The following is a 112358-nucleotide window of genomic DNA, read 5'->3' as shown; positions in this document are numbered from 1 at the left end:
CCAGGAGGCCAGCCCATCGGCAACACCCAGGGCCACATCGCGCCGCTGCCGCTGAATGACGGCCAAATCTTGGGGATTGCTCAGGTAACCCACCTCCATTAGCAGCGAAGGGCAGCCCAAGTTGCGACAAAAGGGCAACAGACCCGTCGGCGATTCGGTGTCGGGCTTAACGCCTCGGCTAGGCACCTGGGGTATGCGGCGCAGCAGAGCCAGCAGCACAATCTCAGCATGGGTGCGGCGCGTGTCGTTTTTAGCAATATAAAACACTGCCGAACCCCTCACCGCTGGGTCACTGTAGACCCCGGCATGGATTTCGATGGCCACATCCTCAGGGCGACAGCGGGCGTTGATCCAGGCTAGGGTTGCGGCGGCGCTGAGGTCATCGGGCACAGACAGCACGGCTAGCTGGCGCGACCTGAGCTCAGCCACCACCAAATCGCGAATCTGAATCATCTCCGCCGCTTCGGTGGTGTTGGGCAGCACGGCACCGGGGTCTACCACCCCATTCTCAAAGCCGCCGTGGCCCGCCGAGATAAAAATCTGTGCCATATAGAACCGAATTCTGAGACTCTCTGGCCAGAATCATACCTGGGAAATGGGGAAGTGGAGGGGTAGGCGGGTAGGCGAGTGGGAAGGTAGGCAGGTAGATGGGTAGGCGGAAGGGGGGGGTGGAAAAGGTTTGAGTTTAAAGCGCTGGTTCAATATTTGCTGTCCTTTACAGTGCTCTGCATTGGAATGCTCGTCGGAGGTTTTGCGGGCGGCGGAGCCGCGAAACCAAGGTGCTTAGGCAGAAGAGCTAGGGCAGCAGAATGGGGGCTGTCATCTAGATACTTTACCGGTGCTCTAGAAATATCAATATTCAAAGTTTCAGCCTGAATCTGCATGGTCTTCTGCCCCTCCCTTCCCACTCGTTTCCTGCTCATCCACCCATCCACCCTCCCACTCGCCTACCCTCCCACTCGCCCACTCTCTACATCCCCCCAAACCTCTCCAACGCCGTCCCCGCCACCCGGCAGGTCTGCCACTCGGGCTTAATCTCAGCGCCCATGCTTTGGTAAAACTCGATCGCGGGGGTGTTCCAGTCGAGCACGCTCCACTCAAAGCGACCGCAGCCGCGCTCAAGGGCCAGCTTGCCCAAATGCACTAGCAACGCTTTGCCAATACCCTGGCGGCGGTAGTCGGGGTAGACAAAGAGATCTTCCAGATAAATGCCGGGCTTCATTAAAAAGGTCGAAAAGTTGTGGAAGAACAGGGCCATGCCCGCTGGCTGGTCGTCAACCCAGGCCAGCAGGGCTTCGGCGTAGGGGCGATCGCCAAACAGAGCAGCGGCCAAATCGTCGGGGCTGCCGGTCACCTCGTGGGCCAGCTTTTCGTAATCGGCTAGGGCTTTGATCAAGTCCACTAGGGCTGGCACATCGGCAGGAGTGGCGGGGCGAATCTCAAGCGGGCGATCGGCGGTGGAGGTCATATGCTCTAATTCAGGCTGGATGAAAACATGGGTTCGGGCGCGATCGCAGTATGAACTGGCTTACCGGTAAACCGCTAGGCCTGCCAACGATGGCTGGTAACGATTTGATCAATACATTCCTTTAGGGAAGCTGCTCAGAGCCATGGCAGAACGAGATATCCCGCGAAGCGGTAAAGCCTCCAGGCTGCGTGTAGCATACGCTTACCCCGGCGGTCTGGGGGTCGAGATGAGTAGGGCGGGGCTTAGCCCAGGAGAACTGAGATGCCAGCGGCGATCAGCATAATTTTAGGCCTGGTACTGAGCTTAGAACTCACCGCATTTTTGTCGCACCCACCTCATCCATCGCGGAGCCAAGGCCTACTGGGATCAGTTTGAGAATTTTCCCGAGTTTGCGGTTTGGTTAAAGCCTTTAACCAGACGACGGGCTGTGTGGAGAACCGGGTGCTAGTGACAACGCGTAAGTTCAAAGAATTGAGAGCAGCGATTGAGACGCTGGAGGGGTGCGATCGCGTTCCCCGCTGCCTTGAAAATGACCGGCTGAAACTGACGCTCGCTAAGTTCTATTCATTCACAAAAAAGAATGCGTCTACGTATCAGGTAATGCGTGTGAAGATGCCTTATTTAATGATGTCTAGAAACTAAATAAAGCAGCACGCCCTTCCTACCCAAAAGCGCAACAGTAAACAGCTAAGCAGAAATTAGAACCTTTGGCAATACTCCAATAGGCAGACTGGAAAACCAAAAACATCTGCCATAATCGCGGAGCTAACATTTCTTATTATTTAACGGAGCCCACGGGTTATGTCTGAGCCGAATGGCGTGATGATGCAGTATTTCCATTGGTACATTGAGCCCGATGGTAACCTTTGGAACGAGCTGGCCAACAACGCTAAGGACTTGGCAGAAGCAGGCATCACCTCACTTTGGTTACCTCCGGCCTACAAAGGTAGCGCCGGTGGTTATGACGTAGGTTATAGCGTCTACGATCTATACGATCTCGGCGAATTTGACCAAAAAGGCAGCGTTCGCACTAAATACGGCACCAAAGACGAATATATCCAAGCCATCAAAACTGCCAAAGAGGCTGGCATTCGCGTCTACGCCGACGTGGTATTTAACCATATGATGGGCGGCGATGAAGCCGAAGAAGTCGAAGCTACTCCCATGAGCCACGACAATCGTCATGAGCAAATTGACGAAAATCGCATGGTCAAAGTGTGGACACACTTCAAATTCCCCGGTCGCCAGGGCAAGTATTCTGACATGGAGTGGCATTGGTGGCATTTTGATGCCGTTGACCACGACGAAAACGATCCCAATTACGACGCGGTTTATCTCTTCAAAGGCAAATCTTTTGACGAAAATGTGGACCTTGAAAAAGGTGCCTTTGACTACCTAATGGGCTGCGACCTCGACATGGAATCGGATGAGGTGCGCAACGCCCTCAAGGAGTGGGGAACTTGGTACACCGACACCACCCAGGTCGATGGCTTTCGCTTTGATGCGGTCAAGCACGTGCGAGCCGGTTTTTTCCCCCACTGGCTGCAGCACTGCCGATACCAGGCGGGCCGCAGGCTGTTCGCGGTGGGCGAATATTGGTCCTACGAAATTGAGGCGCTGCACCACTTTATTGAAGTAACCGAAGGCGATGTGCATCTATTTGATGCACCCTTGCACTACAACTTCAGCGAGGCCAGCAAAGCCGGTGGCGACTACGACCTCACCACCATTTTTGACAACACCCTGGTCAAAGAGCAGCCCGCTCTCGCCGTTACCCTAGTCGACAACCACGACTCGCAACCCTTGCAATCGCTCGAATCGGTAGTGGAGCCCTGGTTTAAGCCCCTGGCCTACGCGCTGATTTTGCTGCGCCAGGATGGCTACCCCTGCATTTTCTACGCCGACTACTACGGGGCCCACTACAAAGACACTGGCAACGACGGCGGCGAATATGAGATCTGGCTCGATAGCCACAAGTGGCTGATCGATAAGTTCTTGTATGCCCGCAGCACCTACGCCTTTGGCGACCAGTACGACTACTTCGACCACCCCAGCACCATTGGCTGGACCAGGCTTGGCACCGAGGCCAACCCCGGCGGTATGGCCGTGGTGCTAACCAACGGCGGCGACGGCCACAAATGGATGGAGGTGGGCCGAGCCAACTGCGTCTACTACGATATTACTGAACACATTCAGGAGCCGGTCACCACCAACGACGAGGGCTGGGCTGAGTTTAGCTGTCAGGCGGGTTCAGTTTCGGTGTGGGTGCCGAAGGAGTAGATGGGTAGCGGGTGGATGGGTAGGGGCGAATGCCATTCGCCCAGGGCAGCTATAGCGTCCGGTTAGAAGATGATTCCAACGGAGATATAGCAAGCACTCTACCTGTCCCTAGAGCACCATTTTGGCTTTGAGAATCGGCCCTTCTTCCCGCTCTTCGAGCTGGGCGATGCCTAGAAAGGTGCCGTCTGGCTCGTTGAGGACTCGGTAGGGAGTGTTGGGTGGTATCACCATGGTGGGTGGAAACTTTTGCCCCTGCTGCCAGCGCAGGGCAAGCTCGGCGGGGAGGGCGATCGCCGGCAAATGCTCCAGGGCGATCGCTGGGTCCACTAGCTCAAGCGTCTGCTTCTCCAGCAAATTCGTCACATCGTTTAGCGTGAGACTGTGCGACGAGTCAAAGCCGCCGCTGCGAGTGCGGATTAAGTGGGCCAAGGTGGCTCCGGTGCCGAGGCGATCGCCCAAATCCCGTGCGATCGAGCGAATGTAGGTGCCAGGTCCGCAGTCTACATCCAGCGTTAGCTCCGGCTGCTCACCCGGCTGCCAGTGCTGTACCGTTAGTTGGTGGATTGTCACCACGCGCGAAGGTGGCGTTACAACCCGACCCTTGCGCGCCAGATCGTAGAGCCGCTGCCCCTGCACCTGAATGGCGCTAAAGGCCGGGGGCACTTGATCGATTGTTCCTTCAAACTCGGGTAGGCAGGCTGCAATCTCCTCTACCGTCAGGCGATCGGCGGCTTGCTGGGTCAGCATTTCCCCTTCTAGATCGTCGGTGGTGGTGGTGAGGCCAAAGCGAATGATTGCACGATAGGCTTTGCCCTCGGGCAGGTAGGGCAGCAGGCGCGTGGCCCGGCCCACAGCTATGGGCAAAACGCCCTCGGCCAAAGGGTCTAACGTACCTCCGTGGCCTACTTTTCTAATGCCCGTCAGCCGCCGCACCGCCCCCACACAATCGTGGGAACTCATGCCCTGGGGTTTATAGAAATTCAAAAATCCCTGCACAACGTTGTATCCTGCTCATCCACCCGCCTACCCATTCACCTATCTACTCCCCGTCAGCGCCCCAAACTTCAGCCAACCGCTGGTCGCGCCCGCATGCCGTGCGGTAATACTTGTAGCGCAGCGGGTGCTTGAGGTAATAGTCCTGGTGGTAGTCTTCAGCGGGGTAAAAGGTCTGGGCGGGCTCAATGGCCGTCACGATGGGAGTTTTCCGAAACTTCGGCCCGGCGCTGAGCACCTGTTTAGACTGTTCTGCCAACGCCTGCTGATCGTCGTCGTGGACAAAGATTTTGGCCCGATACTGGCTGCCCTTGTCGCAGAACTGGCCTCGATTATCTACTGGGTCTACATTCTGCCAAAACACCTGAAGCAGCTTGTCGTAGCTGACTTTTGCAGGGTCGTAGACCACTTGCACCGCTTCCACGTGGCCAGTGCTCCCAGCGGAGACTTCGGAGTAGGTGGGGTTAACCTTGGTACCGCCGGTATAGCCAGAGGTGGTTGAAATTACGCCGTCTAGCTTGTCAAAGGGGCCTTCCATGCACCAAAAACAGCCCCCGGCAAAAGTGGCGGTGGCTAAGCTGGGGTCAGAGACTGTAGCGGACTCGGGCATCGAGTCGGCATTGGCGTAGAAGGGTAGGGCATCCCATATCAGCCCTAGGGTGGCTAGCAGCAGTAGGCCCAACAGCAGCCTGCGCACAATTTGCATAGTTACGTTCGTTACGGTTGATCTCATTATCAGCTTACGGCAACGAGCTGAGATTCTCCTGAGGCCTTGGCTGGCCGGCGCTGAGGCTAGCGATAGGATACTGGGTCGGGAAAAGACTGGGGCAATGACAGCTAGGCTCTGATGGCGTTGTTGCCGCTTTAGGACAGCGTTTCTGCACCTTGAGAACTTTTTAAGCCCTCATTACGGGTCAACTTTGTATGATTAGGAAGTATTGCCGTCGTAGCTGCACCCCGCGTCACGGCAGTTCGTTGGGCCAGTATTCGCCCTGCTCCAGAGGTTAAGCCCCCAGTGATTTTATCGTCTCCCCCTACTATCAACCGCGGCAAGTCTCTGTATGAGCAGGTTTACCATGCGCTGCGATCGGCCATTTTGACCGGGGCGCTTTCGCCGGGCGATCGCCTAGTAGAAACCCAGCTAGCCGAGTGGCTCCAGGTTAGCCGCACCCCCTTGCGTGAGGCCCTACGCCAGCTTCAACAAGACGGTTTAGTGACCGCTGATGTTAGCGGCGGCCTGCGGGTGACCACCATTACCGCCGCCGATGCCGAAGATCTCTACGACTGTCGCCTGGCCCTAGAGGCGCTGGCGGTGGCTGGGGCCTGCACCCACGCCACTGAAGAGCAGCTCGAAGCGATTGCAGCCTGCGTGGCCAAGGCTGAAGGGGCCATCGCCAACAGCCACGGTAGCCTCTCGGCCGAGAGCCTGCTCGATGTTGACTACCAGTTTCACCATCTCATTGCCGAGGGGTCGGGCAATCGGCGGCTGGTGTCGCTGTTAGATAGCTTGTTTGACGCCATGGCGCTGCTGCGCATTCAGACCCTGCAGCAAAACCCCAACGTGCTCGACATTCGCCTAGAGCATCGCCAAATCTACGAGGCCATTCTCAGCCGCGATCCCGATGTGGCGGTGGCGGCTGTTAGCCAACACCTGCGCGCTAGTAAGACCCGCGTGGTCAAAGAAATCGAGGGCCACCAGCCGGTGGCGACAAAGTTATAACCGCTGACTCTGCCCCAGGCAACGCGGGGATCGCGGTCTGGTAGGATTTTGGGACTACTCACGTTAGCAGGACTAGCCACCATGTCTCAAACGCCAACCACCGGGGCTGATGCCGTCGATGCCGCGATCGCCGAGGGCATTGACCTCGATGGCACCCCCATTCCCGCCGCCAAGCTCGAGCTCTACCACACCGTGATGGCAAAGGAAGCCGGGCGGCAGCGCAGTGGGGTGTCAAACTCGATGCGATCGCGCATTGTGCGCATTGGGGCCAAGCACTTCGCCGTCGATGACCTCAACGCCATGCTGCAAGCGGCCGACTTTGCGCCCCTCAAAGACAAAGAGATCGCCTACTTCTACGGCGGCAAGTAGCCTGGGTTTAGCTATTTAATTGCGAAACCCCTGCATTCAATCTGGGATGCAGGGGTTTTTTTGCCAAATTTGAGGCGGTTTGAGCGATCGCTGAATCAACACAACTAGATGGCTACTCAAAGCAACAGAGCTAAGCCCCCAGGGAACACTGAAATAGCTTTTGCGCTGATCGAGAAACGACGGTTATGGTGGCTCGTACATTTGGTTGTTTGGGTTCTGCCCTGGTTACGGTGGCGGGGCTAGCCGGGGTAACGTGGGTACTCAACCTACCCTATCCCATGATTCGCTGGCCCGTAGCCAAGACGGTCCCCCTAATTCTGCTGCCCAGCTACATCAAAATGGATCACGACTACCGGCAAGCGGTGTCGCTGGTAGAGCAGGCCGACCAATTGGTGAATCAGGCCACCTCAGCCCAAGATATTGAACTAGGCGAAGAAAAAGTCACCCAGGCCCAGACACATTTAGACGGGCTGCCAGTGTGGTTTTTGGGCTACTATCCCCAGGGCTACTGCGGCTTCGTGGGCTGTAGCTGGCGGTTTACCCTAGATGAGTTTGAGACCGCTCGCGCCGAAATTGGCCGCATGGAGGCCGTCGTGTTTCAAGAGCGCAACGCCCAAATCCTACTGACAGCAGGGACAACAGCCGTTGATGGGGCACAGCAGGCATTTCAAACGGCGGCATCTAGCTCCGACCGAGCCACAGCTCTCATCACCTGGCAGCAGGGGATGGATCGACTGAGCGAAATTCCGCCCGAGACATTGGCGGGGAGGCAGTCGGCTACCAAGCTAGACGCCTACCAGCGCGACTATCAGCAGGTGGCGGGCAACGTCGCCGGAGGCAACCGCTCTGGCACATTGGTCGATGCGGCTAAAGCCTTTGGGTATGAAGCTGCTGTCGCTGGCCAAAACCCGCCCCACAGTGCCGCTCGTTGGGAAACCGTTGCGGGGCTTTGGGAAACGGCGATCGCCCGCCTAGACGACATCCCCATCGAAGACCCTGGCTACAGCGAAGCCCAGACCCTGCTCGCCCAATACCAAACCAATCTCGGCATCGTTCAAGAAAACATTGCCAAAGAAGAGTCCTCAGTCGCGGCCTTTGATCGCGCCACCGCAAAAAGCACCGCCATGCTGGCCCAAAACCTGGAGGGTATGGAGCGCAACCAGATTGCTAGCCTGCTCCAAGACATCATCAGTGACCTAGAAAAAGTTCAGCCCAACACCACCAGCCACGCTCGGGCCAGCGAAATGCTCAGATCTGCTAACCAAAAGCTAGCCCAACTCAAGTAGGGGCCTAGTTTGTACCGAGCAGTGAATGATAAGGGCAGTGCGCCACAGCCACCCATCCCCTGACCCGCCTCAGGTGAGGAACTGTTACCAATTGCCATAGGTGTAGCAGACTTCACCTTACAATCAGCAGCATCTGTTCCAAAGACCACGGTGGGCAGAGTAGAGTATTGCTCTTCTTTGCGAAACCTCTGGCATCTCCGGAAGCAAGCTGGGTGCAAGTGTATCTGATGACGAAACCCACCCCGTCACTGCGCCATGTCGAAAATGTCAAAACTTGCCAACCTGCAACTGGGCCAAAAATTTACGCTGCTGCTGGTGCTCGTCTTTTTGGGCGGCATTATTGTCAGCAGTGTCGCTCTGTCTTCGGTATTAAACCGCAACGCCCAGGCTCAGCTCACCACCAACGCACTGATGTTGATGGAGACCATGAACTCAGTGCGTGACTACACCACCAACCAGGTCAACCCCGAACTGGCCGATCGCCTGGCGGTAGAATTTTTGCCCGAAACGATACCTGCCTACTCGGCGCGGGAGGTGTTTGAAACTTTTCGCGGCAACCCCATCTATGCTGACTTTTTCTACAAAGAGGCCACCCTCAATCCCACCAATTTAAGAGACAAGGCCGATAGCTTTGAGGCCCAATTAGTCGAGCAGTTTAAGCAGCAGGGCAATGCTCATGAAACCAGCGGCTTTCGCAGTACTCCAGCAGGCGATATTTACTACATTGCCCGACCAATCAAAATTACTAAGCCAAGCTGCCTAGAATGCCACAGCACCCCAGCTGCTGCCCCGGCCAGCATGATCGGGCGCTACGGTGCCAACAATGGGTTTGGCTGGCATCTAGATGAAATTATTGGTGCCCAGATGATCTCCGTGCCGGCTGAAAAGGTGCTGAAGAGTGCCCGTCAGTCTCTGGTGCTGATCCTCGGCATTTTTGTGATTGCGTTTTCGCTGGCGATCGTGCTGGTCAACCTCTGGCTCAAGCGCTACGTGGTGCGCCCCCTCAACCGCATGGCGTTGGCGGCGGAAGCGGCCAGCATGGGCGACCCGGTGGCGGAGTTTAGCCAAGACTCTAACGATGAAGTCGGCAAGTTAGCAGTGGCCTTCAACCGCATGCAAATGAGTCTACAGATGGCCATGCAGCGTCTAGAGCGCTACCGGGAAGGGCGACGCAGCTCAGGGGATTTTTCGGGTAAACAATAGATATCGATGACGTCAGCCCAAATTAAACATCAAGTACTTTTATCGGGGCTCAGCCTACTGGGTTCTACTGCATTTGTCGGCAAAATTCCTCTGCCTTTTTGGAGTCAGGAATTTCAGCGGCGAGGCGGTTAATCAGCTCTTGAGGCGAAAGCTGAGGAAAGTCGGCCAGGGTGTCCTCGATTAGGTAGTTGGCCATGGGGCCAATGCAGCGGGTCAGGGTTTGCCGACAGCGGTTCAAAAATTCTGGGCTGGGGCGCTCTGCGGCTGGGGTGACGATATCCAATATTGACTCTGGATCGGCCGCCGTAAGCTCCTGGGAATGATCGATTAGGCTGGCGGCATTGTCGTCTACAGCGACCTGAATGCGGCTGACAAAATCTGTGGCCTGACGTCCGTTGGATAGCTGACTGGCCAAAATTTCAACAAATTCCTCCGGTGTAGCCTGGGGGTGTTGCTCGATCATGTCTTCGACAATCACGCTGGCCATGGGGCCAATGCAGCGGGCGAGTTCCTGACGGCAGGCCTCCATAAATGAAGGATTGCGCTGCTGGGGAAGGGCGGTCTTTGGTGTGGCCCCTGGGGCATTGAGCCGATTGACAGTTGGAGTCCAAGCCGGTTCAATAGTGAGGGGAGAGATGGGAGCTTTAATCGTCTTGGCCAGGGGCGCTAAGCGCTGCATTATATCGCGGGCCGTTTGAAACCGGGCTTTTGGTTTCTGCTGCACCAACTGGGTGAGAATGGTGGCCAAACTTGGGCTCACGCTGGTGTAGGTCTGCCAGTGCCACTCCAGCGACTCTCGATCGATCAGGTCGCGGGGGTAGCGGCCGGTCAGCAGGACGATCGCCGTCACCCCCAACGCATAGAGGTCACTGGAGGGAAAACTCTGGCCCAAATGAATTTGCTCCGGTGGTGAATAGCCAAATTTGCCCACCATGGTGGCGGGTTGGGCATCGTCGGCTGCGGTCACCTCGTCAGAAAGCAGGGTGCTAATGGCGTCGCTGACTAGGCCGAAATCGATCAGCACCGGCAGGCTGCGATCGCGACAGTACATAATGTTGTCCGGCGAAATATCGCGGTGCACAATATTCAGACCGTGGAGGTAATCCAGCACCTGCAGCATCTGCATTAGCCACTGGACGACCTCAGCCTCAGAAAACTGGCTGTTTTGCTGGCGGCGCTGCTTAATCAGCTGAGAATAGGGGACGCCATCGATATATTCCTGCACAATAAACAGGCGCTCTTTCTGGGTAAAGCAGGCCAGAAACTTGGGCACCTGGGGATGGTCGAGCTGGTATAGGGTTTTGGCCTCGCGCTTGAATAAATCCAGAGCCTTTTGCAGGTTGCTCCCAGACTTTTTGGTGGGGAAAAACTCCTTCAGCACGCAGGCCTCACCAAAGCGCTGAGAGTCTTCTACTAAATAGGACCGGCCAAAGCCGCCCTGCCCTAGCACTCGCTGAACGATGTAACGACCGCCCACCTTAGTGCCGGGAGCTAGGAGCTTGCGGTCTATAGATGCTTCACGAGTTAGCTCAAGCCCTTCTTCGGTGGTGATTGCCGAGGGGCTGGCCTCATTTGCCTCCCGCGGCAAGGCATGGACGTGGTAGGCCGGCACTAGCTCTTGAATGTTTTTAAGCTGGAGCGGCCCGGCGTAGGTGGTGTCTAAATCTAGGCGTGACTTGACCACGTCATAGACAATTTTAGAAATGCAAATTCCGCTGGGGCGCGCTTCGGTCTGGAGGCGGGCGGCAATGTTGACCCCGTTGCCCATCACGTCAGACTGACTAAAAAACACATCCCCTAAATGGATACCGATGCGGTGCAGCAGGGCTGGCTCATCCCCAGCAGTGGCATTGATGCGGTGCAGTTCTTTTTGAATTTCGAGCCCGCAGGTAACGGCTTGTACTGCACTGGCAAAATACATCAGCAGGCCATCGCCAGTCGATTTCAGCACTTTGCCCTCAAACTGATCGCAGAGCGCTTCCATCAGCGCCTGGTCACGCTGGAGCTGGGAGAGGGTTAATTCTTCCTGTACTGACATGCGGGCGCTAAAGCCGACCGCATCGGTCAGCATAATAGCGGCTAGGGTGCGATGTCCGTGGCTCACACGAGTCAGCTCCGAGGGTTGCTAGAGACGTCTAATAGCTAACGGACCGATGCGGTTGACTACGGTGAACCTCACCCAATGCGCCGCAATTTTCTAAAGGCATCCAAGACGGTAATGATGGTATGGCCCGCACCCCTACAGCCTGAGATTCATTGTTTTAAAAGCTGTTTTAACAGCAAAACACCGGCAAACAATGCGGTGAACAATGACCCTCAGAAAATGGCTTTGGCCCTAATTCTAGCCTACCAACAGGTCCCTCGCCGTCTCACAACTCACGATCTAGGCATCTCAGCAAAGGCGATATGCAAGAAATTTAGGGCGCGTTTTCTATGCCTTATGACCCTAGGGTGAGCACCGCAGGCTGCTCTTTGACACGAGACTCTAACGGCCGCACTTTGTTGACTAAGGCAATCAGCTGGCTTAAGTCGGGTGGAGGCGCGTTCGGAACATAGCCCGCATCAGCGGTGAGGTTGGATGGGGCATTCTGCATGGCCCGCTCAAGGTACTGCTGCTGGTTGCGATCGACGTTGGGGCTAATCAAGACCGCCCCAGGAGGAATGGCGCGACTGGCGTGCAGAATGCGAAAGGTATTGCCCTCAAACGCGCTGCGATACTGCTGGAAAGCATCTTCTGACATGGCCCCTGCGGCCACTCGGCCGTTGGCAATCCACTCCAACGCTGTAGCGGGGGTAGAGGCAAACTCAATGGCCTTAAGGGTGAGGCCGTAGAGGTCGTAGAGGGGCAGATAGTAGCCCGTAGCGGAGCCCGCTTCTCCGAGGGCAAGGGTTTGGTTGGCGAGGTCGCCCAGCGTCTGAAACGAGCTATCGTTGCGCACCACCAGCACCGACTTTTGGTTGGGGGCACCCAGCATGGGGAAAATGGGTAGATAGTTGGCTTCGGCCATGGCGATCGCCGCTAACCCTGAGGGCGCAAACACCAGTGACCAGTTGGCCTCACGAATTTGCTCAACGGCGCGAATTTCGTTAAACACTGGCTCTAGCTCAACGATCGCCTTAAGCTGCTCGGCCAGGTAGGTTTGGAATCGCTGATACTTTTCTAACGAGCTAGCGCCGTCGTCGTAGCTCACCAACCCTATGGTGAGTCGCAGTGGCTGGTCGGATACTTTGGCTGGGCCACAGCCGATCGCCTGGAGCAGCACCACCGCCATTAGACCCACCAGGCATGATTTAAAGAAACGACGCAGACGACTCATAAAGATCCACAAACAGGTTGAGCGAGATTTCTACCCGAAACTCTGCACCAGTGTTTGCAGCTTAGATCGATGGCTTTAACAATCCAGATCTTCTTTGTATTCTGTGACGTTTGGGCTGCTGCAGGGCTATTGGGGGCGATCGCGCTACCCAAAGTAGTCTGGCTCATTTCCCGGTGTCCACTTGATGTTGCAGCCAATGCTAGGTTTTTGGTGGCCAGGCATGGCTTCAGCCGCTAGCACTGCATCTAGCGCCGCCCGCAGATCTGCGCCCGTAACCGGTAAGTTGTTGCCCGGGCGGCTATCGTCGAGCTGACCTCGGTAGGCCAAGGTTTTAGCCTCGTCAAACACAAAGAAATCGGGGGTACAGGCGGCGGTGTAGGCCTTGGCAACCTCCTGGGTTTCGTCGAAGCAGTAGGGAAAGGTGAAACCTACATCTTGGGCCTGGGCCTTAAGGTGTTCTGAACCATCTTGAGGGTGGGTTTGTAGGCTGTTGGCGCTGATGGCAACGATGCCCACGCCTCTAGGACTGTAGTCTCGCCCGAGGCGGGCCAGCTCTTGCTCCACATGCTTAACGAAAGGGCAGTGGCGACAGATAAACATCACCAGCAGGGCTGGAGCATCAGCAAACGTGCCGAGGTTAATGGTTTGGCCGCTGACGACGTCTCTCAGCTCAAAGTGGGGGGCAGCGGTGCCCAGGGGCAGCATGGTAGATTCCACCATAGCCATGGGATGAAGTCTCCAGGGTGAGTTTTCTTTATCGTACCGAGGGATCTGGCTATGACCGCTGATTCTTTGCAGGCTATCCGTAACTACCTGGCCCTTTCGCCCACCCTGGGCACCGCCGGGCAGCCTACCGCCGAGCAGTTTAAGGCGGTAGCCGAGGCCGGTTATACAGTCGTGGTTAATCTGGCGTTATCCACCTCCGACAACGCCATTGCCAACGAAGCAGAAGTGGTGAAAAGCCTGGGTATGACCTACTTTCACATTCCGGTGGTGTGGGAAGCGCCAACCTCAGCCGATCTGGCCATCTTCTTTAAAGTGATGGATCGCAACCGCGACGTCAAAGTCCTGGTTCACTGCGCTCTTAATATGCGCGTCTCTGCCTTTGTCTATCTTTACCGCGTGCTCCGCCTGGAGGTTGATCCCGCCCTTGCCTTGGCCGACCTACACCGCATCTGGCACCCCAACCCCACCTGGCAAACCTTCATTGACCAGTCCCTAGCCTAACCCCATCACCCCCCCACCCCATCACTCCCTACCCATCCACCCCCTACCCCTTACCCCCCACCCCCTCCCTCCCCTAAAATGTCTCTATGGCAAACGAGACCCACTACCAAACCCTCGAGGTTCAAGAGTCAGCGACCCAGGCGGAGATTAAGCGCGCCTATCGTCGTCTGGCTAAGGAGTATCATCCTGACAGCAAGAGCGATCGCGCGTCCCACGATCGCATTGCTCGCATCAACATTGCCTACGAAGTCATTGGCGACCCGTCGCGGCGCACGGTTTATGACCAGCAGCGCCAGGGGTTTGTAGCCGCTGATCCAATAGAGAGTGCCGCTAATCGGACGAAGCGCACGGCGGATATGCAGGCGGTGTATCGCTACGCTCGCGAGGCAACGCAGTCGTCTGAGGCGCGGGAAGATGCCTGGCTAAAGCTGGTTTACGGCCCGGTAGACAGGCTAGTAGGGAAAATCATGTCGCCCTTAAAAACGGAGATTCGCAAGCTGTCGGCTGACCCCTTCGACGATGAGCTGATGGAAGGGTTTATGACGTATTTGGAGCAGGGCCGCACCTGGTTGGAGCAGGCCCAGAGCAAGTTTAACTCGATGGCGAATCCGGCGAGTATGGCGGGGGTGGCGGCGGATATTTACCACTGTCTGGGGCTGCTGGAGGATGGGCTAGATGAACTCGATCGCTTCACGATGAGCTATGAGGAGAGCTACATTCACACCGGAACGGAGCTGTTTCGGCGGGTGAAGCAGCTCCGGGCTGATGCAAAGGAGCGGTTGAAGCGGTTGGTGTAAGGTGTCTCGTAGGGTGCATCCGCGCAGCGATGCATCGTCTAAGGGATTCGTAGCAACGGAACTGGTATGAATCAAGGATGGGTTTACACCGATCGCATCACCCCCACCGAAGCCGGACTCTCCGTCCTCGACTTCTATAGCAATCGCTACAGGTACTTTAGCCGGGCGATATGGCGCGATCGCATCACAGCTGGCCAAATTCGCCAAGACGGGATTGCTCTAGCCTCCGACGATCGCCTCAGTGCGGGGGACAAGCTGAACTACCATCGGCCTCCGTGGGAGGAGCCGGAGGCACCGCTGGAGTTTAAGGTGCTGTATGAGGATGAGGATTTGATGGCGATCGCTAAGCCATCGGGTCTGCCGGTGCTGCCTGGCGGTGGGTTTCTCACCCATACGCTGCTGCACCAGCTCAGGCTGCGCTATCCCGACAACCCGCCTATTCCGGTACATCGGCTGGGGCGGGGAACGTCGGGGGTAATGCTGCTGGGGCGATCGCCCCTGGCCCGTGCTGTGCTCAGTCGCCAGCTGCGCGACTCGACCGCAACGGCCCACGATCCCCAGGCCCCACACCCTATTCGTAAGACCTATCGAGCCCTAATTGGGGTCAGCGACTTGCCCGACAAGTTCGCCCTCACAACCCCCATTGGCAAAGTCGATCACCCAGCGTTGGGGTATGTGTACGCGGCTTCACCCACTGGTCTACCCTCCTACAGCGAGGGTCTGGTTATCCAGCGCAATGTAAATTCCACCCTGGTAGAAGTCACCATTCGCACCGGGCGGCCCCACCAGATTCGCATTCACCTAGCGGCGGCAGGGTTTCCGCTCATCGGGGATCCCCTCTATGGGGTCGGCGGCCTACCGCTGCCGATTAAACCGTCTGAAACTGGCAGAGTTCCCGTCCCCGGCGACATTGGCTACCATCTGCACGCCTACCATCTAACTCTTCCCCATCCCCGCACCCAAGAGCCTTTAGAAATTCTCTGCCCTGCCCCTACCATCTTGCAGAGTTCCAGCCGCTAAGCTCATTCGCGTCGGCGAACTCCAACGCCTCCCACTCCCTGCTCCTTACTTCACCCACAAGGCCGCACCATCAACAGCTGCTCCGCCTGACCAAAGCCATATTTCTCGTAAAAGGGCTGCATTTCGGGGGTGCAAAACAGTTGAATGCACTCCACCTGGGCGAGCTGGGGGTGGGTGGTGACATGCTCGATTAGCTCTGCCCCCAAGCCCTGCCCTCGATAGTCTGCCGCTACGATTACATCGAATACGATCGCCCGATACACCCAGTCCGTCAGGACTCGACAAAAGCCTGCCAGCCGCTGCGCCTCCTCGTCCCACAGACCAAAGAGTAGGTCGCTGTTGGCCAGCAGGGGCGACACATCGGCCAAGGCTCGTTTGTTGCTCCACCACTCCTGCAAATACATCTGGTGAAGCTGCTCAACCTGGGCGGAGGTGAGCTGGTGAATGACGGTAAACATGGGTAAATTACGATCTTTACAATACGGATATCCTGCCCCAGCAGCTTAGAGAAAGGGCTACGATCGAGGGGTAGCACAGGCGCAAGACCTATCTTACTGCCGATGGCAAGGGCTAAGGCCACCGATACAGTTTGGGTATAGCTGCAACACAATTCCCCTCCCTGCTTAAAACAGACTGCACGCGAGATTTGAGGGGTAATAGCAAGCTACTCCCATCAGCTAGGGCCAACAATGTAGCGCTGGCACTGACCACCATATATCGGAGGATGCCTCCATGAAATTTACTCTACTCGCTGGGACCGCAGTCGCTATTTCGTTAGCAATGGGTCTACCCGCTCAGGCCGAAAACCCAGCCCACGTACAGCAGCTACTTGAAACCAACCTCTGTCAGAGCTGCGATCTGTCGGGGGCCAATCTAACCCAGGCTCACCTAATTGGCGCTGACCTGCGCGATGCTAATTTAGAAGGCGCAACTCTCTTAGAATCCAACCTAGAAGGGGCTGACTTAAGCGGTGCCGACTTGACTGGTGCTAACCTCACCCGAGCTTTTTTGACCAACGCCCTGCTCGAAAATACTACTTTTGACCAGGCTAATCTAACCGAGGCATCCCTTTACTTTGCTGAGGTGACTGGAGCATCATTCCTCAATGCCAATTTGACCGGAGCCGACATTGTAGGCACCCCAATTAGCGTTGGCGGCGACTAGCATCCTATCAATAAGTCCGGGTGGTAGATGCAGTCGGATAGCAATTTTGGCTAGCAGAAATCTCTGCTGGCCAAAATACTTTAAAGCAACTCTCTTCTCCATAGGATTAAGAGTTTAGGTTGCTGTTTGAGGCCACACAATATGCCTCATACGATGCACCAACGTAGTGGAAGCTGAGAATAGCGAAAATCCAATCAAGGGATGCAAAACAGCGAGGGGAATTGGCGCTGAAAACGGCATTTGAAAATGAATGGTTAGAAATTGCAGTCCTAGAAGAACGGGCAAACCTGTGGCAAGAGCCTTAATGCGCTGCGGTAGAGGTAGGTACCAAGCTCCGACTAGCAAGAACAAAGACAGCCCACCATAGCCTCGCACTAGCCAAACATGGAGATTCCACCAGGTGGGGTTATAAAAGTAAGCCAGTCCTACCGTTAAAACTTGAGCGGTCAAACAGAGATTAAAGAAGACTGCAGCCGCGTAATAGATCAGCATTACGGGTTGAGAAGGCTGATTTTCAGTAATTTGATCTGATAGCTCAGCGGAAAGTTTCATCGTTGACGGTTCCATGCTTAATCAATTGGTTGGTTGAGCTTACGGTTGGTGCTAGCCTTCCTGTAACGCGATCGCGGGCGCCTTGAGAAGAAACACAGGGCAACTACCGCATCGAGCATGGCGGACTCACAACTTTGCTCGATGACGTCAATGGCAATTTAGCCTTTGCCCTCATTCAGGCATAGACCTCGAACGGGTACACTTTGCCCTCACGGTAGGAGGTATTGCGAATGAGTAGAGCTGTGGAGGTCTCGCTACAGTCGCTTTTTGGTGCGATCGCTCAAACTCGACAAGTACGACCTTAAGCAGTCACTTATGGCTAACCCCAGGCGAGTACTTCGCTGCCTGCCGGTAGATGCTGAGCCTTTCAGACAAGCTGCCTGATCAAAACACTTCCACACTCTGGCCGCCAGGGCCATTGTGTTTGCACCTATCGTCTAAGCCGGTGGCGCTGCGAGCTAATCCTGAAATAGTGAGGTTTGCACGCAGCGGTATAACCTCTTGCGAAGCAGAAAGTATTGACCTCGTCGTCCAAGGGCTCACTAATAAAGAGATTGGAGCTAACCCTCCAAATTACCGAAAACTCTGTGAAGAGGCGCTAAAGCTCATCTTCTGTAAGCTCGATGGATCGTCGCCAGCCAAAATAGAGGCAAAACTGTCTGCCCAATAGTTTGAGAACCTAAACTGGTTTTGTCTTTGCAAAAGCGAAGTTAGTCTGCAAATACAGCCCATTTGGCTCTCGTTTTACCGTTAAGGCGACACCCGGATTCGAACCGGGGGTGGAGGTTTTGCAGACCTCAGTATAAAGCCGCCAAACCATTGAAGAGTAAGGGGTTTATGGGTGAAAGCATAATACTTGCCTAATTTTAGGTCTATTTTTGCTTGGTTGTACCGAATGGTTTAGGGCAAGATTGAGGTGAAATCTCACCCCCAATCTGGCAGGTTTTTTGATGACTGATTTTAATCGCGAAACGGATCTCCCCGCAGCTATTGACACAGTTGAAAAACTGAAAGTTTGGGTAGACTCTCTGCTTCAGCGCCTTTATGGCTCTAAAGAGTATGAAGAGACTGAAGGGGCTTATCTTCAGCCAGTAGTTGACTATTCAATCGTTCGAACATCCGATAAAAAGGTTCGGCAAATTACCCGTAGCAGCATTCCAATTAACCAGGATTATCTAACGGCCACGACTCAAAAGTTTTGGACGTTTGCCGACTCTTTAGGTGATGTCGAAATTCCTGCTGCTTTTAAGGTTGACTAGATATGACTATCACCCCACCGCCACCGCCCAGGCCGCCTAATGAATGGGGCACCTTTACGCCCCGCCACTTTGCCGCCGAGGCAGCTCGCCGTAACATCGGCCCTTTTACCTATAGCAATTTCCAGACTGAGGGGCTTAACGCTAGCCTGCGAGCTAGAGCTGCTGAAATAGAGGCACAGAAGAGGTTAGGGCTAACCCCCAGCCAAGAGGCGATCGCAGGCAAAGGAGGAACCGCTGCTCGGGCCGCTGGTGCTGGCGTTGGTGGTGCCCCGGTTCCTCCTAGCGCTCAAGCCGCAGCCGGTAAAGGGGGTGTTGGGCCACGGACGTGGAACCAGAACCTATTGCAGCCCACCACGGCCCCCAGGCCGACTGCAAACATCCCCGGCACCCGGCCAGGCCTTGGCCCAATTGGGGGCGGAGCAGCCGGGTTAGTGGGAGCGTATGTTCTGGGTCAAGTTCTCTCTCCAGTAGAGCGTATTGGGGGCGGAGCTGCCCAAGCTGTTGGCCGTGGTCTGGGAACCGTCACCGGGATCAAAGACTCGCCTGAAGAATTTGCCGCAAAGCCTGGCTGGTATAAGCGCTGGGCATGCTTTAACGCATGGTCGGCCGGAGTGAATGACCCCCGATGCCAAGAAGTTCCGCCGCCTCAGTCCAATAGTGAAGTCACTGGAGAGGCACAAACTTCTTATGGAGATCCTGCGTTTACCGGAGGTCAAAGCGCTGGCGTTTGCTATTTAGTAAGTTTTACAAACGGTGAAGGGAGTAACGAGTCAATTAGAGCCCGCGGGCCTATAGGTGGAATTAGAACTATCACGATTCCAGGGGGAGGAAGAGCTGAGATTTTCGCCACTTCAGTTCCTGAGCCTGGGCCTGGGTCAACCTGCTCGACCCAGGCCGGGGCTGAATGGTATTTCACTGGCGTTGGTGGCACCGTCTGGAATGCAGACAGAACAGCGTCCATAACCTCTGTCACTCGTGTGGATGGAGCCCCAGACACCGGTGGCAATGTCCAGGGGCCACCGGTATCTACCCCCGCCGAACGACCGCAGCGCAGTGCACCACCGCCGCCAAGTGGCGAATTTAATCCTTCTCCCTTGCCACCCACGGCTCCAGCCGCCCCAGCTGCCCCAGCTGCCCCGCCAGCTCCTACCCCAGAGCTTGAACCCAACAACCCGGCGCCTAATCGCCCGCCCGATCGCAGGGTAGCCCCGGCGCCTATACCCACTCCCGAAAGGGCGATCGCCCCTGATGGCAGCCCCACCGGTAACCCTGCTCCCGACGCGACCCCCGACAACGTGCCTGTAGGTGGCACCGCCACCCTTCCCAGCGGCACCACCGTCACCAAAACTGCCACCGGCTACGAAGTTTCAGTTCCTATGGGTGACCCCAGGCCGCTGGTTAGCCCGCGCCCAGTCAAAACGCCCGATGGCGAAACTATCAACCCAGGCGAGACGGTCACCGAAGAGAAAAAGGCAGGCGGTCTGCCCTGGTGGCTCACGGCCCCGCCATTGGTAGCTAAAGTTCCGCAGGGCACTAAGGTCAATGCCACCGACCCCAGTAGCTTTGTTAACCCAGAGCCACCCAAGACGCCGCCGCCATCGCAGCCACCGACTGATAACCCCTGCCGGTGCAACGCCCCTATCAATAACCGCTTAGACAAGCTGGACGAAAAGCTGACGAAGGCCCTGGGTGGTGTCAGTGCAGCTGGTGATGCGGGCGTTTTGACATACCTAAGAACCATGCAAAACTACGCTGAAAAAGCGTGGAAATCCACACAGCTTCAGAAAGCAATTAATGCCTTAACTCTGGTCACTACCCTCCACAACGCCTACTACCTGTCCCGCGATGTAGGCGCCACCCTAGGCGAAATGATCAGCCTGCTGCTCGATACCGTGGGCATCGACGACGAAGCGGGTAATCCCCTCGATATCAACGCCATGGTGGGCAAAAAAGTTAAAGCCGCCATCAACGCGGCTTTAGGCGAGAAACTGGCCACCAATATCGGCAACTCTTTAACCAAGGCCAGCCGCATCTACCAGAGCGCCAGCAACGTCATCTGGTCGATTCGCAATATTACCGACTCCACTACCGATCTACTCGAACTCACCGCCAACAACACGGGCAAAATCGGCAATTCTTTGCGGGAAAGCAAGGTAGTCGATGCTCTGACCATGCCCCGCTTCAGCGAGAATCACCGTGCTGGTGATGCCACCCGACGCAAAACCCAGCGCATTCTAGACGGGATAGAGCAGGTAGACGACACCGTAGGCACCCTTTACGCAGCGGTGGCGACTGTTCGAGATGTGCAGGAAGAGGTTCAAGCAGCTGGGCAAGCTAAGGCCAAGCTGATCGAAGAACTCGGCACCCTGCCCCCCCGAACAGATGTACCCGAAAACCAACCCGTCGCAACGGCCAGTAGTGCCGCTGCCGAAGCATCCCAGGCCCCCAATGCTCAACCCGTAGACCTCGAACCTGCCAATGCCACTCCCTGATAATTTCAGCCCGACTGAGCACCTGCAAGACACCGTGAAGCGCTGGTACAACCGTGAAGTGTTGGAGCACTTCGCCGACTTAGGCCCAGGGGATGATTTGACCATCCCTCGTAACTCGCTGCGGGTGGCATGCCGTCACGAAGAGAGGGATAGTCTACCCATGACGCTGCTTAGGGTGATGCTGTTCGAGATAACAGCGCGCCATTCATCCTCGCTGCACCCGGCGATGTTTGGCATCCCCATCGACAGTTTTGAATCTGAGATTGTTTATAAACCTCAAGTAAAACTGGTTTTCTCAGAGTCATCAGCCGATGTTATTGATGGATTTCAGCCGGTTGCAGGCGAAGTTACTTTCAGGATTTTTAACGAAACAACAAACACTATGACGATGGCCAGGGCTCAACAATTAGCCCAAAGAATTCGCTCCGTTTTTGCCACCCCTCCCTATGTTTGGAAAAAAGGGACAGACAAAGTTGTTTATCAAGACAAAGAGAAAGGTTACGACCTTAGAATTTTGTGCAGAACAGAAACAGACGGCAGAGCCTTAATTGAAAATATTTTAGACATCCAAAACGACACCCCCGACTGGAGCAATCTAAACATCGTTGAGCCAGTTAACGCAACAGAGCGATTTCCCTACAACCCTGGAACCAAAGTCATTATGGGCCGCACGGTGCGGAAGCGTCGCCAGCGCCCTCGTGTCGATGTGAAATTTCGCTATGCAACCCTTTCTGTACACGGCTTAGTTCACCCAATCAACCTAGTAGATTTAACAGGTGTGAGACGCGATCCACTCGTATAAACTAAGTAAAATTGCGGAGAAAATGAGCTGGAAAAGTATACTTGTCCAGGGCTAAAAACGGCTTAAAACAAGGCTAGAACTGTGGAGCAAATCACTTCACAGTTCAGAGGCAAACACTTATGGCCCGTCGCGTTCCTAGTTATATTTTGGCCGATCGCGCTGCAAAAGCTAAGAAGCGAGAGGACTATTACGCTAACCGTGGTTTAGACCCAAACACCCAAAACACCACTGTTGTAGACCTCCCCCGCATCAACGTAGGTTATCGCTCACTGATGATTCAAACTGGGGCTACACCTGCCCCCGCTCAGATGCAGCTCTCAGCGTCTCAAACCGCCGTGAACTTCTTCGAGGGTCTGTCTGAGAATGCCGTGCCTGGTGCTGGTGCAGTTCGGCTGGGGCTGGAGTACGTCGATCTTGACGAATTTCTGCCGGTGACCAATTTCCAGGCCACCAAAATTAAGGCAGTGCTGGGCGGCACCAAAAACGCGACCTATACCCCTTGGGGGACCCGAGTCATTAAGTACACCAAGACTGCCACCGGCGCTGCTCGCAACAGCTACACAGCCCCCCTGAGTGAGAAAACCGGGGCGATCACCCTGGAAGACCTCCGCACATCGGCCCAGCTCATCAAGACTGCTGTAGCGACAGCACTAGGGGCTAACGGGCGGCTGTGGATCGAGCCCGAGCGTGAGAACTACAGCATCTAGTTAGCACTCGCAGCATCACCACCGGGGGGCTAGCAGCAGCCCTGGCCCCCTGGGCACCCTCTCACCCTCCTACTGTCATGCCTGAAATTCTCATTCCCCGGCACAACATCAGCGACATGCTGGCCACGCCATACGTTCACGATCCCCGCCTTCCCGAGCACGTTCAGAGCGTGCTGATGGATGGCATGTGCCTGCGGGCGGTGGCGCTTGCTGAGTACCTGAAGGGCAACATCACCTATGACGACTATCTAACGGCCCTAGACCAAACCGGCGTGGATGCGATCGACTTCCACGAGGGGCTGGAGAACCACCAATGCTGCCTCTAGGCAAAAGCCTTGATATTGGCATCGCCGGGAACTGGCAGTTTGAATGGGCCGCCGTCCAGGTTCCTACCGAAGAGGACAAAGCTACCTATCGCCTCAACCGGCGATGGATTCAACCCTTCGACATCCCTGTACTGATTGACTCCCAGGTGATTGCTATCAAATGCAGCTTGGCCAACGCCCCGCCCACCTGGTCAAGCGCAGGCACTCTCTTACGAATAGTCGATTTTCCGAAGGATACGCTGACCATAGAAGATGACTTTCCTGGCATTCCTACGGCGACATTGGATAAAAGATATGTTCGCTTGAATGCTGATTTTGAAATCCTCATTTTTAATCAGTCGAGCGACACTTTAAAACTGTCGTTTATTCCTAAGCCATGGTTAACCAGCCTTGGCATTGTGGTCTATTCCTACTCCGGCCTAATTGGGGATGACGTGACAGACAAGATAGACGCCATCAGGGTTAAGCTCGAAGCCATCGACGCCAAAATAGGATAACTATGGCAAAAGAGGTCAGAACGGTTCAAATCATCAAGACATTCAGAACCGGAATGCCGTATTTGACTGACCTCTATCAGCCGGGTACGATTCCAACCGCTGAATTTACCGGTGGTCGCTGGGCAGGGAAAATTATTCAACTACAAATATTGACTAATTCCCTAGCTATTAATGGCCTTACGTTGTCAATCGAAGACGAAGACGGGACAGAATATGGGTTGCTAGACAATGTGAGGGTGAGAAAGCAAGAAAGCCCTGTAGATTTGATGCCGTTGCTGGGCTACGAATCGGGTTTTTATATGGGCGCTGACCATGTTCTAAAAGCTACGGTGGTTTACCCCCAAAACTTTCAGCCTGAGTATTTCATCACCATCATGGGTTTTGCGATTGAGACCAAAGATGATGAGTCCATCTCTGATTTAGTCATTGACGGGGGGCTGTATGACGGAGCGTGAAATACAACTCAGACGCACCCTGGGGAGTGGCCCACCGGATGACCTGGTCTTTGGCGAAGCGGCTTTTAGCGATGTTGACCTGGTGCTCTACGTGGGGCGGGCCAATGAAGATGACCCGCCAGCCGCTTTTCAGAGCCAACTCAACGTTGAAACCACAACCCAGCTCAATGCCCGCGATACAGCCAATCGAGCCAGGGCCAACCACACGGGCACCCAATCCGCCGCCACCATCTCCGACTTTGTCCAGGCAGTAGCATTGGTGGCCCCGGTGCAGGCGGTAGCGGGGCGAACTGGCGCTGTGGTTTTGGCCAAGGCTGACGTAGGCCTAGGCAACGTCGATAACACCCCAGACGCCGCCAAGCCTATCTCAACGGCGACTCAAGCGGCCCTAGACCTCAAGGCCCCGCTGATCGTAAGCCAGGGCAATACTACCTACGGGGCGACGGTCAATTTGAATATGGCAACGCTGGCAGGCACTCACCAAACCATCTCGCTAACCGGCAATATTGCCTTCACCTCAAGCAATCGCGGCACTGGTCGGCAGGTAGTAATTCGGTTGCTTTGTGACTCCACACAACGAACGTTGAGCTTTCCTGCTGGCTGGCGGTTTTTAGGGACAAAGCCTGCGAATATTGCGGCATCAAAGGTGGGAGTTTTGTCGCTGACATTTTTTGGGGATAACGATTCGGACGGCGTAGCGTCGTGGGGGGTTGAATCGTGAGAACTTTAACCCTATTCGATCCGGCCTTTGTTGCCCGTTCTGGCTTTGATCCCGATGCTGAGGCCTGGTTCGCGCAGGTTGAGGCGGCGGGGTCAGTGTTTGCAGATGGGGCTAAAGCGGCGTACAGCAAGTTTTTTATCCAGCTCAAAAGTGACGGGAATTTTGCCCCGTTTAGTAATGGAATGCTGCTGGCCTTTGCTGGGTTTAGCGGCCTAGGCGGTTGCTTCAGGCCGATTATCTCCCGTGGTAACGGACTGCCTACAAACGTGGGTTTTGTGGCGGGGCAGAAGGTTGCAAGCGGATTGCAGGGCAATGGCTCGGCCTATATCAATTGCGGCCTGGGGTTTCTTGCTGGGCAACAAAACAACCAGTCAGCCTTCGTTTGGCACTCAGATGTTTACGCTGCTCCAGGGGTTTATATTGGCACGGGTTTTGGTGACGCAGGCTCTACACAACTGGGCGACAATACCCTGCTCGCCAACGGGCCGTTTTTCAGGTGTAGTTCAAGCGGAGCTATATCCATCGGTGGGCCTAGGACAGAGTTTGACCTTGCACTCTGCCAGAGGACGCAAGGATCCGAATTCTTTTACATAGCAGGAAGTAGATCTGGCAATGCTGCCGTTGTTTCTCAGGTTCCGCTACTTCTAGATGTGCTTATGTTCACCCGAAATAGTAGCGGCAGCCCAACCGATATAACGAACAGACGATTATCGTTAGGCGGGTTTGGTGATGCGCTACCAAACCCCGGCGCTTTTAGAACCGCCTGCAACACCCTCATGACTGACCTGGGAGTGACACCATGACCCCCGACCAGCTCGCCTTAAAGGAACTGCTCGACTCTGCTCCTTTAGCTTGGATGCAGCTCAACCCAAGCCAGCGATCGCTGCTGCGCGACACCCTCCGCCCTGATGGCGAGTTCACCCCTGAACAGCGGGAACTCCTGCAAGATCGGTATCTCCCCGTCACCACCGAGCAGCTCGCCCTGGCCCAGAGGCTGCTACTGCCCAGACGTACCCAGGTCAATGCCCGGGCCGATGCTGACGGGGCGATGTGGCTACCGGCGGCCCTGCTGACCGACTGCATAGAGGTCAGCGATACCTACCATGCGATCGTGGGCCTCCTCGCCCAGCTGCCAATCACCCTAAAACCCGCTGCTGACTTCCCTGCCCCGCAACCCCTGGACATCTAGGCTGGCTAGCATCTACCACCCGGAGACGGGTTTCACGCTTACGGAGCACGAAGAAACATCCCTATAACTTAATGCCATGGCCGAGCCTCCGGTGCCTAAACTGACGCTGTTCTTTCCCGACGACTTTGGCGATCCCGCTTGGGCTGGGACGGTTTATGCCCTAGAGGCCCCCTCAACGGCTAGGGGAGAGTGGGTGCTGGGGCGTGCCCCAGACTGCAATCTCACCATCAGGATTAAAGAGGTGAGTTTGAAGCATGCGGTGATTGCCTATAGCTACCTCAGAGACCGATGGACCCTTGCTGATCTAGAAAGCACTAACGGCACGTTTCACAACGGGGTGAAGATGATCTCTGGCCAGGTAGTGGAGCTGAAGCTGAGGGACCGCATCGACCTGGCTGCTAAGGGCAAAATTCAGGTGGTGGAGGATGAGGACGACACGATTAGAAATGAGGATTCGGGACCGGTGACGATCTCTAGCACTACGCCTCTGGCGACGCTCCCAACAGTGCCACCGCTGCCAACGTTAGAACCAGCAACGCCCCCATCGAGCAAAACCCCTTGGGATAGTTTGTACCTGGGCACCCAATGGGTCATTTCTGGGCAGACCACTGCGGGAAAGATCTACCGGCTGATTGTGGCTGGTGCTGGGGTGGCGTTCTTCATATTGATGATGGATTGGCTAACCAAATAGTTTTGTACGGAATTAGAGCAGTCTTTTGGGAAGTTTAAATTAGCTAGCTGCTTCTATCCCAGATGACCTCTTATCCCCCTCCCACTACAGGCTATGGCGATCCAATTTATCTGGTGGCCTATGCTATTGCAGCTTTTTTGCTCTACTGGGCTTGGCATGACCAACAGCACCGTCTAGGGCTAAAAAAACACCCGTTTTTTAGCCGTGGAGGCAACCGAAAGCGGACTCGGCGATCGGCTCAGATGGTTTACGCAAACAACCAAGAAGTTGAGCACGCCGTCAAACATGCTATTAGCCAAGTAACGGCGTATACCCACAGTCATGAAGTGGCTTCGAGATTGTTGGAGGCTACTATGAAGCGCAACCTGAGCCGCCCGTTGAATTGGTGCGTTGAGAAGACGATCGAAGACATTATTCGAGACCGCCGATAGACAATAAAAAACACCCCAGCCGTAACTAGAGGTGTGGTGTGGTGAATTGATTTTAAGGCAATATTTCATTCCATCTGGCAGGTATCCTGCGGCATCCGGTGAGGCGTCCTACAGGATGGCCGGATGAGGCTCACCAGATGGCCGGATGCCCTGCCAGATATAGACCGGATGCCACCGGATGGTTTTTCTCATCCGGTGGGGGACGAGTCGGGGGGTAGGGTATAGCGGGGTGGTTCATCCTGCGTCTGGTGAATCCGGCTGAGCCTAACTAGGCCCGCCAGAACCGCTTTAAATAATCCCCCCTCTAGGTCTTTTAGCTTTTGCCGTTTTGATTTTATTTCGTGCGCTTTCAGCGGCTCAGAGGCCGCGGCTAAAACCTCAAAAATAATCCCCTCGATCGCCTCAAGATTTAGCTGCTTATCGTCGCCTGGGTTGATGACTGTAGTAGCAGGTTTGGGGCGATTAATCTCATCCTCTGTGGGGCATTTAACCAGCGGCTTTAACTCCCCTTTGAACTCGGGCAAGACATCGTGGTAGATGTCTTCATCCTCTCCCAACCACAGTTGGAGGTAGCGGTTAGGGTGGCTGAGAATGTCTTCCCGTTGCTCAGTAGTGAGCTTTAGACCGCCCATCTTTTCAATCACGGAAAGGGCCAATCGTCGCTTACTTTTCAGCGGCAGCACCATCCTGAAATTTTGCTGCAACAGGTCGAGGTCGATACCCAACGGCCCCGCGTTCTTGGTCTGGGCCAGCAGCACCCCATAGGCTGCGATCGCCGCCCCCTGGGTCGCAATTTCAACCTGTAGCCCAGCGAGGGCATCAGCCAGGCCTTTCACCTTTGAGCGCTTGGCGTAGGTCCGAATTTGAATCGCCTCATCAAAGACAAACCACTCGGGCTCAGTATCGGTGCCCTCGGCATGGGCGGCCAGCTTTGCCCCCCAGTGGGCGAGCAACCATTGCAGCTGCTTACCCTTCTCCTCCGGCTTGCCCCAGAGAACGTAGCCATCCCAGTGGGCTGGCACCTGGTCGGTGGCCTTAGTGCTGACGTAGTTGACGCGAGCGTGGCCATCGAGCAGGCAGCGCAGGGCGTTGCTTTTGCCCTCCCGGCTACCCGCCAGCAGCAGGAAGTGGGGGCAGTCTGGATCTAGTTTGATGGGGGCGAGGGGCACCGGGGCAGCATCAGCCGAGGGGCTAGGTGTTGCTGCCTCTGAGGGCTTTGGGGGCAGTTGGGGCAGTGCCTTGGGTTTGCCCAGCAGGCCCAACGACTTGGCCAGCGTTTCGGCATCGTCTGACAGGCGCAGGTCGCGGGCGATCGCCTGGGTTAGCTCGGCCTGCACCTGGTCGGCCCCGACATCGGCTTGATATTTGCGCAGCTGCTTTTTGTCGAGCAGGTGAGCGATGAGCCCATCGCTGACGGCCTCGATCTGGTCACTGTTGCGCTCGTTGGCATCCCAGGCTAGGTAGAGGCCATAGGCTAGAGCCGCGACGCCAGAGAGGGGGTTCAGCAGGCTACCGAGCACGAGACCACCGGCCAGGCCGCCCCCGATATAGAGTTTGGGGTTGTGCATGCCCTCGGCGGCATCCTCGGCGGTATCAATCCAGAGGGGGTGAGATTTGACTACTAAATTGCTCATGGTTTCACCAAAAAGTAAGGGGGCATCGTTGCCCCCGGTTGCCGTGTTGTCTAGCCGTGGGCGCGCTTCATGTAGTGCCACTGCACGCCGAGAAACAGGATGAAGCGGACCATCAGTTCAAAGCAGAACAGCATGGTAACGATCAGCCCGACACTGCCCCAGTTGATGAGGCCCCACTGGCCGGTGAAGATGACGAACACCAGCTGCCCAAACCCGCCATCGACGGGGGGGAAGACGGTTAAGCAGAGGAAGGTATCGACGATGTAGGCGCAGAGGCTGGCCCGGTTAGCAGTGCGAATGCTGAGCAGGGGGAAACGGTTGTACCACTCCTTCAGGCGCACCAGGGCGGGATCGTCGTCTTCATTCACCTGGAGTTGCTCGGCTGAGTCGGCTTCGAGGGCGATCAGGCGCATCAGCTTGCGGTCGTGCTTGAGCAGAATGGGGTAGGTCTCTGCCGACTGGATGAAGGCCCACAGCACGACCCCAACGGGGATTGAAATGAGGGCCAGGGCACGATTGCCAAAGAAGCCCACCAGGCCTTGCAGGTCAAAGATGTTAATCAGGGCTAGAGACACCGCTTTGCAGTAGGGCAGCATGTTTGCAGCTGCCACGACGCAGGCCACGCAGATGGCGAGCCAGTAGAGCAGCTGCCGGGCCGTCTTGGCTCCTGAGTTGGGGGAGCGAGTTGAGCGTTTTTTTCCGTAATAGGTAGTCATGGGTTCAAGTCTCTTCTAAAGGTTTGCTGGGACTTAGGCGGATGCGGCGGAGCCGAGCGTCAAGGTCGCTCATTCCGCGACGCTCTCGGCAGGCTCCCTCAGGCGCGGTTCAAGGTGGTCGAGGGCCTTGTTGATGGCTGCATCGATGTCGGTGGCCTTGGGGGCGTAGGCATACGCCACCGCCGACGAGCAGGTGCCGGTGTAGTGGCCTGGCGATACTTGGCGGTAGATGCGGCCCTGCACTTCGAGCAAAAAGCCACTCTTGCCAAGCTCGGTGACAATTTCTAACAGATCGCCGTGAGACAGAATCTCGCTCAGCGAATCTTGCTCTTCGTCGCTCAGGCTCAAGAGCCGCCCTAACTCTTGGTGGTCGATCTCTTCCAAGAAATCCCTCAGCGCCTCGGAAGTGCTGTCGGAGGCCATGTAGCCCAGGTGAACGATGCGCTCAACGTGGGCGCTCAGGTTAAACAAACGGTCAGCGGTTTTAGAGGTCATGAGGTTTGCTCGGCTTAGTTTGAGGGCATGTAGTAGGCGGCCCCCTGGTAGTGGCTCATCCGTGAGTCGACTAAGGATTTGTTGCCGGTAAAGGCCATCTTTTGGGTGACGCCTGGGGTGTTGGGGTCGCTGTCGTCGTCGGTAATGACGCCGGTGTTGCCGTGGGCATCGCAGACGACAGAACCCACCGGAATGGGTTGATTAGAAGCGCTGTCGATGACTGGCAGGTTGAGCACCAGCGAGACATAGCGCAGCTGGTCAACACTCACCACTGGAATGCAGCCGGTTTGATAGCGGGCGATCGCCACCTCGTTTTTTTGCGCCTGCTCCTGCTGGCTCAGCGTGAGCTCGGTCATGTCATCGCCGATACGACTGGCTTCGGCGCGGGCGGTGGTGACTTTCGAGGCGAAGTCGCCAAGGTTGCTAACGCTGGGTATTGAGGTACCAATGATGGCTAGGGCGAATGCCCCGTGAATCGGTTTCATAATGTGGGGGTGTCCTTTGTGTGATGACTTTGGGCCAGGCCCTGGGCAGAACTAGCGGCAATGCTGGCGTTTTGCAAAGCGGTGGGTGGTCTTGCCTGGGGCCTCATCTAGTTCGCAGCTAAAAATGTGCTGCACTCCCTGATTGGAGAGCGAGCGAGCTACTTTGGCGCTGCGGTCTGATGTGGTTTTGTAGTGGCCCTGGGCCTCAATTTGCTTGAGGATTTTTTGTTGAGCTTGACTTCGAGGGTTAGCCATCGGCCTTATTCCCCTTGTACGGACTGTTCAGAGATGCGATCAGTTCATCGGCCTGATCTACTGCAAGGTCAGCGACATTACCGGGATGCCTAACGGAGCCAGGCTCGCCAACCCGCTCAGACGCTAAGAGCCCCTGCATGGCCAGGGCTGCAAAGTATTCGCGTTTGGTAAGGCCGTCTGCCTCGCCATATCCAACGATCAGCTCGTTCGGGTCTGTGGTCATAAGAGGTTTGTCCTTCTTTAAACGACAAAAAGCGCCCCCCAAGGAGAATGGGGGCGCGGGCTCAGCGACGGTTATTGAACAGAGCTAATGAGGCGAATGGCCTGCATGTGGGCCGTTAGCCGCCCGGAGTCTCTGTTCTCTCGATAGATTTTCTCGCCCACCTCATCTACGGCGTGAAGGTCGCGATAGTTAGCGGTGGCATTTTCAGGAGCTGCGGAAGCGGTTGTAAAGCGGTCTCGGGTGGTCATAATGGTTATGTCCGTGCAGGGCATCCCAGGGGTCTTGTTTGACGACTGCCCCTGGGCTTAACAATTTTGAATCCCTAAAAAGGGCAGTCAGATTCGCCGATTGATTGGCGGTAGTGCTGCTGGATCGCTTCATAGAGGTCAGCAGCTGCGGCTAATATCTCTGGCGGCGTGTCGTGGGAGATGCGAACAGCAAGTAGATAGCCGCTGGCGGTTTGGGCCTCTATTCTTCCTGCCAGAACGGTTCTAGGGTCTCGCTCTTGGTAGTTGGTGGCTACGCTCACCATTTCAGAGCAGGTGTTTTCCATGTCGCGAAGGAAGGCCAGGCGGGTGGCACCGTAGAAGGTGGGCTGTTCTCCGTTGTCTGGGCATGAAAAAGTAGCCCCCGAGCCAGGGGCGATCGCATCATTCATAATTGGGTGGTTCCTGTTTTAGATGGACAGTGAACAGAGGGGGCTAGCTTTCGAGGGCGGCCCCTTTTTCATTGGCTTCTGGTGGATGGTATGCCTCAGCAAGCTGCTGCACACTCCAATTGAGCACTGTGCAGAGAGCCGCGACCTGATGGAAATTCAGTCTGGGCTCTCTCTCATAGCTGAACCAGCGATAAACCGAGCGCTCGCCAACACCTACGGCGTCAGCAACCGCTTTGTTCGTGAGACCTAACTCTCTGATTCTTTCAATCACCTTCACGGCTCTTTCTTGAGACATTTCATGACCAGGGCGGATCATGCCCGCTTGGCCATGCTACGCTAAGCATAACATGTCCAATCGGGCATGGTGAACATTCGCTCAGCGGAATTGCTTGCCGGCTTGGCCGCTGAGTGAAACCCAATTATCCCAACAGTGGACTCTTCTCCATGAAAGCCAAAGTTTCTACCTGGCCACATCCGCATAGGCACTAAAAAAACGGCGATCGCCCCCAACTAGGCGATCGCCGTTTTTGCTCAACAGATTCAATTCGACTTAATCAATATTAAACATGAAACAAGCTCTCTACCCCTCGCACCCCCACGGGGCCAAGCTCACCCAAATCTTTGGCTACGGCTGGAAGTGGCTAGAAGCCCCCCTAGAGCAGCACCACCTCAGCACCGCCTGGAAGACCAACAGCAAATATCGCATCAAGCCCCGAGTGCTCTGGTCAGCCTGGCAAGACCCCAAGCGAGTCGTCGGCGTTCGTTTCGGCAGCTCCACCGGCTACGGCCTGATCGACATCGATGCCACCAGCGCCTATTTAGAGCGCATCGACGATATTCTTGCCGCCCTTGAGACTATCGGCATCGTAAGAGTCATCATTCTCCGCAGCAGTTGGAGCGGCGGCATCCACATCTACTGCCCCCTCCCTCAGCACTACCCCACATTCTCGGTGGCCTGCGCACTTCAGCAGTGTTTAGAAGCCCAGGGACTGCAAATCGCCCCTGGCCAGCTCGAATGTTTCCCCAACGTGAAATCTTGGGGCAACTTCTGGAAAAAGCAGTTTACCGAATACAACGGCCATAGACTGCCCCTTCAACCCATGACCGGGGCCTGCGTCCTCGACGAAGACTTAAACCCCATCAGCGGGGCCTATGACCTCGCCCTCTTCCTCGCCCAGTGGGATAACGCCGTCCTGCAGAACGACGCTGAGACCATCAGCGAAGCGATCGCCGTCGCCAGGGCCAACCGCCGCCACCGCTACCGCACCAAAGCCAGCGGCCCCGTCGAAGACTGGAAGAACGACCTAGAAGCCATGATTGCCGAAGGCTGGACCGATCACGGCCAGACCAACATGCTGCTCAAAGAGATCGCCACCTACGGCAGAGTCTTTAAAGGCCTAGGCGTTACCGAACTGGTGGAATACATTGAAACCACAGCCACCAGCTGCCCCGGCTTTGAGCAATGGTGCCAACACCAACACCAAATCCACCGCAAAGCCATTTCCTGGGCCGCCAGCGCCAGCAATTATTACTGGCCCTTGGGTAGCACGCCCCTCCGAGACCGAACCCGCACAGGGGTCAACAAAGCCCGCGCAGAAGATGCCCGCGATCGCATCGCCGCCGCCGTGCGCGAGCTTGGCGAACTGGTCGGGCTTACCGTCTCGTGGCTAGTCAAACACCTCGCCAAAGCCGCCCAAACCTCTTCCCAGACCCTCTATAAGAACGCCGATCTATGGCACCCAGAGCGATCGCAGCCTGCAATGCCTGTAATAGACGCTATACCAAGCGTTTCAGCCACCCAAGAGCAGGTCAGAGCTGCGATCCTAGCAAGCCTCGAAAGCGTTGGTAATGGGCCTATTACACGCAATGGGGGGGAAAATGAAGCGTGTATTGCTGAAAACCCGCTTTCAAAATTTAAACCTCCCCAAGGGAAGGGAGGGGAGCGCGAGGGGAGGGAAGGGATATCCACAGGCTGGTTACCCTCCCTAGACTGGAAGCCCGGCGCGGTAGGTGACTGCCATGCGTGAGCGCCCCATCCTTGCCCAATATCGCGGCCCCGCAGCTGCACCTGCTGCCACCCCAGCTACCGGTGGCGACAATCTAGGCGATCTCATTGCCCAGGTCGATTCCCTCCGGCATTCACTGAGCTACACCTGGGCTGATTTAACGTCACTGTGCGGCGAAGACTCCAAAACCCTCGACCGCCGCGGCCTGGTGAAGCTAATTGGCGATCTCGGAGCCATACAGAGGGAGCAGCGCCATGGTTGCCTATAACTTCAAACCTCAATTTGCTGGCCCCGTAGAGCGGGGCGAAAAGACCCAAACCATACGCCGCACGGGGAAACGCCGCCACGCGAGGCCTGGTGACACCCTTCAGCTCTATACCGGCATGAGAACTAAATCTTGCCGTCTGCTGGCTCTGGTCAAATGTTCAAACACCTGGGCAATAGAAATCCGGCCTGATGGTCGCGTCTACCTCGACGGTGAGCTTCTGAACGACGTCGACCAGGTGCAGCAGCTGGTCCAAGACGATGGCTTTGGCGATATTCCAGAGTTCCTCTGGTTCTTTTGCCCTGCTTCAGAACACTTTAAAGGCGTGCTCATCAAGTGGGAGGCCCTTGACGATGCCTAGACCCCCAAAGTGGAACAACCCCACCGACTCCGTGCGGCTGCCCAAACACGCTATCCCCGCCTGCATGGCCCTAGCTCGCCAGCTCGACGGCTCTAAACCCGTGGAGGACGTAAAAAATAACGTACAAAACCTCCTAGGCCCTTCCATGCTCACAAGTGAGAGCCGCGACGGCACCTATCGCCTATTCCTCAAGCCGCCCCCCGAGCTGCCCCCAAATGTCGAAGCGTCGATAGAGGAATACTGCGATCGCGTTTTCGATGGCCTCACCGAAACTGATTGGGTCTACCTGCTCACCCGCTTAGTAGAAGAATGGGGGGTGAAAGTCGATGACTAAACCATCCCCATGGCTCAGCACCGCCGCCGCCTGTCAGCGCCTGGGCATCAGCCGGTGGGTGCTGGCTAATGCTCGCCAAAATGGCGATTTAAAGAAAGGCGAGCACTGGAAAGTGAAAAACCCCACCGCGCAACGGCTCACCTACCTTTGGCACGGCGATCGCCTGGAAAAGTGGCAAAGCCAGGTAGAGACTCAGACCGGCGCTTGAGGCCGGGCGCTCCGCTCCACCAGCAGCCAATGTTTCCTTTTGAGTGAGGCCATAAGCTGTGGACAAGATTTAGAATAAAATCAGGCTTAGCCCTTGTACTACAAGGGATTAAGCTGGACAAGTAGTAAGACGAGTGGTAGGACAATCATGGGAGGACAAGATGGTTATAGCTGCTACACATCCATGGATTGACTTCAAGCCAAACCTGAAAGAAGCGCCTATAAGTCTTTGGATATCACTAGGCCAAGCGTCATCTAAATGTGATTACATCTCTGGAGTTCCTCTTAAGCCGAGTGTAGCTGAAATATTGCATGAACTCTACCTTGCTAAAGGTGTTCAAGCAACTATTGCGATAGAAGGCAATAGTTTAACAGAAGAACAAGTTAAAGCCATCTTACATCATGACCTAAAACTCCCGTCCTCACAACAATATTTGGCGCAGGAAGTTGAAAATGTTCTTGATGCTTGTAACGACATTGTTTCAAGTGTAGCTCAATGCGAAGATCCTCAATTGAGCATAGGATTAATTGAATCCTTTAATTATAAAATCCTAAAAGATTTGCCTTTAGGCGAAGAAAAAATTAGTGGAAAAATTCGGTTGGGCAGTGTGGGTGTGGGTCGATATCTAGCTCCCAAAGCTGAATATTGTTATGAGCTTTTAAATAGGTTTTGTGATTGGTACAACAACTTTGAGAAAGGCTTGGATTTAGACAAGACATCAATTGCAATTTTAAAGGCAATTTTGTCTCATTTGTACTTTGTCTGGATACACCCTTTTGATGATGGAAATGGAAGGACGGCAAGGCTTATTGAGCTTAAAACCTTGCTTGAAGCCGGTTTGCCAATGCCTGTATCTCACTTGCTTAGTAATTACTATAATTTCACAAGAGAGAACTACTATCGTCAACTTGACTATGCTAGCAAGACGGGCGAATGTCTAGAATTTGTTAAGTATGCTATTCAAGGCTTTTTGGAGAAGCTTGATGAGCAAATAGATTTGATTCGGGCTCAGCAGCTTATTATTGCTTGGAGTGATTTGGTTTACGACTTGTTTGCTGACAAAGATACTCAGTCGGATATTAGAAGGAGAAATCTTGTTTTAGAAATGTCTTTTCATAGTGATAAGCCGTTGCTTAAAAATAAAATTACTCAAGCAACTCCAAAGCTGGCTGAGATGTATGCTACCAAAACCACCAAAACATTAACCAGAGATTTAAATGAGTTGATGAAGATGAACTTGGTTCGAAAGACACCAAAAGGATTCGTTGCTAACAAGGAACTTATTTTGGCTTTCTTGCCAGTAACTTGTGCTGACCAAGACTGACCCAGAAAACCTTCTTTTATCAAGCTGGTGGCTTAGGCCGCTCGGCCCGACTAACACCTGCCTGGTAGATGGCCCAATAGGTGCCCTCATCAATCCATCGCCGGTAGACCTTGCAGTGTGTCTCTGGGCTATGGCCCATCAGCTTGGCCCCAAATTCCGGTGAGTAACCAAACTCAAGACAACGGCGAGCAAAGCTGTGGCGCAGGTCATAGGCATGGCAAAAACCTAAGCGGTTAAAGGCCTTCGCCGTTTTGGTCCCCAGTTGACCGTTGCTGCATCCGGCAATATTTTCGAGCGGCGGCATGGTCACCACGTTTAGTTCCCAGTTGGTTGACCACTCTGGGTAAAGTGGCCATACAAACCGCGAGCCGGTTTTGGTGTCCTCATGCACCCTCACGGTGGGGAAGTCGGCCAGGTCGATGGAATACACCTCATGAGGCCGTAACCCATAAGCCGCCAGCATCCCAAATAGCCACCGCCACCCCGGATCAGTGATGGTGTCTCGCCAGCGGGCGATCGCCGTGTCGGTCGGCAACGATCGTGGGTCAACCGCCGCGGCGCTATAGCTGCCCTTGAGCTGGGCAAAACCATCCACCGGCAGGCCCGCGAACTCTGCCAGCTGGCGGTAAGCATTGCAGGCCCGCAGCCGCGACCGCGAATCCTCCTCCGTTCGTTTCTCGGCGGTCTGCTCCAGCAGGACGGCCGTCAACGGCGCATCCATGGGCAGTTTATTAAAGGGCTGCTGGTAATCGGTTTTCCAGGTGATAGCGGCACCCTTCCACCGACGCTTAAACCGCTCTACCCAATCTCCTACCGTCTCGGCCCGGTCGCCCCGGTAATGCTCCCAATTGAACCGGCCAGCCTCTAGGGCTACCCCTATCCCCTTCGCCTGTTCCTCGGCCAGAGCTAGGCCCCTAGGGTTTGCCGGTAGCCCCAGGGCGATCCGCTGCTGATGTGGCGAATCTTTCGTGCTGCCAGGGGCAGGGGGAAACGTGCCCCTGACATAAAGCTTCTGATTGAGCACTTGCAGCCGTACACGAATCCTAGCCGCCTTAAGGCGACCGTTCGCACGGTTCAGCCGCTCTGCAAAATCCATGCCTAGATTTTGCCTATATACAAAGGCTCAATGGACAACAACTAGCTACAACTAGCAACAATACATAAACCGTAACAGAGCTACAATGCCCTGTCTACGGTGCTTCTAGCTCAAAAATGAGCGCAGTAAACTAAGGCGACACCCGGATTCGAACCGGGGGTGGAGGTTTTGCAGACCTCTGCCTTACCACTTGGCTATGTCGCCGCCTTATCAGTTTTCGAGTATAGCAAACTCGGGACGCAATCCGGCGATCGCGCCACACAGCCTTCAGCAAATCATTTTGGCCCAGAGACCAACAGATTAAATCGGCTGAGCTTTAAGGGGCGATCGCATGGGCCTGTCTCTAGACCTCTAAAGCAAGTAGGCCGAGTCAGTGTGGGGCTGGCGAAATCGATAAATATCTTCTAGTGCGGTCGCCCAACTCGTAGCAAGAGAGGTGAGGAGCTGTTCCCCTTTTTCCCCAGTGGCTATAGTTGGGTCTCCCAAAACCCCGCTGGCGCTGAGATCGCGGGTTACCCAGGCAAAGGGCAACGCTCCCTCCATAGTGAGCCAGCTGTCTGTCGGCAAATTTTGGGGAAACTCGGCTTTGGCCTCAGCCATGCGCACTTGCTCAGGCATAATCGTCAGCATGAGGCTGGTTTCGGCATCCCCAGCGTGAATGCCCAGCTCCATCTCTTTGGGCGTCAGCAAATCGCCAGCGCAGTTGGGTACCGCCCACACAAATAAAGGAAATACCAGCAAATCATCGTGGACCTGATGCAGATCTCGCGCGGCAATTTCTAGCACCTGGGGTTGGCCGCCGTGGGCATTGAGCAGCACCAGCTTGCGAAATCCAGCTCGGTAGATACTTTCGGCGACGTCGTAGATGACCTTCAGCAGGGTTTCAGCCGAGAGGGTAATCGTGCCTGGAAAATGCCAGTGCTCGTTAGATTTGCCGTAGTACAGGGGAGGCAGGCTGTAGACCGGTACGGCGTCATCTAGCTGAGCCAGGGCGTTACCGAGCACGGTCGTGCAGATGGCGCTGTCTACGGCGAGGGGTAGGTGGGGACCATGCTGCTCGATCGCTCCCATGGGCTGCACAATCACCGCATTGGCGCGATCGGGCATTGCCTCAATGTCAGTCCAGGTAAGGTAGGCAAAGTAGCGGTGGGGAGGAATGGGGCCGTGCATAGTTTTTGGAGATTAAAGAAAGAATTTAGAGCTGCTCACATAGCTTTAGCATCCGGACTGCGGAGCACCGCTCGTGCCTTAGTTCTAACTGTGAAACCCAGAGCTGTGAGAGCAAAAAGGACTTGACATTTATAGGTAAAACGGTAACAATGAATACAGAAACAAATCGTTCATCTCTCTGTGAGAGACGGAAGTAGAGCTCCAGCTCGAAGGAACGCGCCTCTGTTTATACACCTTCATTCACTTAAGGAGAGGCGAAAGATGTCCTTGAAATATCGCGGCGTTGATTACGAACCGGCTAATGCCCAAGTTAATGTCTCTGAAGAAGTTATTGGTCGCTACCGCGGCGCTGTTGCTACCCGCCATGTAGCACCCCAGGCTCAGGCCGCTCATCCTCAGGGCCTTAAGTATCGTGGGGCCACTGTTCGATAGACCAAGTTTGCCCGGTTAGGCTAAGCGGTGGTTCTGGTTGTAAGACTAGGGCCGCCGTTGACTATTTTTAGGGCAGGAGACTACCTGAGTCGTCATTTCACTAAGGCACCTCTGTGGGGGTGCTTTTTTGTGCGATAGGCTTGGACAAGACGTGATCGCTGCGGCCAGGGAAAAGCTTGGTTATTTTTGCATATCTGCTGGGGCTAGCTACGGGAGCGCTACTGCTATTTTGGCAGCAGCGGCACCAGCGGCGCCGTGAGCGACGCTTGATCACAACTCTGCAAGCCACCGATTGGCCCACAGCTTTAGGACAAGTTGAGCAGTTGGTGAAAACCCAGCCTCAGCAGCAGCGGCAGCTGCGATCGCTAGGCACCAGCCGCGACACCCTAGAGCTCATTTTACAGACCGCTCCCATCGGCTATCTACAGGTCGATGAAGAAAACCAGCTGATCTGGTGTAACGACCAGGCCAACCGCCTGCTCAAGATGAATCAGCCCCTGACAGGGTCGGTGCAGCGCCGCCGTCTGCTGCTAGAGGTGGCCCGCTCCTACGAACTCGATGCGCTGATCGAAGAAACCCGAGAGAAGCAAGCGTGCTGTCAGCGCGAATGGATGCTCTATCAGATTTCTCCGGATCCACTCCATCCTAAAGAAGAGCCTACCTTTCCTCTGCGGGGCTATGCTATTCCCCTGGATGGAGGTGAAGTCGGCGTATTTCTGGAAAATCGCCAAGAGGCCGCCTTGTTGGTGCAGCAGCGCGATCGCTGGACCTCTGATGTAGCCCACGAGCTCAAAACTCCTCTCACGTCCATTCGCCTGGTGGCCGAAACCCTTCAGCCCCGAGTCGATGAGAGCCAACGCCGCTGGCTTGACCGTTTAGTCAACGAAACCATTCGCCTCAGCAATTTAGTTGAAGACCTGCTGAATCTCAGCCGTCTCCAAGGGGATCAGTTTCAGGGTCTGAGCCTCAAGCCTGTCGATCTGCCCCAGCTGGTTCAACGGGCCTGGGTTAGCCTGGAGCCTCTGGCGCAGGTTAAAGCGCTTAAACTAGCTTACGACGGCCCTTCCCACTGTCTAACCAATCTCGATGAGCCGCTTTTCCATCGGGTGCTGCTCAACTTGATTGACAATGCCATTAAACACAGTCCCAGTCGCGCCAACGTCTATGTTCGGTTGTTAGAACCGGGAACTGCCCCAGCGTTGGATCACGATGCCGAAAACCCAGAGCCAGATACGCTCATTCTCGACGTGATGGATATGGGTCCAGGCTTCAGCGCTAAAGATTTGCCCTATATTTTCGACCGCTTTTACCGGGCCGATCCCTCGCGCACCCGCACTGACCCGTTGGTTGACCTAGTTCCTATAAATACCGGGACCACTCCAGAAATTGGCCGCGGTACAGGGCTGGGCCTAGCCATTGTGAGCCAGATTATAGAGGCCCACAATGGCACAATTACCGCCGCTAATCATCCCGAGCTGGGCGGCGGCTGGCTGCGGCTGCGGCTGCCGGCTACCCAGCCCAATAGCTTGTTATGAGAGGCATTTTGTCGCCCCTGACCACCAGCCCACTGGCCAAGTTAAGCAGCGCTACTTAGGGATCTTAGTAAGAACTTATACTCAGATGCTCTGGATTGCTGTCATAATTGTTAAGCAGGTTGACTAAACCTTGCCGGGGTTACCCCATTTATGCGTTACCACGTCATGGCAGAACGGTTACAAAAAATCCTCTCTCAGTATGGGGTTGCCTCCCGACGGCAAGCCGAGCAGATGATTGAGGCCGGGCAGGTGCAGGTCAACGGAGCCGTGGCCTACTTGGGCCAGCGGGCTGACCTTAGCTGCGATCGCATAGAAGTCAATCAACAACCCCTCCAGGCTCATCATCGGCCTACTCAGCACTATCTGCTCCTGCACAAGCCCCTCGGCATGGTGTCTACCTGTGCCGATCCTCAGGATCGCCCTACCGTGCTCAACGCTCTACCCCCTGAGTTGCAAACCATCGGCATTCACCCCGTAGGGCGACTGGATGCTTACACGACTGGAGCTCTGTTGCTTACCAATGATGGTGACTTCACCTTTCGGCTTACACATCCCCGCCACGACGTCTCGAAAACCTATCGGGTGCGCCTCGATGGGCAGCTGTCTCCCTCAGCCCTCGATGCTTGGCGACAAGGTATCTGGCTCGATCGCCAGCTTACTCGCCCTGCCCAAGTTCGAGTGATCGCCACTAACCCCAACCATACCCAACTTGAGGTTATTCTTCAGGAAGGGCGCAACCGGCAAATCCGCCGGGTTGCCATGGCCCTAGGTCATCGGGTGATAGACTTACACCGAACCGCAGTAGGTTCAGTTGCGCTGGGTAATCTAGGTGTGGGGGCTTACAGGGCTTTATCATCTGCCGAAATTGAGGCATTATTAGCTGAGTCATCGGTTCAATCAACTCCTCAGAAAACTACCTCCGTCATTAGTTAGCGTTCGCCGTCTTGAGCTAGATTTTCCCTGTATGAAGACAAAAGAGTTGGTTGACCCTAATGCTCTCTACCGAGAACAGCTCTCGGAGCTTGGTGCGATGCTGCAATGGGCTCGTCAGCAGCAGGGGCAAAGCCTAGAGGTCATGGCTGAAAAAACCTTGATTCGTCCTAGCCTATTGACCGCCATTGAACAAGGCGATCTGGACGGGCTGCCCGAACCGGTATACATCCGTGGCCTTCTGCGCCGCTATGGTGATGCTCTCCAACTCGACGGCGAGACCCTCGCCAGTCAGTTTTTTACTCCACCCCGCATTCAGCGGACCTCTTGGAAAGAGACTCCAGCAGCGCAGCTCCGCCCTTTGCATCTCTATGGGGCATACTTCGTGCTGCTAGTGGCGGCTATTAGTGGCTTGTCCTACGTGCTGCGTCAGACGGCCCCAGAGGTCACGGTGCTGCCTCCTTTAAATCCCCTAGAAGGAGTCGAGGGGCCAGCTAATCCAGGCCCGAATAATACTCCTGCCCCCGCCGCTGCCGAGCCTGAGGATCCCAAAGCTCCGATTAAAGTCAAAATGACGCTCACTGCCCAGTCTTGGCTACGCATCACCTCCGACGGTAAAACCGAGTTCGAAGGTATTTTGCAGCCCGGCGACACTCGTCTGTGGACCGCAGATCAAGCATTAACGGTGCGAGCGGGCAATGCTGGTGCCGTGATGGTCAGCTACAACGACAAGCAGGCCCAAGCCCTAGGCCAGCCTGGAATGGTGCGAGAAATTACCTACTCCCCCATTGAAGCTATCAGCCTAGCCTGGTAGAAACTCGCTTTGATAGAGGCTGACCCTGCTTGTGCTGTTGTAATGGCACAAGCAGGGTCAAACTTTTGAGGCCTTAGGCTAGCCTGGCTGATCCGCCTCGTCCCTGGCGGCCTGCTGTAGGTCAAAGAGAAGCGGTACGTTGCTGCCCTGACCCATTACCAAGACTCGGGGGACTTGAGCGCCTCCTCCTTTCCAAGCCTCGATCGCCTCCTTTTGCAGAACGAGCTGACCACCCTTGGCCTTTAGGGTTTCAGCGATCAGACGCTGGGCCTCGGCGCGGCCTTTGGCCCGGTTGATCTCGGCTTGGGCTTCCTGTTCTGCCTCTTGGGCGATGTAGACGGCGCGGCGAGCGCGCTGCTCGGCAATTTGCTTGTCTTCGACGGCCTTAGCAAACTCGGTTGAGAATGTCAGATCGACCACGCTGGTATCCAGCACTAGAATGCCGTACTTGTCGAGGCGAAAGGTCAAGGCATCATCAAAGTCCTGCTTGAGTTCTGCCCGTTGGGTAATCGCCTCCTCGACGGTGCGGCGGGCAGCAGCGATCTTAAATGACTCCTGGGTCTGGGGTGCCACAATTTTAGACACGATGTTTTCGAGCGTGCCCTGGGTGCGACGAATATTCACCACCTCTGTAGGGTCAAGGCGAAAGTTGATGGCAAAGCGGCCGGAAAGATCCTGCAGATCTTTGGTAGAGCTTTGGGCTGGCACCTCAAACTTTTGCACTGTCACGTCGTACACATCGACTGTAGACACTAGAGGTGGCTTCAAATGAATGCCTTCTAGCAGTACCCCATCCTGAGATTTGCCGAGAATACTCAGCACCCCGGCTTGGCCTGGGTTAATAATTACAAAACTGCTGGTCACCAGGGCTAAACCCACAATCGCGAGAAAGCTCAGCACCACCGGTGGCCAGTTCAGAGTCGAAGATTTCAACGGATGTTCCTAAATATGCTGCCCCTCTACGGTATCGGCTATTGAACCAGAACGGGGTAGTTCTTCAGCAAGGCTTCGGATCAGCGCTGCGCTGGACGCCGCCGTGGTGCTCAGTCCATCCATGCTGAGGCTACTCGGGCAGGCCAGTGACTTCACCCGATCCAGCGGTCACCTCGCCCACTAAATGGGCCTCGACCTGGTGCTCGGCCAACCAAGCAAGGGCGCGATCGCTCTCCTGGGGAGGAACCACTAGAGCAAAGCCCAGGCCCATATTAAACGTGTTGTAGAGATCGGCGGCGGGTACCTGCCCTGCCTCGGCTAACCAGCTAAACACTGGGGGTACCGGCCAGCTGCCTTCTTGAATGTGAATACTCTGCTCTGGCCCCAAGCAGCGGGGCAGGTTTTCGGGCAGCCCACCACCAGTAATGTGGGCCATGCCGTGGATGGTGAGCCCTTCCCGGCGAGCCTTGAGTACAGGCTCTACGTAGATGCGCGTGGGGGTGAGAAAGACTTCCCCTAGGCTGTGATCGCCTAGAACCGGTACAGTTTCGTCCCAGCTATAGCCAGTATTAGTGGTGTCGGTTCGCTGGCCCTCGGCCACTACCTTGCGCACCAGGCTGAAGCCGTTGCTGTGCACACCGCTGCTGGCTAAGCCAATGATGCGATCGCCCACCTGTACCTGGCTGCCATCCAAAATCTGAGACTTCTCAACCACACCGACGCAGAAACCCGCTAGGTCGTATTCACCGGGGCCATAGAAGCCAGGCATCTCAGCAGTTTCGCCCCCTAACAGAGCACAGCCGGCCATCCGGCAGCCGGCCACAATGCCCTCTACTACCTCCGCCAAGGCGGCGGGCTCAAGCTTGCCCGTGGCCAAATAGTCGAGAAAAAATAGCGGTTCGGCCCCGCTGGTGAGGATATCGTTGACGCACATGGCTACCAGATCGATACCGACGGTGCTGTGGCGCTGGGTGATCTGGGCGATTTTGAGCTTGGTGCCTACTCCATCAGTGCCCGACACCAGCACGGGCTCGCGGTAGCCAGCAGGCAGTTCGCAGAGGCCACTGAAACCTCCCAAGCCCCCTAACACCTCTGGACGGCGGGTGCTGTCTACCATGGTGCGAATGCGCTGCACAAAGCTACGCCCTGCCTCTACATCTACACCAGCATCCCGATAGTCCATGGGTCAATCTCCTGTGTGGCCAGTCTCTTACCTTAGAAACGGGGGTGAGCTTCGTCAATGGGCAAGGGAGTTAGCAGCGGCGATCGCCCCAGTTAATGCCCTTATCTTTAATTTTTTGGATCCAAAAATTGCTATTTTTGAGCGGTTGTTCGAGACGTTTAAGTATTAATTCTGACCTTAATAGGTCAGCGTCATCAGAGGCATTCGGTGACCAAAAGCACGTTGAGAGTTCTAGCAACTTCACGTCTTGTTGATGGAACTCTATCAAATTGATGAATAGATTGATTAATCTTACATAACTCATTGACTCCATAGATAAATAATTTGAAAGTTGACCAAAGTGGGTTCAGACCCATCAAGCCCAGACACGATGGCGGTTTGAGCCAGTTACTGCAGGTCAACTACTTTTTCATTTTGTGACGAAGTGCTACGCCTGCCGGTAGATGCCCGGATTCGCAATGTCATCCGAACGTGCTAGGTTACATTTCGTCAAAAAAAGCCGAAGACCAATTTGCAACGAGTGTGGGATTTAAGGCAATTCCTGTGCTGCCTGTTCTGAGTCATTTTCCGTGATCAGGATCTATCCCTTGCTCTTCCTGCTGAATTCTTTTGGTGTAAATGAAACATTGCGTATTGGGCGGACTGACGGTTGCCGTCGCTGTGTCCGTCTTTGGAGCACCCTTGCCCACTCAAGCTCAGGATAGTGGCGATAACAGTCTCTCTCTGGAGCCAGAATCAAAGCATCATGCTGACGTTCTTCCTCAACCCCCTGAAGCAGGTTCGCCAGCGGACTCTGACCCTTCAACTCTTGAGCCTAGCCAACCTGAGTCAGCGTTATTACTTCAACCCTCTGATTCAACCGACGACATTCTCGAGACAGCTACTGTCTTCCCCCACGCCCTCGAGGCCCGCCCAGTCGTTTCTGCTCAACCTGACTCAGCGCTATCGCTTCAGCCCTCTGGCTCCACCAGCGATACGCTCGAGACAGTTACTGTCTTTTCCCACGCCCTAGACTCCCGTCAGGCAGCTACCGTCTACATTCGCTCGATTCCAGTTGTCACCTTAGTGGGCGGCGAGCTAGAAACTCTGAGTGCCGGCCTTGGTACCGTGGCCGTCGCCTCAGATGCTCAAGAGCCCCAGCGCCGAGCCGAGACAGTTGTGTCTCGGCTACAGGAACTGGCCGCTAACGGCAATGCCGACGCTATCGTGGCCCGTTGGGACAGCGATGATGAGTCATTTGTGGTGGCTTGGGGAGAAGAATCCCTAATCACCCTTGATGGCGAGACGATCTTGCCTGATACCACCGACAACCCTGGTGAAGACGCGCTCCAAATCGCCAATCGACTGCGGCGGCTGCTGGGCGATGCCCCTCCCCTGGCTAGCGTTGAGGGTCTACCCGAACCTTTGGCTCCCGACACCCGAGTTGGCATAGTAACCTCTACCCTCACCGGCATGGCCTCCTGGTATGGGCCTGGGTTTCACGGACGCCGCAGCGCTAGCGGCGAAGTGTTTAACCAAAACGACCTGACGGCTGCCCACCGCACTTTGCCCTTCGGCACTCGAGTGCGGGTGACCAATGTATCTACGGGGCAGTCTGTGGTGGTGCGCATCAACGATCGCGGCCCCTTCAGCCATGGTCGGGTGATTGACCTCTCAGCCGCGGCGGCTAACAATATTGGCCTGAGAGCCAGTGGAGTGGCCCGAGTACAGCTAGAGGTATTGTCGGACGAGTAGTTAATCTGACCAACTTTGCTGCTCTGGAGGTTGGTTCTCTGGGGGTTTAAGCTAGCCCTTTCCAGCTGAATTGGTGGAGAGGGCTTTTGATGGTGTGCCCTAGCCTTGGCGCTACAGAAGAGCTGAAGTAAAGTCATGGCAAGGCAGGGCACTGGCGATATGCTCATGACTTTAAATCTGGTACGGTATTACCTTTGGAGCGAGGTGGCCAGAAGTTCAGCTGTCACACACTCACGCAGTAGAAGGTAGGGGATTGTGCGAGTACTCAAGACGGTTGAAGGAGTAAAACGCTATCTGAGCCAAGCACGCCGCCAGCAGAACGCGGAGGACGGCGTGGCGGTAGGGCTGGTGCCGACTATGGGTAATCTGCACCGAGGCCATCTAAGCCTGATTGAACGGGCTCGGTTGGAGAACTCGGTGGTTGTGGTCAGCATTTTTGTGAATCCACTGCAATTTGGTCCCCAAGAAGATTTGGCTCGTTACCCCCATACCCCCGAGCAAGACCTGCGTCTGTGTGAACAGGCTGGGGTCGATGCGGTGTTTATGCCCACTGTCACTGCCTTCTACGGCGCTGCTCAGCCCCATTCCGACGCTATGACTCGGGTGATGCCTCCAAAGGCGATGGTGGCAGTGCTGTGTGGCCCCCACCGGCCCGGTCATTTTGAGGGGGTGGCGACGGTGGTAACTAAGTTGTTGAGTTTGGTGGCTCCCGATCGCGCCTACTTTGGCTATAAAGATGCTCAACAGTTGGCCATCCTCAAGCGCCTGGCCCGCGACCTTAACCTGCCTAGCCAACTGGTTGGTTGCCCTACGGTGCGCGAGACGAGCGGTTTGGCTTTGAGCTCCCGCAACAGCTACTTGAGCGAGGTCGAGCGTCAGCAGGCGGCAGTTATCTACCGAGGGCTATTGGCAGCCCAGCAGTGCTTCCAAGCTGGTGAGCGTCTGAGTTCGGCCCTAATAGCGGCTGTGAATGCTGAACTGGCCCAGGAGCCGTCCCTGCATCCCCAATATGTAGAACTGGTGCATCCCGAAACCCTGCAACCCCTGAAGCGGGTGGAGACGCTGGGGATGCTGGCGGTGGCGGTTCACCTGGGTGCTACGAGGCTAATTGATAATATTTTGCTGCGCGATCGCCAGCCGATTGTGGCTATCGATGGGCCGGCTGGGGCCGGTAAGTCAACGGTGGCTCGTCAGGTGGCCCAACGGCTAAACCTGCTTTACCTCGACAGTGGTGCGATGTACCGGGCGGTGACCTGGCTGGTCCTGGAGCGCGGCATCGACGTGCAGGACGAGGTTGCGATCGCAGAACTCGTGCAGGACTGTGAAATCCGTCTAGAGGCCTCAGGTAATGACTCTGCCTTTGCCGCCTATCCCAGCCGCATCTGGCTCAACGGTCAAGAGGTTACCCAAGCTATTCGCAGCACGGCCGTCACGGCTGCGGTCTCGGCGGTGTCAGCCCAGCCCACGGTGCGCGAAGTTCTCCTGCGCCAGCAGCAGCAGTATGGCATTACCGGCGGTGTGGTCATGGAAGGTCGAGACATTGGCACCCAAGTGTTTCCCCAGGCGGAGCTGAAAGTTTTTCTCACCGCGTCGGTGGGTGAACGGGCTCGCCGCCGCCAGCGTGACCTCGCCGCCCAGGAGCAGCCAGCAGTGTCCCTTAGCGACCTGGAGCAAGCCATCGACGATCGCGATCGCAAGGACAGCAGTCGCCGAGTGTCGCCCCTGCGTCAGGCCGATGATGCGATCGCCCTCAACACCGATGGCCTCTCCATCGAAGATGTGGTGAACAAAATAGTCCAGCTATTTGAATCGAGGGTGGAGCGATGAGTAGATGGAGAGATACGGAGATGAGGGTAAGGGAGATGAGGAAGATAGGGAAGTAAACTCAGCGTTTCTAAACAAAACCAAATTGTTCCACCTCCTCATCCCCTCACCGTCCTTATCTCCTCACTCTCATGCCCATTACTGGAACCACTCAAATCCTTGGCGTCATCGGCGATCCGGTTACCCACTCCCTGTCGCCGGTAATGCATAATGCTGCGCTGGCAGAACTCGGGGCCGACTACGTCTATGTGGCCTTTCCAGTGCTAGCAGAAGGGCTTGAAGCTGCGATCGCAGGCTTTGCCGCCACTGGGGTGCAGGGGTTCAGTATCACCATTCCTCACAAGCAGGCCATTCTGCCTCTGTTGGCAACGGTTACTGACGAAGCTCAGGCTGTAGGGGCAGTGAATACGGTGTGGCGCACCGAGCAGGGTTGGGCAGGCACTAACACTGACGTAGCCGGGTTTGTGGCCCCGCTCAAAGCATTCAGACCTTGGGCTGGATGCACGGCCTTGGTCTTGGGCAACGGTGGAGCAGCTAGGGCCGTAGTAGCGGGCTGTGCGCAGCTAGGGTTCGATGCGGTGCAAGTGGTGGGTCGCAGGGCCGAAGCTCTGGTTGCCTTTCAGCAGGGCTGGGTCAATTCGCCCCTGCAACCTCCGCTCACGGTTCATGCTTGGGAGGAGTTGCCCACCTTGCTGCCCACCGCCGATCTAATCGTCAACACCACTCCCCTCGGCATGCACACAACCGCTGGGCAAACGCCCTTGGCCGCAGAGCCTCTGGCTTTAGCTCCGTCCCATGCCGTAGTCTATGACTTGATCTATACGCCTAGGCCTACCCGCTTGCTTGCTCTGGCCAACCAGCGGGGGTTGTCCACCTTAGATGGATTAGAAATGCTGGTGCAGCAGGGGGCCGCCGCCCTGGAGATTTGGTTGAACTGCCCCGTGCCTGTAGACACGATGCGCCAAGCCTTAATTGACTGGTTGGAGCGGTAGCTAAATGTTTGAGGCAGCTTGCCTGCCGCGCAGAGCGGTTGGAGCATTTGAATTGTCTGCGTTATGTCGAGGCCAGAGGCGATCGCTCCTTTAAGGCAAAAAGGTTCTGCGATCGGTAACCATATCGTCAGCCCTGGCTAACTCATGCTCAAAGCCGTTGTGGGTGAGCAAGTGCTGAATGACCCCGGCAACAATCCTTTGCATGGCCGTGTCGTTGCCGCTGTGGTCGAGGGTAGCGGTGATGACATAGCGCTGGCCGCTCACCCTAACCGCTGTAGTGGTGCCCAGCACCTTAGAATTACGTCCAGTCTTTTCGCCCAGCCAGTCGACGGGGGAACGCACGGCCGCGTGGCCTAGATTGCGATCGCGCTGATTGGCCAAAGCTGCTTCTATCAAGTGGGCTCCCGCAAACTCCTGGTTGTAAATAGCCACCATCATGTCAGTTAGCTCGTCGGTGGTGATGACGTTGGGGGCGCTGCCGGCGTTAGCAGGGTAGGTTGTTTCCCCGACCAGCTTTTTGGTGACGCGGGTGGTTTGGTATCCCTGGCTACGCAGACTGTGATTGATGCCATGCCATCCCATGTAGTCAATCAGCTGGTTGGTGGCAATATTGCCGCTGGCGCTAATCATGTCGGCCATGACCTGCTCTAGGGGATAGGCGGTTCTAACCCAAAGGGATCCGGCATCCTCGGTCCAGTTGCTGGGACTAATCCAAATGGGCGTGCTGGGGGCAGTGCCCTCTTGGTGAAGCTTGGTCATGAGTGCGATCGCTACCGGCACTTTAATCAAGCTAGCAGAGCTAGCTGGCGGACGATGGCCCTGCCAGCGCCGGCATTCTCGCTGCAGCGAGCACACGGTCAGACGTACCCGCGATGCCAGGCCTGTCTGTTCGACTATGGGTTGTAGAGAAGTCGAGCGGGCTGTGTCGTAGTGGTAAGCGGCGATCGCCCGCTGCTGCTCGTACTGCTGTTTTTGGGCTGCTGCTTGGGCTTGACCAAGGGTGTTGGGTGCGATCTGGTTCAGCGCCGCTACGGCTTTGTCCCAGTGGCTGTAGGCGACGGCTAGTTCCTTGGCGGGCAGGGCGGCAGGATCTCCTAGAGCGATCGCGGCGGCGGCAGCCTGCTCGGCTTGCTGCTGAAGCTGCCGGGCTGTTTCTTCTTGCCGTAGACGGTAGTTGATCGCCCCCAGTTGCTCTAGAAGAGTGGCGGGCGGTGGATCAACCGCTCCCATAATTGTGGGGTAATGGCTGAGTTCAACCCCCAGGCGATCGCGCAGCCGATACAGCTCCGCTAAGGTATCAGCCTTAGGCACGGCAACCGTAGCCTGAGAGTTTTGCTCAGGTGCCGCCACCGGAAAATTGGGCAGCGCCACATTGGCCATCAAAATACCCACTACCACTGTGGGCTTTAACACCTGCAACCAGACAGAATGCATCGATCCCCGCTCCTCAGTACGGTATCGAGATTGCCTGGGGCAACCAGATATACGAAACTTAAGCCCTTTTTGAGCCAAAAAAAGCCACCTAAAGCACAAAAACTCGGTTTCTGTGCTTTAGGTGAGGGTTGGTGTCAAATTCTGTTGTAAAAGCGCCTGCCAGCTAGCGCTCAAGTCGTCCTCGCTGCGGTGGGCCTCCCATGGGCCAGCATCGAAACCGCCAATACTCCACTGCCCGGTAATGTGGTCACCGTCTTCAGACACTGTGCCTATATAGTCAATGGCCGCTTGCCCTCGGCCCAAATAGCGTTTAACAAACTGTACCCGGCGACCAACCACGGTGCCACTGAGTTGGGCTTCGCCTAGATAGCCGCTGTCGAGAATGCTGCCGCTCAGGGTGTTGCCCCCCTGCACCAGGGTGGCCTCAAAGCGGGTTGGGGTATCCCGCTGCCAGTAAGTGCCTAGCCACATGCCGCTCAAATCTGCCATTGCCCACCTTCATTCACAGCCTTACACGTACAATTTAAATAATGAGCAACCCTAGGAGTTTGTCCCATTTACACCCGTCCCCTGGCTCGACTGATCGAAGAATTCCAGCGGCTGCCGGGGGTTGGCCCCAAGTCGGCCCAGCGTCTAGCGCTACACGTTCTTAAGCGCCCCCAAACCGAAGTCCAGGCCTTGGCCCAGGCGCTCCTAGAGGCCAAAGCGCAGGTGGGACAGTGCTCGGTGTGCTTTCACCTGTCAGCTGAGCCGGTGTGCGACATCTGCCGGGCTACCAACCGCGACCTTCAGACCCTTTGCGTGGTGGCTGACTCGCGAGACGTCATCGCTATTGAGAAAACCCGCGAATATCGAGGCCGCTACCACGTGCTGGGCGGCCTAATCTCGCCAATGGATGGCATTGGCCCTGAACAGCTGAATATCGGTCCCCTGGTGCACCGGGTCAGCAAAGAGGGCACCAAGGAGGTGATTATGGCCATTAGTCCCAGCATTGAGGGCGACACCACTACTCTCTACGTGGGGCAGCTGCTAAAGCCCTTTACTCGGGTAACGCGCATTGCCTTTGGTCTACCCATGGGGGGCGATTTGGAATATGCCGACGAGGTCACCCTAGCCCGCGCCCTAGAGGGGCGCCGAGATCTGGACTAGGCCAAGATTTGGCTAGGTCTTATACAATTCTGAACCTGTTTTGGGTTGCCCGGCCCGTAGGTTAGATTAGGGGTGATGAGCCCTTTGCCATGGGTTGAGTGTTTTAGGGCTTGCTGGGCGAAGGTGGTTCCAGGGCACTACCGCGATTGTTTACCGCCAGGCACCGATGGGAGTCTTTCTCTATTTTTTACGGCACGGCCAAACGGCCTATAGCCTCACGGGGGGCTACTGCGGCACGCCCGAAAATGACCCCGGCCTAACCTCCGAGGGAATGGCTATGGCCCAGGAGTTTGCCGAAACCTACGCCCATCTGCCCTGGAGCGCCGCCTACGTCAGCCCTCTGCGACGGGCGGTAGAGACGGCTCGACCGCTGTGTGATGTGCTGAACTTAGAGATGCGGCTGCGCGACGGGCTGCGGGAGGTGATGTATGGTCGCTGGGAAGGCATGCACCCGACAGCCGTTGACCGCGATCACCACGACGAGTATGTGGCTTGGTTAACCGACCCGGCCTGGTATGCGCCGGTGGGGGGCGAACGCGCCGTAGATATCGCCCGCCGCTCGGCTCAGGTGCTCGACGAGATTGAGCGCACCCATCCCAGCGGACACATCTTGCTAGTGTCTCATAAGGCCACCATTCGCATTATGCTCTGCACTCTGCTGGGTATTGATGTGGGCCGCTACCGCGATCGCATGGATATGCCGGTTGCCGCCGTGAGCGTAGTTGAGCTGGGCTCGCGGGGGCCGCTGTTTCACACCATTGCCGATCGCTCTCACCTGAGCGACCAGCTGCGATCGCTACCCTCCACCTGAGGTCAAGTGCCCTATGCCTCTGAGGCTTTACCTACTCCGCAATGCTGAAACCGAGTACTGCCGTACGGGTCGCTACTGTAGCCAAGATGGGGTAGCGCTGACGGCCCAGGGTCAGCAAATGGCCGACTATTTTGCCAAGGCCTACCACCACCTCGACTGGAAAGCGGTTTTCTGTAGCCCGCTCAGCCATGCTGCCGCCACCGTGCAGCCCCTGTGCCAAATCACGGGGCTGACGGTACAACGTCGCGAGCATTTGCGGGAACTGTCCTTTGGGCAATGGGAAGGTATGGGCCCCGCCGAGGTCAATACTGCATTCCACGACGACTACATTCGCTGGCTCGCTGACCCTGCCTGGAATACGCCCACCGATGGCGAAAAGGCTATGCAGGTAGCCCGCCGCAGTTCCGACGTGCTGGCCGAAATTGAAGAGGCCTATCCTGACGGTAATGTGCTGATCGTGTCCCACAAGGCCACCCTGCGGATTATGTTGTGCACCTTGTTAGGGATTGATGTCGGGCGATATCGCGATCGCCTGGCCATGTCCGTCACCGCCGTATCGCTAGTGGAGCTGATGGAGTACGGCCCCTTTGTGCGCCAGCTGAACGACCGCGCCCACCTGCCTTTGCACCTGCGGCGTCCCTGGGCTGGCAATGGCTCTGACGGCTAAGGGCCGTGCCTAGATTGGTAGCTCTGTCTGTGGGTAGATGGCGTTGGCTATAGACCCTAGGGAGATTATTTATGGAGTGCGATTGCCCTGACTGCAATCGCTCCTGGTTTCAAACGCGCTGCGGTATTTATGGTATCTACTCGGTTTACTTCTATTCTTGTACCTGGCCTCATTCTGCTTGCCGTGGGCAGCTGCGCCTCAGCCCCCAGCCCTACCGTCTTGCCTGCGACTGATACCGCCCAGGTCGAATCCGCCGCTCCTGAGTCGCCGCCTGCCGATGTAGTGGTGAACAACGTCGAGCCGGTCACGGTTGTAGAGGGTCTAGAGCATCCCTGGAGCATGGTCTGGTTACCTGACGGTGACATGCTAATTACCGAGCGTCCTGGACGTCTGCGCCGGGTCAGCAACGGTGTCCTAGACCCTAACCCCATCGCTGGGGTGCCTGAGGTACTGGCCTTTCGTCAGGGAGGACTACTCGACATTGCCCTACACCCCGAGTTTGAAAACAACGGTTTTATCTACCTGGCCTACGCCGACGGCACTCAGCAGGCCAACCGCACCCAGGTGGCCCGAGCGCGGCTAGAGGGCAACACCCTCACCGACTGGACGGTAATCTTCACCAACAACCGCAATAAATCAGATGGCCAACATTTTGGCTCACGCCTGCTGTGGCTGCCCGATGGCACTCTGTTGGTAGCCCTAGGCGATGGTGGTAATCCCCCCTTACGACTTGATGGTGAGCTAATTCGTAACCAGGCTCAAAACCGCCAAACTCTACTGGGCTCAGTGGTGCGCCTTACCGACGAGGGTGAGGCTCCTACCGACAATCCCTTTGTGAATGATTCGGGTGCCAATCCGCTGATTTGGAGCTACGGTCACCGCAACATTCAGGGCCTAGCCCTTGACCCTGAAACCCGCCAGGTGTGGTCTACAGAGCATGGCTCTCGGGGTGGGGACGAACTCAACCGCCTGGAGCCTGGCAAAAATTACGGCTGGCCAGTGGTGACCTACAGCGAGGAGTATTCGGGCGGTCCGGTTTCCACCGAGCGATCGCGTCCAGATATGGTAGATCCTCTCACCTACTGGACGCCCTCGATTGCGCCCTCGGGGCTGGCGGTTTATCGGGGCGATCGCTATCCCCAGTGGCGAGGGCAGCTGTTTGCCGGTGGGCTAGTCTCCCAAGATGTGCGCCGCATCGAGGTGGACGCCAATGGTGCCGTGGTCAATCAGGTTTCAATTCCAATTGGTCAGCGGGTGCGCGATGTGCGCCAGGGTCCCGACGGCTTTCTCTACGTCCTGACCGACGACCCCAACGGTCGCTTGGTCCGTTTAGAGCCGGTTTCGTAGCTCAGTCACCCCAAGACTGTACGAAATGCGAAAGGGCGCTCCAAGAGGGGCGCCCTTTCGCAAATTTGTAGCTGCCACCCGAGCATTGTGGCAAAGAAGCGTTCGGCGATTGTGGCCACCTATCCAGGTTTGGCAGCGAATCAGTTAGCTTTGGCCTCGGCTAGCTCGCCAGGGCTACAAAGCTTGGCCTGGCGATTGATTGAGCGTGGTGCCAATTAGTACTTAAACTTTTACAACAACCAAAAATCAAGGTTTGGGCGATCGCCAGATACTAGCTATTGCAAGGCATTAACTTACAGACCCCAATTAATCCATCGTTACCTAATTGGATTCATCTGAAGGCTCAGTGTCAGAACCTTCCCACAAAATTAGGCAGCGTAGTCGAACACTGCGTCTAGGTATAGACGATTGATACGGCGATCGCTAATACCGTTCTGCATCAAAAATAGTGACAGCGCCGCGCAGAACACCCGGTGTTGGCTCCACGATGGGTGGGTCTCTACATAGTCGCGCATGGCCTCAAACAACTCCTCCGGCACTTCTACGCTGAGGCTGATTCTCGATGCCATAGTCGCCATTGATTGCTCACTCATTTCCACTTCCCCAATCTGAAACTAGACAGCAAAATACAGCCCCCACCAACTGCTTAACAGGCTGGATCCCTTGCTGGAAGGGAACTTAAAGCCCATAGACAAGCTGGAACAGAAGCGCTGTGTAAGCTGGTCGCACCATTGTCACCAGAGGGCAGGGGGATGTCAATCTTGCCAACTACACCCCGATCCGCTATCCCCCAGTTTTGGCAACGAGGTCTCAAGGGTTTCAGCGATCCCCGTCTGGGCTATTTGTAATTACCAGCACACAAGCGATCTGATGTACCTGTGGAGAATCCTGATTTTCAGTTTTGGTCTTAATGACTACTCCGCCGTTAATTTCTGTGGAAAACTCCGTTAAATCTGGGGAAAACTCTGGGGAAAACCCCATAAAAAAAAAGAAAATATAAAATCCGGCAGGGTTTCAAATTTTTAATAGTTTAGGCAAGTAAAGCGTCAGCATGTTTTGCAGGTCAGAAGACTTAGGCTCTGAGGGCTGACCATTATCTGGCGCTCTATTCATTTAACTGCAAGCGATTAATCAGCGCTAAGTGGCCAGAACCCTAACGATTGCAGCCTAGCCAGCACCGAATTCAAGCCCAGTTTGACTAGCTCAAGCCATTGTCTTCGGGCCAGTCAACGTCACTAGACTGCGGATCAAGACTATCGCCAGACCCATCTAGGTCATAGCGTAGATAGTCAAGCCTTTGTTTCTGGTGACGGCGCGATGGGCGACGATATTTTTTAGTCTGGAGCCTGGGCTCTTGGCGCTGCTGTCCCTGCTCTCCCATTCTGAGCTTGAGCGGAGCGTCAGGGTCACGCTGCTGCTGTTGGCCCTCCTGGTACTCAAGGGCTTCTTTCAGCAGGGTGAGGTAAAAGTCATAGCGAGACCAGTGGGGGTCGACAGCGCAGCCCGGCGCGTCCTGATGTAGACAATCGTTAAATTGGCAAACACCCTTGGCTAGACGTGACCGAATTTCTGGAAAACACTGACCCAGGACCAGCGGGGTCAATGCCAGATCGGGTTGGTTAAAGCCAGGGGTATCTGCTAAAAAGCCGCCCCCCGGCAGTTCGAACAGCTCTACATGGCGAGTGGTATGTCGGCCCCGCCCCAGCTTGCCAGACACCGCCCCTGTTCTCAGGCTAGCCTGGGGAATGAGCCAGTTAATCAAGCTTGATTTACCTACCCCAGAGGGCCCAGAGATGATGGTTGTGCGACCCTGTAGCTGAGGTAGCAGGGTTTGTACGGTCTCATCCTCTTGAAGACTGATCATCGTAGCTGGGTAGCCCCAGGCGTCTAGCTGCTCCTGCCAATAGCGACGGGTGGCGGTGCTAACTAGGTCCTGCTTGTTGAGACAGAGATGGACGGGCACCCCCGTCGATTCGGCTTTGACTAAAAAGCGCCCAAGCTGTTGGGGATCAAGATCAGGCTCGGCTAGGGCAAAAACTAGCAAAATTTGATCAGCATTGGCCACGGGTGGTCGATCCAACACTGATCGGCGGGGGCCGACTGCAGCGATCGCGCCTCTTCCTCCGGCCCAGTCGATCGCCTCTAGCTGCACGCGATCACCCACCATCACCTGCTGACCGGTTTTTCTCAGTCGTGCTCGGCGAGTGCACAGCAAAATTTGACCTGAGACCACATCATTAGGCAGGTCACTGTTTTTGTCTAATCTCACCCGATAGTAGTTGGCTTGTATGGCTACCACCAAGCCCCAGAGGCCTGCTCTCGGCTCAGCGAGTACTGTGTTATCAAACTCAGAAGGCGCCATCACCTAACTGGGGCGGCGCACGTAGACAACAAAGTAATCAGCGCAATCTTCTAAATGCTCTACTTTGTACCCTTCCATAGTGAGACTATCGGGTACCTGCTCAACGGGTTCCCCAGCATCGAGCCACACCTCTAGCAAAGCTCCAGGTGTCATTTTCTCCAGGCGGAGCTTAGTTCGCACAAAATTGATTGGGCAGGGGGTGCCCCGCAGATCTAAACGTTCATCGGCAGCCGTAGAGTAGCTCATCCGCGAAACAGCCCTCCTAAGAAGCCCTCAATACCGCCTCGATTGACCTTCTCACCACGAATTTCCGCCAGTTTTTCAACTAGCTCTCGCTCCTCCGGCTTCAGGCGCGTGGGAATATCAACTTGGACAGTGATCAAGTGGTCGCCGCGGCTAACGGGATTGCCCAGCTTAGGCACACCACGATTGTCGAGGGTAAGGACTGTACCGGGCTGTGTACCCGCCGGTACGTCGAGCTCTTCGGGGCCCTCAACGGTGTCAATAGTCAGCTTGCAGCCCAAGATTGCTTGAAGATAGCTAATTTTGAGATCAGAGAGAATATTGATACCATCCCGCTTGAAAGCAGCATCTTCGGCTACAAATAGGTAGACGTATAAATCTCCAGCGGGACCACCCCGCAACCCAGCGTCCCCTTCATTAGACACCCGTAGCCGAGTACCGTTGTCGACACCAGCTGGCACTGTAATTTTGAGTTTTTTAGTTTCCTGGTTCTGACCGCTACCACCGCACACGTCGCAGCGGTCTTCAATCACCTCACCTGTACCGCTACAGGTCGGACAGGCCGATACTTGGGTAAAGCTGCCAAAGGGGGTGCGAGTAGCCCGACGAACTTGGCCAGTACCACTACAGGTGCCACAGGTGGATGGGCGAGTCCCCGGCTTAGCACCGCTGCCTGTGCAGGTACCACAGGTTTCCAAGTGGCTAATCTTAATTTCTTTCTCGCCGCCAAATACCGCTTCTTTGAAGTCAAGCCTGAGGTCAAGGCGGAGATCATCGCCTCGGGTCGGCCCTCGTCGGCGAGTACTCTGGCCCCCACCTCCCGAAAAGCCGCTAAAGAAGCTCTCGAAAATGTCGGCAAAGCCACCCATGTCGCCAAAGTCTTGGTAACCGCCAACACCGGCACCAGCACCGAGCCCAGCTTCTCCAAAGCGATCGTAGCGGGCTCGAACCTCGGGCTCAGAAAGCACTTCGTAGGCTCGGTTGATCTCTTTGAAGGTGTCTTCAGCCCCAGGATCTTTGTTGACATCGGGGTGATATTTGCGGGCTAAGCGTCGGTAGGCTCGCTTAATATCGTCCTGATCGGCGTTGCGCGAAATACCGAGAATCTCATAGAAATCACGGGCCATAGGGGGCTACCTAGACAACTCCAGCAACAATCAACATTAAACCATTTTAAAAGGAGTGCCCACCTTGGCTAGGTGGGAATACCCGCCCCCCTTAGCCTTAATCTATGGCTTCGTAATCGGCGGTTACGGTAGCGTCTAACCCCATATCATCGTCGTAGTCAGGATCGTAGGTCTCGTCGTTCCCGGCTTCAACACCGGCATAGGCTGCTGCTGGAACGCCCATATCTACCTCGGCTCCGGTGTCTACGTCGCGGTAAACGTTGGTACCGACAGCAAAGATGGCCGATTGTAGGGCATCAATACATCCCTGGAAGGTAGCGACATCAATGCTGGGGTTGTGGGTGGCGACACGGAGCTGGCTGACTTTCTCATCCAAATCGGCCCGAGTTGCCTCATCTAGCAGGCTGCCATGGTCGCGCAGAGTGGCTTCGTAGCTATAGAACAGGTTGTCTGCTCGATTAGTCAGTTCTGCCAGCTGTCGTCGTCGCCCGTCCTCATCGGCATAGGTTTCGGCCTCCAGACGCATGCGATCGACTTCGCTGTCAGTTAGACCACCCGTGTTGGTGATGCAGATGCTTTGGGCGCGACCCGTACCCTTGTCGAGGGCCGCTACTTTCAAGATACCGTCGGCGTCGATTTCAAAGGACACTTCAATTTGCGGTACTCCTCGCGGAGCAGGGGGAAGACCGGTAAGCTCAAACTTGCCCAGGCTTTTGTTGTCCTTGGCCATGGCCCGCTCACCCTGAAGAACGTGAATTTCTACAGAGGTTTGGCCATCGGTGGCGGTCGAAAATACTTGGGACTTGCTAGTGGGAATAGTGGTGTTGCGCTCAATGATCTTGGTAAATACTTCTCCCAAGGTTTCGATACCTAGGGAGAGGGGGGTGATATCGAGCAGGAGTAAATCTTTGACTTCCCCCCCTAATACACCCGCTTGAATTGATGCCCCTAGGGCCACAGCTTCATCGGGGTTCACAGAGCGATCGGGAGCTTTGCCGTTGAAGTAGGCGCTAACTGCCTGCTGCACGGCCGGAATGCGGGTAGATCCGCCTACTAGTAAAATGCGATCGATCGCATCAGGGCTCAAATCTGCATCTTTAAGAGCTTGCTTAACCGGATCTAGGGTGGCCTGCACCAGTTCTGACGCGAATTGCTCGAACTGAGCACGAGTTAGCGTCATCTCTAGATGCTTTGGCCCAGACTCGTCGGCGGTAATAAAGGGGAGGTTGATAGAGGTCGAAGGCATGCTCGACAACTCAACCTTGGCTTTTTCAGCTGCTTCACGAATGCGCTGTAGCGCCATGCGATCGGCAGATAGATCAATGCCTTCTTGCTCGCGAAAAGCAGCGGTCATCCATTCGACGATGCAGTTGTCAAAGTCGTCACCGCCTAGATGGTTGTTGCCAGCGGTGGCCTTGACCTCAAAGACGCCATCGCCTAGCTGTAAAATAGACACATCAAAGGTACCGCCCCCCAGATCAAACACCAATACAATTTGGTCTTGGTCCTGCTTGTCGAGCCCGTAGGAAAGGGCTGCAGCGGTGGGCTCATTGATAATGCGTAAGACTTCTAGGCCCGCAATGGTGCCGGCGTCTTTAGTTGCCTGGCGCTGCGCGTCGGTAAAGTAAGCCGGTACGGTAATAACTGCTTGGGTTACTGCAGTTCCCAGGTAAGTCTCGGCATCCTGCTTGAGCTTTTGCAAGATCATTGCGGAAATTTCTTGGGGCGTAAACGCCTTTCCGCGGATCTGCACGTCTACGGTGTTGTCACGACCGCTAACGCAGACGTAAGGTACGCGGCTGCGCTCCGCCTCGGTATCTTCCCAGCGACGACCAATGAATCGTTTGATGCTGTAGACCGTATTCTCTGCGTTTGTAACCGCTTGGCGTTTTGCCAACTGGCCTACTAACCGCTCGCCGTTTTTGCCAAATCCAACAATGCTGGGTACCGTACGGCCCCCTTCAGTGCTGGAAATTACAGCTGGTTTGCCGCCTTCGAGGACAGCGACACAACTGTTCGTTGTTCCTAGGTCAATGCCGATTACTTTACCCATAGCCCACGGTGCTCAACTTAATCGTTCGCTTTACCTTCGAAATTAGCTCAGGCCTGTAGCGGTCTGAGCTAATTGTGATTAGGTTGCCCGCTTACACCGAAGAAGTTATCGTTCGCCACGGTAACTTTTGACTGCATTGCTCAAATGCGGGTGTTTGTAGAACCTAGAGCACAGTGATAGGGCTCTCCTACTCATCACAATTAGCAAGCACCCGGTTAGTAGATTACTCAAGGGAGCCGGAACTCTCAATGTCTGGGCTTTGAGAGCTATCCTCTGGCGGAGCAGCTACTTTTACCATAGCGTGGCGCAGCACCCGATCACCGAGCTGGTAGCCCCGCACGAACTCTTCGATTACCACCCCCTCAGCATGGTCGGCGGTTGGTTCGCGCATGACGGCCTCGTGCAGTAGTGGGTCAAACTCTTGCCCTTCGGCACGCATGGCTGAAACTCCTAAACGCTTTAGGGTTTCCACTAGCTGCTTGTAAACGCTCTGATAACTTTTATGAATAGTCATCTCGGCTTCGGTCTGGGGCTTGATCTGCGATCGCGCCCGCTCAAAATTGTCAACTACTGGCAGCAGCTCAATAACGGTGTCGCCCTTAATTTGAGTGGCTAACTCGTCTTTTTCTTTGCTGGTGCGTTTGCGGTAGTTCTCAAAGTCGGCTGCAATTCGCATTGATTGATTGGCACGATCTTCAAGCTGGGCCTTTAGCCCTGCCACTTGGCGCTCTAGATCGGTCACTAAACCCGCATCAACGCTACCTCCATTAGAAGGCGGTGCTGCTGCAGCGGCTTCAACTGTAGCTGCTGCAGCTTCGACCACGTCGTCAAAGTCAATATCCACAGCGTCTTCTTCAAGAATCTCTTCAATAGCTTCAGGGTCAGAAGCGGGATCGTGGGCCGTGTGGTGAATGTCGTCAACCATGCTGATATGTAACTCGGCGGGTGAATGCAACAACTTTGCTTAGGCCCAAGTGTATCTCAGTGACTTGCCCTTAGCACTGCTTTCAATTCTATCGCGGAATGTGGGTTTGACTGCCCTGGGTTGAAGCGCTGCCTTATTCCGAAAGATTGATGAGCCATTGCCTGCCGTGGTGCAGATAAATTAGATAAGGGTATTATCGACACTACGGGGTCAACGCGGGTAAGGCTTGCGATCGCGCTAGCTTAGGGGTATATCTCCCCGTTTAGGGAATACTGCCTGCATACAATTGGGTTTAAGCCTGTTTCACACCAGCACTTTGGCATCAGCGTATGACTAATTCCTCCTCCCGGCGAGCACTAGTACTTCAGCGGAGTTTTTCGCCCTTCGGCAACAAGCTCATTCAAGCGGGCTATGTTGACTCTGAGCAGATGCAAAAGGCCTTGGCGGAGAGCCGCAAAAGTGGGCAGTCGCTGACTGATGTGCTTGAGTCGCTCACCGGCCAACAGCTCTCCCCCGAACTGCTGCGGCAGTACAAAAAACAGCAGCTTTTTGAGCTCAAAATTCTTTACGGGGTTGAATCCCTCGATCCCGAGCTTAACGATATCTCCCCAGCCCAAATTGGGCAGCTAATCGATACCCTGGTGCCGGTCGATATCTGCCGACGTCACCGCTTGGTGCCTCTTTCCAAGGATCAAGGTGAGACCCCTTCGGTGCTCGTTGCCATGGTCGATCCAGAGAATTTGGAGGCTCAGGACGACCTCAACCGTATTCTGCGGGCTCAAAACCTCTCTCTTCGGCGCATGGTGATTACCGTTGAAGACTATCAGCGGCTGATGTCTACCTATCTGGACGATGCAGTAGCCAAGCAGAAGAAAGAAGAACTAGATGCCGCCGTTGACGTTAACACTAGCCTGGAAGAGCTCGATTTTGGCGCGGGCAGTTTAGAAGATGTTATCGACGAAGAAGCTGACCTGGGCATGGCCCTCAAGGACGCCGGTGCGGCTCCGGTCATTGCCCTAGTCAACAAAATCTTAGCCAAAGCTCTACAAGAGGGCGTCTCTGATATCCACGTTGAACCTCAAGAGGAATATCTGAGGGTACGCTTCCGTAAGGATGGGGTGCTTAAAGAAGCGCTGCCGAAGATGCCCAAAAAGATTATCCAGGCGGTCACCGCCCGCTTTAAAATCATTGCCGAGCTAGACATCGCTGAGCGCCGAGCACCTCAGGATGGTCGTATTCGGCGAGTGTTCCAGGGGCGCAAAGTTGACTTTCGAGTCAACACTCTGCCCAGTCGTTGCGGCGAGAAGGTGGTACTGCGGATTCTAGATAACTCAGCGACTCAGCTAGGTCTAGATAAGCTAATTACTGACCCCGACTCTCTTCGCATTGTGCAGGAGATGGCTTCTCGTCCCTTTGGCCTTCTATTGGTGACAGGGCCGACCGGCTCAGGCAAGACCACGACCCTTTACTCGGTGCTGTCAGAGCGGAACGACCCTGGCATTAATATCAGCACTGCCGAAGACCCGATCGAATACACGCTGCCTGGTTTAACCCAGGTGCAGGTAATTCGCGAAAAGGGCATGGATTTTGCGTCAATTCTGCGCGCTTTTTTACGTCAGGACCCAGATGTGATTCTGGTGGGTGAAACCCGCGATCGCGAAACGGCTAAGACGGCAATTGAAGCCGCCTTGACGGGGCACTTGGTGCTGACTACGTTGCACACTAATGACGCTGCTGGGGCGATCGCCCGTCTCGACGAGATGGGAGTAGAGTCATTCATGGTTTCTAGCGCTCTGATTGGGGTACTAGCCCAGCGTCTAGTACGGCGAGTGTGTACTGATTGCCGGATTTCCTACAGCCCTACTCCTGAAGAACTAGCCCACTTTGGTCTGAGCTCTGCCTCTGAATCAGATATCACCTTCTATAAGGCTAATACCCTTACCGTAGAAGAACTTGTGGCAGCTAAAGATAACAATACCCTTTGCCCCAAGTGTCAAGGTGGTGGCTACAAGGGCCGAGTCGGAGTATACGAAGTGCTTCGCGTTACCGAACGGTTGCAGAAGCTGATTTCTGAAGGAGCCCCTACTGAGATGATCAAAGAGGCAGCGGTAGAAGAAGGTATGCAAACTCTGCTTTCCTACAGCTTAGACTTGGTGCGGCAGGGGTATACCACCTTAGACGAAGTGGAACGGGTGACCTTTACTGACACAGGCTTAGAAGCAGAACTTAAGTCGAAGCGTAAAGCCTCTCTAACCTGTGCTAGCTGCGCCGCTGAGCTTCAGCAAGATTGGCTCGACTGTCCCTACTGCCTCACTCCCCGTTTTCACGATTAGCGGCTAGTTGACAGCATTTTGTCCCAAACTGGGCATCTTGTTAGCAGCAACGGACGCTACGGCACCAACTGCTTTATCAAACTAGCCTAAGCTTTTCTAACGCTAAATTCTCTCGACGTTTCTCAAACCCCATGAGGTAGCCCTATGGAATTGATGATCGAAGATTTGATGGAAGAGGTGATTGAGCGGGGTGGCTCTGACCTACACCTCTCTGCAGGTTTGCCCCCCTACATCCGCATTAGCGGCAAACTCACTCCTACCGAGCACGAGCCAATGACCGCCGAGTCTTGTCAGCGGCTAATCTTCAGCATGCTCAACAACACCCAGCGCAAACAGCTGGAGCAAACCTGGGAGCTGGATTGCTCCTATGGGGTAAAAGGGCTTGCCCGCTTTCGGGTCAATGTCTACAAAGATCGCGGTACCTATGCTGCATGTTTGCGAGCACTGAGCTCCAAAATTCCAAGCATGGATGCGCTAGGGTTGCCCAACATTGTACGGGAACTGTCAGAGAAACCCCGGGGCTTAATTCTAGTGACCGGACCCACCGGTTCTGGGAAGTCGACCACCCTGGCTTCGATGATCAACAACATCAACCTCACGCGGCCTGAGCACATTCTCACCGTCGAAGACCCGATTGAATTTGTCTATGAGCCTATCAAAAGCCTGATTCACCAGCGCCAGATTGGGGAAGATACCAAGAGTTTTGCCAATGCCCTACGTGCTGCCTTGCGGGAAGACCCCGACGTAATTCTGGTGGGTGAAATGCGGGACTTAGAAACCATTTCCCTAGCTATTTCGGCCGCAGAAACGGGGCACTTGGTCTTTGGTACTCTGCACACCAGCTCAGCAGCCCAAACCGTCGACCGGATGATCGACGTGTTTCCGCCTGAGCAGCAGCAGCAGATTCGGGTGCAGTTGTCAGGTTCGCTAGTGGCGGTGCTCAGTCAGACTCTTGTGCCTAAAGCTAATCCCAAACCCGGCGAGTTTGGCCGCATTATGGCCCAAGAGATTATGGTGATTACCCCAGCGATCGCCAACATGATTCGTGAAGGTAAAACTCCTCAAATCTACGGTGCTATCCAGACCGGGGGTAAGCTGGCGATGCAGACTCTAGAAAAGGTTCTGGCTGATCTCTATCAAGCCGGCACAATTTCCTTTGAGGCGGCCATGTCCAAGACCTCCCGCCCCGATGAACTGCAACGGCTAATTGGGGGAGCTCCAGCACCTAATGCGGCTGCTCGCCAAGGGGCAGCCGCCGGACGCCACTAAAATCTTAGGTAAAAGACCTTAGGTAACTAAATAGGGCGCTCAGGAAAAATTTAAACTGAGTGCCCTAGCCTAGAGAGAGGGAGCACAGATTATCTTTCTTGCTACTGGTTTGGGGTTAGACCTAGGGTCCACGTGATCATGCCGCGAGAGCAAGATACACCCCACGCGAGTTCAGGTAGATTTAGCGGGTTCGGCAAGCTGAACCCGTCGCTATAATTGCAGTACTTTTAAGCCGTTGAGCTAACAGAGCTATGCCTACCTACGTTGCCATTGGTCGCGATACCAGCGGAGCCCAGCGCAAAGAGCGGATCGCCGCCGAGAATCCCAATGAGGCCCGCAATCGTTTAAAGGATCAGGGCCTCTATGTGATGGATATAAAGGAGGAATCCGGGTTCAATATTGACCTGGAGAGCATCAAAACCTCCATGACCAAGGTGACGGTTAAGGATAAGGCAATCTTTTCCCGTCAGTTCGCTGCTCTCGTTAACGCTGGTGTTGCCCTGGTGCGAGGGTTAGGGGTACTGGCAGATGACTGCGCTAACCCCAAACTCAAGAAGGCACTGATGGCCATCAACGCTGATGTGCAGCAGGGCACCAACCTGTCTGACGCCATGCGTAAGCACCCAGCTTGTTTCGATAATCTTTACGTGGCGCTGATCCAAGCGGGTGAGGTAGGTGGCGTACTCGATGAAGTACTCAATCGTCTGGCTAAGCTACTGGAAGATTTAGCCCGGTTGCAGAACCAGATTAAGTCAGCTATGGCCTATCCAGTAACGGTAGGATTCTTAGCCGTGATTATCTTCGTCGGTATGACAGTATTTTTGCTGCCAATCTTTGCCGATATGTTTGAGGACTTAGGCACTGAACTGCCAGTCTTTACTCAGATCATGATGATGATCAGCCGGTTTTTGCGCCAGCCCTTGAACTGGGTGTTTATGGTAGCGGCGATATCTGCGTTGACATTTGCCTACCGCCGATACTACGCCACTTTGAACGGGCGACGAGTGATCGACCGTTTATCCCTCAAGATGCCTCTGTTTGGTGATCTGATTCAAAAAACGGCTACCGCTCGGTTCTGCCGCACCTTTGGTTCTCTGTCGAAATCCGGGGTGCCAATTCTAACAGCCTTGGAAATTGTGCGGGACACGGCGGGTAATCAGGTGATTGCTGAGGCTGTGGATGAGGCCCGTAAAGATGTACAAGGGGGAGGGATGATTAGTCTGGCACTCCAAAAGCACGCGGTGTTTCCTGGTATGGCGATTCAGATGATCAGCATCGGGGAAGAAACGGGAGAACTAGATGCAATGCTGATGAAGGTGGCCGACTTCTATGAGGATGAGGTGGAGCAGGCCGTAAAAGCTCTAACCAGCATCATGGAGCCGATCATGATTGTGGTATTAGGTGGCATGGTAGGGTCGATTTTGGTGTCAATGTACTTGCCCATGTTCAAGATTATGGATGCGATTGGTTAAGATCCAGAGCTTCCTATGGTCTATTGTTGACAATTTTCTAAAAACAACGGCCAAAGCATGTTTGCCTTGGCCGTTGTTTTGTCTAGTAGCTAGTAGAGCTAAGACAATAGCCCTTTGCTAAGCCGCTGGATAGCTCTGTGAGCCACCTCCCCATAGCTGGTCTCACCGCAGAATACTTTTACCATGGTTAGGGTGCTAGAAGGCCGCTTCACCCCAGCCCGATAGGCTAGGGCTGGTGCGTTGTAGACTAGGCGGGCTAAGCGTCTGGCCCAGCGCATTTCTTGGCCCCATTCTGTATTCATTATTTGGCTGTAGTTTGCTAGGGCTCGATGCCCCTTCGATCTTGGGAGTTGATTATCTTCTTTAAGAGCCTGGGCGATCGCATCTGCAGCCTTGAGCCCGCTAAAGATGGAGGGGCGAATGCCCTCGGCAGTGAATGGATCGACTACGCAGGCGGCTTCCCCTGCCAGCAGGGCTCGGTGGGTATGCAGATCTTGGGGGCCATCCCAGATGAATATGGGGTGGCCAAAATGCTGCACTGTGCTGGCGTCTACATCAAAGGCGGCGGCATAGTTGCCTACAGGAGTGCGCAGGTCTTGCTTGCGCTGGGCTCCGGAGCGAAACACACCCCCACCAATGGAGTAGCCATCGGCTTTGGGAAAGTTCCACAGGTAGCCCTGCTGCATAAGGCCTAGGTCAAAATGCACTACGGGTTCACTGGGGACCTCCAATCGAGGCTCGGCTTCTAGGGCCGCGGCCAGTTTGTATCGCCGTTGGGAAAAGCCCAGCCACTTGGCCATTGACCCGCGTGCCCCGTCTGCCGCAATTAAAAAACGTCCCTGAACCGGGCCTTGAGTAGTGTTGACCTGCCAGAAATCTCCTTGATTTTCGATGCTTTGGGCCTTAGTACCATCCCACAGGGTGGCCCCTTGTTTTTGGGCTTGTTGCACGATGAAATAGTCAAACTCGTCTCGCCGCACCATCCATAGGGCTTTTTCGGCGGGCAGTTCGGCTTCAATGGGGTCAGCCATATTGAAGGTGTAGCGCACTTTGCGCACCTTAACAGAGATGGCAGGAGCAAAGTCAAAGTCAAACCACTGAGCTACTTGGGGCGAGACGCCGCCGCCACAGGGTTTGTAGCGAGGAAGTTTGGCGGCATCGAGCAGCAGAACTTGATGACCCGCTTTGCTCAGGTGGTAAGCGGCGGTGGATCCGGCGGGTCCGGCACCGACAATGACGCAGTCGTACATAGGTTTACTATCCTTTACGCTAGGCTGCTTTGCTCTAGGCCAGCCAGCAGGCTAGGGGAAACATCAGGTATTGCAGGAAAAATAGCTTCCAGATGAATTGGTAGAACTCAGGATAGGCTAGGTTTCTCTGAGCTGCAGCGTTTTGGCCGCTGTGGGATACCCGCAAACTCATCCACCATAGGAAAGCTAGCACCAACAGGTGTGATCCGGCTAGGAAAGGTCGATTGACCCCCGTTAGCCAGGGGGCAACTAGCGCCATACCTAGATAGCAGACGGTCAGAATACCCAACGCCAGCTTAAACACGGTGCGCTGACCCAGCTTTAAGGACAGAGTGCTGATGCCGTAGCGGCGATCGCCCTCAATGTCGGGAATATCCTTAAATAGCGCAATGGCAATGCTAAATAGTAGAACAAATGCCGTCAGCGCCCAAACTCGTCCAGGAATAGTGAAGGGAAGATCGAGGCGATCGCTAAAGTGCAGAAACAAGCCCAAATTCACAATGGTGCCCCGCACTGCCAAAATGCACACCGAGGCCCAAAATGGAAACCGTTTGAGCCGTACCGGGGGCAGCGAATAGGCGGTACCGATAATTAGGCTCAGGCCCACTGTTGCCAGTAGCCAGGGACCGCCTAAGACCGCTAAACCCATGGCCCCTAAGCCTGCTAAGCCAACAATCCAGCGGCCATCAGCAACAGAAAATTCTCCGGCGGCTAGGGGCAAGTGGGGTTTGTTGATGCGATCGATTGCAATATCTTCAAGCTGATTGAGCCCAACAATGTAGAGATTGCCTAGCAAACAGGCCACCACAGCAATCCCAACTAAACTCAGCAGAGGCTCGAAGGATATAGGGTTTTCGAATTCCAAATCAGCTAAAACGATGGTGGCAATGCCCACTACGCTGAGGCTAGTGCCAATGACTGTGTGAGGTCGCCAAAATTTCCAAAGAGCGTAGAGCCAGGGACGGGGAGATTGGGTAAAGCGCAGCCGCTTCCCCTGAGGCATAGAGGAGTTCGGCGGGGCAGCGTTGGTCATAAATCAAATCTTATCGCCAGGGGTTCAGTGTTCTAGCTTATCGGCTGATGGTCTATTTATCAGCCTACTTTAGCCAGGCCAGACTAGATTTTTTAGTCTTGAGTGGGCTTGCCCCGCATCGCTTCAATATCTAGCCAGGTAACGATTACTCCGGCAATTGGCACCGCTAGAAAAAGCCCTAGAACTCCGGCTACCGTAGCCCCTACAATCAACGCAAAAAACATGACTACAGGATTAATATCTAGAGAGTCTTTCATGATGTAAGGCAGCAGCAGATTTTCTTCGATCTGTTCTACAGCAATGCAAACGACAACAGCTTGGATGGCTAACCATACCCCTTGCGATAGCAGCAGCAGGGATACAATGCTGATGCCCAGGGTGGCTCCAATGCCTGGAATTAAATTAAATAACCCGGCAATGACGGCGAGCACCAGCGGAAAGGGCATGCCTAAAAAGGCAAAGACCGCAAAGGTGGAGGTAATAGAAAACACAGCCAGCAGCAGGCGGCCCCAAAAGAAACCCAGCAAATTGTGCTGAATGACGGTGTTGAATCGCACTTTGTTGCGAATAGGCAGGTTGTTGAGCAACCACCACCAAATTTTGGCCCCATCCAGCATCATAAACAGGGTTACGACCGCAATTAGAATGGCGAGAACCAGGTTGGCCAGGGTCGATTGCAGGAGCCCTAGCCCAGTTGTGAGAATGGCTACAGCCTGGTTCTGTAGCTGAGGCTCTAGACCCTGCAAATCGACGGGCAAATTCAGCGTTTCTAACAGCTCTTCAGCGCTGCTGAGCCAGGGTATGACTGAGTCAGAAAAATTTTGCACGCTGGCGGAAAGCTGCTGCCCTTGGGATAACACCGCCATGCCCAGGGTAAGGGAAAGGCCGACAATGATGGCTAAGCAGATGAGAAATACAGCAATCGCCGCTACCCCGCGCGGTAACCACCGGCTGAGCCAAGTGACCGGATGATTGAGCAAAAACGCCAGAATAGTGGCGGTGACAAATACCACTATTAATACTTCAAAGTAGGCCAACAGCTGAATGGTGGCCCAGCCGCAAGCAAACAACAGCAAGAACCGCACTAAAGTGCTGGTGCTCAAAGTAGTCCAAATATTATCTTTGCTCCGAGGCGACGCTCCTGGGGCAATTTCTTCCTGGGATTCCTCAGTTTTCATGGACTGGGGCTTCTTGCACGAGCACGAAGGGTTGCACAATCAACGACTGAAACTGTTTTTTGGTCGCTTGATCCCACACTTCCAGCTGCAAGGGCGAAGGCTTAGTGATTAGAGCTTCGGCAATCCAGCGGTTGACAGCGGCGGTATTGTCGGTGGCAATCGCCATCCCCACCTCGACTAAATCTAGCTGTCGATCGACCACCACCACTGCCCCCCGATTGGCGTGGGGGCTGATCCAAGCCCAATCGGCAGGGGCAAGCATATCGGTAAGTTCTTGTTTGAGGTCTTGGGACATGGGCTTGGCCGGTGCGATCGCGAACTTTTACAGGCTACCAGATGAGGCGAGAGTAGATGGGCAAGTCAGTGAATGGGTGAGAGGGTAAAGGGATGAGGAGGTGGAGCGACTAACGGCCAAGGTCGTGGAGGCGATGGATTTCGGTGGCGCACTGGGTGGTGATGACCTCTAACCCCTCGCGGGCAGTGGAGGGAGGTGGGGCAATGGGGGCACCAATGCGAATAGTGAGGGGGGTAGGGCGGGGTATCGACGAACCCTTGGTGAAAATGCGCTGGGTGCCCCAGAGGCTGACGGGCAGCAGTGGTACCTGGGCCTTGGCCGCAATTAGCGCCGCGCCAATTTTGGGGTCAGGAATGCGGCCATCGGGAGTGCGGGTGCCTTGGAGAAAAATGCCCACTGCCCAGCCCTGCTCCAGCTGCTTGAGGGCTTCGCGAATGGCGCTGCGATCGGCGCTGCCCCGCTTCACAGGGTAGGCCCCATAGAGGCGAATGGCCTGACTGAGCACCGGCACCTTAAACAACTCTTCTTTGGCCATGTAAGAGACGGGGCGGCGCACGGCGGCAGAGAGCAGCGGCGGGTCAAAGTCGCTGGCGTGGTTGGCAACTACCACCAACCCTCCAGTTTTGGGTACCTGATCGGTACCGTAGACCCGGCCCCGAAAATATAAGCCCAGCATCGGACTCACCACCGACCATTTGAATAGGTGGTACCACAGCAGGTTAACGGGGGGTTCGCGATCGCGACTCATCTCGGGCTTATTCTGTACAACCATCAAAGTCCCTTTGCCTGGGAGATTAGGACTGTCGTGTGAGGTTTAGCCTGCACTGGCGACTTGCTCCAGATTGCCTACGTTAACCAGCGCGAGTTCTTTGCAGGTGCGCTTGGTTAACCCGGTGAGCACGTTGCCCGGCCCCACTTCGACTACTGTGTCAATGCCAAGTTCTGGCAACGCCAGGGTGATTTCGCGCCAGCGCACAGAGCCTGTCATCTGCTGGATTAACCGCTGCTTTAATACCAAGCCGTCGGTGGAGGGGGTAGGGTCTACGTTGGAGAGTACGGGCACTTGGGCCGTGGCGAAGGGAATTGGTTCTAAAACTGCCTGAAACGTTGCGGCAGCATCGGCCATCAGCGGCGAGTGGAAGGCCCCGCTGACGTTAAGCTTCACGGCCCGCTTGGCTTTCACGCCTTCCATTACGGTGGTGACGGCCTCTGGGGTACCTGAGATCACTACCTGACCGGGGTTGTTGTCGTTGGCCAGCACTACCCCAGGAGTAGCTTCGATCTTGGCGGCTAGCTCGTCGGTATCAAAGCCCAACAGGGCGGCCATCATGCCGTCAGAGGCTTGGGCCATCAAATCAGCACGACGCTGCACCAGGGTGAGCCCGGTGGCAAAATCGAAGACTTCAGCAGCGTAGAGGGCGACATATTCTCCCAAGCTGTGACCGGCTACAACCGCTGGCTGATGGCCCTGCTCCTTGAGCAAATCGACCAGAATGCTTTCTATGACGTACAGACAGGGCTGGGTATAGAGAGTGTTCGAAACTTTATCGTCAGCGTCTTGAACCACATCGAGCACTGACCAACCCAGGATGGCCTCGGCTTCGGCAAAGCGCCCTTGGGCCAGAGCCACAGTGGCGAGGTCTGTTCCCATGCCGATCGCCTGGGAACCCTGCCCAGGAAACACCCATGCTGCGTTTGTCATGCCTCTACCCTTCCGACTTGCGTGGCGATCGCGACCAGCCCCAACACCTGCTTTACTTCATCCCCAGATTCAGGGATGGTTCGCAAAGTGATCAGCGCTGCCAGAACTACACAAGATACTGTCTCACAAAATGCCCATTGAAACCGCCGTGGAGAGGAGAGCTATCGTGAGGGAAAGTCCCAAGTTGACCACAGTGACTTAGCAAAAGAGAGGGGTGACTGTTACCCATAGGTGCTGAAGGTGCTATTGCCTAGCCCCATTGAATGATGGCAGAGCCCCAGGTTAGCCCAGCCCCAAAACCGGCGGTAGCAATCACATCTTCAGACTTAATTTTTCCTGCCCGCACAGCTTCGTCGAGAGCAATGGGGATAGAGGCGGCGGAGGTATTGCCGTGACGGGCCATGTTGCTGACCACGCGCTCAGCGGGCACGTTTAGGCGATCGGCTACTGCGTCAAGAATGCGCTGGTTGGCCTGATGCAGCACCAGCCAGTCGATATCGGCAGCGGTGAGGTTGGCGCGGAAGAGCGCTTTTTCGATCACTTCGGGGACGCGGTTGACGGCGAATTTATAGACCTCGCGCCCATTCATAGTGATGGGGGCAAAGGTGCCTTTCTGAACAGTGATGTCTCCAACTAGAACATCTGGTTCAGGTTGGTAAGCTAGGTTCAGGCAGTGATTCAAGGAGCCATCACTGCACAGCTCAAAGCCCAGCAGGCGATCGCGCTCAGCCGCCTGTAGCACCACGGCCCCAGCCCCGTCGCCAAAGAGCACGCAGGTAGTGCGATCGTCCCAGTCCGTCCAGCGTGAGAGTATATCGGCCCCGATCACCACCACATTCTTAAATACCCCAGTGCGGATATATTGGGCTGCCGTTACTAGGGCAAACACAAACCCTGAGCAGGCGGCAGTGAGGTCAAAGGCCACAGCGCGAGTCGCCCCCAAAGCCCTCTGGACCTGACAGGCCGTCCCAAATAAATCGTCGGGGGTAGAGGTGGCCAGCACAATCAAATCAACCTCTTCGGCGCTCACCTCGGCCATGGCCAAAGCATTGCGGGCTGCCTCCGCCGCCAGAGACGCAAGGGAATCCTCAGGAGCTGCCACATGGCGCTGACGAATGCCGGTACGGGTCGCAATCCAGTCATCGGAGGTGTCAACGCGCTGGCTGAGATCGTCATTGGTGAGTTGTACGGTTAGGCAGGCTGAACCGCTGCCCACCAGTGACACACCGGGCATAAACTGTTCCACGGGTTATTCTCCGTCTGCTGCGGGGATGGCCACCCGCTGGTACTGGGCCTGAATGCGGTCTTGAACGCGGTTGTCGACTGCCTCTTTAGCCAGCCGAATAGCGTTAAATACCGAGGGTGCTTGGGAGCTGCCGTGGCTAATCACCGTCACCCCAGCCACACCCAGCAACAGGCCACCGCCGTGCTCGGCGTGGTCGACCCGCTGCTTAATGCGACGCAGGTTAGGTTTGAGGATCGACGCCCCAATTTTGCCACGCACGCCTTGAGGCAGCTCTTCTCGCAAAATTTGCAGCACCGACTCACCTACTGCCTCGGCAAACTTGAGCAGCACATTGCCCACGAAACCGTCGCAGACCACCACATCAAACTGACCAGAGAGAATATCACGCCCCTCGGCGTTACCCGCGAAGGGGATGTTGGGGTTTTCTTCAAGCAGTTGGTGAGCCTTTAAGGCCGCGTCGTTGCCCTTGCTAGGCTCTTCGCCAATGTTGATTAGCCCCACACGAGGATTATCGACTCCCAGCACGTAGCGGGAATAGATGGTGCCCATGATGGCGAACTGTTCTAGATACTTGGGGCGGCAGTCTACATTGGCTCCCACGTCTAAAATCAGCACCGATTTGTTGGCGACTACAGTGGGAAACACAGCCCCGATCGCCGGTCGGTCAATACCCTTTAGTCGCCCCAAACGCAGCAGGGCGGCAGCCATCGCTGCCCCAGAGTGCCCTGCAGACACCACTGCATCGGCCTCATTGCGTTTGACCAAGTCCATCGCCACGTTGATGGAGGCTTGGGGCTTTTTGCGCAGGGCGCTCAGCGGCTCTTCGTGCATTTCGATGCTGCCCTCGGCGGGCACTAGCTCAATGCCCACCAGCTGCTCCGGACTAGCCGTAGACGCCTTGATTTGGTCAACATCGCCGACTAAAGCGACATCGACATCTAGCTCGGCCTTGGCGCGAATGGCACCTGCAACGATCTCGCCTGGGGCGAAGTCTCCCCCCATGGCATCAATGGCAATGCGTGCCCGGTTAAAACCCATCTGCTAAATCTGTTAAAAACCTGAGCAAATTCTAGCAGACTACCCTACCGACTATTCTTCGCCGGGCTCCACTATCCGCTGAAACAGGTAGCCGGTACCCCGAGCGGTGAGAATTAGCTCTGGGTTGCTAGGGTCGTCTTCAAGCTTGGCCCGCAGGCGAGAGATGTGCACGTCGACCACGCGGGTATCAACGTGACGCTCAGGGGTGTAGCCCCATACTTCCTGCAAAATTTCGGAGCGGGAAAAGGGCTCTCCGGAGCGGCTAACCAGCAGCTCGAGCAGGCTGAACTCCATGCCAGTGAGGCGAATGCGCTCGTCGCCTTTGTACACCTGGCGCTTATTAGTGTCGATACGAATGGTGTTGACAGAGATGACGCCGGAGCTGGGAATGCCGGTCATGCCGGTTTTGTCGACCCGGCGCAGCACGGAGCGAATGCGGGCCTCTAGTTCTTTGGGAGAGAAGGGTTTGACTACGTAGTCGTCGGCCCCAAGCTCTAGGCCGGTGATGCGATCGGCCACATCGCCCAGGGCGGTAAGCATAATAATAGGAATGTCAGACTCTTTGCGTAGCTCTTGACAGACGCCGTAGCCGTCGAGCTTGGGCATCATCACATCGAGCACAACCAGGTCAGGAGCGGCATTGCGAAAGGTTTCTAGGGCCTCTTCGCCATCGGCGGCGGTGACAACGTCATAGCCAATCATCGATAGGCGGGTCTCGAGAATTCGCCGAATGCTGGCCTCATCGTCGACCACTAGAATTTTTTCTTTGTTGTTTTCCAAGGCTTTCAAGGCTCCCTACATAACGTCATATTCTATAAACAATCGCAACGTTTAATGATTAACTTTTGAAAGCTAATGAGTTGATTGAGCTAAACAACCGTGGGCACCGCCACAGCAGCCCCCTCAAACGCTGCCGAAGCAGAACCTACGACGTTTGATTATTCTATGTGTATTGATTCATGCCGCATGCGTGGAACATCTGTGCTTCAGGCTTTTTTAAGGTTTATTGCGCAGCAGCAGCCGTGTTTTAGAGCCAAGTATCGCCCTGAATAATCGGCGGGGCAAGGGTAGTTATGGCTAAATCTCGTTCAATTTTTGTTTGCAATGAATGCGGAGCTGAGTCGCCTCAGTACTTTGGCCGCTGCCCCGTGTGCAACAGCTGGAATGCTCTGGTAGAACAGGCTCAGCCTGCTAAGGAGACGACTGCTCGGGCCTCTGCTTTAGGCCGTAGTCGGGGCGGGTCAACGACGGCCAAGGTCAGTCAGCCACGTCTGGCGATGACCCTTAACCAGATTCAAGACCATCCTCAGGCGCGTCTGCCCTCGGGCTATGGAGAGCTTGACCGGGTGCTGGGCGGTGGCATTGTGCCGGGTTCGTTGGTGCTGCTAGGGGGTGACCCCGGCATTGGCAAATCTACCCTGCTGCTTCAGGTGGCGAACCAGCTAGCAGCGCGGCAGCGGGTGCTGTACGTATGCGCGGAGGAGTCGGGTCAGCAGGTGAAGCTGCGGTGGCAGCGGCTGGGGCCGGTGGGGAGTGTTGGGGTAGGGGGTGATGGGGTAGGGAGTAGGAGGGAGAATCCTAAAGGGAAGAAGGAAAACGGGAAGCGGGCAGAGAGACAAGAAGAGGCGGAGCTGGAGGAGTTTGAGCCAGCTGGGGTGGAGGCAGTGGATTCGCAGTTGTTTTTGCTGCCGGAGATTGATCTAGAGACTATCTTGATGGAGCTAGAGTCGCTGAAGCCGACGGTGGCGATTATCGACAGTATTCAGGCGTTGTACTATGCGGCGCTGACCTCGGCACCGGGGTCGGTGTCGCAGGTGAGGGAATGTACGTCGGCGCTGATGCAGTTGGCGAAGCGATCAAACATTTCTCTGTTTATTGTGGGTCACGTGACGAAGGAGGGGGCGATCGCAGGTCCCAAAGTGCTCGAACACCTAGTCGATACGGTGTTGTACTTTGAGGGCGATCGCTTTGCCAGCCACCGACTGCTCAGGTCAGTCAAAAACCGGTTTGGCGCTACCCACGAGCTGGGCGTGTTTGAAATGGTCGATCGCGGTCTGGCGGAGATCAGCAATCCTTCAGCCCTTTTCCTCGGCAACCGGGACGAGCAGGTGCCGGGTATTGCCACCATCGTCGCCTGTGAGGGCACCCGACCTCTGGTGGTAGAGCTACAATCGCTGGTCAGCCCCACCAGCTACAGCTCGCCCCGGCGCTCAACCACGGGGGTGGAGTACAACCGGCTGCTGCAAATTTTGGCGGTGTTAGAGAAGCGGGTGGGCATTCCTCTGTCTAAGCTAGATGCCTATGTGGCGTCGTCCGGTGGGTTGGCTGTGGGGGAACCAGCAGCAGATCTGGGCATCGCGATTTCGGTGGTGGCCAGCTTTCGCGATCGCCTCGTCGATCCAGAACTCGTACTGATTGGTGAAGTGGGTTTGGGCGGGCAAGTGCGGCCGATTTCCCAACTAGAGCTGCGGTTGAAGGAGGCGGCGAAGCTGGGCTTTAAGCGGGCGATTGTGCCCAAGGGGCAATCTGTGAAGGTGGATGGGCTGGAGATTGTGGAGGTGTCGCGGGTGGTGGATGCGATCGCCCACGCGCTGAAGGGGAGTGGGTGAGGGATATGCCTACCGAACTGTGGACGTAGCGACAGTGCTGAGAAGACTAAAATAATGTAAAGAACCTTGAATACCGCCCTTGGAGGTGCGCTATGACCCCTAACGTCGAAATTTATACCTGGAGCAGCTGTCCCTTCTGTATTCGTGCCAAGCGACTGCTTGATCAAAAGGGCATTGCTTACACCGAGTACTGCATTGATGGTGATGAAGCCGCTCGCAGCAAAATGTCTCAGCGGGCTAACGGGCGGCGATCGCTGCCGCAAATCTTTATCAACGACCACCACGTGGGCGGCTGCGATGACTTCTTTGCTCTAGACGCTAAAAACGGCGTCGAGCCTTTGCTAGCTGGTTCTCCTGCTTAATATTGCTGACGCAGATAGAACCCAAGGTTTTAGTTTTGCAAAAAAGCCCCAGCCTGCGCAGGCTGGGGCTTTTTTAAGGGTCGATTTATATAGGATTAGCTGTGAGCAGCGGTCTCAGCGTGGCTCTTAGCCTTGCTGTCGTGGCCATTAAGATGGCCATTTTGGTTGGGCTTGCGGGGTTGAATGAGCCCATAGCCGCCGTGGTTGCGCTCATAAATCACGTTGATTTCCTCAGTTTCTGCATTGAGAAACATATAAAAATCGTGATCGATGACCGCTAGTTGCTCCAGGGCCTCTGTCACAGACATGGGCGACATGGCGAAGTATTTGGTGCGAATCACCTCTTCAGGAAGCTGGGGCTCGCTGGTATTGAGCACGTGGGTGACATCGGTCAGCGGCGCTTCATTCAGGTAGGCCTCGGTCGTTTTGCCCAAACTGCCCTGCATGCGAGTGTTGCGCTTTTCTTTAAACTTGCGCAGTTGGCGGCTAATTTTGTCGGCTACTAGGTCGATGCTGGCGTAAAGATTTTCGCTGCTTTCTTCGGCTCTAACAACGGCTCCGTCTACGAATAGGGTAACTTCAGCGGCCTGGTTGGCTCCAATTCTGGGGTTTTTGGCTACGGATAGGTGGACATCGACCTCGTTGGTGAGGTGTTTGAAGTGACTCACCGCCTTGAGGATTTTTTGCTCTACATGCTCCCGAATCGCGTCTGTGATCTCAATATTTCTGCCATGGATTACCAGCTTCATAAAGCGGACTCCTTGATACGTCGGCTTGGTTTCACCCTAACACCTTGTATTCTGCACAACAGCGTCCGTTAGAATCCTTTGCATGGGTTGATAATTCTTGATTGCAAAACCCAGGAAAAATGGGCTATTCCCGCTGATTTACGCTTGACAGGAATGAATCAAAACCACGGGGAATCAACGCTCCGCTGCGATATTTACGAGCTGGGTGTTATGCCCTTTACAGAAGCTTGGACGTTGCAAAAGACGCTGGTACAACGCCACCGCGAGCACCCCCAGCCCGATCGCCTGCTGCTAGTCGAGCATCCCGGTGTCTATACCTTGGGCCAGGGCTCAACCTTAGACCACCTCAAGCTCCCGGCTGAGGAATTGCCCTATCCTCTGTTTCGCATTGAGCGGGGGGGCGAGGTCACTCACCACTGCCCCGGTCAGCTAGTGGGCTACCCCATTCTCAACCTGAAGCGGCACCAGCCCGATTTGCACTGGTATCTGCGTCAGCTGGAGGAAGTGCTGATTCAAACGCTGGCCCAGTTTGGCGTGAGCGCAGGGCGGCAGGCCGGGCTAACCGGAGTATGGGTGGGCAACACTAAGCTGGCAGCGATCGGTATTAAGGTGAGCCGCTGGGTGACGATGCACGGCTTTGCACTCAATGTATGTCCTGATTTGGCGGGATTTGAAGCGATCGTGCCCTGTGGCATTGCCGACAAATCGGTGGGCAGCCTGGCCCAATTTTGCCCAGGCATTACGGTGGAGTCGGTGCGACCCGTCGTGGTCACTCGCTTTGCTCAGGTGTTTGGGGTCAAGCCCGTCATACAGAATGTCGCCCAACTGGGCCTTTGAGCCCTTTGACCGCACAAATGCTGCACCGTCCCCAGCGCTTGAGTTCTCCTGTGGGGCAGTGGCAGTGGCACTGGGGACAAAGGGGCTGCTGGGCCGCCAGCTGTTGAGTCAGGCCAGCCCAGCGCTCAAAGCTCTCTTCGGCTGTTTCGGGCCGTTGGGGCGATCGCGGGATGGCTCGGGGTTCATAGCTGGGATGCTGCCGCAGCCACTCAGGTAGTTCTGTGGAAGCTGCCGTCCTTTGGTCAGGCTGGGTCGACTTATTTTGCCGATACCAGTCGCCGCTTGAAAAGCGAATGTCGCTGAGGTTGAGATGGAGGCGATCGTTGAGCTTGGCTAGAATTCGCCGCCGCTCTAGTGTTAGGGTTTGAGCCCACATGGGGTTGACTACCGCCACGTGCAGCACGTCTTGATCGAGCCGCACGGGGGCGGCTTGGCGGGCTACCCCATCGCCTACGACGGCGGCCCAACTGTTGAGCACCTGGCGAAATTGGCCCCGGCTGCGCCAGCGAGGCTGCTGTTCAAAGTGGTTAATGACGTTGTGGATAGAGTCGAGGGGCATGGGCGATCGCAAGTTGCGCTGTTGTTTAGAGGGAATGACCACCAAATCTCTATTGAGGAGAGCGATAGCCATCTCGTCACCTGCTCGCTCTACCCGGAATGAATTTAGCTTAGCCTGCCTACGCTGGATCATTGCCGCTGCTGCATAGGAGGCTCGGCAATTTTAGGAAACACAGATTACCCTAAATGAGGGCCTTTCGACTTTGGGGCCAGCTCTCAATCGCCGCATAATTCACTCCTGACCCATGGCTTCCATTCTTGACCCGCCCATTTTGACCAAAGTCGCCAAAATGAAGGAGCGGGTTTGCTGGCAGCACCCGATGTTAATGCAGCGCCGCATCGACCAGACCCGGCTGATTTTGGAGGACGGTCGCAGCGACGACAGAGAGTTCTCGTTTTTGGTGATTGGCGATAGCGGCTCTGGTCCTCACCCCGACCATCACCCTCAGCGGCGCATTGCCAAGCAAATGCTTCCCCATCTGCAAGACTGCCGCTTTTTGCTGCACACGGGCGATGTGGTCTATCAGGTGGGCTCTAGCGAGCAATATCCAGAGAATTTCATTAAGCCCTACCGGGAATGGCTAGTGGGGGGCGATCGCCCTGATCGAATCGCCTTTGACAATATGGTGTTTCAGTTCCCGTTTTTGGCGGTGCCGGGCAACCACGACTATTACAACCTGCCCCGGCTCTACAGCATTTTGGTGCAGCTGTCCCGGCCCGTGCGCAAGCTGCTAGGGCTCAACCTCAATCCCAATGTGAGCTGGCACGGTTCTGGCATCGGCGATGCCTATGCCCGCGCTTTTTTAGACTACTTAAAAACGCTGTCGGATGAAGATCTAGACGCTCACCTCGAGCGCCACTATGGCCCCTGGGGCGAGAAAACCCTGGGGCTGCGCTACCAGCCGGGGCAGTTTACCCGGCTGCCTAACCGCTACTACACCTTTCGCTACGGCGGCATCGACTTTTTTGCCCTCGACAGCAGCACCTTCAACGACCCGGCCCTGTCGCCCCAGCGGGCCTCAAATGCGGCTTATCGAGGCCGATTGCTGGCCCAGCGAGAGGCGATTCAGCGTCAGCAGCAGGAGGTGCGAGACGAAGCCATGCACCTACAGCGCACCGATCCCCATGCCCAGGAGCGCTTAGATGACCTTCAAGCCAAGATAGAGCAGATGGAGGAAATGCTGCTCGATATCGAAAAGCAGGTGCACCCTCGACCCACCACCCTGGTCGATACCGAGCAGCTGCTGTGGTTGCGGGACGGGCTAATTGCCTCTTGGCAGGATAAGGCGGTGCGGGGCCGCATTCTGTTCTTTCACCACCCGCCCTACGTGACTGAGAATACCAAGTGGGGCCAGGGACAGACGATGGCCATTCGTCAGAATCTGCGTTGGGTGCTCGACCAGGTGGCGGCGGCGGTGCCTGAAATTGGCGTAAATCGTCCCCCGGTTAACCTGGTGCTCAACGGCCACGCCCACTGTTTTGAATATCTCAGAACCGAGGCCACGGGCTATGCCGACAGCCACATGAATTATCTAGTCTGCGGCGGTAGCGGTCTAAGCCTGCGGCGGCAGCGGCCGGAGGGCACCATGCTCTATGAACCCATAGGGGCAGACCCCGATGGGCAAATGGAGTTTAAGCTGGTGGCAAAATCGCAGTTGTATAAGGGCCTCACTGGCCACAAAGCCGAGCGACGGCGGCCTTACTCCTTTGTGCGCATCGATGTCACCCAGGATGAGGTGCCCCAATTTATCGTGACGCCCCACATTTCGGAGCGATCGCACCAGAGCTGGGAGGACTATGCGCTGGATCCGCTGGTGCTGGAGTAGGTGAGTAGATGGAGCGTTGGAATGAGATTCTGCGGTTTTGGTTTGGCGACCCGGAGGATCCTAGTAGCGAGTATGGTCAGCAGCGCCAGGCCTGGTTCAAGAAAGACCCAGCGTTTGATGACACTATTCGACAGCGGTTTTTGACTGACTATGAGCAAGCTTCAACTGGTGCTCTGGCGACGTGGCCGCAGCAACCGCGATCGTGCCTTGCCCTAGTGATTTTGCTCGATCAGTTTCCTCGTAATCTGTTTCGAGGCGATCCGCGCAGTTTTGCCAGCGATCGCGCTGCCCGAGACACCGCCAACTATGCCCTGGCCCAGGGCTACGACCAGCAGGTTTTGCCGGTGGAACGCATCTTCTTTTACCTACCACTGGAGCACAGCGAAGATCTAGCCGATCAGGAGCGCTCGGTGGAGTTGGTGCGATCGCTCCACGCTGCCCACCCTGAACTTGAGAATTTCCTTGACTATGCAATGCGCCACCGAGACGTGATTCAGCGGTTTGGCCGGTTTCCCCATCGCAACGAGATTTTGGGGCGAGAGGCAACGCCTGAAGAGGCAGAATTTTTAAAGCAGCCAGGGTCGAGATTCTAAAAAGTTTTGAGTTCGCTAATTGAAAATTCACAACTTAAAACTTACCTCTCACTCACCCAGCCGATATCCCTTGCCGTAGACCGTGTGAATAATCGGCGCGGTGCCCTTGGGCTCTATTTTGCGGCGCAGCAGGCGCATTTGGGCGGCGACCACGTTGCTGCTAGGGGCGTCTTGGTCGTCCCAGACACTTTGATAAATCTGTTCGTGGGTGAGCACCTGGTTGGCGTGGCGCAGCAGGTAGGCTAGCAGGCGGGTTTCTTTTTCAGATAGTTCGACGGGCTGACCCTGGCGATGAGCGAGCTGGTTAGATTCATCTAGGGTGAGATCGTTGAAGGTGAGCCGGGGCTGGGTGGGCTCTAGGTTGGGCGATCGCCGCAGCAGCGCCCGCACCCGCGCCAGCAGTTCCCTAAGCTCGAAGGGTTTGACCAAATAATCGTCAGCCCCGGCATCAAGGCCATCGACGCGATCGTTGAGGGTATCTTTGGCCGTGAGAAAGAGCACGGGGGTGTTGTCTTGGCGCGATCGTACCTGCCGACAAATCTCTAACCCGCTCAGCCCCGGCAGCATCCAGTCGAGAATGAGCAAGTCGTAGCCGCCTTGGCCAGCCAGATCACAGCCCGTTTCTCCGTTAGTAGCCACATCCACCTCGTAACCTTCCCGATTGAGCAAGCGACTCAGTGGGTCGGCGAGTTCTACTTCGTCGTCAACGAGCAGGATCTTCATTTTCCCTAAGATAGGCAACAGTGGTCTTCAACCCAGCAGACAAAATCCTTATTGTGGAGCTAACGCCAATCAGGAGTCTTGGGCCTAGCGCTAGGTAAGCGAGAGCCATTCATCAGTTTAAGCTACGCCGGTGATGGACAATCTATCACCGGCAGTCGCGGATCGCCTGCTCTAAAATTGCTAGACCTTCGTCTAGTTCCTCGTAGGTGACGGTCAGCGGCGGGGCGATGCGCCACACGCTGCCCATACCGGGGAGGGCGGTAATGTTCATACTCAGCCCTAGCTCCAGGCAGCGGCGGGTGATAGCGGCCCCGGTTTCTGGGTTAGGTTCACGGGTGGTGCGATCCTTCACCAGCTCTACCCCCAGCAGCAGCCCTTGACCGCGCACATCGCCGATCGCCTCGTAGCGATCCTTGAGCTTGAGCAATCCGTTCTTCAAATAGGTCCCCATGGTTGCGGCTTGCTCCGTCAGATTTTGGCTGGTCAATACCCGCAGCACCGCCAGCCCTACCGCCGCAGGCATGGGGTCAGATACATGGGAGGTGTAGTAGATAAAGCCTTTCTCATAGCAATCGGCCTCGATCGCCGCGCTGGTCACGGTCGCCGCCAGGGGCAGGCCTCCCCCCAGTGTTTTCGACAAGGTGAGAATATCGGGCACCATGCCCAGTTGTTCAAAGGCAAAGAAGCTGCCTAGGCGACCAAAGGCGGTTTGAGCCTCATCCAAAATCAGCAGCATGCCCCGCTCTTGGCAGTAGCTCTGCAACCGCTGAAAGTAGCCCTCTGGGGGCACGACTACCCCCCCAGCGCTGAGCACGGGTTCCACAATCAGCGCGGCGTAGGCTCCTACCGACTGACTGTCGACTAGGTCAAAGCCTACGTCTAAACAGGTCATATCGCACTGGTCTTGGCAGTGGCGAATAGGGCAGCGATAGCAGTTGGGCGTGGGCAGTGCCAGGTTGCCTGGAATGGTTGGGCCGTAGCCTTTACGGGCCGAGATAAAGGTGCTGGCGCTAGCTCCGGCGGTCATGCCGTGCCAGGAGGCGCTAAGCCCAACCACCTCGAAGCCGCCTGTGTGCAGTTTGGCCATGCGCAGGGCGGCTTCGTTGGCCTCGCTGCCGGTGTTGAGAAATAGGGCTTTTTGCAGGGTGGACGGCAAGAGCTGGCAGAGCGAGTCGGCCAGTTCTATCACCGCTGGAGACAGCATGCCGCTGAACAGGTGCAGTACGTCTTCGCAAGCCTTATGGATAGCCTGCACCACATCGGGATGGTTGTGGCCCAAGGTGGCGCACATCTGCCCAGAGGTAAAGTCGAGAATTTTGCGGCCCTGGCGATCGTAGACATAGCTGCCCCGTGCCCGCTCGATCAGCATCGGAGCAAAGCTGCCCCCATAGCGCACCAGGTGATGCTCAACTATTTCCCACATCTCCTCATCCGAGGGGACACTTGCCGCAGGGACCATTGAGGCCGCAGGGGTGGTGCTGACGTCATGGGTAGAGTCGGGCATGGTAGATAGGGAGAAGGGGCATGTCTCCCTAGATTAGCGAGAATTTCATTTTGCTTGAAACTGCACTGTTAGTCAGCCCAGCCTTTGGCCCGCTCGACAGCTTTCATCCACAGTGCAAAGTTTTCCTGCGCTGCGGCCTGGCCTGCGCCGGGTTCAAATACGCGATCGATCGCGCGGCTCTCCACCAGAGTGCGATAGTCATCCCAGAAGCCGACCGCTAGACCTGCGGCAAAGGCCGCTCCCTGGGCGGTGACGTCCAGCATCTCGGGTCGCTCAACGGGAATGCCCAACACGTCAGCCTGGAACTGCATGAGAAAATCATTGTTGCAGGCACCGCCATCGACCTTGAGCTGGCTAATGGGGGTGCCTGCATCCTGGTTGACGGCGTCGACGACTTCTTTGACTTCGTAGGCGATCGCCTCTAGCACCGCCCGCACCATGTGCTCTCGCTGAGTACCGCGAGTCAGACCTAGGAAGGCACCCCGAGCGTTCATATCCCAATGGGGGGCACCGAGGCCGCTGAGGGCGGGCACAAAGTAGACGCCGCCGTTGTCGCGAGCATTGCGGGCAAGAATTTCAGTCTCCGCTGCGCTGGAGACGATTTGCAGGCCGTCGCGCAGCCACTGGATACAGGCCCCGGCAGTAAACATGCTGCCCTCGATCGCATAGCCCAGATGGGGCCGCAGCGGATCGAGCGTTGCTTCAGACCAAGCCACGGTGGAGAGCAGATGGTGCTGCGATCGCGCCACCTCATCCCCCGTGTGCGAGACCAGAAACGCACCAGTGCCGTAGGTGCACTTGAGCAGACCAGGGCGATCGCAGCCGTGACCGTAGAGCGCCGCCTGCTGGTCGCCAAAAATCGCCGCAATCGGGATTTCAGCACCCCAAACAGTCGGATCGGTATGGCCAAACACCCCCACGCTGGGCTTGATTGCAGGCATGATGTGGGGCGGAATGCCAAATAGCTCTAGCAGAGTGTTGTCCCACTGGCCGCTGGCAAGGTTGAGCAGCATGGTGCGGCTGGCGTTGCTGTGATCGGTAGCATGGACCTGCCGCCCGGTAAGGTTCCACAGCACCCAGCTATCGATCGTGCCCGCCAGCACCTGGTCAAAATCAACCGGCGGATCCACCTCTTTCCTGGCCTGCTCTAGCAGCCAGGCTAGCTTGGTGGCGGAGAAGTAGGCGTCAAGGACTAGGCCGGTGCGATCGTAAATATCCTCCGCCTTCCCCTCATCTCGTAGCTGGTTGCACAGCGGTGCCGTGCGGCGATCTTGCCAGACGATCGCATTGGCGAGAGGGCGACCCGTGCGGCGATCCCACAGCAGGCAGGTTTCACGCTGCACCGTGAGGCCAATGGCGGCAATATCGGTAGGCTTGAGTCTGGCTTTGGCAAGGGCCGACTCTATGGCCCAGGCGATCGCATCCCAAATCTCGCGGGCGTCGTGCTCAACCCAGCCGGGCTGCGGGTAATACTGGGTGAGTTCACGGTAGGCCTGACCGGCGATTGCCCCCTCCTGGTTAAAGATGATCGCTCGGTTGCCGGTGGTGCCCAAATCTAGGGCCATGATGTAGTTGGCAGTCATCTAGAACTCTCATTGATGGTCTTAGCTGTACCCACGACGCTACCGGTAGCGGTGTCTTTCATCATGCTATTAAACTTGGGCTTTCGGCCTTAACCACTCGAAAGTACGGTATCCCCCTCCCCCGCTAAGTGGGCAGTTGTGGAACAATTTTGATCAATCGACGGGATACTAACCCCCCGCTGTTGTGCGTCGAATTTGCTTTATGAGGTCTGCTCCCTTGAAACAAGGACTCTGGATACCCCTAAGACGGCTGCTGGCCATGATCGCTGCGGCGGTGATGATGTTCAGTGGTGCGATCGCATCTCCGGCTGAGGCCCAGTCGGCAGCAGCAGCGGCGATCGGCAACGAAAGTTTTGTGGCGGCAGCTGTGCGCCAGGTTGGCCCGGCGGTAGTTCGCATTGACACCGAAAAAACAATCACTCGCCAGACACGGGATCCGTTTTACGACGATCCCCTTTTGCGCGACTTCTTCGGCGGTATGCCGCGTCAGCCCCAGGAAGAACTGTTGCGGGGGCAGGGTTCAGGGTTCATCATCGACGACACCGGCAATATCTTGACCAATGCCCACGTAATCAACGGCGCTGACCGGGTGGTGGTCACCCTCAAGGATGGCCGCAGCTTTGATGCCGTAGTGGAAGGGGTGGATGAAGTCACCGACCTGGCCGTGGTCAAAATCGACGATGGCGAAGACGATGTGTTGCCCATCGCTACCCTGGGCGACTCTGACCAGATTGAAGTGGGCGACTGGGCGATCGCCGTTGGCAACCCCCTCGGCCTCGACAACACCGTCACCCTCGGCATCGTCAGCACTCTCAAGCGCACCAGCAGCTCCGTAGGTATTCCCGGCAAGCGGCTAGAGTTTATTCAGACCGATGCCGCCATCAACCCCGGTAACTCAGGTGGGCCGCTGGTCAACCAGCGGGGCGAAGTGATCGGCATCAATACCGCTATTCGTGCCGACGCCATGGGCATTGGCTTTGCCATTCCCATCAACAAGGCCAAAGAGGTTAAAGACATGCTGGCCCGGGGCGAAACGGTGGCTCACCCCTACATCGGTGTACAAATTGCCAACCTCACTCCTGAGCAGGCCAAGCGCAGCAACGAAGACATCAACTCGGGCATGTACCTTCCCGAAGTCAATGGCGTCCTCATCATTCGCGTGCTCGAAGGCACCCCCGCCGCTGATGCTGGACTGCGCCGTGGCGATGTGATTTTACAGGTCAACGGTGTCCCCATTCGCAGCGCCGATGGGTTGCAAATTCAGGTTGAAAATACCCGGATTGGCGATGCGCTGGAGCTTAAGATTCAGCGGGGCGATCGCCCCCTGACGGTGCAGGTTAAAACCGCTGAGCTTCACGAGCAGGCTAGTTAACACCACCCATTTACCCTTTCACCCATCCCTTGAATTAGGAGACTTTCCATGCATTCCACTGAAGACATCGGTACCCGCAAAATTCTTTCTGCCGTTAGCCACGGCTCAATTTTCTTTAACACTCTCGTCGTGTCTGTTGGCGTTCCTATCGCCATCCTGCTGATTTCTAACGACTCAGTCGTTAAAGAAAACGCTAAGGAAGCCATAAACTTTCACCTAAATATATGGTTTTGGAAGGTAGTCGCAGGAATTTTGGCCTGGGTGCTGATCGGTATTCCGCTGTTGGTGGTTGTATTTCTTGTGGACTTGATTATGCCTATCTTTGGCATCTTCCACAGCATTACTAACTCCAACACAGCATTCCGCTATCCCCTCATTCTGCGCCTGTTTTAGGGTCTGTGATCGGTTAACTGCTGATGGCTTAAGAATCAGTGGTTACAGTCCCTAAACCTTTTTGGGGTGGGCGCGGCAACGCTAACGTACAGAGGACTGTAGTGAGAATCGATGACACGCCTAAGAGGGCGTTTGAGAAGTAATTTGCTGTAGCTTTAGCCACCTACCGATCCCCCTAAATCCCTTTTCTTAAAGGGGGATTTAGGGGGATTCCCACTTTTGTTACAAGAGATGGAATTTTTCAAACACCTTCTAACATGTTGTTCACAGAGTTCTCCATGGCCTAGGGTGCCTCAGATCAGGTGTTGACGCACCCTAGAGATCAAAACATCTTTGCCTTGTTTATTTCCGTCCTATCAACTCTATGCTGGGGTTCTGACTTTTCTGCAGGGCGGGTTCATGTTTGCCCTGCTCAGACGTTCATCCCCATTTAGCGTAGGTTGACCTTGAAACCAAGAACCTGTGCTGCGTATTTGCTGATGATTTCGGGGTTACCCACGTTATTCAGCTCCAGGTGTATGGGGCTAAATTTCATGTGGTCGGCGCGGTTTTATTTGGATTAGCCTACTTTGCGATCAGGGCTCGGCTACTGAAACTCGGGCGATCGCCCCTGTGGTGGGGGGCTATTTTACCAGTATCGGCGGGGTGTTAGGGGTAGTTCGCTTTTTAGAGCTTCATGCCAACCCATTCACGGTCTTTCACGTCTTCATCGAACTCATTGTTGTCCCTCTGTGTATTCAGCAGCTGCGGCAAGCTCGACATTGAGACCAACGGGTCACCCGGCCGTTCAAAACACGGTGAACTTAGCTACGCCAATCTCAGGTAGTCTGCCGCTCTACCCAGTCCAGCGCGCGGTTCCACGCCCACCAGGGGTCGTTATCCCCGGCCTGGCGTTGACCGGCGCTGCCGTTGTAGTAGCCCACGTGGCCACCGTAGTCAGTGAGCACCAGGTCGATTTTGGGGTTGGCCGCACAGACCTTCTTTAAGTCGGGGATGATCTCTGGGCTAAATAGCGGGTCATCGGCAGCGTAGAGAATCAGCGTCGGAGTCGTTAGATCGGCCATAAAGGGCAGCGGGCTACTGGCGTTGTAGTAGTCTTCGACCGAGGCAAACCCCAGGCGAGGAATTACCAACTCGTGGTCAAAGCCCCAGATGCTGTTGGCGCGATCGATCGCAGCTAGGTCAAAGTGGTCGGGGTGAGCTTCGTAAAGGCGTTGGGCCAGGCGCTTGAGTTCTTGGGCGATCGATCGCTCTAAAAACTTGCCCAGCGGGTCTGCGGTCAGGTAGCGTAGCGATCGGTTGGAGTCGAGGCTGGGGCAGATCACCACTACTCCGGCAATATCTCCCGGTGCTAAACCACTGTCGGATGGTAGCTGCATCGCTGCTTTCGCCCCCCACAGCGCCAGCTGCCCGCTAAGGGAATAGCCCATGAACCAGAAGGGTGGCGCACAGCCAAGCGCCTTTGCCTGGGCAGCCAGAGCAACATAGTCATCCCCTTCATAGATGCCATCGGAGGTGAGGGTGGGCGAAAGGTCTGCGGTTTTGCCGTGGGCGCGCCAGTCAAACACCACCAGGCCGTAGCCTCGATTGTGGGCTTTGCGGCCCAAAATTTCGAGCTGCCACTGGTCGTCGAGGCTACCGGTAATGCCGTAGGTAGCGACAATGGTGCCCTTTGACCGCTCGGGTACCGTCCAGCGACCAAAAATCGGCACATCCCCCTGGCCTGTGAAAATATGGTCTTGGTAGGTGACGGGCGGCAGGTCAATGCTTTGGGGCCAGGTTTGGCTCGACACCAGGGCGGTGTAGAGGGTCATGGCCAGACCGTTCTGCAAAAACCAGGGGGGCACAAAGGGGGGCATAGGTTCGTGCTAATACTGCCTTCAGCATTCCAGAGAACCCGTTGCAGCACCATCCCCCTGCTGGAGAAAAATGTACTATGGCGGTGGCGACGCAGCTGAGGAATGGGTGATGGCAACCCCCAGGGTTGAGAGCGATGTAGTGCGAGTCGGCATGGTCGGCACGGGCTTTGTAGCGCGGTTGCGAGCCGATGCGCTCCGGGCAAGCGATCGCGCATCCCTAGTTGCCGTAGCCGGCCACAACACCGCGGATACCCAGGCCTTTGCCGCGCAGTACAACGCCGTGGCTGTAGACAACTGGCAAGCCCTGATCGATCGCTCTGACCTAGATCTGATCGTGGTCTGCCACATCAACCGCGATCACACTACCGTGGCTGCCGCTGCCCTAGAGGCTAATCACCATGTGGTAGTGGAATATCCCCTGGCGCTGAGTGCCGACCAGGCTCAGCCTCTGCTTGCCCTAGCCCAAACCAAACAGCGCCTGCTGCACGTCGAGCACATCGAGCTGCTGGGGGGCACTCATCTAGCGGCAAAAGCTAATTTGGGGGCGATCGGTCAGCCCTTCTACGCCCGCTACTGCACCCTGGCCCCTCGCCGCCCTGCTCCTGCCACCTGGACCTATTGCCCTGAGCTGTTTGGCTTTCCGTTAGTGGGGGCACTATCGCGCCTGCACCGGCTGATCGACTGCTTTGGCCCAGTGGCGCGGGTCTATTGCCAAAACCACTACGACCGCCTCACCCGTGGCCCTGAGGGTATGACCTGCTACGCCACCTGCCTCTGCACTGCCCAGCTCACCTTTGCCTCAGGGCTAATTGCCGAGGTGACCTATGGCAAAGGCGAGACCCTGTGGCAAGCGACGCGGCGGCTAGAGGTAATCGGCAGTGACGGCTCGCTTTGCCTGGACGGTGACCAGGGTACTCTGACCGACGCCCAAGGTACCCGCGCTATAGCAGTCGGCTCTCGCCGGGGGCTGTTTGCGGCCGACACTGCCCAGGTAATCGAGCATTTGCTGACCGGACAGGCACTGTACTGCACGCCCGAGGCCAGCCTCTACACCTTGCAGGTGGCCTCGGCGGCCCAGCGATCGGCGGCGACGGGGCGGGTAGTCGATGTTGCCGCGCCTAGGCCTGCACCGTATAGCCCGCCTTCTGAATTGCCTCGGTAAGTGCCTCGGCGGTCACGCTGGCGGTAATGTCTACCGCCTTAGACGCGAGGTCGGTTTTGACCTCGGCGCTGGGGTCAATGGCCTGTACGGCTTGGGTAATGGTGCTAACGCAGGCTCCACAGGCCATATCGGGTACGGTCACAGAAAGGGTGGTCATAGGGATTGGTGTGGGAAATTGAGGACTCAATCACTGTAGGCCATGGATATTGGCACGGGCACGATCGGCTTTTGATCTGCTGGGGCGATCGCCGTTCCCTACCCACGTGTGAAAGTCTCTGCTGGCCTTCGACCTCGCCTGAATTGGGTCTAACAAGACGTGCTGTTACACTGCCATTCTCCCCACTCGGTTGACAGCAGCGCTAAGGTTGATCAAATGATTTGGTAGCGTTGATTCTAAGGGGCTAACGCCCTTGGAATCACAGGTCAGCAAATGGGAGCGACAACTATTATGACCGTATGTGAGTACAGGCCCGGTTTAGAGGGTGTACCGGCCACCCAGTCGAGCATTAGCTATGTGGATGGCCAGGCGGGAATTCTGGAGTATCGCGGCATTCCCATTGAAGAGTTAGCCCAGCGGGGCACCTTTCTTGAAACGGCCTACCTGTTGATCTGGGGCGGGTTGCCCTCCAAGCAGGAGCTAGAAGCTTTTGAGCACGAAATTTGCTACCACCGCCGCCTTAAGTACCGCGTCCGCGACATGATGAAGTGCTTCCCCGAGAGCGGCCACCCGATGGATGCCCTGCAAGCTTGTGCGGCGGCCCTGGGCCTGTTCTACTCTCGCCGGGCGTTGGATAACCCTGTCTACATTCAACAGGCGGTGGTGCGGCTGCTGGCCAAAATTCCCACCATGGTGGCGGCGTTTCAGCTGATGCGCAAGGGCAATGACCCGGTGCAGCCCAGGGATGACCTCAACTACTCCGCCAACTTTCTCTACATGCTCAACGAGCGTGAGCCCGACCCTCTGGCGGCGCATATCTTTGATGTTTGCCTCACCCTCCACGCCGAGCACACCATCAACGCCTCGACCTTTTCGGCGATGGTGACGGCCTCGACGTTAACCGACCCCTACGCGGTGGTGGCTTCGGCGGTAGGCACCCTAGCAGGGCCGCTCCACGGTGGCGCTAACGAGGAGGTGATCGACATGCTGGAGGAGATCGGCTCGGTTGAAAACGTGCGCCCCTATGTGGAGCGCTGCATTGCCGAAAAGGCTAAGATTATGGGCTTTGGCCACCGGGTCTACAAGGTCAAAGACCCCCGCGCCACCATTTTGCAAGGGCTGGCTGAGCAGCTGTTTGCCAAGTTTGGCCAAGACGAGTACTACGCGATCGCCCTAGAGATGGAGCAGGTCGTCTCTGAAAAGCTCGGCGCTAAAGGCATTTACCCTAACGTTGACTTTTACTCGGGGCTGGTCTACCGCAAGCTGGGCATTCCGACCGATCTGTTTACGCCGATCTTTGCGATCGCTCGGGTGGCCGGCTGGCTGGCCCACTGGAAAGAGCAGCTGGGCGAAAACCGCATCTTCCGCCCCACCCAGATCTACACTGGCCCCCACGACCAGCCCTATGTTGACCTAGCTGACCGCCCCCACATCTGGGATAAGCAGGGTTTTTCGGTGTCTCTACCCTCCTGATAAGCCACTGATGGGTCAGACCCCCCTGGGCACTCTTCTCCCCTGCGCAGATTATTGATCTAGTGACGATTTTCAGGAACTCCTGCCCCTCTGGCGCTTGCGCTGGGGGGCTTTTGTTTGAGGGCGTGAAGAGGTTTAAGGTGCAGGGTATAGGGTCGCAGGAGCCATAAAGCTTTAGAGATTTCGAGTGCGGAACTATTTAGAACTTCCCCGGAGCCTTATACCGTAAACCTTGGACCTCCCACTGCCTACACCATTCTTCAATACCCTCCCGCCAAAACTTCCTATGAATCCCACCCGCCTGGGTCGGTGGATGGGGGAAGATAACGGTAGAATCTAAAGTGTTTTCTCTCTGCCAGAGTTAACTGTACCGTTGCTAAGGACTGGCCCATGAATCAAGGAATTGACCTACAGGGTAGTTTCGTCACCGCCCTCGTCGACCTGGGACTGCCAGCTGGAGCGGCAAAGGCTCTGTGGTTGCCCCTGCCTATGGTGGTGATTCTAGTTGGAGCCACGGTCAGCATTTTTGTGACGGTATGGCTAGAGCGCAAGATTTCTGCCGCCGCTCAGCAGCGGATTGGGCCTGAGTTTGCTGGACCCCTCGGTACCCTTCAGGCCGCTGCCGATGGCATCAAGCTGATCTTCAAAGAGGACATCACCCCCGCCAAGGCTGACCCGATTCTGTTTACGCTGGGGCCTGCGATCGTTGTGATCCCGGTGTTTTTGTCGTACCTGATTGTGCCCTTCGGCCAAAATCTGGTGATTACTGACATCGGCGTTGGCATCTTTCTATGGATTGCCCTCTCCAGCATTGCCCCTATCGGCCTGCTGATGTCGGGCTATTCCTCCAACAACAAGTACTCTCTGCTAGGGGGCTTGCGGGCAGCGGCACAGTCCATCAGCTACGAAATTCCCATGGCGCTGGCGGTGCTGGCCGTGGTGCTGATGTCGAACAGCCTGAGCACTATCGACATTGTCAATCAGCAGTCGGGCTACGGCATTTTGGGTTGGAATATCTGGCGACAGCCCGCCGGATTCCTGATTTTTTGGATTGCGGCCCTGGCGGAGTGCGAGCGTCTACCCTTTGACCTGCCTGAGGCGGAGGAAGAGCTGGTGGCCGGTTACCAGACCGAATACACCGGCATGAAGTTTGGCCTGTTCTACGTAGGCTCCTACGTCAACCTGGTGCTGTCGGCGCTGATTGTCTCGATTCTGTATTTGGGCGGCTGGGAATCTCCTGTCTCGGTGAGCTGGCTGGCGAGCCTGTCGGGCCTCAGTGAAACTACCCCCTGGCTTCAGGTCATCACCGCTTCGCTCGGCATCGTCATGACTTTGTTCAAGGCCTATGCCCTAGTGTTCATTGCGGTGCTGCTACGGTGGACCGTGCCCCGCGTTCGCATTGACCAACTGCTTGACTTTGGCTGGAAGTTTCTGCTGCCGGTGGCGTTGGTCAACCTGCTGCTGACCGCCGCCCTTAAGCTGGCGTTTCCGGTTGCCTTTGGTGGCTAGCTCAGAGAGCTTGCTTTACCCTGTAGATAAGTGGCTGCTGGTGGCTAACCCCTGCTGAACGCTCAACCCCATTGACAATCTGTATCACTGCGAAGGTTTCCCATGCTGGGTTTTCTTAAACAAGTCGGCGATTATGCCAAAGAGAGCTTACAGGCGGCCAAATATATCGGTCAGGGCCTCTCTGTAACCTTTGATCACATGAGTCGCCGTCCGGTGACAGTGCAGTACCCCTACGAGAAACTGATCCCCTCAGAACGGTTTCGGGGCCGCATTCACTTTGAGTTTGACAAGTGCATTGCCTGCGAAGTGTGCGTGCGGGTGTGCCCTATCAACCTGCCCGTAGTCGATTGGGAGTTTGACAAGGCGACTAAGAAAAAAGACCTGAAGCACTACAGTATTGACTTTGGAGTCTGTATTTTCTGCGGCAACTGTGTGGAGTATTGCCCCACCAACTGCCTGTCGATGACCGAAGAGTATGAGCTGGCTGTCTATGAGCGCCACCAGCTGAACTACGACAACGTGGCTCTGGGTCGTCTGCCCTACAAGGTCACCCAAGACTCGATGGTCACTCCCCTGCGGGAGCTAGCCTACTTACCCAAGGGCGTGATGGATCCTCACGATCTGCCGCTCAACGCTCGTCGGGCCGGTCAGATGCCCCAAGAGATTTTAGAGGCGGCTCAAAATGAGGCTACAGCGGCTGAAGGTGAAGCTAAAGCCAGTGAAGCCAAGCCCAAGGAGTAATGCACCCGTTGGGGTTCCGTGGTACATTCGCCTAAGCTAAGACCACGGCTGCGATCGCTTAATTTTTACAGGAGTCAAGACTGTGACGCTAGCGGAAGGAGTACAACTCGTTGCCTTTGGCATACTGGTTGCGATGACGCTGGGGGGTGCCCTGGGAGTCGTGCTGTTGGATAACATTGTCTACTCGGCGTTTTTGCTGGGAGGCGTATTTACTAGCATGGCGGGCCTCTATATCTTGCTCAACGCGGGGTTCGTGGCGGCAGCTCAGGTGCTGGTATATGTGGGTGCTGTCAGCGTGCTGATTCTGTTCGGAATCATGCTGGTGAATAAGGAACAGCAGTTCACCCCCATGAAGCAGGCCTGGGTGGGCAAGCTCGCCACCGGCGGGGTTTGCGTTGGTCTGTTTGCGCTGCTGACAACCTCAACCCTAAACACGCCCTGGGCTATTTCCACCGAAGTGCCCAAGGGTGAGATGGCCACTGTCGCCATTGGCATTCACTTCTTTACCGACTATCTGCTGCCTTTTGAGCTGGCTTCGGTGCTGCTGCTGATTGCGCTGATCGGGGCGATCGTGCTGGCCCGCCGCGAGTTGATTCCTGACATGGTTCCTGGAGAGACTGCCTCTGAAGCATTGCAGCTGCCAGAGCGACCGCGCGAACTGGTGTCGTCGGTGGCAAGCCCAGAGTCTGACTAGACCTCTGTTCGGCTGCCTTGGCAGGCTGAGGAACTGCTGCCCAAGGCTCAAAACTGTTGTTAGGGATTGGAACGGATTCTTCTTCAGCCATGCAACTTGAGTATTTTCTGCTTACTGCCGCTGCCCTGTTCTGTATTGGCATCTATGGCTTGGTTAACAGCCGCAACGTTATTCGCGTGCTGATGTCCATTGAGCTGATGCTAAATGCCGTCAACTTAAACCTGCTGGCGTTTTCGAATTACCTCGACCCGGTGGGCATCAACGGTCAGGTGTTTGCGGTGTTTGTGATTAGTATCGCGGCCGCTGAGGCGGCAGTGGGCTTGGCCATTGTGCTCTCGATCTACCGCAACCGTGACACCGTTGATATGGAGCAGTTCAACCTGCTCAAGTGGTAGACCTGCCTGCTGAGGCACAAGAATGTCTGGATTGTAGAGGGGGTGGCCGTTGCTCCCTCTACAATTGTCTTTAAAGCACTGGGGTGTCGCTGTCTAGGTACGCTAGAGACGGTGTGCTCTTTTGCTCTGTACTATCAACCCACCGCATTTTGTTGTGCAACTTGAGCAAGTCATCATTGTCCATAAGGCTGGCAATCGGCTGAGCCAACAGTGGGCGGAGAAGTGCGCCCGCCAGCTAGAGGCTCTGGGCAGCAAGGTCTTGCGCGGCCCCAGCGGGCCCAAGGACAATCCCTACCCGGTGTTTTTGGCCTCGGTGAGTCAGCCGATTAATCTGGCTGTTGTGTTTGGTGGTGACGGCACGGCGCTGACAGCGGCTCGCAATCTGGCCGCTGAGAATATCCCGATTCTGGCGGTCAATATTGGCGGACATCTGGGGTTTTTGACCGAAAGCTCTGAGGAGATGGATGACACTGAGGCGGTTTGGGATCGGCTGCTGAGCGATCGCTTTGCCGTTCAGCGGCGCATGATGCTACAGGCCCGCATCTACGAAGGCCACCGCACCAACCTCGACCCCCTCAGCGAGGTCTACCTGGCCCTCAACGAAATGGCTATCAAGCCCGCTTCCCCCGATCGCATGATCACCTCTATGCTCGAAATGGAGATCGACGGCGAAGTAGTGGATCAATACCAGGGCGACGGTCTGCTGATCAGCACCCCCACTGGCTCGACTGGGTACACCGTGGCGGCGGGTGGCCCGATTATTCACCCCGGCATGGATGCGATCGTGGTGACGCCGATTTGCCCGCTGAGTCTATCGAGTCGCCCGATTGTGCTGCCGCCGGGCTCAGTGGTTAGCGTGTGGCCCCTGGCTGACCCCGACCTCACCACCAAACTGTGGACCGACGGGATATTGGGCACCGCCATTTGGCCGGGGCAGCGGGTAGATGTGCGCAGCGCTGAAGCCATGGCCCAGTTCATCATTCTGCGCCAAGACCATTCCTACTACGGCACCCTGCGCAACAAGCTCAACTGGGCTGGCACCCGCGTCAACTACGTGAATAACCATAGAAACTAGGGTGAAATCTGCTGCTCAAGAAATGTGGCGATCGCGGTGGATGTCATAGATCGCTTTTTCCCAACACCACTGCTCACTCTGGCTAGGATTGCGCAGTTGCACCTGCTCGACCAAGCGCTCGGCTACAGCTTGGTTGCCCCCTACTAGGCGCAAGAGCTGTCGCTGGGTGTGGCCCCGCACCGACCGACTCGGGACGGTAGCGGCTGGCGAGCGATGGGTAGCGGGCCGCCGTCGGCTCTGGCGACGATTGAGCCAGAAGATGAGCGTAACAATGAGTGCGATCGCCAATAAAAAAGATAAATCCATTCCAGCGGCATAACGTGGCTTAACCCTCGGAGCCCTTGGCCAGAACTGGTCTACAGCCAGTGGACTTCCTTCTATGGCTAAATTGGGCTAACTCTAGTTCTACACAAAAATGCCGTCTACCGGCAGGTGGTCTCAAGGCCGCTGCCATTAAACCGCCAGGGTTTGCTAGTGTAATTTATATATTTGTCTAGCCTAGCCCCTGAGCTGCTGCTGCGGCAACACCACCGCCGCCGGGCTTAGGTAAGCGTTAAGTCCCTCATTTGCGCGTCGCTACCCATGCCAAGAACCCAACGCAACGACAACTTCATTGATAAATCCTTCACTGTCATGGCCGACATGATTTTGAAGATGATGCCCACTAAAAAGAGCCAGAAGGAGGCGTTTGCCTACTACCGCGACGGCATGTCTGCCCAGGCCGATGGGGAATACGCTGAGGCTATGGAAAACTACCGCGAAGCCCTGACTCTAGAGGAAGAACCCTACGATAAGAGCTTCATCCTTTACAACATGGGCCTGATTCATGCCAGCAACGGCGAGCATGAGATTGCCCTAGAGAAGTATAAGGAGGCGCTCGACCTGAACCCTCGCCTCTGTCAGGCCCTTAACAACATTGCGGTGATTTACCACTACAAAGGCGAGCAGGCTGAAGCCAGCGGTGACACCGACACCGCCGAAAACCTCTTTGACGAAGCGGCCCGTTACTGGCTGGAGGCGATCACGATCGCCCCCAACAACTACATCGAAGCTCAAAACTGGATGAAGAACACTGGCCGCATGAAGAATGACATTTTCTTCTAAGGCAAGCTCTGTAGCCCGTAGGGTGGGCATTGCCCACCACCGCATTTCTCCCAACCTACAGCTGACGAGATTCAATTCCCTTTTCTGGATGACGTTTCCATGATCGATTTTGAACAAGTTCGCAAAGTTGCCCTTCTGGCCCGCCTAGAACTCACTACCGAAGAAGAAGAGCAGTTCACCGGGCAGCTCAGCGGCATTCTCGACTACGTAGAGCAGCTCAAGGAGCTCAACACCGACGACGTAGAGCCCACTACTCGCGCTATTGAGCTCAGCAACATTACCCGCACTGACAGTCTTCAGACCTTTGCCGAACGAGATGCTATTCTCGACTGCGCTCCCGATTGCGAAGATGGCTTCTTCAAAGTGCCCAAGATCTTAAGCGAGTAGAGAGTTCAAACCTAACTAATTCAGCATTAATGGCTGCCTAGTCCACGAACAGTGGACTAGAGTCCGTTTTCTTACGATTTCCTACTGATAGCGCCAGCAGATCTCAACCTATAGGACAATCGACCTCAGTCTATAGGACAATCGACCTCAGTTTGAATATACGGCAGTCGCCGATTGATGGCTGCTGCTTTGTTTTGTCCTGGGGTTTCCCTACGTTGAGGTGCCATGAAGCGTCGGCAGTTGGTTAAAACGACAACCTGGGGTGTGGCTGCAGCTACGACCGCGAGTGTGGCCGCCTGCACCGGGGCCTCTTCCCCAGTAGCAGAGGGCACCGCTGAGGATTTGCCCCGGATCGATTGGCAAATGGCCACTAGCTGGCCTGCCGCCCTCGACACAATTTTGGGTGGGGCTCAGACCTTTGCCGATCGCGTCAGCACCATGAGCGGCGGTCGGTTTACCATTTCACCCCGCTCCGCTGGCGAAATTGCTCCCCCCCTAGAAGTGCTCAACGTGGTCTCCCAGGGGGCAGTGCCCTGTGGTCACACGGCGTCGTACTATTACGTGGGTCGCAGCCCGGTGATGGGCTTTGGGGCCAGTCTGCCCTTTGGCCTGACGCCCCAGCAGCAAAACGCCTGGCTCTACGAGGGCGGCGGGCTAGACAAGCTTCAGGAGTTTTATGCCCGCCAGTTCAACGTGATTCAGTTTCCGGCTGGCAATACCGGGGCGCAGATGGGAGGATGGTTTCGCCGCGAGATCGCCAGTGTCAGCGACCTGGCTGGGCTCAAGATGCGCATCCCCGGTCTGGGGGGCCAGGTGATGAGCAAGCTGGGGGTGACGGTGCAGACGCTGCCTGGAGGCGAGATCTTTCAGGCGCTGCAAACCGGGGCGATCGACGCCGCCGAGTGGGTAGGCCCCTACGACGACGAAAAGCTGGGGCTGAATAAGGTGGCTCAGTACTACTACTACCCTGGCTGGTGGGAGCCGGGCAGCACTCTCGAAGTGCAGATCAACCTCGACCAGTGGAATCAACTGCCCGAGGTCTACCAGCAGATCGTGCGTGCGGCGGCCTTTGAGGCCAACATGGAAATGCTGTCGCGCTACGAAACCCGCAACAATGAAGCCCTGCAACGCCTAGTTGACGACGGCGTGCAGCTGCGTGAATACAGCGCCGAGATTATGACCGCCGCCCAGGAGGCCACCTTTGACCTCTACGATGAGTTTGCCGCCAACGACGCCGACTTTAAAGCCATCTATAACGACTGGCGCGGGTTTCGCGATCGCATCTATGCCTGGAGTCAGCTCAATCAGGGAGCCTTTGAGCGCTTCGTCTACAGCAATCTCAAGGCTGGGGGCGAGCCGCCCGCCTAGCACAAGGGCTGACGCTAAGGTAAGGCTACTGGAGCGATCGCTCCACCAGCCAGCTCACCGTCTGGGGAAACACCATCACCACCACCAGCACTACTAGCTGAATGGCCATAAACGGCAACGCGCTGCGGTGAATTTCGCGGGTGCTGATGGTCTTGGGGGCCACGCTCTGCAAATAAAACAGCGAGAACCCCACCGGCGGCGAAATAAACGCCGTCTGCAAATTTAGCGCCATCACCACCCCAAACCACACCATGTCAATGCCTAGAGCTTGGGCGGCGGGGACCAGCAGCGGCATGGCGATAAAGCAGATCTCAATAAATTCTAAAAACACCCCCATGGCGAAAATCACCAGATTGGCCACCAGCAAAAAGGTCACGTAGCCCCCCGGCATATTCACCAGCAGATTGGTGATTAGGGTCTTGCCCCCCAGGGCATCAAACACCAGGCCAAAAAACGATGAGCAAAACAGAATAATCAGCACTACCCCCGTCACGATCGCTGTGGCGTGGGCGGCCTCTTGCAGCAGCTTGAGCGTCAGTCGTCTGTTGAGGGCGGCCAGCCCACAGGCCCCGACTGCTCCCACCGCGCCCGCCTCGGTGGGGGTGGCGATGCCAAAGAAAATGCTGCCCAGCACCACAAAAATCAGCAGTACCGGCGGCACGATCGCTTTCATTACTCGCTTTAGCAGGTCCCAGGGGCTGATCTGGCGCATGGCTAGGGGCAGCGGCGGCGCGGTGCCAGGCTTAAAGTAGGCCACCATCAGCACATAGATCGCATAGGCTCCGGCCAGCATCAGCCCCGGAATCAGCGCTCCCAGGAACAGATCGCCTACCGACACCCCCAGCTGGTCGCTCAGCACCACCAGCACCAGGCTGGGCGGGATCAGCTGTGCCAGGGTGCCTGAGGCAATGATGGTGCCGGCGGCCAACTCTTTGTCGTAGCCGTGGCGCAGCATAATCGGTAGCGAAATCATGCCCATGAGAATGACGGTGGCGGCCACCACCCCAGTCGTTGCCGCTAGCAGGGTGCCAACCAGCACCACCGCCAGGGCCATGCCGCCGCGCAGGGGGCCAAGCACCAGGCCGATGGTCTCTAGCAGCTCCTCCGCCAGGCCTGACTTTTCAAGCACCGCGCCCAAGAACACAAAAAATGGAATCGCCAGCAGGGTGAAATTGGCCATGGTGCCAAACCAGATGTTGGGCAGCAGCAAGAGGCGGGCGGGCTCAAAGGCCCCGAGCAGCCAGCCCACTAGGCCAAACACCAGGCCCGTACCCGCAAAGGAAAATGCCACGGGGTAGCCGCTCATCAAAATCACAAAGAAGCCAACGAACATCGCGATCGCTAACCACTCGTAGCCCATGGCGCTCCTTATAAGGGGGACTAAAGAAACTGAATCCAAATCTTGAAAATTATCATTCGCCCATCACTGCTTACTCCAGGGGCGGCAGGTCAGCCTCGGCCTCTGGCAGCAGCCTGCCCTCGATATAGCCGCACCACACCGCCCAATATTTAATTGCCTGGGCTACGGCCTGGAGCAGCAGTAGGCCAAAGCCCACCAGCACCATCGATTTGATTGGTGCCCTGGGCAGCCCGCTGGCGTCGGAGGAAACCTCCCAGCGGCCCCAAGTGCCGTCGGGCAGCAGCCCCCACGACTGCATCACCGGGTTCACCGTCACCCACAGCCCCAGCACGCAAAAGGGAATCAGAAACAGCACCGTGCCCCAGAAGCTAATCATGGCCTTGCGGCGATCGCTCCAGCCTGACTCCAAAAAATCGACCCGCACATTTGCCCCCTGCTGGAGGATGTAGGGAAAGCTGAGCAAGAACGTGATCGAAAATAGGTACCACTGCCATTCAAGCAGTCCGTTCGAGGCCAGCTGTAGACCCAAAAACCGGCCAACGTACCGGGCCATGACGTTGTAAAAACCCACGGCCACGGTGAGCAGCACCAGCCAGCTCAGGCTCTTACCAATCCACTCGCTCAAGGTATCGATGGCTTCAGCCACCCGCAACAGCCGTCCAATCAGTCTAGGACTTAGCACTCTTAGCTCCCCCGCCGACTCGCGTTGGAGTTGATAATACCGCCTAATGGAATGGGCTAGATGGGAGTCAATTCCTCAGCCCGGTCGTAAATGACTACGCCAACGCGATCGATGTGGTCAACCAACGGCTGGCTCTCCAGGGTGTTGTATTGCACAACATCAAAATAATAGGGCAGCGGCAGATCCTCATTGAGCACGTCGGCGAGCTGGGCGATGGTGCGCTGGGTTATGCGATCGCCCTTCACCGCCAGATCCACGTCTGACCCTAGCTTATAGTTGCCCTTGGCCCGCGAGCCAAACAGCACCACCGTTGCAATCTCCTCAAACTGGCGAAAGGCTCCGACGATCTGAGCCCTGTCGCTCTCGGTAAGACCGTAGGCGTTAGCCATCAGCCTTCACCTTGAGAACTTGGTAAAGTTCGGCCAGTAGGGGAAAGTAGTCGTTGCGAATGCTGGTTTCGACTGCGATCGCCGTGGCTTCATTGTAGGTATGCGTGGTCAGGTTGCGGTCTTGTAGGGCGTTCATCCAGCCGTGACCTTGGGCAATCAGACCGATCTGAAACCCCTGCTTAATGGCTTCTCTAGGGGTTTTAACCACAATCCCCTCAGCCTCCTCGTAGTCTTTCATCACCTTCCACGCCAGTTCAAAGGCCAGCTCAAAGAACTGAATGATCCCCGCGCGCTCCACCAGTGAGGGTGACTCAATATCGAGGGCATCGCGCAGCAGCAAAAACGTGCGCTCGAAGTTAGCGAATCGCTGAACCCAGCGGGTATCGGGGGGATGCATGGGAGCGCTAGGCAAGGTGAACCCCTCTAGGTTAGGCGGGTTTGTGGTGCTCGTGCCAGTGGCGAGCGATGTCGATGCGGCGGCAGATCCAGACGCGATCGCGCCCCTGCACATAGTCCAAAAACCTTGCCAGCGCCGCCGTGCGCCCCGGCTTGCCCGCCAGGCGGCAGTGCAGGCCAACGCTCATCATTTTGGGGCATTCATCGCCCTCCGCGTAGAGGGTGTCAAAGGCATCGCGCAGATAGGCGAAAAACTGATCCCCTGAGTTGAACCCGGCGTAGGTGGCAAAGCGCATGTCGTTGTTGTCGAGGGTGTAGGGAATCACCAGGTGCGGTCTACCGTACTCAGTGTTCCAGTAGGGCAGATCGTCAGCGTAGCTGTCGGCATCGTAGAGAAAGCCGCCCTCTTCGACCACCAGAGCGCGAGTATTGGGGCTGTTGCGACCCTGGTAAAAACCCAGGGGCCGACTGCCCGCCACCTGGGTATGAATCTCTACCGCCTGGTGAATGTGCTCGCGCTCGGCTTCAATACCGAAGTACTGGTAGTCAATCCAGCGGTAGCCGTGGCTGGCGATCTCCCAGTCAGCTTCGGTCATGGCCGCCACAGCTTCGGGGTTACGGGCCATGGCCATGGCTACGGCATACACCGTCAGCGGCAAGCCGCGACCCGTAAACAGTCGATGCAACCGCCAAAATCCGGCTCGGCTGCCGTACTCATACATCGACTCCATATTCATATTGCGCACCCCGGTTAGTGGTGCGGCCCCCACGCTTTCCGACAAAAACGCCTCCGAGGCTGCATCGCCGTGGAGAATGCAGTTCTCGCTCCCTTCTTCGTAATTGATCACAAACTGCACCGCAATTTTGGCATTGCCAGGCCACTGAGCGTGGGGCGGGGTGCGGCCGTAGCCAATCAAGTCGCGGGGGTAGAAAGGAGTAATGGCCATGGGAGGGGGGGGGGTTGCGGCGAGATTTAGGCTGGATTTTAGGGGTTAAATCATGCTTTGGTCTAGCTAAATCACTGCACAAATTGCCAATTTTCCATCACAAAACGGATCCCTCAAATTCGGTTTCCCGAAAGAAAACGCCCTCAGGTCACGAATTGTCCCTGCTACGCTCGTTTATGATCTACAGATCGGCTAATGTCGAAATACGGCTAAAGGCGGATAAGAATACAGGGGGCTGAGCTACGGTGTAGCATGAACTTTGTGTTCTGAAACATCAATTGACTCTGCTGGCGGCCTAGCTGACAGCACAACCACCACAGAATTGTGGCACTGGAGCTACGACTTTGTTGAACGGAAGGAGTAAACCCATGTCAGATGTCGCACTCTTGCCTAGCAAGAGGCAGGCTGCCCCCGTTCTTGACCTCGATGCTATCAATCGAGAGTGGGGAGAGGCTGACGCCACCAGTTTGGTGCAGTGGGGCCACAGTACCTTTGGTGACGGTCTAGTTCTCAGTACTAGCTTTGGCATTCAGTCGGCGGTGATGCTGCATCTGGTGACCCAGGTGGTGCCTCAGATTCCAATTATTTGGGTTGACACTGGCTATCTGCCGGTTGAAACGTACCGTTTTGCTGAAGACCTCACGACCCGCCTTAACCTCAATCTTAAGGTCTACCAGTCGCCCCTCAGTCCGGCCCGCATGGAAGCACTGCATGGCCGCCTGTGGGAGCAGCACGATGTAGAGGCGCTAAACCGCTACGACAAAATCCGTAAGGTAGAGCCCATGCAGCGAGCCTTGGGCGACCTCAATGCCACGGCTTGGCTCACCGGGCTGCGATCGAACCAGACCGACCACCGCAAGTCGCTGGGGCGGGTGGGCCAGCAAGGGGGGCGTTACAAGCTGCTGCCCATTCTCAAGTGGACCTCTAAGGATGTGTATGACTACCTGGTGGCCCATGACTTGCCCTACCACCCGCTGTTTGATCAGGGCTATGTGACCGTGGGCGATTGGCACTCTAGCCGCCCGATCACGGCGGCTGACGACAACGAACGCGACACCCGTTTTAAGGGGCTCAAGCAAGAATGTGGTCTGCACCTGCCTCAGTCACCTGAGGAGGCAGCCAGCTTAGACTCTAGTTCGTTGTAGGTGGCTGGCGCGATCGCCCCTCCGCTTGAGCCGACATCCTGGTGATGCCGCCTTTCTGTTGACGATTTAGCAATAGTGGCTAAGACAAAAAACGCTTCCTTTGAGATGCTTTAAAGGCTGGATTCACACCAAATTCTGCGGTGTTGCCTGCTGCTGCTTTGAGCATTGTGCTGGCAGAGTCAGCCTCGAAAAGTTGAAGCGATCGCTCAAATCAACCAGCTTTTGTTAGAGAAGTGAAGGACCAATTTTTGGCCTGCCGCTTGGGTTTGTCAAGCAAAGATGGTGCAGGCAGAGCGCAGTTTAAAGGCCTGAACTTAAGCTGGTTTCAAGTTTGGGATCAGCTATCGAAAATCTCGAGGACGGGCATACTAATAGCTAGTCTGTTTGTGGGCAAAAGTGGAGTTTGTCGAACGTGTATTATGCCGGGATCAACGTCTGCCCCAAGGGGGAGGTCTTCGAGCCTGAATTCTTCTACACTTCGGAAGTTAGACCAGAGGCATACTTCTAACCACGCAAAGACAGCCCATCAACGGCATAGCTCATCCTTTTTGGTACATGCCCTGAATCGCCAATGTCCTTAGCTCCCCTACCCAACGACGAAGCGGGACGGTTAGAAGCCCTGCGGCGCTACGAGATTTTAGATACTTCTCCCGAAGCTGGGTTTGATCGCATCACCGCTTTGGCAGCACGATTGTTTAATGTGCCCATGGCCCTGGTTTCCTTAGTGGATGAATCTCGGGCTTGGTTTAAGTCTTGTTATGGGTTTGAGGGGCAAGAAATTCAGCGGCACAGTACGTTTTGTAGCCATGCGTTGCTGTCTGAAGAGGTGTTGGTCGTGCCTGAGGCGCGCCACGACAGCCGCTTCGCCAATAACCCCCTAGTGCAGGCTGAGCCAGGGCTGCGCTTTTACGCTGGGGCACCCCTGTGCAACCAAGACGGTTTTATTTTGGGCACGCTTTGCGTGCTTGATACTCAGCCGCGAGACGATTTTGGCCCCGACCAGCGGGCGATGTTGGCAGATCTAGCCGCCATGGTGGTCGACGAACTCGACCTGCGTTTGGCGGCCCACCGGGTGGATGCGATCGACCAAGCCCTGCTGACGATCACTCAGGGGGTAGCCACCCAAACGGGGGATGCCTTTTTCGCGGCTCTGGTGCTGCATCTCACCCAGACCCTGGGGGTTGACTATGCCTACATCGGCCTGGTCAAGGGCGACGGGCAAGAGGCCATTCAGACCCTGTCCGCCTGTGCCCAGGGGCAACTTGTCGAAAACTTTGAGTATTTACTGCACCACACTCCCTGTCATCAGGTGCTGCTTAAGCGCGAACTGTGCTGTTACTCTGGCGGCGTCAGGGTTCAGTTTCCGGAGGCGACGCTGCTGCACCCCCTGGGCATTGATAGCTACGCGGCGATTCCCTTTTCTGACTCCGAGGGCATTCCCCTGGGCCTTCTGGGGGTGATGGATAGCAAACCCTGGAGCAACGTGCAGCTGATCAAGGCGCTGCTGCCCATTTTTGCCCTGCGCATTGCCACCGAACTCGATCGCCAGCGCACCGATGCCGCTCGACTCCAGGTGCAGCAAGACCTGGAGCACCTAGTGGTTCAACGCACCGCTGAACTCTCCCAAACCAATCAACAACTACAGCTAGAGATTGAAGAACGCAGGCAAGCTGAAATCGCCCTCGAAAAAGAGCAGGAACTGCTGCGGGTGCTGCTGGAAAACGTGCAGGCGGGCATTGTAGCCTGCGATGAAGCGGGCATTTTGAGCTTGTTCAACCAGGCGGCGAGAGACTTTCACGGCTTGCCAGAAAGTCCCCTGCCCCCCGACCAGTGGGCAGACTACTACGACCTCTACCATCCCGATGGCAAAACCCCCTTGGGCAAGGAGGCGATTCCGCTGTTTCGTGCGCTGCAGGGCGAACGAGTGGTCGATGCTGAGATGGTCATTGCCCCTAAGGGAGATAAGGCTCGCACGGTACTGGCGAGCGGACAGGCGATCGCCTCCCCAGACAGCAGCAGCAAGGGGGCCGTGGTAGTGATGCACGACATCACCGAACGCAAACAAATGGAAAATGCGCTGCGCGACAGCGAGGCCCGGCTGTTTAGCATTTTTGAGACCATTCCCAATGGCGTGGTTATTCTGGATGCCCAGGGGCAGTTGGTCAGCGCCAACTCAGCCGCTGAGAAAATTTTGAGACTGACTCGCAGCAATCTGGCCAGTCGAGCCTACAACGACCCGGCCTGGGTCATTACTGCGATCGACGGGCAACCCTTTAAGGAAGAAGACCTACCCTTTGCCCAAGTGATGCGCACCGGAGCGGCGGTACATGGTGTGGAACATGCCATCACCCACGACGATGGCACGCAGAGCATTCTGTGCATCAATGCATCGCCGCTCTTTGATACCGAGGGACACATTGCCAATGTTGTTGCCTCAATTAGCGATATTACTGCCCAGAAGCAGGCGGAGGCTACCCTTCAGGCCTCTGAAGAACGCTATCGCTCGGTAATTGAGACGGTGGCCGAGGGCATTGTGCTACAGCATGCCGATGGCAGCATTTTCACCTGCAACGCTAGCGCCGAAGAGATCTTGGGGCTGACGGCTGAGCAAATGATGGGGCGCAGCTCCCTCGATTCCCGCTGGTCATGTACCTACGAGGATGGCTCTCCCTTTGCTGGCGATCAGCACCCGGCAATGGTCACGCTGCGCACCGGTGAACCGCAGTCTAACGTGGTTATGGGGGTACACAGACCCGATGGCACCCTTACCTGGATTTCGATTAACACCCGGCCGCTGTTTCATCCCAATGACCCGACGCCCTTTGCCGTAGTGGCCTCATTTTCGAACATTACTGCCCGCAAATTGGCCGAGGCTGAGCGGGCCCAGCTGATTCGAGAGCAGGCAGCTCGTCTCGATGCCGAAGTGGGTCAGTTTCGCTCAGCGCTCCTGGTGGATATTAGTACTACGCTGGCCTCGCTGCTCAACCATACAGACACCCTAGAACGGGTTGCCGATCGGGTGGTGCCGTTTTTTGCCGACTGGTGTGCGATCGATCTGCTGCACCCTGCCCAGGGCTCAGGTCAGAGCATTGAGCGGATAGCGATGGCGCACTGCGATCAAACTAAGGTTGAGCTGGGCTGGCAGCTGCATCGACAATACCCACCGTCGCTGGATGCTCTAGAAGGAGTGCCCAAAACTTTGTGCACGGGCCAAACCCAACTGGTGGCTGAGATTCCGCCAGCGATGCTAGAGGCGGCCGCCCACGATGCTGAGCACCTGCGTTTGCTGCAAGGGCTAGGTTTGAAGTCTTGTATCGTTACCCCGCTGATTGCTCGGGGGCAAATCCTGGGAGCAATTTCCTTTGTGATGGCTGAGACTGGCCGCCGCTACACCGCTAATGACTTAGCCCTGGCCGAGAACATTGCCCATCAAGTGGCGATCGCGGTGGATAACGCCCGTCTCTACCAGGCGGAGCAAACTGCGCGCAGTGAGGCTGAGGCAGCTAACCGCATTAAAGACGAATTTTTGGCGGTACTTTCCCACGAGCTGAGGTCGCCCCTTAACCCCATTTTGGGCTGGTCGCAGCTGCTGCAAAAGCGATCGCCCGATGCCACCACGCTGATGCGAGGGCTACAGACCATTGAGCGCAACGCCAAGCTGCAAACACAGCTAATTGCCGATCTGCTCGATACGTCTCGGATTTTGCAGGGCAAGCTCAGCTTGGAGGTGGCGCCGGTGCAGCTTCAGACCATCGTTGAAGCGGCGATGGAAACCGTGCGGCTGGCGGCAGAGGCTAAGGCCATTGACATGCGCACCCAGTTTGACCCTGCCGTTGCTCCTGTGATGGGCGATGCCGGGCGGCTACAGCAGGTGGTTTGGAACTTGTTAGCCAACGCGGTGAAGTTTACCCCTGAGGGTGGCCGCATTGAGATTCAGCTGAGAGCCGTTATCCCAACTAACCAGCGGGCTGGGTTGTCTGCTGTTAGTCATCTAGCTCAAGCCGAGCTGACGGTGACTGATACCGGCAAGGGCATCGCCCCAGAGGTGTTGCCCTACATTTTTGAGCGCTTTCGCCAGGCCGATGGCAAGACCACGCGCCAGTTTGGCGGGCTGGGGCTGGGGTTGGCGATCGCCCGGCAGCTGGTTGAGCTGCACGGGGGCACGATCACCGTGGCTAGCCCCGGCGATAACGAGGGCGCTACGTTTACTGTACGTTTGCCCCTTCAGCGCCGCCTAAGCAATGGGTTGGATGGCACAGACCCTGCATCTCACCCACCAAGTTTGGGTCAGACAAATATACTGGCCGGGATCCGCATTTTGGTGGTTGAAGACGAAGCCGATGCCCGAGAGCTGCTGGAGTTTGTACTAAAGCAGGCCGGGGCCGCCGTTACCGCTGTGGCCTCTGCTGAAGGGGCGTTGAAACGGCTGCCTAGTTTGAACATAGACATTTTAGTCAGCGACATTGCCATGCCTCAGATGGATGGCTACATGCTGATGCAACAGATTCAGGCTGAGCTAAACCGTCAAGGCCAGCGCTGCAAAGCTATAGCGCTAACCGCCTACGCCAGCGACCTAGACCAGCGGCAGGCTCTCGCAGCGGGGTTCCAACGCCATATCAGCAAACCCTTCGAGTCAGCAGAACTGATTGAGGCGATCGCTACTCTAGCTGCTGAATAGATATAGCTAACCCTCTTTGAAGGTAAAGCTGATTCATAGTCACCAAACAGACTTCTGTGTTGCAGTTCAGCCTTGTACTTGTCGCCAGAACTGTAGATTAATTCGAAACTTTAGCATCCAGTTTCTATTAACAAAAAGACAAAAGTGAAAGGTTGAAAAGTTCAAAGTGTGGTGTGTTTCTAAGACTTTAAAACTTACGCTTTGAGCCTTTCCAGTTCATAACAACGGAGGCGGTGGCTTACTAATAGGCTTGAGCCAATGTCAAACACCCCTTCACGTTTTAGCTAAACGCTTCGTCACTATGCTGAGTCTAGAAACGCAGTACAGCCAGCTATTTCATGGATAGCCTTTTATACGAAATCCGATTTGGCAAACCCCGATTCACAATCAGGAACCCTGTAGGGGCGTAGCATGCTACGCCCCTACGAATCAGGGGTATTTATTCGGGTTTGGGTATTAGTGGTGATGGTTGGCTTCGAGCAGGGCTGCAACCTTAGTGAGCAGCTGGTCAAACTCGATCGGCTTGCGAATAAAATTGTTGGGTTCCAACGCCAGCCCTTGACTCGTTTGGAGAGTGTCATAGGCTGTAACAATCAAAATTGGCATTTGAGGGAGGGCGGGATTTTGCCGGATCTTTTTAGTGACTTCATAGCCATTCATATCTGGCATCATCACATCCATCAAAATTAGGTCGGGAGGAGCATTCTCAACCTTGGCTAGAGCCGATCCACCATTGCCGGCGGTCTCAACTTCATAGCCTTCTGTTTCTAAAACAGTTCTCAACAAAAACAAATTATCTTCTATGTCGTCGACGACAAGAATACGAAAATCAGAGGGGGTACACACAGCAAAGGTTTTAAACAGGATTATATGATTACAGCTAGCCTAATGGATAAGCCATTCTACCTACCTCGAACTTGAGGTACAGATCAAAGTCATAAAAAAGGTAGGCTTATGCCTACCTTTTTACTGTCTGCTGTGTTGGCAATTAACCGCGGGCGTTGTTAGCGAGGGGGAGCGCCATAGGTGCGAGGGCTACGAGCACCGGTAGCGGCACCAGCAAGGGAAGCCACTAGGCCCAGCAGAGACCCTAGAGCAAATGACCAACCAACCTTGGCAGCATTGCCAGCAATGTTTTGGGCTTGCTCTTGACTCACGTTGGGGTCAGCGGCATTGGGCAGAGCATCGGTGGGCACCTGATTAACAACGGCGTCGGCTCCTTGGGCTACTAGACCAAAAGCACCAGCTACGCCACTCGAAAGCAGCCAGGCGCTGACGGCCAGGGTGGTTGCCCACAAAATAGCGCCGTTGAGCAAAGCGGTTTTGCGGTTCATGGGGCCGCAGGCGCGAGAGGTAACGTAGCCGCCTAAGAACAAGGCAATCAGCAGGCTGATAATCGACCAGATGCCTACGGCAGTACCAACGTCGCCAGCGTTACTTTGGGCAGCATCTGAGCCAGCTATATTGGTGAGGCCCACGGCCGCACCTAAGGCAGTAAGCACGAGCTGAGTGGCGATCGCCACAACTAGACCGGCAATAATTGGACCCCAGCGTACCAGGTCATGGTAGCCGGTGACGGCAACGGGCGCTGCGTCTGCTATGCGCTGGCCTGGGGCGGTGCCGTAAGCAACAGGCTCTTCTCTATAAGCGCCGGGTTCATTAGTGTAGGACATGGAAACTCTTTACCTCTCTGTAGGACAACGCTAGGGGTTGATAAATCTTGTCCCCAATTTATGACGTTGTTTGGATGTGGCCATCTACACAGAGACACAAACTAAAACACCTAAAGAGGTAGATGCGGTGCAACGTATTGAGATGTCTAAAAGAGACTTAAACAACCCTACTGGTAGGGACAAAAAGTGTAAAAGAGGCAATAAGAACATTATTAAATTTTTCATTTACAAAAAGCAAGCAGCTCACCTTAGCAATTCTGCCCTTAGGTGTATGCCTCAAATGGGGTAATACTCCACCCTAGGAAAAGCTGCCAAGCGGCGATCGCCCTTTGGTGGGTGAGTTGGGCGGTTAGTTGTCGTGGCGATCGAGCGTGATTTAAGGAGATGCTGTGAATAAAGTATTAGGTATTGTGCTGGGCGGCGGTGCTGGAACCCGTCTCTATCCCCTGACCAAGACCCGGGCCAAGCCGGCGGTGCCCCTAGGTGGCAAACACAGGCTAATTGATATTCCCATTAGCAACTGCATCAACTCAGGTATCTCAAAAATTTACGTTCTCACTCAGTTCAACTCGGCTTCACTGAATGCACATATTTCTCGGGCCTATAGTTTTTCAGGCTTTCAGCAAGGTTTTGTAGAAGTATTGGCAGCCCAGCAAACCCCAGAAAATTTAGACTGGTTTCAGGGTACTGCCGATGCCGTGCGACAGTATCTGCCGCGCTTTGAAGACATGGATGTAGACGAGTATTTAATCTTGTCGGGCGACCACCTATATCGCATGGACTACAGCGATTTTGTGGAGCATCATCGACGCACCAATGCTGACATTACCCTGTCGGTGCTGCCGGTCGATGAAGCTCACGCCTCCAGCTTTGGGTTAATGAAAATTGACGATTCGGGTCGCATCATCAACTTTAGCGAAAAGCCCAAGGGTGATGCCCTCAAGGAGATGCAGGTCGATACGACCACCCTTGGCCTTTCTGCAGAAGGGGCTAAAGAAAAGCCCTACATTGCCTCTATGGGCATCTATTTGTTTAAGCGAGACGTGTTGATCGATCTGCTTAAACAGAAACCCGAATCACCTGATTTTGGTAAAGAGATTATTCCAAATTCTGCAAAAGATCACAATGTGCAGGCCTATCTCTTTAACGACTATTGGGAAGATATTGGGACAATTGAGTCGTTCTTTAACGCTAATTTGGCTTTGGTCAAGCAGCCTAACCCGCTGTTTAGCTTTTACGATGAGTCGGCCCCTATCTACACTCGCGCTCGCTATCTGCCGCCTACCAAACACCTTAAGTGTGATATCACTGAGTCGATGATTAGCGAGGGCTGCATTCTTAAAGAGTGCAGCATTACCAACTCAATTATTGGTATTCGCTCTCGCATTGAATCGGGCTGCACCATTCAAGACAGCTTGATTATGGGGGCTGATTATTACCAAGACAACTTTGAGCGCCGTGGTAGTTGTGACACGGCTAGAGTTCCCCTTGGCATTGGTGCCAACACTACCATTCAGCATGCCATTGTCGATAAGAATGCTCGCATTGGTTGCAACGTAAAAATTCTCAATAAAGACCGTGTTGAAGAGGCCGAGCGCGAAGATGAGGGATTTTACATTCGCAGCGGTATTGTTGTTATTCTACGGGGAGCCGTTATCCCTGACGACACGATTATTTAGGCTGAGCTAGCTAAGTAGTGTAAGCCACAAAAAAGAGGCTCTGGTCGCGACCAGAGCCTCTTTTTTGGTATGTTGCTATGGCTGAATTGGATATATTGCAAATGTCCATTGGATTAGAACAGGTTCGACGTAGGGGCATTGCAGTGCAATGCCCCTACCAGAGGATTCCGCCTATCAAGGTGTCTTAACTAAATCAACTGCTGCAATAGGGCGTTCATAACTACGCTTAAGTCTATAGTTATCACTACCGACAAAATTTGGGCCTGTGCACTGGTGTACAGTCATTGCTCCAAGAGGTTACCCAGAGTGTCCTAACTGGTATGACCGAAGATGGCTCTGGGAGTGAAGTCTGACGCTCTGGGATGCCTTAGTAATGCTGCCGCTGCGATCGCTCTCCAGGATGGAAAATTAGACTGTCTCAAGCCTGCCTACAGCATTCTTTGATGCGTGAGGCCAAGTCTACTACTTAGATATCAAAGCTTTCAGGACAATCTCTATACCTCACTAACTGTTTGAGAAGTAAGTAAAAGTCTCGCTTTTTACAAGGATGCACTAAGAAACGGAACTTTTCAGACGCCCTCTATACCTCACTAACTGTTTGAGAAGTAAGTAAAAGTCTCGCTTTTTAGAAGGATGCACTAAGAAACGGAACTTTCAGACGCCCACTTAGACCTATGCAATTCATTGTTGGCTAGCTTGCATTGACGTGAGCAATAAAAAGGGCGATCGCGCTACTAACGCGATCGCCCCTATCTGTCGGTGCTTTGTATCTAGCTGTATCTAGGTCCCGGCTGCCCAACCGCCGCCGATAGCAGCAAAGATGGCTGAAATCGTAGCGGTAGCAAAGATCCACCAGGAGGCAGCGGCGG

116 protein-coding genes, 1 tRNA gene and 1 riboswitch (2 of these 118 only partly in view) are annotated in these 112358 nt (G+C 55.7%); of the genes, 61 read left to right on the top strand and 56 right to left on the bottom strand.

The features are described from left to right. Both tftA and NC979_RS06475 read right to left on the bottom strand, forming a co-directional pair. On the bottom strand, positions 1–549 hold the 5' portion of the coding sequence (gene tftA, locus NC979_RS06480; RefSeq protein WP_190518611.1) for a hormogonium tapered terminus morphoprotein TftA. Its footprint begins 810 nt before the window's first position; only the first 549 of its 1359 coding nucleotides appear in the window; the start codon lies at positions 547–549; the stop codon falls past the left edge of the window. A 421-nt stretch (positions 550–970) separates the two neighbouring features. Then, positions 971–1468, bottom strand: a complete 498-nt coding sequence (locus tag NC979_RS06475) for a GNAT family N-acetyltransferase (RefSeq protein WP_190518609.1) — start codon at positions 1466–1468, stop codon at positions 971–973. A gap of 801 nt (positions 1469–2269) precedes the next feature. Between NC979_RS06475 and NC979_RS06470 the strand changes: the two genes are divergently transcribed. Continuing rightward, positions 2270–3748: an alpha-amylase gene (locus tag NC979_RS06470; RefSeq protein ID WP_190518607.1), complete on the top strand. Its 1479-nt coding sequence runs from the start codon at positions 2270–2272 to the stop codon at positions 3746–3748. Between the two features lie 108 nt (positions 3749–3856). Here NC979_RS06470 and truB read toward each other — a convergent pair whose 3' ends face one another. After that, entirely contained in the window at positions 3857–4732 is an 876-nt protein-coding gene (gene truB / locus NC979_RS06465) for a tRNA pseudouridine(55) synthase TruB (RefSeq protein ID WP_242023983.1), read from the bottom strand. Between the two features lie 55 nt (positions 4733–4787). After that, positions 4788–5447, bottom strand: a complete 660-nt coding sequence (msrA, locus tag NC979_RS06460; RefSeq protein ID WP_190518603.1) for a peptide-methionine (S)-S-oxide reductase MsrA — start codon at positions 5445–5447, stop codon at positions 4788–4790. 309 nt (positions 5448–5756) lie between these two features. Here msrA and NC979_RS06455 point away from each other — a divergent pair, with 309 nt between their 5' ends. The 4 genes from NC979_RS06455 to NC979_RS06440 all read left to right on the top strand — a co-directional run bounded on the left by NC979_RS06455 (position 5757) and on the right by NC979_RS06440 (position 9319). Next, complete coding sequence (locus NC979_RS06455) at positions 5757–6461, top strand: FCD domain-containing protein (RefSeq protein ID WP_190518601.1); 705 nt, start codon at positions 5757–5759, stop codon at positions 6459–6461. 81 nt (positions 6462–6542) lie between these two features. Further along, positions 6543–6830 carry a small RNA NsiR4-regulated ssr1528 family protein gene (locus NC979_RS06450; RefSeq protein WP_190518599.1) on the top strand — a complete coding sequence of 96 codons (288 nt, stop codon included), beginning with the start codon at positions 6543–6545 and terminating at the stop codon, positions 6828–6830. 185 nt (positions 6831–7015) lie between these two features. Continuing rightward, positions 7016–8116 carry a hypothetical protein gene (locus NC979_RS06445; RefSeq protein ID WP_190518596.1) on the top strand — a complete coding sequence of 367 codons (1101 nt, stop codon included), beginning with the start codon at positions 7016–7018 and terminating at the stop codon, positions 8114–8116. A 255-nt stretch (positions 8117–8371) separates the two neighbouring features. After that, complete coding sequence (locus NC979_RS06440; protein WP_431191026.1) at positions 8372–9319, top strand: Tll0287-like domain-containing protein; 948 nt, start codon at positions 8372–8374, stop codon at positions 9317–9319. 64 nt (positions 9320–9383) lie between these two features. Here the strand turns inward: NC979_RS06440 and NC979_RS06435 are convergent, their stop codons facing one another. From NC979_RS06435 to NC979_RS06425, 3 genes are all read right to left on the bottom strand, one after another. After that, a complete protein-coding gene (locus NC979_RS06435; RefSeq protein WP_190518591.1) occupies positions 9384–11423 on the bottom strand; it encodes a DUF8082 domain-containing protein in 2040 nt (679 codons plus the stop codon). A gap of 334 nt (positions 11424–11757) precedes the next feature. Further along, on the bottom strand, positions 11758–12636 hold the full coding sequence (locus NC979_RS06430) for a phosphate/phosphite/phosphonate ABC transporter substrate-binding protein (protein WP_190518588.1): 879 nt from the start codon (positions 12634–12636) through the stop codon (positions 11758–11760). 144 nt (positions 12637–12780) lie between these two features. Continuing rightward, positions 12781–13362: a thioredoxin family protein gene (locus tag NC979_RS06425; protein ID WP_190518586.1), complete on the bottom strand. Its 582-nt coding sequence runs from the start codon at positions 13360–13362 to the stop codon at positions 12781–12783. 51 nt (positions 13363–13413) lie between these two features. On the opposite strand from NC979_RS06425, the gene NC979_RS06420 reads away from it, so the two are divergent. From NC979_RS06420 to NC979_RS06410, 3 genes are all read left to right on the top strand, one after another. Next, complete coding sequence (locus NC979_RS06420; protein ID WP_190518584.1) at positions 13414–13863, top strand: protein tyrosine phosphatase family protein; 450 nt, start codon at positions 13414–13416, stop codon at positions 13861–13863. Positions 13864–13949: 86 nt separating this feature from the next. Next, on the top strand, positions 13950–14660 hold the full coding sequence (locus NC979_RS06415; RefSeq protein ID WP_190518581.1) for a J domain-containing protein: 711 nt from the start codon (positions 13950–13952) through the stop codon (positions 14658–14660). A 66-nt stretch (positions 14661–14726) separates the two neighbouring features. Beyond that, the gene (locus NC979_RS06410) at positions 14727–15680 is read left to right on the top strand and encodes a pseudouridine synthase (RefSeq protein WP_190518579.1); all 954 of its coding nucleotides are present in this window, start codon (positions 14727–14729) and stop codon (positions 15678–15680) included. A gap of 50 nt (positions 15681–15730) precedes the next feature. Here NC979_RS06410 and NC979_RS06405 read toward each other — a convergent pair whose 3' ends face one another. Beyond that, complete coding sequence (locus tag NC979_RS06405; protein WP_190518576.1) at positions 15731–16138, bottom strand: GNAT family N-acetyltransferase; 408 nt, start codon at positions 16136–16138, stop codon at positions 15731–15733. Between the two features lie 274 nt (positions 16139–16412). On the opposite strand from NC979_RS06405, the gene NC979_RS06400 reads away from it, so the two are divergent. Then, entirely contained in the window at positions 16413–16844 is a 432-nt protein-coding gene (locus tag NC979_RS06400; protein WP_190518574.1) for a pentapeptide repeat-containing protein, read from the top strand. 114 nt (positions 16845–16958) lie between these two features. Here the strand turns inward: NC979_RS06400 and NC979_RS06395 are convergent, their stop codons facing one another. Beyond that, entirely contained in the window at positions 16959–17396 is a 438-nt protein-coding gene (locus NC979_RS06395) for a DUF6220 domain-containing protein (RefSeq protein WP_348253525.1), read from the bottom strand. Between the two features lie 950 nt (positions 17397–18346). Between NC979_RS06395 and NC979_RS06390 the strand changes: the two genes are divergently transcribed. The 12 genes from NC979_RS06390 (at position 18347) to NC979_RS06335 (ending at position 26966) form a co-directional block, all read left to right on the top strand. Continuing rightward, a complete protein-coding gene (locus tag NC979_RS06390; protein ID WP_190518571.1) occupies positions 18347–18655 on the top strand; it encodes a glucose-6-phosphate dehydrogenase in 309 nt (102 codons plus the stop codon). Between the two features lie 977 nt (positions 18656–19632). Beyond that, a complete protein-coding gene (locus NC979_RS06385) occupies positions 19633–21147 on the top strand; it encodes a hypothetical protein (protein WP_190518570.1) in 1515 nt (504 codons plus the stop codon). A gap of 34 nt (positions 21148–21181) precedes the next feature. After that, positions 21182–21949: a hypothetical protein gene (locus NC979_RS06380; RefSeq protein WP_190518569.1), complete on the top strand. Its 768-nt coding sequence runs from the start codon at positions 21182–21184 to the stop codon at positions 21947–21949. A 119-nt stretch (positions 21950–22068) separates the two neighbouring features. Beyond that, on the top strand, positions 22069–22656 hold the full coding sequence (locus tag NC979_RS06375; RefSeq protein ID WP_190518568.1) for a hypothetical protein: 588 nt from the start codon (positions 22069–22071) through the stop codon (positions 22654–22656). A 77-nt stretch (positions 22657–22733) separates the two neighbouring features. Further along, positions 22734–22982, top strand: a complete 249-nt coding sequence (locus NC979_RS06370) for a hypothetical protein (protein WP_190518567.1) — start codon at positions 22734–22736, stop codon at positions 22980–22982. After that, complete coding sequence (locus NC979_RS06365) at positions 22970–23479, top strand: hypothetical protein (RefSeq protein WP_190518566.1); 510 nt, start codon at positions 22970–22972, stop codon at positions 23477–23479. The genes NC979_RS06370 and NC979_RS06365 overlap by 13 nt, the downstream gene beginning before the upstream one ends. Positions 23480–23481: 2 nt before the next feature. Then, positions 23482–23934 (top strand): hypothetical protein, encoded by a 453-nt coding sequence (locus NC979_RS06360; protein WP_190518564.1) that lies wholly within the window; start codon positions 23482–23484, stop codon positions 23932–23934. After that, positions 23921–24655, top strand: a complete 735-nt coding sequence (locus tag NC979_RS06355; RefSeq protein WP_190519045.1) for a hypothetical protein — start codon at positions 23921–23923, stop codon at positions 24653–24655. Before NC979_RS06360 ends, NC979_RS06355 begins: the two co-directional genes overlap by 14 nt. Further along, entirely contained in the window at positions 24652–25458 is an 807-nt protein-coding gene (locus NC979_RS06350) for a hypothetical protein (RefSeq protein WP_190518561.1), read from the top strand. The genes NC979_RS06355 and NC979_RS06350 overlap by 4 nt, the downstream gene beginning before the upstream one ends. Further along, positions 25455–25844 (top strand): hypothetical protein, encoded by a 390-nt coding sequence (locus tag NC979_RS06345; protein ID WP_190518559.1) that lies wholly within the window; start codon positions 25455–25457, stop codon positions 25842–25844. The genes NC979_RS06350 and NC979_RS06345 overlap by 4 nt, the downstream gene beginning before the upstream one ends. A 76-nt stretch (positions 25845–25920) precedes the next feature. Further along, positions 25921–26535, top strand: coding sequence for an FHA domain-containing protein (locus NC979_RS06340; RefSeq protein WP_190518557.1), 615 nt, complete (start codon positions 25921–25923; stop codon positions 26533–26535). 62 nt (positions 26536–26597) lie between these two features. Beyond that, the gene (locus tag NC979_RS06335) at positions 26598–26966 is read left to right on the top strand and encodes a hypothetical protein (protein ID WP_190518554.1); all 369 of its coding nucleotides are present in this window, start codon (positions 26598–26600) and stop codon (positions 26964–26966) included. 188 nt (positions 26967–27154) lie between these two features. Here NC979_RS06335 and NC979_RS06330 read toward each other — a convergent pair whose 3' ends face one another. The 9 genes from NC979_RS06330 to NC979_RS25300 form a co-directional block, all read right to left on the bottom strand. Continuing rightward, positions 27155–28600, bottom strand: a complete 1446-nt coding sequence (locus NC979_RS06330) for a hypothetical protein (protein WP_190518551.1) — start codon at positions 28598–28600, stop codon at positions 27155–27157. 50 nt (positions 28601–28650) lie between these two features. Next, on the bottom strand, positions 28651–29316 hold the full coding sequence (locus NC979_RS06325) for a hypothetical protein (RefSeq protein WP_190518549.1): 666 nt from the start codon (positions 29314–29316) through the stop codon (positions 28651–28653). Between the two features lie 69 nt (positions 29317–29385). Next, positions 29386–29811 carry a hypothetical protein gene (locus NC979_RS06320; RefSeq protein WP_190518546.1) on the bottom strand — a complete coding sequence of 142 codons (426 nt, stop codon included), beginning with the start codon at positions 29809–29811 and terminating at the stop codon, positions 29386–29388. Between the two features lie 14 nt (positions 29812–29825). Next, positions 29826–30296 (bottom strand): hypothetical protein, encoded by a 471-nt coding sequence (locus NC979_RS06315; protein ID WP_190518544.1) that lies wholly within the window; start codon positions 30294–30296, stop codon positions 29826–29828. Positions 30297–30347: 51 nt separating this feature from the next. Further along, on the bottom strand, positions 30348–30551 hold the full coding sequence (locus NC979_RS06310) for a hypothetical protein (RefSeq protein ID WP_190518542.1): 204 nt from the start codon (positions 30549–30551) through the stop codon (positions 30348–30350). Further along, positions 30544–30774 carry a hypothetical protein gene (locus NC979_RS06305; protein WP_190518540.1) on the bottom strand — a complete coding sequence of 77 codons (231 nt, stop codon included), beginning with the start codon at positions 30772–30774 and terminating at the stop codon, positions 30544–30546. Before NC979_RS06305 ends, NC979_RS06310 begins: the two co-directional genes overlap by 8 nt. 71 nt (positions 30775–30845) lie before the next feature. After that, positions 30846–31022 (bottom strand): hypothetical protein, encoded by a 177-nt coding sequence (locus tag NC979_RS06300; RefSeq protein ID WP_190518539.1) that lies wholly within the window; start codon positions 31020–31022, stop codon positions 30846–30848. Between the two features lie 74 nt (positions 31023–31096). Next, positions 31097–31432 (bottom strand): hypothetical protein, encoded by a 336-nt coding sequence (locus NC979_RS06295; protein WP_190518538.1) that lies wholly within the window; start codon positions 31430–31432, stop codon positions 31097–31099. 43 nt (positions 31433–31475) lie between these two features. Beyond that, a complete protein-coding gene (locus NC979_RS25300; protein WP_431191033.1) occupies positions 31476–31727 on the bottom strand; it encodes a helix-turn-helix transcriptional regulator in 252 nt (83 codons plus the stop codon). Between the two features lie 271 nt (positions 31728–31998). Between NC979_RS25300 and NC979_RS06285 the strand changes: the two genes are divergently transcribed. The 6 genes from NC979_RS06285 to NC979_RS06260 all read left to right on the top strand — a co-directional run bounded on the left by NC979_RS06285 (position 31999) and on the right by NC979_RS06260 (position 35930). Beyond that, positions 31999–33459 (top strand): hypothetical protein, encoded by a 1461-nt coding sequence (locus NC979_RS06285; protein ID WP_190518536.1) that lies wholly within the window; start codon positions 31999–32001, stop codon positions 33457–33459. Then, positions 33452–33706: a hypothetical protein gene (locus NC979_RS06280; RefSeq protein WP_190518533.1), complete on the top strand. Its 255-nt coding sequence runs from the start codon at positions 33452–33454 to the stop codon at positions 33704–33706. The genes NC979_RS06285 and NC979_RS06280 overlap by 8 nt, the downstream gene beginning before the upstream one ends. Next, positions 33693–34064, top strand: coding sequence for an ASCH domain-containing protein (locus NC979_RS06275; RefSeq protein WP_190518530.1), 372 nt, complete (start codon positions 33693–33695; stop codon positions 34062–34064). The genes NC979_RS06280 and NC979_RS06275 overlap by 14 nt, the downstream gene beginning before the upstream one ends. Beyond that, on the top strand, positions 34057–34398 hold the full coding sequence (locus NC979_RS06270) for a hypothetical protein (RefSeq protein ID WP_190518528.1): 342 nt from the start codon (positions 34057–34059) through the stop codon (positions 34396–34398). Before NC979_RS06275 ends, NC979_RS06270 begins: the two co-directional genes overlap by 8 nt. Next, the gene (locus tag NC979_RS06265) at positions 34391–34606 is read left to right on the top strand and encodes a hypothetical protein (protein WP_190518525.1); all 216 of its coding nucleotides are present in this window, start codon (positions 34391–34393) and stop codon (positions 34604–34606) included. Before NC979_RS06270 ends, NC979_RS06265 begins: the two co-directional genes overlap by 8 nt. A 160-nt stretch (positions 34607–34766) precedes the next feature. After that, positions 34767–35930, top strand: a complete 1164-nt coding sequence (locus tag NC979_RS06260) for a Fic family protein (RefSeq protein ID WP_190518522.1) — start codon at positions 34767–34769, stop codon at positions 35928–35930. A gap of 19 nt (positions 35931–35949) precedes the next feature. Here NC979_RS06260 and NC979_RS06255 read toward each other — a convergent pair whose 3' ends face one another. From NC979_RS06255 to NC979_RS06245, 3 genes are all read right to left on the bottom strand, one after another. Next, a complete protein-coding gene (locus NC979_RS06255; protein ID WP_199308797.1) occupies positions 35950–37026 on the bottom strand; it encodes a site-specific integrase in 1077 nt (358 codons plus the stop codon). Between the two features lie 133 nt (positions 37027–37159). Further along, a tRNA-Cys gene (locus NC979_RS06250) sits at positions 37160–37230 on the bottom strand. A gap of 147 nt (positions 37231–37377) precedes the next feature. Further along, positions 37378–38196, bottom strand: coding sequence for a creatininase family protein (locus NC979_RS06245; RefSeq protein WP_190518520.1), 819 nt, complete (start codon positions 38194–38196; stop codon positions 37378–37380). Between the two features lie 165 nt (positions 38197–38361). Then, positions 38362–38417, top strand: a riboswitch (Glutamine riboswitch). Between the two features lie 40 nt (positions 38418–38457). On the opposite strand from NC979_RS06245, the gene NC979_RS06240 reads away from it, so the two are divergent. The 4 genes from NC979_RS06240 (at position 38458) to NC979_RS06225 (ending at position 41907) form a co-directional block, all read left to right on the top strand. Further along, entirely contained in the window at positions 38458–38628 is a 171-nt protein-coding gene (locus NC979_RS06240) for a DUF4278 domain-containing protein (protein WP_190518517.1), read from the top strand. A gap of 176 nt (positions 38629–38804) precedes the next feature. Beyond that, complete coding sequence (locus tag NC979_RS06235) at positions 38805–40163, top strand: sensor histidine kinase (protein WP_190518515.1); 1359 nt, start codon at positions 38805–38807, stop codon at positions 40161–40163. Positions 40164–40328: 165 nt separating this feature from the next. Next, complete coding sequence (locus NC979_RS06230; RefSeq protein WP_190518512.1) at positions 40329–41096, top strand: pseudouridine synthase; 768 nt, start codon at positions 40329–40331, stop codon at positions 41094–41096. Between the two features lie 31 nt (positions 41097–41127). Further along, positions 41128–41907, top strand: coding sequence for a helix-turn-helix domain-containing protein (locus NC979_RS06225; RefSeq protein ID WP_190518509.1), 780 nt, complete (start codon positions 41128–41130; stop codon positions 41905–41907). 78 nt (positions 41908–41985) lie between these two features. On the opposite strand, the gene NC979_RS06220 is transcribed toward NC979_RS06225, so the two are convergent. Together NC979_RS06220 and purM are read right to left on the bottom strand one after the other, a co-directional pair. Next, positions 41986–42840 (bottom strand): prohibitin family protein, encoded by an 855-nt coding sequence (locus NC979_RS06220; protein ID WP_190518507.1) that lies wholly within the window; start codon positions 42838–42840, stop codon positions 41986–41988. A gap of 130 nt (positions 42841–42970) precedes the next feature. Beyond that, positions 42971–44023: a phosphoribosylformylglycinamidine cyclo-ligase gene (gene purM / locus NC979_RS06215; RefSeq protein WP_190518504.1), complete on the bottom strand. Its 1053-nt coding sequence runs from the start codon at positions 44021–44023 to the stop codon at positions 42971–42973. 618 nt (positions 44024–44641) lie between these two features. Here purM and NC979_RS06210 point away from each other — a divergent pair. The 3 genes from NC979_RS06210 to NC979_RS06200 all read left to right on the top strand — a co-directional run bounded on the left by NC979_RS06210 (position 44642) and on the right by NC979_RS06200 (position 48573). Continuing rightward, positions 44642–45757 carry a septal ring lytic transglycosylase RlpA family protein gene (locus NC979_RS06210; protein ID WP_190518502.1) on the top strand — a complete coding sequence of 372 codons (1116 nt, stop codon included), beginning with the start codon at positions 44642–44644 and terminating at the stop codon, positions 45755–45757. Between the two features lie 255 nt (positions 45758–46012). Beyond that, positions 46013–47584: a bifunctional pantoate--beta-alanine ligase/(d)CMP kinase gene (locus NC979_RS06205; RefSeq protein WP_190518500.1), complete on the top strand. Its 1572-nt coding sequence runs from the start codon at positions 46013–46015 to the stop codon at positions 47582–47584. Between the two features lie 128 nt (positions 47585–47712). Further along, positions 47713–48573, top strand: coding sequence for a shikimate dehydrogenase (locus NC979_RS06200; protein WP_190518497.1), 861 nt, complete (start codon positions 47713–47715; stop codon positions 48571–48573). A gap of 90 nt (positions 48574–48663) precedes the next feature. On the opposite strand, the gene NC979_RS06195 is transcribed toward NC979_RS06200, so the two are convergent. Both NC979_RS06195 and NC979_RS06190 read right to left on the bottom strand, forming a co-directional pair. Beyond that, positions 48664–50007 (bottom strand): serine hydrolase, encoded by a 1344-nt coding sequence (locus tag NC979_RS06195; protein ID WP_190518495.1) that lies wholly within the window; start codon positions 50005–50007, stop codon positions 48664–48666. 117 nt (positions 50008–50124) lie between these two features. Continuing rightward, complete coding sequence (locus NC979_RS06190; protein WP_190518492.1) at positions 50125–50496, bottom strand: hypothetical protein; 372 nt, start codon at positions 50494–50496, stop codon at positions 50125–50127. 66 nt (positions 50497–50562) lie between these two features. Here NC979_RS06190 and recR point away from each other — a divergent pair, with 66 nt between their 5' ends. From recR to NC979_RS06170, 4 genes are all read left to right on the top strand, one after another. Next, positions 50563–51156, top strand: coding sequence for a recombination mediator RecR (recR, locus tag NC979_RS06185; RefSeq protein WP_190518992.1), 594 nt, complete (start codon positions 50563–50565; stop codon positions 51154–51156). Positions 51157–51322: 166 nt separating this feature from the next. Next, positions 51323–51967 (top strand): histidine phosphatase family protein, encoded by a 645-nt coding sequence (locus NC979_RS06180; RefSeq protein ID WP_190518490.1) that lies wholly within the window; start codon positions 51323–51325, stop codon positions 51965–51967. Positions 51968–51980: 13 nt separating this feature from the next. Continuing rightward, positions 51981–52634, top strand: coding sequence for a histidine phosphatase family protein (locus tag NC979_RS06175; RefSeq protein ID WP_190518488.1), 654 nt, complete (start codon positions 51981–51983; stop codon positions 52632–52634). A 129-nt stretch (positions 52635–52763) separates the two neighbouring features. Then, positions 52764–53981 carry a PQQ-dependent sugar dehydrogenase gene (locus tag NC979_RS06170; RefSeq protein ID WP_190518485.1) on the top strand — a complete coding sequence of 406 codons (1218 nt, stop codon included), beginning with the start codon at positions 52764–52766 and terminating at the stop codon, positions 53979–53981. Positions 53982–54349: 368 nt separating this feature from the next. On the opposite strand, the gene NC979_RS06165 is transcribed toward NC979_RS06170, so the two are convergent. The 6 genes from NC979_RS06165 to grpE form a co-directional block, all read right to left on the bottom strand. After that, positions 54350–54574, bottom strand: coding sequence for a DUF2811 domain-containing protein (locus NC979_RS06165; RefSeq protein WP_242021286.1), 225 nt, complete (start codon positions 54572–54574; stop codon positions 54350–54352). Positions 54575–55179: 605 nt separating this feature from the next. Beyond that, positions 55180–56343: a small ribosomal subunit biogenesis GTPase RsgA gene (gene rsgA / locus NC979_RS06160; protein WP_190518483.1), complete on the bottom strand. Its 1164-nt coding sequence runs from the start codon at positions 56341–56343 to the stop codon at positions 55180–55182. 3 nt (positions 56344–56346) lie between these two features. After that, positions 56347–56589, bottom strand: a complete 243-nt coding sequence (locus NC979_RS06155) for a sulfurtransferase TusA family protein (protein ID WP_190518481.1) — start codon at positions 56587–56589, stop codon at positions 56347–56349. Continuing rightward, complete coding sequence (dnaJ, locus tag NC979_RS06150; protein ID WP_190518478.1) at positions 56586–57713, bottom strand: molecular chaperone DnaJ; 1128 nt, start codon at positions 57711–57713, stop codon at positions 56586–56588. The genes NC979_RS06155 and dnaJ overlap by 4 nt, the downstream gene beginning before the upstream one ends. Before the next feature lie 97 nt (positions 57714–57810). Beyond that, complete coding sequence (gene dnaK / locus NC979_RS06145) at positions 57811–59766, bottom strand: molecular chaperone DnaK (protein ID WP_190518475.1); 1956 nt, start codon at positions 59764–59766, stop codon at positions 57811–57813. A 223-nt stretch (positions 59767–59989) separates the two neighbouring features. Further along, a complete protein-coding gene (gene grpE, locus NC979_RS06140) occupies positions 59990–60691 on the bottom strand; it encodes a nucleotide exchange factor GrpE (protein ID WP_190518472.1) in 702 nt (233 codons plus the stop codon). Between the two features lie 329 nt (positions 60692–61020). Between grpE and NC979_RS06135 the strand changes: the two genes are divergently transcribed. From NC979_RS06135 to NC979_RS06125, 3 genes are all read left to right on the top strand, one after another. Further along, entirely contained in the window at positions 61021–63024 is a 2004-nt protein-coding gene (locus NC979_RS06135) for a GspE/PulE family protein (protein ID WP_190518470.1), read from the top strand. 144 nt (positions 63025–63168) lie between these two features. Then, positions 63169–64293 carry a type IV pilus twitching motility protein PilT gene (locus tag NC979_RS06130; protein WP_190518468.1) on the top strand — a complete coding sequence of 375 codons (1125 nt, stop codon included), beginning with the start codon at positions 63169–63171 and terminating at the stop codon, positions 64291–64293. A 251-nt stretch (positions 64294–64544) separates the two neighbouring features. Continuing rightward, positions 64545–65765, top strand: coding sequence for a type II secretion system F family protein (locus NC979_RS06125; protein ID WP_190518465.1), 1221 nt, complete (start codon positions 64545–64547; stop codon positions 65763–65765). Between the two features lie 98 nt (positions 65766–65863). Here the strand turns inward: NC979_RS06125 and NC979_RS06120 are convergent, their stop codons facing one another. From NC979_RS06120 to rpaB, 9 genes are all read right to left on the bottom strand, one after another. Continuing rightward, positions 65864–67015, bottom strand: a complete 1152-nt coding sequence (locus NC979_RS06120) for a geranylgeranyl reductase family protein (protein WP_190518463.1) — start codon at positions 67013–67015, stop codon at positions 65864–65866. A 34-nt stretch (positions 67016–67049) separates the two neighbouring features. Then, complete coding sequence (locus tag NC979_RS06115; protein ID WP_190518461.1) at positions 67050–68048, bottom strand: homogentisate phytyltransferase; 999 nt, start codon at positions 68046–68048, stop codon at positions 67050–67052. Positions 68049–68140: 92 nt separating this feature from the next. Next, positions 68141–69226, bottom strand: coding sequence for an AI-2E family transporter (locus tag NC979_RS06110; protein WP_190518459.1), 1086 nt, complete (start codon positions 69224–69226; stop codon positions 68141–68143). After that, entirely contained in the window at positions 69216–69521 is a 306-nt protein-coding gene (locus NC979_RS06105; protein WP_190518450.1) for a DUF2288 domain-containing protein, read from the bottom strand. Before NC979_RS06105 ends, NC979_RS06110 begins: the two co-directional genes overlap by 11 nt. A gap of 109 nt (positions 69522–69630) precedes the next feature. Continuing rightward, positions 69631–70293 carry a lysophospholipid acyltransferase family protein gene (locus NC979_RS06100; protein WP_431191025.1) on the bottom strand — a complete coding sequence of 221 codons (663 nt, stop codon included), beginning with the start codon at positions 70291–70293 and terminating at the stop codon, positions 69631–69633. A gap of 42 nt (positions 70294–70335) precedes the next feature. After that, a complete protein-coding gene (gene fabD, locus NC979_RS06095) occupies positions 70336–71223 on the bottom strand; it encodes an ACP S-malonyltransferase (RefSeq protein ID WP_190518448.1) in 888 nt (295 codons plus the stop codon). 250 nt (positions 71224–71473) lie between these two features. After that, a complete protein-coding gene (locus NC979_RS06090) occupies positions 71474–72469 on the bottom strand; it encodes a beta-ketoacyl-ACP synthase III (RefSeq protein WP_431191024.1) in 996 nt (331 codons plus the stop codon). Positions 72470–72472: 3 nt separating this feature from the next. Further along, positions 72473–73507 carry a phosphate acyltransferase PlsX gene (plsX, locus tag NC979_RS06085; RefSeq protein WP_190518446.1) on the bottom strand — a complete coding sequence of 345 codons (1035 nt, stop codon included), beginning with the start codon at positions 73505–73507 and terminating at the stop codon, positions 72473–72475. 51 nt (positions 73508–73558) lie between these two features. After that, positions 73559–74287, bottom strand: coding sequence for a response regulator transcription factor RpaB (rpaB, locus tag NC979_RS06080; protein WP_026072530.1), 729 nt, complete (start codon positions 74285–74287; stop codon positions 73559–73561). A 293-nt stretch (positions 74288–74580) separates the two neighbouring features. Between rpaB and radA the strand changes: the two genes are divergently transcribed. Together radA and grxC are read left to right on the top strand one after the other, a co-directional pair. Then, entirely contained in the window at positions 74581–76116 is a 1536-nt protein-coding gene (gene radA / locus NC979_RS06075; protein ID WP_190518444.1) for a DNA repair protein RadA, read from the top strand. A gap of 92 nt (positions 76117–76208) precedes the next feature. Continuing rightward, entirely contained in the window at positions 76209–76478 is a 270-nt protein-coding gene (gene grxC / locus NC979_RS06070) for a glutaredoxin 3 (protein WP_190518442.1), read from the top strand. A 95-nt stretch (positions 76479–76573) separates the two neighbouring features. On the opposite strand, the gene hpf is transcribed toward grxC, so the two are convergent. Further along, positions 76574–77227: a ribosome hibernation-promoting factor, HPF/YfiA family gene (gene hpf, locus NC979_RS06065; RefSeq protein ID WP_190518439.1), complete on the bottom strand. Its 654-nt coding sequence runs from the start codon at positions 77225–77227 to the stop codon at positions 76574–76576. 153 nt (positions 77228–77380) lie between these two features. On the opposite strand from hpf, the gene lipB reads away from it, so the two are divergent. Further along, positions 77381–78064 carry a lipoyl(octanoyl) transferase LipB gene (gene lipB, locus NC979_RS06060; protein WP_190518436.1) on the top strand — a complete coding sequence of 228 codons (684 nt, stop codon included), beginning with the start codon at positions 77381–77383 and terminating at the stop codon, positions 78062–78064. Here lipB and NC979_RS06055 read toward each other — a convergent pair. Continuing rightward, entirely contained in the window at positions 78033–78695 is a 663-nt protein-coding gene (locus NC979_RS06055; protein WP_190518434.1) for a DciA family protein, read from the bottom strand. The two genes, lipB and NC979_RS06055, sit on opposite strands and share 32 nt — an antisense overlap. Before the next feature lie 172 nt (positions 78696–78867). Between NC979_RS06055 and NC979_RS06050 the strand changes: the two genes are divergently transcribed. Further along, positions 78868–80448, top strand: a complete 1581-nt coding sequence (locus NC979_RS06050; protein ID WP_190518431.1) for a metallophosphoesterase — start codon at positions 78868–78870, stop codon at positions 80446–80448. Positions 80449–80456: 8 nt separating this feature from the next. Continuing rightward, positions 80457–81041, top strand: coding sequence for a DUF924 family protein (locus tag NC979_RS06045; RefSeq protein WP_190518428.1), 585 nt, complete (start codon positions 80457–80459; stop codon positions 81039–81041). Between the two features lie 48 nt (positions 81042–81089). On the opposite strand, the gene rppA is transcribed toward NC979_RS06045, so the two are convergent. From rppA to glpK, 3 genes are all read right to left on the bottom strand, one after another. Continuing rightward, the gene (gene rppA, locus NC979_RS06040; RefSeq protein ID WP_190518426.1) at positions 81090–81764 is read right to left on the bottom strand and encodes a two-component system response regulator RppA; all 675 of its coding nucleotides are present in this window, start codon (positions 81762–81764) and stop codon (positions 81090–81092) included. A gap of 145 nt (positions 81765–81909) precedes the next feature. Beyond that, positions 81910–83268 (bottom strand): aspartate aminotransferase family protein, encoded by a 1359-nt coding sequence (locus tag NC979_RS06035; RefSeq protein ID WP_190518423.1) that lies wholly within the window; start codon positions 83266–83268, stop codon positions 81910–81912. Between the two features lie 68 nt (positions 83269–83336). Beyond that, on the bottom strand, positions 83337–84851 hold the full coding sequence (gene glpK / locus NC979_RS06030) for a glycerol kinase GlpK (RefSeq protein ID WP_190518421.1): 1515 nt from the start codon (positions 84849–84851) through the stop codon (positions 83337–83339). Between the two features lie 217 nt (positions 84852–85068). Between glpK and NC979_RS06025 the strand changes: the two genes are divergently transcribed. Together NC979_RS06025 and NC979_RS06020 are read left to right on the top strand one after the other, a co-directional pair. After that, positions 85069–86223 (top strand): HhoA/HhoB/HtrA family serine endopeptidase, encoded by a 1155-nt coding sequence (locus NC979_RS06025; RefSeq protein ID WP_277882384.1) that lies wholly within the window; start codon positions 85069–85071, stop codon positions 86221–86223. A 48-nt stretch (positions 86224–86271) separates the two neighbouring features. Next, positions 86272–86616 carry a DUF4870 domain-containing protein gene (locus NC979_RS06020; RefSeq protein ID WP_190518418.1) on the top strand — a complete coding sequence of 115 codons (345 nt, stop codon included), beginning with the start codon at positions 86272–86274 and terminating at the stop codon, positions 86614–86616. An 818-nt stretch (positions 86617–87434) separates the two neighbouring features. On the opposite strand, the gene NC979_RS06015 is transcribed toward NC979_RS06020, so the two are convergent. Next, a complete protein-coding gene (locus NC979_RS06015; protein ID WP_190518416.1) occupies positions 87435–88475 on the bottom strand; it encodes a YheT family hydrolase in 1041 nt (346 codons plus the stop codon). Positions 88476–88545: 70 nt separating this feature from the next. Between NC979_RS06015 and NC979_RS06010 the strand changes: the two genes are divergently transcribed. Continuing rightward, on the top strand, positions 88546–89637 hold the full coding sequence (locus NC979_RS06010) for a Gfo/Idh/MocA family protein (protein WP_242023980.1): 1092 nt from the start codon (positions 88546–88548) through the stop codon (positions 89635–89637). Here the strand turns inward: NC979_RS06010 and NC979_RS06005 are convergent. After that, positions 89594–89794 carry a heavy-metal-associated domain-containing protein gene (locus tag NC979_RS06005; protein WP_190518414.1) on the bottom strand — a complete coding sequence of 67 codons (201 nt, stop codon included), beginning with the start codon at positions 89792–89794 and terminating at the stop codon, positions 89594–89596. The genes NC979_RS06010 and NC979_RS06005 overlap by 44 nt on opposite strands. A 273-nt stretch (positions 89795–90067) precedes the next feature. On the opposite strand from NC979_RS06005, the gene NC979_RS06000 reads away from it, so the two are divergent. The 6 genes from NC979_RS06000 (at position 90068) to NC979_RS05975 (ending at position 95681) form a co-directional block, all read left to right on the top strand. Then, positions 90068–91267, top strand: coding sequence for a citrate synthase (locus NC979_RS06000; protein WP_313887129.1), 1200 nt, complete (start codon positions 90068–90070; stop codon positions 91265–91267). A gap of 390 nt (positions 91268–91657) precedes the next feature. After that, positions 91658–92776: an NADH-quinone oxidoreductase subunit NuoH gene (gene nuoH / locus NC979_RS05995; RefSeq protein WP_190518412.1), complete on the top strand. Its 1119-nt coding sequence runs from the start codon at positions 91658–91660 to the stop codon at positions 92774–92776. A 105-nt stretch (positions 92777–92881) separates the two neighbouring features. After that, the gene (gene ndhI / locus NC979_RS05990) at positions 92882–93517 is read left to right on the top strand and encodes an NAD(P)H-quinone oxidoreductase subunit I (protein WP_190518982.1); all 636 of its coding nucleotides are present in this window, start codon (positions 92882–92884) and stop codon (positions 93515–93517) included. A gap of 82 nt (positions 93518–93599) precedes the next feature. Further along, the gene (locus NC979_RS05985) at positions 93600–94211 is read left to right on the top strand and encodes an NADH-quinone oxidoreductase subunit J (protein WP_190518410.1); all 612 of its coding nucleotides are present in this window, start codon (positions 93600–93602) and stop codon (positions 94209–94211) included. 89 nt (positions 94212–94300) lie between these two features. Beyond that, a complete protein-coding gene (nuoK, locus tag NC979_RS05980) occupies positions 94301–94606 on the top strand; it encodes an NADH-quinone oxidoreductase subunit NuoK (protein ID WP_073606437.1) in 306 nt (101 codons plus the stop codon). A 154-nt stretch (positions 94607–94760) separates the two neighbouring features. After that, positions 94761–95681: an NAD(+) kinase gene (locus tag NC979_RS05975; RefSeq protein ID WP_190518408.1), complete on the top strand. Its 921-nt coding sequence runs from the start codon at positions 94761–94763 to the stop codon at positions 95679–95681. A 15-nt stretch (positions 95682–95696) separates the two neighbouring features. Here the strand turns inward: NC979_RS05975 and NC979_RS05970 are convergent, their stop codons facing one another. Beyond that, on the bottom strand, positions 95697–95987 hold the full coding sequence (locus NC979_RS05970) for a hypothetical protein (protein WP_190518406.1): 291 nt from the start codon (positions 95985–95987) through the stop codon (positions 95697–95699). 276 nt (positions 95988–96263) lie between these two features. Between NC979_RS05970 and NC979_RS05965 the strand changes: the two genes are divergently transcribed. The 3 genes from NC979_RS05965 (at position 96264) to NC979_RS05955 (ending at position 98540) form a co-directional block, all read left to right on the top strand. Then, positions 96264–96785 (top strand): photosystem I assembly protein Ycf3, encoded by a 522-nt coding sequence (locus NC979_RS05965; protein ID WP_190518403.1) that lies wholly within the window; start codon positions 96264–96266, stop codon positions 96783–96785. Positions 96786–96884: 99 nt separating this feature from the next. Further along, a complete protein-coding gene (gene gatC, locus NC979_RS05960; protein ID WP_190518401.1) occupies positions 96885–97172 on the top strand; it encodes an Asp-tRNA(Asn)/Glu-tRNA(Gln) amidotransferase subunit GatC in 288 nt (95 codons plus the stop codon). A gap of 225 nt (positions 97173–97397) precedes the next feature. Then, positions 97398–98540, top strand: a complete 1143-nt coding sequence (locus tag NC979_RS05955; protein ID WP_190518399.1) for a TRAP transporter substrate-binding protein — start codon at positions 97398–97400, stop codon at positions 98538–98540. A 25-nt stretch (positions 98541–98565) separates the two neighbouring features. Here NC979_RS05955 and NC979_RS05950 read toward each other — a convergent pair whose 3' ends face one another. From NC979_RS05950 to puuE, 5 genes are all read right to left on the bottom strand, one after another. Continuing rightward, positions 98566–99900: a TRAP transporter large permease gene (locus tag NC979_RS05950; RefSeq protein WP_190518397.1), complete on the bottom strand. Its 1335-nt coding sequence runs from the start codon at positions 99898–99900 to the stop codon at positions 98566–98568. Between the two features lie 70 nt (positions 99901–99970). Continuing rightward, entirely contained in the window at positions 99971–100582 is a 612-nt protein-coding gene (locus tag NC979_RS05945) for a TRAP transporter small permease subunit (protein WP_431191023.1), read from the bottom strand. Positions 100583–100638: 56 nt separating this feature from the next. Beyond that, positions 100639–100971 carry a nucleotidyltransferase domain-containing protein gene (locus tag NC979_RS05940; protein WP_190518395.1) on the bottom strand — a complete coding sequence of 111 codons (333 nt, stop codon included), beginning with the start codon at positions 100969–100971 and terminating at the stop codon, positions 100639–100641. Beyond that, the gene (locus tag NC979_RS05935; protein ID WP_242023979.1) at positions 100964–101383 is read right to left on the bottom strand and encodes a nucleotidyltransferase substrate binding protein; all 420 of its coding nucleotides are present in this window, start codon (positions 101381–101383) and stop codon (positions 100964–100966) included. The genes NC979_RS05940 and NC979_RS05935 overlap by 8 nt, the downstream gene beginning before the upstream one ends. A 16-nt stretch (positions 101384–101399) precedes the next feature. Further along, the gene (gene puuE / locus NC979_RS05930; protein ID WP_199308794.1) at positions 101400–102314 is read right to left on the bottom strand and encodes an allantoinase PuuE; all 915 of its coding nucleotides are present in this window, start codon (positions 102312–102314) and stop codon (positions 101400–101402) included. 368 nt (positions 102315–102682) lie between these two features. Here puuE and NC979_RS05925 point away from each other — a divergent pair, with 368 nt between their 5' ends. Both NC979_RS05925 and NC979_RS05920 read left to right on the top strand, forming a co-directional pair. Then, positions 102683–103459, top strand: a complete 777-nt coding sequence (locus tag NC979_RS05925; RefSeq protein ID WP_190518393.1) for a phosphoadenylyl-sulfate reductase — start codon at positions 102683–102685, stop codon at positions 103457–103459. A 571-nt stretch (positions 103460–104030) separates the two neighbouring features. Beyond that, positions 104031–108137 carry a PAS domain S-box protein gene (locus NC979_RS05920; RefSeq protein WP_190518391.1) on the top strand — a complete coding sequence of 1369 codons (4107 nt, stop codon included), beginning with the start codon at positions 104031–104033 and terminating at the stop codon, positions 108135–108137. A gap of 456 nt (positions 108138–108593) precedes the next feature. On the opposite strand, the gene NC979_RS05915 is transcribed toward NC979_RS05920, so the two are convergent. Then, positions 108594–108983, bottom strand: coding sequence for a response regulator (locus NC979_RS05915; RefSeq protein ID WP_190518389.1), 390 nt, complete (start codon positions 108981–108983; stop codon positions 108594–108596). Between the two features lie 158 nt (positions 108984–109141). Beyond that, positions 109142–109810 (bottom strand): hypothetical protein, encoded by a 669-nt coding sequence (locus NC979_RS05910; RefSeq protein ID WP_199308793.1) that lies wholly within the window; start codon positions 109808–109810, stop codon positions 109142–109144. Positions 109811–110199: 389 nt separating this feature from the next. Here NC979_RS05910 and NC979_RS05905 point away from each other — a divergent pair, with 389 nt between their 5' ends. Then, positions 110200–111489 (top strand): glucose-1-phosphate adenylyltransferase, encoded by a 1290-nt coding sequence (locus NC979_RS05905; protein ID WP_190518388.1) that lies wholly within the window; start codon positions 110200–110202, stop codon positions 111487–111489. Between the two features lie 780 nt (positions 111490–112269). On the opposite strand, the gene NC979_RS05900 is transcribed toward NC979_RS05905, so the two are convergent. Further along, positions 112270–112358, bottom strand: the end of a protein-coding gene (locus NC979_RS05900; protein WP_190518387.1) for a YrzE family protein. Its footprint extends 2986 nt past the window's final position; 89 of the gene's 3075 nt are visible here — the last part of the coding sequence; the start codon falls outside the window, past its right edge; it ends in the stop codon at positions 112270–112272.

The sequence above is a fragment of the Leptolyngbya subtilissima AS-A7 genome (genome assembly GCF_039962255.1).
Taxonomy (GTDB): domain Bacteria; phylum Cyanobacteriota; class Cyanobacteriia; order Phormidesmidales; family Phormidesmidaceae; genus Nodosilinea.
This window is presented reverse-complemented; position numbering and strand designations above follow the sequence as displayed.

Excerpts from the sequence above, each read along its gene's own strand:
- NC979_RS06475 (WP_190518609.1), bottom strand. The coding sequence starts at position 1,468 with ATGACCTCCACCGCCGATCGCCCGCTTGAGATTCGCCCCGCCACTCCT.
- NC979_RS06470 (WP_190518607.1), top strand. The coding sequence starts at position 2,270 with ATGTCTGAGCCGAATGGCGTGATGATGCAGTATTTCCATTGGTACATT.
- msrA (WP_190518603.1), bottom strand. The coding sequence starts at position 5,447 with ATGCAAATTGTGCGCAGGCTGCTGTTGGGCCTACTGCTGCTAGCCACC.
- NC979_RS06450 (WP_190518599.1), top strand. The coding sequence starts at position 6,543 with ATGTCTCAAACGCCAACCACCGGGGCTGATGCCGTCGATGCCGCGATC.
- NC979_RS06445 (WP_190518596.1), top strand. The coding sequence starts at position 7,016 with ATGGTGGCTCGTACATTTGGTTGTTTGGGTTCTGCCCTGGTTACGGTG.
- NC979_RS06440 (WP_431191026.1), top strand. The coding sequence starts at position 8,372 with ATGTCGAAAATGTCAAAACTTGCCAACCTGCAACTGGGCCAAAAATTT.
- NC979_RS06430 (WP_190518588.1), bottom strand. The coding sequence starts at position 12,636 with ATGAGTCGTCTGCGTCGTTTCTTTAAATCATGCCTGGTGGGTCTAATG.
- NC979_RS06425 (WP_190518586.1), bottom strand. The coding sequence starts at position 13,362 with ATGGCTATGGTGGAATCTACCATGCTGCCCCTGGGCACCGCTGCCCCC.
- NC979_RS06420 (WP_190518584.1), top strand. The coding sequence starts at position 13,414 with ATGACCGCTGATTCTTTGCAGGCTATCCGTAACTACCTGGCCCTTTCG.
- NC979_RS06415 (WP_190518581.1), top strand. The coding sequence starts at position 13,950 with ATGGCAAACGAGACCCACTACCAAACCCTCGAGGTTCAAGAGTCAGCG.
- NC979_RS06410 (WP_190518579.1), top strand. The coding sequence starts at position 14,727 with ATGAATCAAGGATGGGTTTACACCGATCGCATCACCCCCACCGAAGCC.
- NC979_RS06405 (WP_190518576.1), bottom strand. The coding sequence starts at position 16,138 with ATGTTTACCGTCATTCACCAGCTCACCTCCGCCCAGGTTGAGCAGCTT.
- NC979_RS06400 (WP_190518574.1), top strand. The coding sequence starts at position 16,413 with ATGAAATTTACTCTACTCGCTGGGACCGCAGTCGCTATTTCGTTAGCA.
- NC979_RS06395 (WP_348253525.1), bottom strand. The coding sequence starts at position 17,396 with ATGAAACTTTCCGCTGAGCTATCAGATCAAATTACTGAAAATCAGCCT.
- NC979_RS06390 (WP_190518571.1), top strand. The coding sequence starts at position 18,347 with ATGACTGATTTTAATCGCGAAACGGATCTCCCCGCAGCTATTGACACA.
- NC979_RS06375 (WP_190518568.1), top strand. The coding sequence starts at position 22,069 with ATGGCCCGTCGCGTTCCTAGTTATATTTTGGCCGATCGCGCTGCAAAA.
- NC979_RS06370 (WP_190518567.1), top strand. The coding sequence starts at position 22,734 with ATGCCTGAAATTCTCATTCCCCGGCACAACATCAGCGACATGCTGGCC.
- NC979_RS06365 (WP_190518566.1), top strand. The coding sequence starts at position 22,970 with ATGCTGCCTCTAGGCAAAAGCCTTGATATTGGCATCGCCGGGAACTGG.
- NC979_RS06360 (WP_190518564.1), top strand. The coding sequence starts at position 23,482 with ATGGCAAAAGAGGTCAGAACGGTTCAAATCATCAAGACATTCAGAACC.
- NC979_RS06355 (WP_190519045.1), top strand. The coding sequence starts at position 23,921 with ATGACGGAGCGTGAAATACAACTCAGACGCACCCTGGGGAGTGGCCCA.
- NC979_RS06345 (WP_190518559.1), top strand. The coding sequence starts at position 25,455 with ATGACCCCCGACCAGCTCGCCTTAAAGGAACTGCTCGACTCTGCTCCT.
- NC979_RS06340 (WP_190518557.1), top strand. The coding sequence starts at position 25,921 with ATGGCCGAGCCTCCGGTGCCTAAACTGACGCTGTTCTTTCCCGACGAC.
- NC979_RS06335 (WP_190518554.1), top strand. The coding sequence starts at position 26,598 with ATGACCTCTTATCCCCCTCCCACTACAGGCTATGGCGATCCAATTTAT.
- NC979_RS06330 (WP_190518551.1), bottom strand. The coding sequence starts at position 28,600 with ATGAGCAATTTAGTAGTCAAATCTCACCCCCTCTGGATTGATACCGCC.
- NC979_RS06325 (WP_190518549.1), bottom strand. The coding sequence starts at position 29,316 with ATGACTACCTATTACGGAAAAAAACGCTCAACTCGCTCCCCCAACTCA.
- NC979_RS06320 (WP_190518546.1), bottom strand. The coding sequence starts at position 29,811 with ATGACCTCTAAAACCGCTGACCGTTTGTTTAACCTGAGCGCCCACGTT.
- NC979_RS06315 (WP_190518544.1), bottom strand. The coding sequence starts at position 30,296 with ATGAAACCGATTCACGGGGCATTCGCCCTAGCCATCATTGGTACCTCA.
- NC979_RS06310 (WP_190518542.1), bottom strand. The coding sequence starts at position 30,551 with ATGGCTAACCCTCGAAGTCAAGCTCAACAAAAAATCCTCAAGCAAATT.
- NC979_RS06305 (WP_190518540.1), bottom strand. The coding sequence starts at position 30,774 with ATGACCACAGACCCGAACGAGCTGATCGTTGGATATGGCGAGGCAGAC.
- NC979_RS06300 (WP_190518539.1), bottom strand. The coding sequence starts at position 31,022 with ATGACCACCCGAGACCGCTTTACAACCGCTTCCGCAGCTCCTGAAAAT.
- NC979_RS06295 (WP_190518538.1), bottom strand. The coding sequence starts at position 31,432 with ATGAATGATGCGATCGCCCCTGGCTCGGGGGCTACTTTTTCATGCCCA.
- NC979_RS25300 (WP_431191033.1), bottom strand. The coding sequence starts at position 31,727 with ATGTCTCAAGAAAGAGCCGTGAAGGTGATTGAAAGAATCAGAGAGTTA.
- NC979_RS06285 (WP_190518536.1), top strand. The coding sequence starts at position 31,999 with ATGAAACAAGCTCTCTACCCCTCGCACCCCCACGGGGCCAAGCTCACC.
- NC979_RS06280 (WP_190518533.1), top strand. The coding sequence starts at position 33,452 with ATGCGTGAGCGCCCCATCCTTGCCCAATATCGCGGCCCCGCAGCTGCA.
- NC979_RS06275 (WP_190518530.1), top strand. The coding sequence starts at position 33,693 with ATGGTTGCCTATAACTTCAAACCTCAATTTGCTGGCCCCGTAGAGCGG.
- NC979_RS06270 (WP_190518528.1), top strand. The coding sequence starts at position 34,057 with ATGCCTAGACCCCCAAAGTGGAACAACCCCACCGACTCCGTGCGGCTG.
- NC979_RS06265 (WP_190518525.1), top strand. The coding sequence starts at position 34,391 with ATGACTAAACCATCCCCATGGCTCAGCACCGCCGCCGCCTGTCAGCGC.
- NC979_RS06260 (WP_190518522.1), top strand. The coding sequence starts at position 34,767 with ATGGTTATAGCTGCTACACATCCATGGATTGACTTCAAGCCAAACCTG.
- NC979_RS06255 (WP_199308797.1), bottom strand. The coding sequence starts at position 37,026 with ATGGATTTTGCAGAGCGGCTGAACCGTGCGAACGGTCGCCTTAAGGCG.
- NC979_RS06245 (WP_190518520.1), bottom strand. The coding sequence starts at position 38,196 with ATGCACGGCCCCATTCCTCCCCACCGCTACTTTGCCTACCTTACCTGG.
- NC979_RS06240 (WP_190518517.1), top strand. The coding sequence starts at position 38,458 with ATGTCCTTGAAATATCGCGGCGTTGATTACGAACCGGCTAATGCCCAA.
- NC979_RS06230 (WP_190518512.1), top strand. The coding sequence starts at position 40,329 with ATGGCAGAACGGTTACAAAAAATCCTCTCTCAGTATGGGGTTGCCTCC.
- NC979_RS06225 (WP_190518509.1), top strand. The coding sequence starts at position 41,128 with ATGAAGACAAAAGAGTTGGTTGACCCTAATGCTCTCTACCGAGAACAG.
- purM (WP_190518504.1), bottom strand. The coding sequence starts at position 44,023 with ATGGACTATCGGGATGCTGGTGTAGATGTAGAGGCAGGGCGTAGCTTT.
- NC979_RS06210 (WP_190518502.1), top strand. The coding sequence starts at position 44,642 with ATGAAACATTGCGTATTGGGCGGACTGACGGTTGCCGTCGCTGTGTCC.
- NC979_RS06200 (WP_190518497.1), top strand. The coding sequence starts at position 47,713 with ATGCCCATTACTGGAACCACTCAAATCCTTGGCGTCATCGGCGATCCG.
- NC979_RS06195 (WP_190518495.1), bottom strand. The coding sequence starts at position 50,007 with ATGCATTCTGTCTGGTTGCAGGTGTTAAAGCCCACAGTGGTAGTGGGT.
- NC979_RS06190 (WP_190518492.1), bottom strand. The coding sequence starts at position 50,496 with ATGGCAGATTTGAGCGGCATGTGGCTAGGCACTTACTGGCAGCGGGAT.
- NC979_RS06180 (WP_190518490.1), top strand. The coding sequence starts at position 51,323 with ATGGGAGTCTTTCTCTATTTTTTACGGCACGGCCAAACGGCCTATAGC.
- NC979_RS06175 (WP_190518488.1), top strand. The coding sequence starts at position 51,981 with ATGCCTCTGAGGCTTTACCTACTCCGCAATGCTGAAACCGAGTACTGC.
- NC979_RS06170 (WP_190518485.1), top strand. The coding sequence starts at position 52,764 with ATGGTATCTACTCGGTTTACTTCTATTCTTGTACCTGGCCTCATTCTG.
- NC979_RS06165 (WP_242021286.1), bottom strand. The coding sequence starts at position 54,574 with ATGAGTGAGCAATCAATGGCGACTATGGCATCGAGAATCAGCCTCAGC.
- rsgA (WP_190518483.1), bottom strand. The coding sequence starts at position 56,343 with ATGGCGCCTTCTGAGTTTGATAACACAGTACTCGCTGAGCCGAGAGCA.
- NC979_RS06155 (WP_190518481.1), bottom strand. The coding sequence starts at position 56,589 with ATGAGCTACTCTACGGCTGCCGATGAACGTTTAGATCTGCGGGGCACC.
- dnaJ (WP_190518478.1), bottom strand. The coding sequence starts at position 57,713 with ATGGCCCGTGATTTCTATGAGATTCTCGGTATTTCGCGCAACGCCGAT.
- dnaK (WP_190518475.1), bottom strand. The coding sequence starts at position 59,766 with ATGGGTAAAGTAATCGGCATTGACCTAGGAACAACGAACAGTTGTGTC.
- grpE (WP_190518472.1), bottom strand. The coding sequence starts at position 60,691 with ATGGTTGACGACATTCACCACACGGCCCACGATCCCGCTTCTGACCCT.
- NC979_RS06135 (WP_190518470.1), top strand. The coding sequence starts at position 61,021 with ATGACTAATTCCTCCTCCCGGCGAGCACTAGTACTTCAGCGGAGTTTT.
- NC979_RS06130 (WP_190518468.1), top strand. The coding sequence starts at position 63,169 with ATGGAATTGATGATCGAAGATTTGATGGAAGAGGTGATTGAGCGGGGT.
- NC979_RS06125 (WP_190518465.1), top strand. The coding sequence starts at position 64,545 with ATGCCTACCTACGTTGCCATTGGTCGCGATACCAGCGGAGCCCAGCGC.
- NC979_RS06120 (WP_190518463.1), bottom strand. The coding sequence starts at position 67,015 with ATGTACGACTGCGTCATTGTCGGTGCCGGACCCGCCGGATCCACCGCC.
- NC979_RS06115 (WP_190518461.1), bottom strand. The coding sequence starts at position 68,048 with ATGACCAACGCTGCCCCGCCGAACTCCTCTATGCCTCAGGGGAAGCGG.
- NC979_RS06110 (WP_190518459.1), bottom strand. The coding sequence starts at position 69,226 with ATGAAAACTGAGGAATCCCAGGAAGAAATTGCCCCAGGAGCGTCGCCT.
- NC979_RS06105 (WP_190518450.1), bottom strand. The coding sequence starts at position 69,521 with ATGTCCCAAGACCTCAAACAAGAACTTACCGATATGCTTGCCCCTGCC.
- NC979_RS06100 (WP_431191025.1), bottom strand. The coding sequence starts at position 70,293 with ATGGTTGTACAGAATAAGCCCGAGATGAGTCGCGATCGCGAACCCCCC.
- fabD (WP_190518448.1), bottom strand. The coding sequence starts at position 71,223 with ATGACAAACGCAGCATGGGTGTTTCCTGGGCAGGGTTCCCAGGCGATC.
- plsX (WP_190518446.1), bottom strand. The coding sequence starts at position 73,507 with ATGGGTTTTAACCGGGCACGCATTGCCATTGATGCCATGGGGGGAGAC.
- radA (WP_190518444.1), top strand. The coding sequence starts at position 74,581 with ATGGCTAAATCTCGTTCAATTTTTGTTTGCAATGAATGCGGAGCTGAG.
- grxC (WP_190518442.1), top strand. The coding sequence starts at position 76,209 with ATGACCCCTAACGTCGAAATTTATACCTGGAGCAGCTGTCCCTTCTGT.
- hpf (WP_190518439.1), bottom strand. The coding sequence starts at position 77,227 with ATGAAGCTGGTAATCCATGGCAGAAATATTGAGATCACAGACGCGATT.
- lipB (WP_190518436.1), top strand. The coding sequence starts at position 77,381 with ATGAATCAAAACCACGGGGAATCAACGCTCCGCTGCGATATTTACGAG.
- NC979_RS06055 (WP_190518434.1), bottom strand. The coding sequence starts at position 78,695 with ATGGCTATCGCTCTCCTCAATAGAGATTTGGTGGTCATTCCCTCTAAA.
- NC979_RS06050 (WP_190518431.1), top strand. The coding sequence starts at position 78,868 with ATGGCTTCCATTCTTGACCCGCCCATTTTGACCAAAGTCGCCAAAATG.
- NC979_RS06045 (WP_190518428.1), top strand. The coding sequence starts at position 80,457 with ATGGAGCGTTGGAATGAGATTCTGCGGTTTTGGTTTGGCGACCCGGAG.
- rppA (WP_190518426.1), bottom strand. The coding sequence starts at position 81,764 with ATGAAGATCCTGCTCGTTGACGACGAAGTAGAACTCGCCGACCCACTG.
- NC979_RS06035 (WP_190518423.1), bottom strand. The coding sequence starts at position 83,268 with ATGCCCGACTCTACCCATGACGTCAGCACCACCCCTGCGGCCTCAATG.
- glpK (WP_190518421.1), bottom strand. The coding sequence starts at position 84,851 with ATGACTGCCAACTACATCATGGCCCTAGATTTGGGCACCACCGGCAAC.
- NC979_RS06020 (WP_190518418.1), top strand. The coding sequence starts at position 86,272 with ATGCATTCCACTGAAGACATCGGTACCCGCAAAATTCTTTCTGCCGTT.
- NC979_RS06015 (WP_190518416.1), bottom strand. The coding sequence starts at position 88,475 with ATGCCCCCCTTTGTGCCCCCCTGGTTTTTGCAGAACGGTCTGGCCATG.
- NC979_RS06010 (WP_242023980.1), top strand. The coding sequence starts at position 88,546 with ATGTACTATGGCGGTGGCGACGCAGCTGAGGAATGGGTGATGGCAACC.
- NC979_RS06005 (WP_190518414.1), bottom strand. The coding sequence starts at position 89,794 with ATGACCACCCTTTCTGTGACCGTACCCGATATGGCCTGTGGAGCCTGC.
- NC979_RS06000 (WP_313887129.1), top strand. The coding sequence starts at position 90,068 with ATGGGAGCGACAACTATTATGACCGTATGTGAGTACAGGCCCGGTTTA.
- nuoH (WP_190518412.1), top strand. The coding sequence starts at position 91,658 with ATGAATCAAGGAATTGACCTACAGGGTAGTTTCGTCACCGCCCTCGTC.
- nuoK (WP_073606437.1), top strand. The coding sequence starts at position 94,301 with ATGCAACTTGAGTATTTTCTGCTTACTGCCGCTGCCCTGTTCTGTATT.
- NC979_RS05970 (WP_190518406.1), bottom strand. The coding sequence starts at position 95,987 with ATGGATTTATCTTTTTTATTGGCGATCGCACTCATTGTTACGCTCATC.
- NC979_RS05965 (WP_190518403.1), top strand. The coding sequence starts at position 96,264 with ATGCCAAGAACCCAACGCAACGACAACTTCATTGATAAATCCTTCACT.
- gatC (WP_190518401.1), top strand. The coding sequence starts at position 96,885 with ATGATCGATTTTGAACAAGTTCGCAAAGTTGCCCTTCTGGCCCGCCTA.
- NC979_RS05955 (WP_190518399.1), top strand. The coding sequence starts at position 97,398 with ATGAAGCGTCGGCAGTTGGTTAAAACGACAACCTGGGGTGTGGCTGCA.
- NC979_RS05950 (WP_190518397.1), bottom strand. The coding sequence starts at position 99,900 with ATGGGCTACGAGTGGTTAGCGATCGCGATGTTCGTTGGCTTCTTTGTG.
- NC979_RS05940 (WP_190518395.1), bottom strand. The coding sequence starts at position 100,971 with ATGGCTAACGCCTACGGTCTTACCGAGAGCGACAGGGCTCAGATCGTC.
- puuE (WP_199308794.1), bottom strand. The coding sequence starts at position 102,314 with ATGGCCATTACTCCTTTCTACCCCCGCGACTTGATTGGCTACGGCCGC.
- NC979_RS05925 (WP_190518393.1), top strand. The coding sequence starts at position 102,683 with ATGTCAGATGTCGCACTCTTGCCTAGCAAGAGGCAGGCTGCCCCCGTT.
- NC979_RS05920 (WP_190518391.1), top strand. The coding sequence starts at position 104,031 with ATGTCCTTAGCTCCCCTACCCAACGACGAAGCGGGACGGTTAGAAGCC.
- NC979_RS05910 (WP_199308793.1), bottom strand. The coding sequence starts at position 109,810 with ATGTCCTACACTAATGAACCCGGCGCTTATAGAGAAGAGCCTGTTGCT.